Below are 108,190 nucleotides of genomic sequence, written 5' to 3' on the forward strand. Positions count from 1 at the left end.
GCCGCCAGGGCCGCCCCGTTGGCCAGGCCCACGGCCATCTCGCGGAAAACCGTCCGATAGGCGTTGACCGAGGAGAGTTCCTTGCTGGCCAGGGCGCGTACGGCGACGGCCAGGGCCTGGGTGCCGGCGTTGCCGCCGAGCGAGGCCACGATGGGCATCAGCACCGCCAGGGTGACCAGCTTGGCGATTTCGCCCTCGAAGGCGCGGATCACGCTGGCGGCCAGGGCCGCGGTCACCGTGTTGAGCGCCAGCCAAGGCAGGCGCGCGCGAATGATGTCCAGGACGTCGGCGTTCCGGCCGGCGTCGGACACCCCGGCCAGGGCGAGGATGTCCTCCTCGCTCTCCTCCTGAATGACGCCGACGATGTCGTCGACGGTGATCTGGCCGACCAGCCGCCCGCCCGGCTCCACCACCGGGGCCGAGATCAGGTGGTACTTGTCGAAGATGTAGGCGACCTCTTCCTGGTCCATCCCGACCGGGATTTCCGTCACCGGCTCCATGATCTGGGCCAGCGGCGTGCTGCGCGGCGCGCGCAGCAGGTGGCTGACCGGCGTCCCACCGACAGGTTTGTAGCTGGGGTCCACCACATAGATGTCGAAGAACAGCTCGGGCAGGTCCTCGGCTTCCTTGCGGAAGTGGTCGATGGTCTGGCCGACGGTCCAGAACTGCGGCGCGGCCACGACCTCGCGCTGCATGATGCGACCGGCGGTCTCGTCCTCGTAGGCCAGCGACGTCTCGATCGCCGCCCGCTCGGTCTCGGGCATGGCCGCGAGCACCTGGACCCGCTTGTCATCCTCCAGGTCGTCCACGACGTCGGCCGCGTCGTCCGAATCGAGCTCCTCCAGCGCCTTGGCCAGGGTCGCAGGGGCGACCGTCTCCAGCACCTCCTCGCGAATCTCGGTGTCGAGTTCGGAAAGAATCTCAGCCAGGGCTTCAGGCGCCAGGTGGGCCAGCACCTCGTCGCGATACTCGGCCGACAGGAAGCCCATCAGGTCGGCGACGTCGGCCGGGTGCAGCGCGCCTAGCAGTTCGCGCAGACGCTCAGCGTCGCCGCGATCGGCGGCGTCCACCACCATGGCCACGAATTCGGGATTTAGCGCGTAGTCCTCGCCTAGGGCGAGGTCTTCAAGGTCTTCTTCGAGCTCTGGAGAAATCTTGTCGGCAGCTTCGGACAGGTCGGCCGTTTCGCGGCTCATGCGGACCTCCCTAGGCGTCGGACGAAGATGTGCTCAGTCGCTGTTGAAGACCCTGATTCACTGGTGCGGTCGAGAAGACTCGAACTTCCACGGGTTGCCCCACAGCGACCTCAACGCTGCGCGTCTACCAATTCCGCCACGACCGCTCGTGGTGAGGCGCGGCTGGTAGCAAACCCCTGAAGCTTTGTGAAGCCCTACTGACCGCCTGCCATGAAGTCATACACATCTGCCGCACGCGTGACGGCGATCGAGATGCGGTCCTCGTTGATCTGAATCTCCCCGCGGGCGACCGGATGGTTGTTCGCCAGGATCCAGACTTCCTCGTTCACGCCGGCATCGAGTGGGATCACGGCGCCGCGGCCCATGCGCAGCAACTGCTGCATCGGCAGGGTCGACCGGCCCAGCAGGACCGATATTTCGACGTTGACCTCGTTGACCTGACCCAAGACGCAAAGCCTTTGAAACACTAGAGACATCCCAGCAGGGCTTTGACGCGCCCGGCCTGCTCACCACATTGAGTCCAACATGCTTGACCGCTCGTTAAACCTGTCGCCCGACGCGCCGATCTTCGGCCGCGACGATGGCCTGGCCGCCCAGTGGGCAGTGTCGCGCGCCCCGGTTCCCTATCCCGAAGCGGTGGCGGCCATGGAAGCGCGGGCCGCGGCCATCGCCGAGGGAACCGCCGGCGAACTGGTCTGGCTGCTCGAGCACCCGCCGCTCTACACCGCCGGGGTCTCGGCCAAGGGCGACGACCTGCTCGACCCGAATCGATTTCCGGTCTTCGCCAGCGGCCGCGGCGGGCAGTTCACCTATCACGGCCCCGGCCAGCGCGTGGCCTATGTGATGCTCGACCTCACCAAGCGCCGGCGCGACGTCCGCGCCTTCGTGGCCAGCCTCGAGGCCTGGGTGATCGGCGCCCTCGCCCGCTTCAATGTCGAGGGCGAGATTCGCGACGGCCGAGTCGGGGTCTGGGTGGAGCGCAAGACGGCCGGCGCCCCGACTCGCGAGGACAAGATCGCCGCCATCGGGGTGAAGCTGCGCCGCTGGGTGTCGTTCCACGGCATATCGCTGAACGTGGAGCCTGACCTCGGCCATTTCTCGGGCATCGTGCCCTGCGGCCAGACCGAGCACGGGGTCACCAGCCTGGTCGACCTGGGGCTGCCGGTGACCATGGACGAGGCCGACGAGGCCCTTCGCGCCAGCTTCCGGCTGGTGTTCGGCGACGTCGAGGAAGCCGAAGCGCCGGTCTAGGCGCTCGCGGGCCGCATGGGGTTGGGGCCGAAACGGTTCGCGCCCATCTCGCTCCCCATGACCCCCAGCTCGACCGCCGCCCAGACCAGAGCCAGACCGAACAGGAAGTCGAAGAAGCCGACGGGTTGAGGCCATACCGCGACGAGAGCGAACAGGATCAACGCCGCCCACCAGCCCGACTTGCCCCGGTCATGGAGGCGCTTGGAGAGGACGCAGGCCCCGGCGTAGATCAGGGCCGGATAGACGAACCATCCGGTCAGCCAGTGCAGGGTGACGCCCACCACGGCCTCGTAGACGGCCGCTAGGCCCAGCAGGGTCGCGGCCGCGATCAGGAACGGCGCACGGGCGATCCGCCCCTGCGCCGAGAGCAGCAGCGCGCCCCAGTCCGTCTGGCCGTTCATGCCCCCTCCGTCCGCTAGCGCAGTTTGACGGCCGTGCCGGCGGCGGTGACCATCAGCATGCCGTTGTCTGCGCCCAGCGCCTCATAGTCCAGGTCCACGCCCACGACGGCGTCGGCGCCTAGCTTGGCGGCCTCATCGCACATCTCACGGAGGGCGATGTCGCGCGCCTCGCGCAGCGCCTTCTCGTAGCCCCCGGCGCGGCCGCCGATGATGTTGGTGATGCCAGCGAACAGGTCGCGGAAGATGTGCGCGCCGATGATCGCCTCGCCGCTGACCACGCCGACCGTCCGCGCGATTTCGCGCTCAGCCACATAGGGGGTGGTGCTGGTGATCATGGCGGCTCCTGGGGACACTTTCGCGAACGGGGCGCCGACCTTAGATTGACCACCATGAGCACGCCAGCCGCCTCCCCTTCCGGTTTCGACCTCACCCCGCCGACCGCCGACGAGCGCGCCTCGCTTGAGGCGGGACTGTCGCGCGAAGAGGCCGACGTCCTGCTGCATCACGGCACTGAGGCCCCGTTCTGCGGCGGATTGCTCGATAACAAGGAGGATGGCGTCTACTGCTGCCGCCTCTGCGCCCTGCCGCTGTTCCGCGCCAAGACCAAGTTCGAGAGCGGGACCGGCTGGCCCAGCTTCTTCGCGCCCTTCGACGAAAGCCATGTGATCGGCGTGCGTGACGTCAGCTACGGCATGATCCGCATCGAGACCCGCTGCGCGCGCTGCGACGGCGACAGCCATCAGGGCCATGTGTTTCCCGACGGCCCGCCGCCGACGCGGCTGCGCTACTGCATCAACTCGGTGTCGCTGGAGTTCGTCCAGAACGGCTCGCCCCTGCGCGATCCGCTTGGCCGCGGCGACAACGCCGCCCTGGCCGGCGCCACGGCCTGACAGGACCGCTTGGCGGACTGGGCGGAAAGCGCGTTAGGCTCCCTCGCAAACAACGCCAGGGAGGCGACGCCGTGAAGGATTTCGCAGGTAAGACCGCCGTGATCACCGGCGGCGGAACGGGCATGGGCCGCGAACTGGCCCGTCAGCTCGCCGCCGAGGGCTGCAACGTCGCCATGTGCGACGTCTCGGCCAAGGCCATGGCCGAGACCGTCCGCCTCATCGAGGCCGACGGCAAGCCGCAGGGCACCAAGGTCACCACCCACATCGCCGACGTGTCGCTGGAGGCGGCGCTGATCGCCTTCCGCGATGAGTTGGCCGAGCAGCAGCAGACCGACCGCATCCATCTACTGTTCAACAACGCGGGCATCGCCGGCGGCGGCAGCATGATCGCCGACAGCCGCGCGGCTTGGGAAAAGACCTTCAACGTCTGCTGGGGCGGCGTCTATCTGGGGGTTCGCACCTTCTTGCCGATGCTGATGGCCGCCGATGAGGGCCACATCATCAACACCTCCAGCGTCAACGGATTCTGGGCGACCATCGGGCCGAACACCTCGCACACCGCCTATGCCGCCGCGAAGTTCGCGGTGAAGGGCTTCACCGAGGCCCTGGTCACCGACCTGCGGATCAACGCCCCGCACATCAAGTGCTCGGTGGTGATGCCCGGCCACATCGGCACCTCGATCGTCGCCAACTCCCGCAAGGTCCAGGCCGGGGTCGATTCCGACGACATGAGCCCGGACGAACTGGCCCAGGCCCGCGCTCGCCTGACCGCCGCCGGCGTGGACGTCGCCTCCGTCCCCGACGCTGCGATCCAGGCGATGTCGGCTGAAATGGCCCGCAGCTTCCTCGAGGATGCGCCAATGACCGCGGCCGCGGCCGCCAAGGTGATCCTCGACGGCGTGAAGGCCGAGCGCTGGCGCATCCTGGTCGGCGACGACGCCCTGGCCCTGGACCAGTGGGTGCGCAAGGATCCCGAACGCGCCTACGAGCCGGAGTTCTTCACCGATTTCGCGCGCGAGGTCGGCTGGCGGATCGGCGGCTAGCCGTAAAGCCGCGCGGCCGCCAGCTCGGCGATCGAGCTGTCGAACTGGGCTGGATCCCCGTCGTCGAGGATCCAGGCCGCCGACAGGCCGCTGTAGGCCAGGATCCACATCAGCAGCCGGCGGGGCTCCATGTCAGCACGGCTGGAGACGAGGTCCAGATAGCGGTCCAGGCGGCCGGGGATCAGCGCCGTGGCGGTGTCCGGGTTGCAGAACGGGTTGGCGTAGTCATAGCCGCGCTCGCCCAGCACGCCCTTGGGGTCGATCGCCAACCAGCCGCGCGGCCCGAAGTCGAGGATGTTGCCGTGGTGCAGGTCGCCGTGCAGCGGCACGACCTCTCTCGGGTCGCTGAGCAGGACCTGCGCGGTCTCGTGCGCCTTGACCAGCACCCCGCCGTGGTTGGCCGCGCCCGGTCCCAACGCGCCGAACCAGACCTCCAGCGGAACGAGCGTCGCGGGGGGCGGCACGGCGCGCGGCGCGTGCAGCACCTCGACGGCATCGCAGATGATCGCCGTGGCGGCATCGTCCTGGTCGCCGCGCGACATGTGGATCAACGACCGCTGCCCTTCGGCGCGCTCCAGCAACAGAGCCGGTCCCTCGCGGGCCAGCACTTCAGCAGCGCCCTGCCCGTCCCACCACTCCATCAGCGCCGCGCCGGCGATCTCCTCGGGCACGTAGGCGAGCTTGAGGATCGCGGCGCGATCGCCCCGGCGCACCGGCAGCAGCCAGCTTCCGGTGTACTCGGTGGTGAAGGCCTCGCCGTCGGGAACAAGGTCCCAACGGTCGAGCCAGGTTTGAAATGATGGCCCCGTCACGTCGCCAATGTAGGGAGGCGGAGCGGCCGGACCAGGGAGGTGCTAGTTTTTGCGGCCCGCCGCGCGGATCTGCTCGGCGTTGGCGGAATCACCGAAGCCCGAGCCCGAGCCGGTGATCGGATCGTTGCGCCGGACCCTCAGGTTGTTCTGCACGTGGGTCACGCCAGCCATGTCCTCGATCAGCCGCTCGGCCCGGTGCTTGGCCTCGCGCTCGGCCACGTGTCCGGACAACGTCACCTCGCCGCCGTCGACGGTCACGGTGATCGCGCTGGCGTCGAGCCAAGGATCGTCGGTCAGGCGCTCGTGCGCCTCTTCGCTGATCCGCGCATCGGTGCGCTGGTAGCCGCTGGGGCCGCGCCCGCGATAACCGCCCTCGCCGAGCCACGAGGCCACGCGGTCGCCGGCCCGCTCCCAGAAGCTGCGTCGATCAGGTTCGTCCTCATAGTGGCCGATGTGGTCCGGGTGATGGTCGCCGTAGGCGACGCGGTAGGCGCGCTCCTCACGCCAGCGCTCGTCGCCATAGCGGCCGTCCCGATGACGCGGGCCTCCATAGGCGTAGGCGCCGCCGCGGGTGATCGGGCGGTCGTCGTCGCGATAGTCGGCGCGCCGGGCATAGTCGCCGTACTCGCGCCGTGCGCGCCGCGCCATCCGGGCCTCGTAGGCGTAGTCGCCGGAATTGCGGGGGCTCGCATAGTCGACGCCGCTTTCGCGTTCGCCGAACACATGTTCCTCGCCGCGAGGCCGGAAGCTGCGGTCTCCGTAAAGACCACGATCATGGCGATGGTCCCCGTCGCTTTCACGGCGATGGCGGCCATAGCCCCGTTCCCGATCCAGCCGTTCCAGTTCCTCGCGCTCGTCCATCCAACGATCGGACATGGTCGTTCTCCCTGGTTGTCGCTACGTCATGCGAGCGAGAACGAGGGATCGCGGCGCCGGTTCCGGACGGGATGCGCCGCGAGCTCGCCCCTACAGCGGGATGTTGTCGTGTTTCTTCCAGGGGTTGGCGAGTTGCTTTCCCCGGAGGTTCTTGAGGGCGCCTGCGATGCGCCTGCGGGTGGAGTGCGGCATGATGACATCGTCGATGTAGCCGCGGGAAGCGGCGACGAACGGATTGGCGAAGCGCTCCTTGTACTCGGCCTCTCGGGCGGCGATGGCCTCGGGGTCGCCGATCTCGGAGCGGAAGATGATCTCGACCGCGCCCTTGGAGCCCATCACCGCGATCTCGGCCGAGGGCCAGGCGTAGTTGAGATCGCCGCGGATGTGCTTGGAGCTCATCACGTCATAGGCCCCGCCATAGGCCTTGCGGGTGATCAAGGTGACCTTGGGCACGGTGGCCTCGGCGTAGGCGAACAGCAGCTTGGCCCCATGGCGGATCAGCCCGCCCTGCTCCTGGCGGGTGCCGGGCATGAAGCCGGGCACGTCGACCAGGGTGACCAGCGGGATCTCGAAGGCGTCGCAGAAGCGCACGAAGCGGGCGGCCTTGCGCGAGGAGTCGATGTCGAGCACCCCGGCCAGCACCTGCGGCTGGTTGGCGACGATGCCGACCGTGGCCCCCTCGATGCGGCCGAAGCCGCAGATGATGTTCTTGGCGAACTCCGGGCTGATCTCGAAGAAGTCGGCCTCGTCGACGACTTTGAGGATCAGCTCCTTCATGTCGTAGGGCTTGTTGGGGTTGGCCGGCACCAGGCTGTCGAGCGAGGGCTCCAGCCGGTCGGGCGCATCGAAGCTCTCGCGCACCGGCGGCTTCTGGCGGTTGGAGAGCGGCAGGAAGTCGACCAGCCGGCGCACCTGGGTCAGCGCCTCCAGGTCGTTCTCGAACGCCCCGTCGGCGACCCCCGACTTGATCGCGTGCACCCGGTAGCCGCCGAGCTCCTCGTGGGTGACCTCCTCGTGGGTGACGGTCTTCACCACGTCCGGGCCGGTCACGTACATGTAGGAGGTGTCCTTCACCATGAAGATGAAGTCGGTGATCGCCGGCGAATAGACGTCGCCGCCCGCGCAGGGGCCCATGATCACGCTGATCTGCGGGATCACCCCTGAGGCCAGGGTGTTCTGCAGGAAGATGTCGGCATAGCCGGCCAGGCCGTCGACCCCCTCCTGGATCCGCGCCCCGCCGGCGTCGAACAGGCCGATGATCGGGGCGCCGACCTTCAGCGCCTGCTCCTGCACCTTGACGATCTTGCGGGCGTGGGCGTTCGACAGGCTGCCGCCGAACACCGTGAAGTCCTTGGAGAACACGAACACCAGTCGGCCGTTGATCTTGCCCCAGCCGGTCACCACTCCGTCGCCTGGCACCCGGTTGTCGGCCATCCCGAAGTCCACCGCCCGGTGCTCGACGAACATGTCGAACTCTTCGAACGAGCCCTCGTCCAGCAGCAGCTCCAGCCGCTCGCGCGCCGTCAACTTGCCCTTGCCGTGCTGGCTCGCGATCCGACGCTCGCCCCCGCCCAGACGCGCCTCCCCACGGCGCTTCTCAAGCTCTTCAAGGATGTGCTTCACGCATCGGCCTCCCACGCCAAGGTTCAAGGCGTAGTCGGACGATCCGGCGCTGGCAACCGGGCAGCCGCCTCAGGCGAGGGCCTTGAACCAGCTCTCGAGCATGCGCGCCTCCTCCAGCAGGCGCGCCGTACGCTCGGCCGCCTCCTCGTCCACGCCCCATTTTTCTTCCTGGTAGGCCTCGTCGATCCGCGACAGGGTCCAGGCTTCCTCGCCCGTCAGCCAGCCGCGTTGCAGCGACAGCGCCAGCACCGCCGAGCCGAACAGCGGCGTGCCGAACGCCACCCCGGTCAGGGCGAAATCGTCGAGATCCAGGGCCAATGCCTTGACCTTGTCCAGGGTCGCTTCCGGCTGCTCGGCGTGGACGATCCCGGTGGCGCGGCGGAACACCAGGGCCAACTCGTGCTCGGCCCGGCGCAGCACCGGCTCCCAGCCGGCGACCTGCCGGTCGTAGAGGCTGTTGCCGCTTTCCGAGAAATAGCAGAGCAGGTCCGAGGCGGCGTACTGGGCGATCTGGCTGGCGGTGGCGTCGCGAGCCTGGGGAATCGCCTCGGTGGCGGTGAAGGCCAGACGCGTGATGTGCATGGCCGCGATCTCGATGTGCTTACCCTGCGCGTCCCATTCGGCCGCGACCATTTCGGCCAGGGCCTTAGTCGGGACCGACAGCTTGCCGCCCTTGGGCGAGCGGACGTTGCGGCCGTCCAGCTTGACGGAGAAGGCGCCGTCCTCGGCGACCACCGAGACGTCCTTGTAGAACCTCTTGGGCTTCTCGCCCGGCTCTATGAAGCCCTTCTGCACGCGTATCTCCTTAGCTCACGCGTGCAATGACGCCCCCGCGGCGATTGCGCAAGCTGGGGCGGCTCGGCGATCCTTGGCGCATGAGCGACACCGTCCTTGGCCCGCGCGACCTCAACCGCATCCTGCTGGACCGGCAGATGCTGCTGGAGCGGCAGGCGCTCGATCCGGTCGCGGCGCTGGAGCGACTGTTCGCAATGCAGGCGCAGTTGCCGCGGGCGCCGTTCCTGGGCCTGTGGGCGCGGCTGCGGGACTTCCGACGGCAGGATCTTCTGGACGCTATCCAGGCCCGGCGGGTCGTCCGTTCGACACTGATGCGCGGCACGCTGCACCTGGCCAGCGCCGAGGATGTTTTGGCCTTCCGCACGACCGTCATGCCCCCGCGCGACGTCACCCTGCCCTGGGGCCTGAAACCGACGCCGGACCTGCTCGACGCGGTTCTGGCCATCGGTCGCGAACACTTCGCGCCCGAACCGAAGGACTTCGAAAGCGTGCGTCAGGTGCTGGAGGCGAAAGGCTTCGATCCGGTGCGGCCGCTCGCCTACGCCACGCGAATGTTCCTGCCGCTGGTGCAGGCCTCGTCCGACGCCCCGTTCGGTCACGAGCCCGGCGGCGACTTCACCCTGGCCAAGACCTGGCTGGGGCGCGACGAGCGCGAGGAGCCGCACCCCCAGGCCCTGGCGCGCCGCTACCTCGCCGCCCACGGCCCGTCGTTGCCGGCGGACTTTTCGGCCTGGTCGGGGCTGAAGGCCGCGGCCGCCACGTTCGAGGCCCTGGGCGGTGAACTCGCAACCTTCAGGGACGAGCGCGGACGCAAGCTCTACGACCTGAAGGACGCCGCGCGCGTTCCTGGCGACACCCCCGCCCCTGTCCGCCTGCTGGCCGACTTCGACGGCGCCGTGCTCTGCCGGGCCGACCGCACCGGGATCATCCGCCCCGAGCACGCGCCGCTGATGGCCAGCAAGAACGGCCTGATCCCGGCCATGGTGCTGGTCGACGGCGTGGTCGCCGGGACCTGGCGGATCGAAGCCAAGAAAAAATTCGTCTCCGTCAGCGTGCGCCTGTTCGAAAAGGTCTCCGCCCAGGACCGCAGGGCGATCGAGGCCGAGGCCTTGTCCGCCGCCGCGTTCCTGGCGCCCGACGCCAAGCCGGACGTCGCCTTCGAGAGCTAGTGCCGGCGCCGGCGGGCCTTGAACGGCTCGGGATCGGCCTCATGCTCGTCGAAGCCGAAGCGGTTGAAACCTTCCTTCAGCTCCTTGCTGATCGGCGCTTCCAGGATCAGCGTGCCGCGCGAGGGATGCGGCAGGGTCAGCCGCCGGGCGTGCAGCTGCAGCTTCAGGCTCCCGGAAAGCTCAGCCGAGGCGTCGGTCTTGTACTTGGGATCGCCCAGGATCGGATGGCCCATGGCCAGCATGTGCGCGCGCAGCTGGTGGGTCCGTCCAGTATGCGGCCGCAGCGCCATCCAGGCCACGCGATGCGCCGCGCGGCTGACGGTGACGAACTCGGTCTCGGCCGGATCGGCGTTGGGGTCCTTGGGGTCGGCCGGCACCACCATCTCGCGGTCGCCGACGCCCTTCTTGACCAGGTGCAGCTCCATCACCCCCTCCGAGGGCTTCGGATTGCCGAGCACCAGCGCCCAGTAGGTCTTCTCGGCGCGGCGACGCGCGAACGCCCCCGACAGCTTGGCCGCCGCGCCGGGCGTCTTGCCGAGCACCAGCACGCCGGAGGTGTCGCGGTCCAGCCGGTGGACCAGGCGCGGGCGCTCCAGCCCCTCGCCCCAGGCGCTGAGCAGGCGGTCGACGTGCTTGGTGGTCTTCGTGCCGCCCTGGACCGCAAGGCCCGAGGGCTTGTTGATCACCAGGACCTCCTCGTCCTCGTAGATCACCAGCGACTTGGCGTAGGCGATGTCGCGCGGGTCGAGGCCGGGCTTGTCGCCGGGCTTGGGAGCGTCCGGCAGCGGCGGCACGCGGATCATCGCGCCGGCGGTCAGGCGCTGATCGGGCTTGGCGCGCGCGCCGTCCACCCGGATCTGCCCCGAGCGCGCCATTTTCTGAATCTGGATCTGCGAGACATGCGGCCAGCGCCGACGGAACCAGCGGTCCAGCCGCACCCCGTCTTCGCCAGGGTCGACGGCGATATTGCGAACTTCTCTCACGCGAACGCCCTCCGGGCCAAAAGCAGACCGACGAACAGCGCGCTCATCGAAAGTAACACCGAGGCCGTCGCATAGGTGAAGGCCTGACCATAGGTGCGGCGCTCCACCATCAGGGCGACCTCCAGCGAGAACGCCGAAAAGGTCGTGAAGCCGCCGAGCACCCCGACGCCCAGCAGGACGCGCAGCTTTTCCTGATCGCCGCCGCCGCGATGGGCGAGATAGCCCGCCAGCACACCCATCAGCAAGCCGCCCGACACGTTCGCGATGAAGGTCCCGAACGGCCAGTTCGGTCCCCATAGCCTGAGCGCCTGAACACCAAGGGCGTAGCGCGCCACAGCGCCGACGGCGCCTCCAGCGGCCACAAGTAACACCTTTTCCATGTACCCTTATGCGACGCGCCGGCCCTCCCGCGCAAACGGTCGGTTAATCGCACCGCGTCACGACGCGTTAAGGCCGTCCCGGCATGGTCCGAACCCAATTGGATTGCTGGATGACGGACGTGGCGGGCGAGAGCGGAGTAGAGGTCACGGTAGGACCTTCCGAAGGCTTGCCGCCCTGGACCTTCGCCACCAGCGAGCAGCGTATCCTCGCCCTCGACTATTCGATCGAGGAACTGGTCAGCCTGCGCCACGCCGCCACCGCCGCGCTGCGGATCCGCCCTGTGGTCCGCCACGTGAAGACCAGCGTCATCATCCCGACCTGGGCCTATGGCCGCCTGACCGACAGCGACGTCGAGGCCATCGACCGCGCCACGCTCGACTTCGCCAGCCGCCTGCGGCCGTCCGAGGCCGAAGCCAAGCTCCCGCTGATCATCCCCCAGTCGTTTCGCACCCTAGCGGGGCGCCGCGGCCGCGCCAGCCTGCCCGAGGCCGTTCACGGGTCGGCGCAGGCGTTGAAGACGCGCGTCATCGTCGAGGTCACCGAGATCAACCGCGGCACCCCGCCGGGCCGACTGAACGAAGTCGCCAGCCTGCTCGGCGCCATGTGCAAGGGGGTCTTCGGCCGCCTGCAGCCCGGCCGTGAGGCCGCCGCGCCCTTCAAGGACGTGCGGCTGCAGGCCCTGGCGTTCGACGCCGGAGATGTGGCCGGAACCGACAGCGATGTCGCCGCCGCTCTGCTGGAGGTCGGCGAGCAGATTCAGGGCCTGGCCCCCCTGCTGATCGCCCAGGGCCTCCCCGCGGAAGGCTTCTCCGACGTGGCCGAAGTCGCAGGCTTCACGCACGTGGCGACCCGCGCCCAGGAGACGCAGAAAGCTCAAGGTTAGAGACGCCCGCCGATCGTGCGCCGGACGTCCGCGGCGTTGTAGACCTGACCGGCGGCTGAAGCCGGCGGCGCGCCCCGCCCCATGATCACCTCGATGGTCTGGGTCAGGGCCGGGCCGCCGCCCAGGTTGAAGCTGGTGCCGACGCCTAGGCCCACGCCGCTGCTGTAGCCGCCGCTGCCGCCGCCTGCGCCCACCGACACCCGCGGCCCGCTGTCGACCCCGCTCTGGGCGACATAGCGGTCCACCACCCGGAACCAGTCGTAGCCGTCGGCCAGGGTCAGGTCCGCGGCCCGCAGCAGCGCGTAGTCGGAGACCTGGGCGATCGGCGCGCCCGGCCCGCCGCGGAACGTCACCCGGTAGCGGCCTGGCTCGATGCGCATTTCCGAGAAGCCGACGCCCTGGGCGCGGGTCGCCGGTCCATAGACAGTCGGGGCGGTGGCGCAGGCGCCGAGCGCGGCGCAGAGCGCGATAGTCGTTGTCAGGCGTCGCATGCGGGGGACCTCGCCAATGGCGCCGTTGGCACGGCACCCTGGCTAACGGTCAAGCCTGCGCGGTGTTCCCGGCCAGGCCCAGCACCTCGATCAGCGACTGCATGTCGGCCGGCGTCTCGGCGGTGATGGTCTTGGTCCCACCCGCCGGATGCGGAAAGCTCAGCGCCGCAGCGTGGAGCATCAACCGCGGCACAGGATGACCTCCGGCCATCAATGCGCCGCCGTAGCGCGCATCCCCCGCGATCGGCCGGCCGATCGAGGCCAGGTGCACGCGGATCTGATGCATCCGACCGGTCTGCGGATTGGCCTCGACCAGCGCCGCCCCCGCCCCGTTGGCCAGCGTCCGATAGCGGGTCAGAGCGGTCTCGGCGTCCGGATGATCGGCTGCGCAGACGCGCATATAAGCCTCACGCCCGGCCTCCTCGCGACGCAGGGCCGCTTCAATCACGCCGCCGGCCGGCTCCGGCGCGCCTGGGGTGACGATGGCCTGATAGGTCTTGGCGAAACGCCGCCCCATCATGTGTTTGCCCAGGAAGCTCGCCGCCGGCTTGGTCTTGGCGGTGAGGATCACCCCGGACGTGTCGCGGTCGAGCCGGTGGATCAGCCGCGGCCGCGCCTTGCCCGGCTTGGCGAAGGCCCACAGCAGTTCGTCCAGGGTGTTGACCTGCCCGCGCCCGCCCTGGCTGGAAAGGCCGGACGGCTTGTTGAGCGCCATGATGTCGGCGTCCTCGTAGATCACCAGGCTGCGGACCAGGGCGATCTCGTCGGCGGTCAGGGCGACAGGCTTGGGCTGGGCCTTCACCTTCGGCGGCGTGCGCGGCTTCACTTATGGCGGTTCCGCTGTTCTGCCCAACGCTCCAGGCGCTCTTTGATCCGCGCTTCGACGCCAACCTCCTTGGGCTCGTAGAAGCGCTGCCGGTCCATGCCGTCCGGGAAGTAGTTCTGCCCCGAAAAGCCGCCCTCGACGTCGTGGTCGTAGGCGTAGCCCTTGCCGTAGCCGAGGTCCTTCATCAGCTTGGTCGGGGCGTTGCGGATATGGGCCGGCGGCATCAGCGAGCCGGTCTCCCTGGCGGCCCGCTGGGCGGCCTTGAAGGCGGTGTAGACGGCGTTCGACTTCGGCGCGGCCGCCAGGTGCACCACCACCTGGGCCAGGGCCAGTTCGCCCTCGGGGCTGCCGAGGAAGTCGTAGGTGTCCTTGGCGGCGTTGGCCAGGACCAGCGCCATGGGGTCGGCTTCGCCGATGTCCTCGACCGCCATGCGGATCAGCCGCCGGGCGATGAACAGCGGGTCCTCCCCGCCGCCCAGCATCCGCGCCAGCCAGTAGAGCGCCGCGTCGGGGTCTGAGCCACGCACCGACTTATGCAGGGCCGAGATCAGGTTGTAGTGCTCTTCGCGGTCCTTGTCGTAAGCGGGGCTGCGCTTCTGAAGGATCTGGCCCAGGTCCTTGATCGACAAAGGCTTCGCCGCGCCGATGTTGAACAGCGTCTCGGTCAGGGTCAGCAGGTAGCGGCCATCGCCGTCGGCCATGGCGACCAGGGCCTGGCGCGCCTCAGGTTCGAGCGACAGCGGCCTTTGCTCGTGGGCCTCGGCCTTGGCCAGAAGCGACTCCAGCGCCTCGTCATCGAGCCGCTTGAGGACATAGACCTGCGAGCGCGACAGAAGCGCCCCGTTCAGTTCGAACGACGGGTTTTCGGTGGTGGCCCCCACCAAGGTGACGATCCCCTCCTCCACGAAGGGCAGGAAACCGTCCTGCTGGGCGCGGTTGAAGCGATGGATCTCGTCGACGAACAGCAGGGTGGATTGGCCCGCGGCCCGGCGCATCCGCGCCTGCTCGAACGCCTTCTTCAGGTCCGCGACACCGGAGAACACCGCCGAGATCTGCTGAAACTCGTAGCCGGCCTCCTTGGCCAGCAGGCGGGCGATGGTCGTCTTGCCGGTGCCGGGCGGCCCCCAGAGGATCATCGAGGATAGCCGCTTGGCCTCAGCCATGCGGCCGATCGGCCCCTCGGGACCGAGCAGATGGTCCTGCCCCACCACCTCGCCCAGCCGCTGCGGACGCAGGCGGTCGGCGAGCGGCGACGGCGCGTGCGGCGTCAGCCCAGCTGCTTCAAAGAGATCGGCCATAGGCGCCTTCTACCGCCCTTCGCGGATCGGAGCGAGAGCGGCGCCGAACGCCGCCCTCATCCGTCAGGTCCGGAAGTTGGCGGTGATCTCCTGGCCGTTGCGCTCGATGGTCACCTGCCACTGGCCGCCGCCGCCGCCGAGCACCCCGGTCAGCTCGCGGACGCTGCCGATCTCGCGGCCGTTGACCCGGCGGACCAGGTCGCCCGGACGCAGGCCGGCGTTCATCGCAAAACCGCGGGAGATATTGGTCACCAGCACGCCGCGGCCGGCGAACGGATCGATGCCCAGTTCCTCGGCCACCGCCGGCGACAGGTTGACGACCGTCGCCCCGTCGAACGGATTGCGGCCGGAGATCACCTGCTCGTCCTTGGCCGGGGTCGCGGGCGGCGGCTCGGCCCGCAGCGTCAGGGTCTGTTCGCTGGCGCCCCGACGCACGCCCAGCTTGACGCTGTCGCCCGGACGCCGCGAGGAGATGGCATAGGACACCGCCGCGGCGTCGACCGCCGGACGGCCGTCGACCGAGACGATGACGTCGCCCTGACGCAGGCCCGCGCGCGCGGCCGGCCCATTCGGCCAGATGTCGGCGACCAGCGCGCCTTGGGGCACGCTCATGCCCATGCTGCGGGCCAGCTCGGCGGTGACCGTCTGGGTGCGTGCGCCGAGCCAGGGACGCACGACCGCCTGGCCGCCGCCGGCGGCGGTCTCGACCACGCGCTTGACGATGGCGGCCGGCACCGCGAACCCGACGCCCGACGAGGTGCCAGAGCGCGACAGGATGAAGCTGTTCACCCCGATCAGGTCGCCGTCCATGTCGACCAGGGCGCCGCCGGAATTGCCCGGATTGATCGCCGCGTCGGTCTGGATATAGGCGTTGGACGCATCGCCGTTGGGGTCGGCGGTGCGGTTCAGGGCCGAGATGATGCCGTTGGTCACCGTCTGGCCGACGCCGAAGGGATCACCGATGGCCAGCACCAGGTCGCCGACCTGGGCCTCCCCCGAGTCGTCGATCGCCAGGATCGGCAGGCGCTCGTTCCCGACATCGATCTTCAGCACGGCGAGGTCGGTGCGCGGGTCAGCCAGCAGCACGCGAGCGGTGTACTCGCGCCGGTCGGCCAGGGCGACGGTGATCTCCTGCCCGCCCTCCACGACGTGGTTGTTGGTCACCACGATGCCGTCGGCGCGGACGATGACGCCCGAGCCCAGCGAGCCCTGGATCCGCTCGCGCGGGGCGCCCATGCCGAACATCTCCCAGAACGGGTCGGCCCGCTGACGCACCAGGCGCTTGGACGAGATGTTGACCACGGCCGGAGCCGCCCGCTTCACGACCGGCGCGAACGACGACTTCATCGTCAGGGCGTCGCCAGGCGCGGCCCGCGTCGGCTGGGCCAGCGGCGGGATCTGGGCGTTGGATTTGGCTGCAGGGTCGGAACAGGCGGCCAGCAGGGCCAGGGCGGGGATCAGGACGCGATAGGCGCGCATAGAGTCTCCAGGTATCGTCTCGGGCCCGCACTCTGCGGAGGTTTCGGGCGCAATGATGGCGCATATCTAGGCTGCGCCGTCGCGATCCGAAATGGGTCTCAGGCGCCTGCGGCCGCGGCCCTGGGAACTCGCCCCACTCGCAGCGACAGCAGCAGGGCCGCGACCAGCAGCACCGAGGCAAGATAGATCGCCAGTCCCGGCTGATGCATCACGCCGTCGTGACGGATCGACCAGGCGAAGGTCATGCCGAAAACGATGGGCCCGATGACCGAGGCGATGCCTTGCAGCGCCTGGTTCGCGCCCTGCAGCTGGCCTTGCGCCGAGGGCGCAACCCGTCGGGTCATCAGCCCCTGCAGGCCTGGCATCAGGAAGTTCATCAGCGCGAAGACCGGCACGCCCAGCATGTAGGCCCAGCCAGTCTGCGCCATGCCGTAGATGGCGAAGCCGGCCGCACCGGCGGCCGCGCCCAGCAGCAGGGCCCCGCGCTCGCCGATCCGCGCGACGACCGGCCCGACGAGCAGGGTCTGAACGATCACCCCGGCCAGACCCGTGGCCATCATGGTCAGGCCCATGAAGCCGGGCGTCCAGCCGTAGCGATAGCCGGTATAGAGCACGAAGATCGCCGGCAGCACGGTGTGGGCCAACTGGAACAGGAAGCCGATGGAGGCGAGCCCCAGCAGTTCATTGTGCGAGCGCAGGAAGCTGAGCGACCCGACCGGGTTGGCGCGCTTCCAGTCGAACTTGGCGACGCGCTTCTCGGGCGGCAGCGATTCCGGCAGGATGAAGAAGCCGTAGAGCCAGTTCACCGTGGTCAGCGCCGCGGCCACGAAGAACGGCAGGCGCAGGTCGATATCGCCCAGAAAACCGCCCAGGGCCGGCCCGACCAGGAAGCCGAACGAAAAGGCCGAACCCATCCAGCCATACGCCTTGGCGCGTTTGTCCGGCGGGGTGACGTCGGCGACGTAGGCGTTGGCGGTCGAGAAACTGGCCGCGGTCAGGCCGTTGATCACACGCCCGACGAACAGCCACATCAGGCTGGGGGCCAGGGCCATGAACAGGAAGTCGATCGCCAGGCCGCCTAGCGACACCAGCAGGATCGGCCGGCGGCCATAGCGGTCCGACATCATGCCGAGGATCGGGCCGCAGAAAAGCTGCATGACGCCCCAGACCGCGCCGAACAGCACGTTCCATTCCGACGCCGCAGCCGTGTCGCCGCCGGTGAACTCCTTGATCAGGTTCGGCAGCACCGGGATCATGATCCCAAACGAGACCGCGTTGATCACGGCCGCCGCGAAGATGAAGCGGAAGGCGCCCGCCCAGCGTTTGTCGTCGCCGCCAGAGGCGCTCGGAGCACGCTCGGTCATGATTTCCTCCGTTCGGCCGCTACGGGCCGCTTCCGTTCCTGAACTACCACGTTCGCCGTCTTAGGCCGACGTGTCGCGGTAGGATGTCAGCAGCGCGCGCCACCATTCAGCCAACCGCATCAGCAGCACTTCGTCCGGGAACCCGTGGCGGGCCGCGCCCTCCGGCACCTGGTCGAAGCCGCGGTGCTCGACGCTGACCCGCGTTTCTTCGCCGACCGCCTCAAAGCGCACCTCGACTTGGGTGTGCAGGTCTGGCGGGAAGTTCGCCTGCCGCCACGAGAAGACCAGCCGCGCCGGCGGTTCCCAGACCAGGATGCGGCCGATCTCGAAGACCTTGCCGCTTTCCAGGGTCTCGGTCAGACGCCCGCCCTCCCCCGCCTCGAACGCCAGCACGCCCGGCGCGCGCGGCGTGGTCTGGAAGAGGCCGTTGGGCCGCCACCAAGCGCCGATCTCGCCGACAAAGGCGGAGAACGCCCGCTCCGGCGAAGCCTTCACCCGCAGGGCGACATAGACCTTCGAGGTCACGGGGTCGTCTCGACATGAGCCTTGAAGGCGGCCAGCTGCTCGCTCCACAGCCGCTCGCTCTCCTCCAGCCATTTCAGCAGATGAACCATCGGCTCGGGCCTCAAGGCATAGATCCGGACGCGGGCGTCGAACTGCGGATGGCTTTCCTCCACCAGCCCGCCCTCGCGCAGGGCGCGCAGGTGTCGGCTCATCGTCGGAGCCGACACCCCGAGTTCCCGAGCCAGTTCGCCTGCCGCACGCGGCCCCCGCACCAGCAGGTCGACCACCTGGCGGCGGGCGGGATCAGCCAGCGCCGCCAGGGTCGTATCAAGCTTGCGCGCTGCGCTCATCGCCAGCCGGTGATCTTAAGGCCGCTCGCGGCCTCCGCCTCCTCGCGGCTTACGCTGGCCACGGTCTGCGACACCGTCCAGATGTGTCCCTCAGGATCGCGGCAGCGATAGGTCCGGTCGCCGTAGAATTGCGTCTCCGGCTCGGCCATGATCTCCGCCCCGGCGGCCTTGGCCCGCGCGAAGTGGGCGTCGACGTCGCTGTCGATCTGCACGTGGACCGTCTGGGTGTTCTTGCCGCCCACCGACTTGGGGCTCTTGTGATCGGCGCTCCATTCCTGGCCGATCATCACGTAGCTGTCTCCGAACTCCATCTGGGAGTGGGCGACATTGCCGTCGGCGTCCTCCAGCAGCATGACGAGCTCGAAGCCGAAGGCCTCTTCGAGCCAGGCCAGAGCCGCCTTCGGGTCCTGGTAGAACAACGCGGAACGGAAACCTGCGGACATGGCGTCCTCCTCTGGGCGGGTCAGACTTTGATCTTGTGGCCGGTGGCCTGCTCCATCTGCGCGACTGACAACTTCTCGACCGTCTGGCCGAATGACCACGGGTGGTCCTCCACATCGCGACAGGTGAAGACACGGTCGCCATAGGGCTGGTCGGCGGGCTCCCGCTCTATCTTCGCCCCGGCTGCGCGCGCGCGTGCGCAGAGCTCGTCGAGACCCGACTGCAGCTGGACGTGGACCGACTGGGTCGAGCGCCCGCCGAATGTGGCCGGACTGACCGCGCCGTCGCCGACAGGCGGTCCGACCACCATTACATAGCCGCCAAGCAGCCAGAGTTCGGAGTGGATGACGCCGCCCCGCCCGTCCTCAACGACCATGCCGGCCTCGAAGCCGAACGCCCTTTCGAGCCAAGCGATGGCGCCCATCGCATCCTGGTACCAGAGCAGCGGCCCTATCGTGGGAAGCCTCGCACGGTCGCCCATGTCACGCCTCCATCGGAGGAGCGGCCGGAAATGGCCGCGGTCACCCCCTCGACGCTGATTTCACAATCATAGAATATTTTCGATAATGCGCAAATATATAGTTCATTGCGCCAGGGCCGCGTCAGCGAGCACCCGCCCACCGTCATTCGGTTCAGGCTTCACGCCCAGCAGATCGGTCAGCACCGTGTAGACATCGACGTTGTCCGTGGTCGGGGTGACGACGCCGCGACGGAAACCCGGGCCGTGCCCAATGAACACCGCCGCCATTTCGGGCGCAGCGGGGTCGAAGCCGTGATCGCCGCCGCGGATCGGCCGCTTGGCGACCCACTCATGGGTGGTGATCTCCCAGCCGGTCTGCGAGAGGCAGAAGATCGGCGCGACCCGGCGATGGGCTCCGAAGTGATAGCGGGCGGGGATCTCGCTCCTGCGCCAGCAGGTCATGTGCTCATGAGGCGTGATCAGCGCGGCTTCAACTTCGGCCTCACGCCCGGCGGCCGGATAGTAGGACATGAAGGCGCCCATAGCCACCGACTGGCCGGCATCCTTGGGCAGGATGTCGTCGACATAGATCACCCGCTCCCGGGAAATCGGCGCCATCCCATGGTCTGCGGTAACAATCAGGTTGGCGGTCAGGCCGCGAGCCGCTAGGCGCTCGGTCAGCCGGCCGATCGCCGCGTCGGTCCGGCGCAGCATCTCGGTGAGCTCCGGCGAGTCCGGCCCGCTCCAATGGCCGGCGGTGTCGACCTCGTCGAAATAGAGGGTGACGAACCTCGGCCGCTGCTCGGGTGGCGCGTCCAGCCAGGCCAGCACCTGGTCGACCCGCGCGGTCGCACTGAGCGCCTGGTTGAACGGCAGCCACTGGCTAGGCCGCACGCCGTGGATCGCCGCCTCCGATCCCGGCCAGAACATCGTCGCCGTCCTGATCCCAGCACGCTCGGCGCTGACCCAGATCGGCGTGCCGTCGTCCCACCAGCGCGCGTCAGCGACCGCCGCCTTGTTCGACAGCGCGAACTTCACGCCCGGAATCTCCGCATCGAGCATGTTGTTGTCGATGATCCCGTGACGGTCAGGCCGCTGCCCCGTCACAAGCGTGTAGTGGTTCGGGAAGGTCTTGCTGGGGAACGATGGCCGGATGACGCCGTGCACGCCCTCCTGCGCCAGACGGGACAGGTTCGGCGTGACCCCGCGGTCCAGATAGTCGGCGCGGAAGCCGTCGATCGAAACCAGGATCAGCAGCGGCGCTGGCGTCTTGGCCGCCAGGTCCGGCTTGATCGGCGTCGGCGCGCAGGCCGCAAGGGCCAGGATGATCAGGACGCTGGCCCAGAGGTGTCGGAGCGATCTCATGACGGTGAAGCTAGCCGAGCAACCGTACATAGCAAAAGCCCCGGACGTTTCCGTCCGGGGCTCCGCGAAAGTCTGAGATTGGGTCGGCTTATTCGTCGGCGAAGCCGACGTTCTGCACCGGGCCCGAGTCCTTGCCCTTTTCGGCCGGGTCGCGATCGACGAACTCGATCACGGCCAGCGGGGCGTTGTCGCCGTAGCGGTAGCCGGCCTTCAGGACGCGGATGTAGCCGCCCTGACGTTCCTTGTAGCGCGGGCCGAGGACGGCGAAGAGCTTGCCGACCTGCTCGACGTCGCGAACCTTGCTGATCGCCTGACGGCGAGCGTGCAGGTCGCCGCGCTTGGCCAGGGTGACCAGCTTTTCGACGACCGGACGCAGTTCCTTGGCCTTCGGCAGGGTGGTGACGATCTGCTCGTGCTTGATCAGGCTCGCCGCCATGTTGGCGAACATCGCGGTGCGGTGGGCGGTCGTGCGACCCAGTTTGCGATGGGCTTTGCCGTGACGCATTTCATATCTCCTGGGCCTATGGGCCCGCTGGGCGCTCCGACTTGTCGGACCGTCGCCCTTGCCTAACCAAGTCCCAGCCTGCTCCCGCCTGGGTCAGAACGAAGCGCCGGAGCCCTCGACCGCGATGCGGAGTCCCTGGGCCCTCGCCGCCGAAGCGGCGCGGAGTCGACGCGCAGTCCAAAAGTACCGAGGCCCGCCAGGCGGGCCTCGGGGGGTCTTACATCTGATCGTCGAACTTCTTGGCGAGTTCTTCGATGTTTTCCGGCGGCCAGTTCGGCACGTCCATGCCGAGATGCAGGTTCATGCCGGCGAGCACTTCCTTGATCTCGTTCAACGACTTGCGGCCGAAGTTCGGAGTGCGGAGCATTTCCGCCTCGGTCTTCTGGATCAGGTCGCCGATGTAGACGATGTTGTCGTTCTTCAGGCAGTTGGCCGAGCGAACCGAGAGCTCCAGCTCGTCGACCTTCTTCAGCAGCGCCGGGTTGAACGGCAGTTCCGGCTTGGACTCGCCTTCGACCTTCTTCTTCGGTTCTTCGAAGGTGATGAAGATCTGCAGCTGGTCCTGGAGGATACGGGCGGCGAAGGCCACCGCGTCCACCGGCGAGATCGCGCCGTTGGTTTCCACTTCCATGATCAGCTTGTCGTAGTCGAGGCTCTGGCCCTGGCGGGTCGGCTCGACGCGATAGGCGACGCGCTTGACCGGCGAGTACAGGCTGTCGACCGCGATCAGACCGATCGGGGCGTCTTCCGGACGGTTGCGCTCGGCCGGGACGTAGCCCTTGCCGTTGTTGACCGTGAACTCCATGCGCACGGTGGCGCCGTCGTCCAGCGTGCAGAGCACGTGGTCGGGGTTCAGGATCTCGATGTCCGACGGGACTTCGATCTGGCCGGCGGTCACCACGCCCGGACCGGTGGCCTTCAGCGTCATGCGCTTGGGGCCCTCGGCGTGCATGCGCAGCGCCAGTTGCTTGATGTTCAGGACGATGTCGACAACGTCCTCGCGAACGCCTTCCAGCGACGAGAACTCATGCACCACGCCGTCGATCTGGACGGCGGTGACGGCCGCGCCCTGCAGCGACGACAGAAGCACACGGCGGAGGCTGTTGCCGAGCGTCACCCCGAAACCGCGCTCGAGCGGCTCGGCCACCAGACGCGCCTTGCGGTTCGCGTCGGTTCCGGCCTCGATCAGCGGCTTCTCGGGACGGATGAGCTCGTTCCAGTTTCTTTCGATCACGTAGAGATGTCCCTCGAAACGCAGGATCGCCGGACACGAAAAGCTCGGTCCGGCGCGTGGGGAGTGCGGTACTGCGGTACTTAGACCCGCCGGCGCTTGGGCGGCCGGCAGCCGTTATGCGGAATGGGGGTCACGTCGCGGATGGTGGTGATCGTCATGCCGACCGCCTGAAGCGCGCGCAGCGCCGACTCACGGCCGGAACCCGGACCGGAGACGTTCACTTCGAGGGTCTTCACGCCGTGCTCGGCGGCCTTGCGGCCAGCGTCCTCGGCCGCCATCTGCGCGGCGTACGGGGTCGACTTCCGGGAACCCTTGAACCCCATCATGCCGGCCGACGACCAGGAGATGGTGTTCCCCTGCGCGTCCGTGATGGTGATCATGGTGTTGTTGAACGAGGCGTTCACGTGCGCCACGCCCGAGGTGATGTTCTTGCGTTCGCGACGTTTGACGCGCGCCGGTTCCTTGGCCATCGCTAAGCTCTCTTACTTCTTCTTGCCGGCGATCGGCTTGGCCGGACCCTTGCGGGTGCGGGCGTTCGTGTGGGTGCGCTGACCGCGGACCGGCAGGCCCTTACGGTGACGCAGGCCGCGGTAGCAGGCCAGGTCCATCAGACGCTTGATGTTGACCGCCGTCTCGCGACGCAGGTCGCCCTCGACGAGGTAGTCGCGGTCGATCGTCTCACGGATCTGCAGCACTTCAGCATCGGTCAGCTGATTGACGCGGCGAGCGTCTTCGATGCCAACCTTATGGACGATCTCCTTGGCTTTCGCCTGGCCGATCCCATGGATGTACTGCAGCGCGATGACGACGCGCTTGTTAGTCGGAATGTTGACGCCAGCGATACGGGCCACGCGTTGAATCTCCTAGTCACGCAGAGAAGCGCGAACGGCGCCCCGGCCCAGAATCCCGTATGGGAAGGCCGGCACGTCCTTCGCGCCCTTTCGCGGAAGCGCACCGTTATAGGGAACGTTGCGTTTCCGTCAATGGAGCAATCGCAGGAATCTGAAGGTTTTCAGACTTCCGCAATCGCTGGGCGGGTTTGTCGCCGGTCGTCAGGCCTTGAGGGCCTGGTCGATTCCGGCGGCGACGTCCTCGATCGAGCCCATGCCGTCCAGCTCAACCAGCTTTTTCTGGTCCTGATAGTACGGCAACAAGGGCGCGGTCTGGTCGTTGTAGGCCGAGAGCCGCACCTTGAAGCTCTCGGGATTGTCGTCGGGGCGGCCCGACTCGGCGAAGCGACCTGCAACTCGATTGAGGAGCTGCTCGTCGTCCACCTTCAGGCGCAGCACTAGATCGATTCGCGAGCCGCGCTTGGCCAGCATCTCGTCGAGCGCCTTGGCCTGAGCCAGGGTCCGCGGAAAGCCGTCGAAGATCGCCCCGCCGGCCGCCTCGGCCTCCGGCAGACGCTCTTCGATCAGCGCAATGACGATCTCGTCGGTGACCAGCTCGCCCCGCTGCATCACGCCCTCGACGCGCTTGCCGAGCTCGGAGCCCGACGCGATCGCGGCGCGCAGCATGTCTCCGGTGGAGAGCTGGACCATCTTGCGGGAGTCCACCAGGCGCTTGGCCTGGGTCCCCTTGCCCGCCGCCGGCGGGCCGAACAGGATCAAATTCATCTTCTTAAATGTCCCCCTCCCCGGCCGCCCCTTTCGGCCGGTCCGATCCCTAGCGCCCGCGTCCGCCGCGGAGCTTGGATTTCTTGATCAGGCCTTCGTACTGGTGGGCCAGCAGATGCGACTGGATCTGCGTCACCGTATCCATCGTCACGCTCACGACGATCAGGATCGAGGTGCCGCCCAGATAGAACGGCGCCTTGAAGTACCCGATCAGCGCTTCCGGCATCAGGCAGACCAGCGTGATGTACGCCGCACCGATCACGGTCAGGCGCGTCAGCACGTAGTCGAGATATTCCGCCGTCCTCTTGCCCGGGCGGATGCCCGGCAGGAAGCCGCCGTACTTGCGCAGGTTCTCGGCGGTGTCGTCCGGATTGAAGACGACCGACGTGTAGAAGAAGCAGAAGAAGATGATCAGCAGCGCATAGAGCACCATGAACGCCGGGCGTCCGTGCTGCAGCTGGCCCACCATCCCGGGCAGCCACTGCGCCCAGGCCGGCAGGTCGGCGGTCGCCAGGAAGCCCATCGCGGTCGTCGGCAGCAGCAGCAGCGACGAGGCGAAGATCGGCGGGATGACGCCCGCGGTGTTGATCTTCAGCGGCAGGAACGAGGTGTCGCCGCCGAACATGCGGTTGCCTTGCTGGCGCTTCGGATACTGCACCAGCAGGCGGCGCTGCGAGCGCTCCATGAAGACGATGGCGAACACGACGGCGATGGCCAGGGCGATGATCGCGAACATCGCGAACGGCGACAGCGAGCCGGTGCGCGTCATTGTGAACATCTGCCAGACGCCCTGCGGCAGCACCGCGACGATGCCGGCGAAGATGATCAGCGACACGCCGTTGCCGACGCCGCGGCTGGTGATCTGCTCGCCCAGCCACATCAGGAACAGGGTCCCGCCGGTCAGGGTGACGACCGTCGAAGCCAGGAAGAACAGGCCGGGGTTGAGCACCAGGCCGGGGCTGTTCTGCAGCCCGGTGGCGATGGCGAAGGATTGGAACAGCGCCAGCACGACCGTCAGGTAGCGGGTGTACTGGTTGAGCGTCTTGCGTCCGGCCTCGCCGCCTTCCTTACGCAGCTTCTCCCACGGCGGATACACCGTGCCGAGCAGCTGAACGATGATGGAGGCCGAGATGTACGGCATCACGTTCAGCGAGAAGATCGCCATCCGCTGGACGGCGCCCCCCGAGAACATGTTGAACATCCCGAGGATGCCTTGCGCCTGGCCTTGGAAGGCCTGGGCGAACGCCGCCGGGTCGATGCCCGGAATCGGGATGTAGGTCCCCAGGCGATAGACGATCAGCGCACCCAGGGTGAAGAGGATGCGCTTGTGCAGCTCCGTCGCCTTCTGGAAGGCGCCGAAGTTCATATTCGCTGCGAGCTGTTCGGCGGCCGAAGCCATTTAGAACCCCAGACTGAAGGACCGGACGTACATAGGGCGTCCATCCTGCGCTGTCATCCGGCCGCCTTGCCTCACCCTCCCCCAAATGTGTGGAAGCGGGCCAGGCCGGCGCCGGATGGTCAGCGTGGGTCCCCGCGCCTAAAGCGCGGAGAGAGCGGCTTACTCGGCGGCTTCAGCAGCGGCCGGAGCGGTCGTGGTGACCTTGCCGCCGGCCTTTTCGACCGCAGCCTTGGCCGAGGCCGAGGCCGAGTAGACGGTGATTTCGATCTTCGACTTCAGCTCGCCCTTGCCGAGCAGCTTCACGCCGTCCTTTTCACGACGCAGCACGCCGGCGGCCACCAGGGCGGCGCCGTCGATGGCCTTCTTGGCGTCGAGCTTGCCGGCGGCGATCGCCTGCTCCAGGCGCCACAGGTTCACTTCGGCGAATTCCTTGGCGAACGGGTTGTTGAAGCCACGCTTCGGCATCCGCATGTGCAGCGGCATCTGGCCGCCTTCGAAGCCGTTGATCGACACGCCGGTGCGGGACTTCTGGCCCTTCACACCACGGCCGCCGGTCTTGCCCTTGCCCGAACCCGGGCCGCGGCCGACGCGCATGCGGTTCTTGGTGGAGCCTTCGCGCGGCGAAAGTTCGTTGAGCTTGGTCATGTGACGCCTCTCCTTGGAGATCTGTCGCCCGGGGACCACCCCGGACTCGGCTGAAAAGAAAACTTGGCCGCCGAAACGGCCGAAGAGGCGACGCTTTTGGCGCCGCCTCTCCTAAACGTCCAGTCGAAAGGCGCTTAGCCTTCGATCACTTCCACCATGTGATGGACCTTGGCGATCATCCCGCGCACCGACGGGGTGTCTTCCAGGACCGACACGCGGCCGATGCGGTTCAGACCGAGACCGATGAGGGTCGCGCGCTGATCGCTCTTGCGGCGGATGGGGCTCGCCGTCTGACGAACGGTCACCTTAGCCATGGATTACTCTCCGTCAGCGGCGGCGACCGCAGCGCTGTCGGCCTTGCGGCCCAGCACGTCGGCGACCTTCTTGCCGCGCTTGGCGGCGACCTGGCGGGGCGAAGACTGAGCCTTCAGCGCCTCGAAGGTCGCGCGCACCATGTTGTAGGGGTTCGACGAGCCGACCGACTTGCCGACGACGTCCTGGACGCCGAGGGTTTCGAGCACCGCACGCATCGGACCGCCGGCGATGACGCCGGTGCCCGGAGGAGCCGAGCGGACCATGACCTTGCCGGCGCCCCAACGGCCAGCGCCGTCGTGGTGCAGGGTGCGGCTCTCGCGGAGCGGCACGCGGATCATCGACTTCTTGGCTTCCTCGGTCGCCTTGCGGATGGCTTCCGGCACTTCACGCGCCTTGCCATGACCGTAGCCGACGCGGCCCTTCTGATCGCCGACCACCATCAGGGCGGCGAACGAGAAGCGACGGCCGCCCTTCACGGTGGCGGCGACGCGGTTGATGTGCACCAGCTTCTCGACGATGTCGGATTCGGCGCGCTCTTCCGCTTGATTGCCGCGGTTGCGGTCACGACGGCCTTGGCCGTCACCACCACGTTGTTCGTTTCCACGAGCCATCAGCGTACCCCTAGAAGTTCAGGCCGGCTTCGCGCGCGGCGTCGGCCAGGGCTTTCACCCGGCCGTGGTAGATGTACCCGCCACGATCGAAGACGACGTCCTTGACGCCCTTTTCCATGGCGCGTTGCGCCACGAGCGCGCCCACACGGGCGGCGGCGTCCTTGTCGGAACCCTTCTGCTTGTCGCCCTCGAGGGTCGAGGCGGCAGCCAGGGTCACGCCGCGCTCATCATCGATGACCTGGGCGTAGATGTTCTTGGACGAGCGGAAGACCGACAGACGCGGCCGACCATTCGCCACCGACCGCAGACGGATGCGGTTGCGCTCGGCGCGCCGCTTGGCGGTATCACGGGGTTTAAGAGCCATGACCTACTTCTTCTTGCCTTCCTTGCGGCGAACCTTCTCGCCGGCATAACGGACGCCCTTGCCCTTGTAGGGCTCCGGCGGACGCAGGCGGCGGATCTTAGAAGCGATCTCGCCGACGGCTTGCTTGTCGATGCCCGAGATCTTGATCTCGGTCTGCTTCGGCGTCGCGAACGTGATCCCGGCGGGCGGGGGCACGTCGACGTCGTGGCTGAAACCCAGCTGCATGGAGAGCGCCTGGCCCTTCATCGCGGCGCGGTAACCGACGCCGACCAGCTCGAGGGTTTGCTCGAAGCCCTGGGTCACGCCGGTCACCATGTTGCTCACCAGGGTGCGCGACAGGCCCCACATGGCTTGCGCCCGGGTGGTGTCGACGCGCTTGGTGAGCAGGAGCTCAGCGCCTTCCTGCTTCACTTCGATTTCTTCGGCCACGGTCCAGGCGAGTTGACCCTTGGGTCCCTTCACCGTGACGGTCTGGCCGTCGATGGTCACCGTCACGCCCGCGGGGACGGCGACCGCCTTCTTTCCAATCCGCGACATCTTAGTAGACCCGCAACAGGACTTCGCCGCCCACGTTCGCGTCGCGCGCGGCCGTGTCCGACATGACGCCCTTCGGCGTCGACAGGATCGAGATACCCAGGCCGTTCTTGATCGGCTTCAGGTCCTTGATCGACGAATAGACGCGGCGGCCCGGCTTCGACACGCGGCGGATCTCAGCGATCACCGGCTGGCCGTCGAAGTACTTCAGCTCGATCTCGAACTCCGGGAACGCGCCCGGCTTCTGAACGAGTTGGTAGCCGCGGATGTAGCCTTCCTCCGCCAGGACGTCGAGGACGCGCGCGCGCATCTTCGAAGCCGGGGTGGAAACCTTCGAACGGCCGCGGGTGGCGGCGTTCTTGATGCGGGCGATCATATCGCCAACGGGGTCGTTCACCATGAGACCCTCCTCACCAGCTCGACTTGACGAGGCCAGGAATCTGGCCGTTCGAGCCCAGTTCGCGCAGCGCGATCCGGCTCATCTTAAGCTTGCGGTAGTAGGCGCGCGGACGGCCCGTGACTTCGCAACGATTACGGATGCGGGTCTTGGACGAGTTACGCGGCAGTTCGGCGAGCTTCAGGCGCGCTTCGAAGCGTTCTTCGAGCGGCAGGCTCTCGTCGTTGGCGATCGCCTTGAGCTCTTCACGCTTCGCGGCGAATTGCTTCACCAGCTTGCGGACCATCTCGTTGCGATTGACGGCGCTTTTTTTGGCCATTTGTTCTTTCCTTCCCGCCGCTTACGCTTGAACGAACGGGAACTGGAATTCCTTGAGAAGCGCGCGCGCTTCGTCGTCGGTCTTCGCAGTCGTGGCGACGATGATGTCCATGCCCCACATTTGATCGATCTGGTCGTAGTTGATCTCCGGGAACACGATGTGTTCCTTCAGACCCATGGCGTAGTTGCCACGACCGTCGAACGAAGTGGGCTTCAGGCCCCGGAAGTCCTTCACGCGCGGCAGCGCGATCGTGATCAGACGGTCCAGGAACTCATACATGCGATCTTTGCGAAGGGTCACCTTCGCACCGACCACCATGCCCTCGCGCAGCTTGAAGCCGGCGATGGAGTTGCGGGCCTTGGTCGCGACAGGCTTCTGCCCGGAGATCTTGGTCAGATCGGCGATCGCGGCCTGGACCTTCTTGGAGTCGGTCACGGCCTCGCCGATCCCCATGTTCAGGACGATCTTGTCCAGCTTGGGGATCTGCATCTCGTTGGAGTAGCCGAACTGCTCCTTCATCGCGGCGCGGATGCGCGCGCGATATTCGGTCTTAAGCCGCGGCTCGTAAGCTTGCTCAGCCATTGATCACCTCACCGGTCGTCTTGGCGACGCGGACCTTCTTGTCGCCTTCGACGCGGAAGCCGACGCGGGTCGGCTTGCCCTTGGAGTCGACGATGGCCACGTTCGAGATGTGGATCGCCGCTTCCTTGTTCTTGATGCCGCCCTGCGGATCGGTCTGCGTCGGACGGGTGTGGCGCTGAACCATGTTCAGGCCCTCGACCACGACGCGGTCTTCCTTCGGCAGCACGCGCAGGACGGCGCCTTGACGGCCCTTGTCCTTGCCCGTGAGGACGACGACGCGGTCGCCCTTCTTGATCTTCGCGGCCATTACAACACCTCGGGGGCGAGCGAGATGATCTTCATGTGGTTCTTGGCGCGCAGTTCGCGGGGAACCGGGCCAAAGATCCGCGTGCCGATCGGCTCGGATTGCTTGTTCACGATCACGGCGGCGTTCTTATCGAAACGGATCACCGAACCGTCCTTGCGCTTGATCGCCGAGGACGTGCGGACGACGATCGCCTGCAGCACGTCGCCCTTCTTCACGCGACCGCGCGGAATGGCTTCCTTCACGGAGACGACGATCTTGTCGCCAACGCCGGCGTAGCGGCGACCAGCGCCACCAAGCACCTTGATGCACATCACACGACGGGCGCCGGAATTGTCGGCGACCTCGAGGTTAGTCTGCATCTGAATCATGGGATGAGACTTTCTTTAGGAGGCTTGCTGGTCGGCGCCCTTCGGCAGCGCTTCCCAGGTCTTGGTTTTCGACTTCGGGGCGCATTCGATGATGCGCGCGACGTCGCCGGCCTTGTAGACGTTGGCCTCGTCATGAGCGTGGTACTTCTTCGACCGACGAACGGTCTTCTTCAGCACCGGATGCAGGAAGGTCCGCTCGACCTTCACCACGATCGTCTTATCGCCCTTGTCCGAGACGACGACGCCTTCGAGAATTCGCTTCGGCATGTTCGTTGTCTCCTTACGCCGCGGTCTGCTTGGCGTGCAGGACGGTCTTGATCCGCGCGATGTCCTTACGGACTTCGTTCACGCGGTGGGTCTTCTCGACCTGGCCGGTCGCCGCCTGGAAGCGCAGATTGAACTGCTCCTTCTTCAGGTTCAGCAGGGCCTCGCCGAGTTGGTCGGGCGTCATGCCCCGGATATCGTCGATCTTCATCACGCGTGCTCCACGGCGGCGTCGATGCGGGTGACGATACGGGTCTTCACCGGAAGCTTGGCGGCGCCGAGGCGCAAGGCTTCACGAGCGACATCGTCCGGCACGCCGTCGATTTCAAACATGATACGGCCAGGGTGAACGCGCGCGGCCCAGTACTCGACCGCGCCCTTGCCCTTACCCATCCGCACTTCAGCCGGCTTGTCGGTGACCGGGACGTCCGGGAAAATCCGGATCCACACGCGACCTTGGCGCTTCATCTGGCGGGTGATCGCCCGACGAGCCGCTTCGATCTGACGCGCGGTGATGCGTTCCGGTTCAACGGACTTCAGACCGTACGACCCGAAGTTCAGCGAGAAGCCGCCCTTCGCAACGCCGTGGATCTTGCCCTTGAACTGCTTGCGGTACTTGGTCTTCTTCGGAGACAGCATGGCTCTACCTTAGGCTCCAGCTTGCTCGCGACGGTCGCGGCGCGGACCGCGGTCGCCGCGGTCGCCACGTTCACGTCCACCGCCCTCGCCGGCCGGGCCGGATTCCGAGGCCAGGCGCTTGTCGAGAGCCATCGGGTCGTGGTCCAGGACCTCGCCCTTGAAGACCCACACCTTCACGCCGATGATGCCGTAGGTGGTCGAGGCCTCAGTCACGCCGTAGTCGATGTCGGCGCGGAGGGTGTGACGCGGAACGCGGCCCTCGTGATACGACTCGGTACGGGCGATTTCGGCGCCGCCCAGACGGCCGGCCACTTCGATGCGCATGCCCTTGGCGCCCAGACGCATCGCGCTTTGCAGCGAACGCTTCATGGCGCGACGGAAGGCGACGCGGCGCTCGAGCTGCTGGGCGATGTTCTCGGCCACCAGCTGGGCGTCGGTTTCCGGCTTGCGGATTTCGACGATGTTCAGATGAACTTCGCCTTCCGTGATCGCCGCCACGTCCTTGCGCAGCTTGTCGATGTCCGCGCCCTTCTTGCCGATGATCACGCCGGGGCGCGCGGCATAGATGGTGATGCGGCACTTCTTGTGCGGACGCTCGATGATGATCCGCGAAACGCCGGCTTGATACAGGCGCTTCTTCAGCTGCTTGCGGATCTTGATGTCCTCATGCAGGAGCTTGCCGTAGTCCGCCTTCTTGGCGAACCAGCGCGAGTCCCACGTGCGGTTGATGCCGAGGCGAAGCCCGACCGGATTGACTTTCTGACCCATCAGGCGGCCTCACCCAATTCGCGGACCACAATGGTGATCTCGCTGAACGGCTTTTCGATGCGCGAAGCACGGCCGCGAGCGCGGGCGGCGAAGCGCTTCATCACCAGGTTCTTGCCCACGAAGGCCTCGGCGACGACCAGGTTGTCGATGTCGAGGTTGTGGTTGTTCTCGGCGTTCGAGATGGCCGAGTAGAGCGCCTTGCGCACATCGCGGGCGATGCGCTTGTGGCTGAACTCCAGCTCGTTGAGGGCGCGCTGCACCTTCAGGCCGCGGATCGACTGAGCCACGAGGTTCAGCTTGCGCGGGCTGGTGCGCAGAGTCGTCACCTTGGCCATCGCCTCAACGCCGGTCAGGCGGCGTGCTTTAGCTTGCTTTGCCATGGTTACTTCCTCTTGGCCTTCTTGTCGGCCGCGTGGCCAGGGAAGTACCGGGTCGGAGCGAACTCACCGAGCTTCATGCCGACCATGTCTTCGCTGATCAGCACCGGAACGTGCTTCTGGCCGTTGTGGACGCCGAACGTCAGGCCGACGAACTGCGGCATGATGGTCGAGCGGCGCGACCAGGTCTTGATGACGTCCTTGCGGCCGGACGACAGAGCGTTGTCGGCCTTCTTGAGGAGGTATCCGTCGACGAACGGACCTTTCCAGACAGAACGGGTCATGGCTTAGCGAGCCTTCCGAGCGTGGCGAGAACGGATGATGTACTTATCCGTCGTCTTGTTAGAACGGGTCTTCGAACCCTTGGTCGGCTTGCCCCACGGGGTGACCGGGTGGCGACCGCCCGAGGTGCGGCCTTCACCGCCGCCGTGCGGGTGATCGACCGGGTTCATGACGACGCCGCGGACGTGCGGGCGGAAGCCCATGTGACGCTTGCGGCCGGCCTTGCCGAGGACCTGGTTCATGTGGTCCTGGTTCGACACGGCGCCGACGGTGGCCATGCAGCTGTCCTGCACCATCCGCAGTTCGCCCGAGCCCAGACGGATCTGAGCGTAGCCGGCGTCGCGGCCGACCAGCTGGGCGTAGGCTCCAGCCGAACGAGCAAGCTGGCCGCCCTTGAGGGGCTTCAGCTCGATGTTGTGGATGATGGTGCCGATCGGCATGCCGCGCAGCGGCATGGCGTTGCCCGGCTTCACGTCGGCCTTCTCGGCGGCGATGACGACGTCACCGGCCTTCAGGCGTTGCGGAGCCAGGATGTAGGCCAGTTCGCCGTCCTCATACTTGATGAGGGCGATGAACGCCGTGCGGTTCGGGTCGTACTCAAGACGCTCGACCGTGGCCGGCATGTCGAACTTGCGACGCTTGAAGTCGACCTTGCGGTACAGGCGCTTGGCGCCGCCGCCGCGGAAGCGGACGGCAATGCGGCCACCGCCGCCACGACCGCCCGACTTGGTCAGGCCTTCGACGAGCGACTTGATCGGGCCGCCCTTGTGCAGGTCGGACTTGTCGACCAGCACGAGGCCGCGACGGCCCGGCGAGGTCGGTTTGAATTGCTTCAGAGCCATCGAACTAGAGCCCCGTGGTGATGTCGATCGACTGGCCTTCGGCCAGGGTCACGACAGCTTTCTTGACGTCCGAGCGACGGCCCGGACGGCCGCGGAAACGCTTGGTCTTGCCCTTCACCACCAGGGTGTTGACCTTGGTGACGTTGACCTTGAACAGCGCTTCGACAGCGGCGGCGATTTCATCCTTGGTCGCATCGTTGGCGACGCGGAAGACGACCTTGTTCTGCTCCGAGAGCAGCGTGGCCTTTTCCGTGATCACCGGCGACAGGATGGCGTCGTAGTGGCGGGCGACGGGGTCGGCCATTACGCAGCTTCCTTCTCAGCAAAGCGCGCGTTGATCGCTTCAACCGCGTCCTTGGTCAGGACCAGGGTCTTGCGACGCAGCACGTCGTAGACGTTCAGGCCGGCGTTCGGCAGCACATCCACGTTCGGGATGTTGCGAGCGGCCATCGCGAAGTTCGCGTCGACCTCAGCACCGGCGATGACCAGCGCGTTCTTCAGGCCGATCTTGTCGAAGTTGGCGCGCAGAGCCGAGGTCTTCACCTCGGTCAGCGCCACGCTGTCGACGACCACCAGCGCGCCCGACTTGACCTTCGAGGACAGCGCGTGGCGCAGGGCCAGGGCGCGGAACTTCTTGGTCAGGTCGAAGGCGTGGCTGCGCACGACCGGCCCGTGGGCCTTGGCGCCGCCGACGAACTGGGCCGCACGGCGCGAACCGTGACGGGCGCCGCCGGTGCCCTTCTGCTTGTACATCTTCTTGCCCGTACGAGAGACCTCGTTGCGGACCTGGATCTTGTGGGTGCCGGCGCGGCGCTTGGCGAGCTGCCAAGTGACCATGCGCTGCAGGATGTCCCCACGGATCTCGTCGATGCCGAAGACGGCGTCGGACAGTTCGATCGAACCGCCCTTCCCGCCGTCGAGTTTGATGACGTCGAGTTTCATTACTGTTCTTCGCCCCCAGCTTCGGCCGGAGCCTCTTCCACCGCAGGCGTCTCAGCAGCGGCCGGAGCCGCAGCCGCCTGGCCAGCCTTACGGAAGCCGCCCGGGACCGGAGCTTCAGCCGGACGAGCCGACTTCACCGCGTCGCGGATCTTCACGTAGGTGCCCTCGGTGCCGGGCACGGAGCCCTTCACGAGGATCAGGCCACGCTCGGCGTCGACCTTCCAGACGGTGACGTTGAGGGTGGTGACGGTCTCTTGGCCGAGATGGCCGGCCATCTTCTTGTTCTTGAAGGTCTTGCCCGGATCCTGGCGGTTACCGGTCGAACCATGGGCCCGGTGCGAAACCGAGACGCCGTGGGTCGCGCGCATGCCGCCGAAGTTCCAGCGCTTCATGGCGCCGGCGAAACCCTTACCGACCGTGAGGGCGGTGACGTCGACCTTTTGGCCGGCGACGAAGTGGTCAGCGGTGAACTCCGCGCCGACTTCGATCAGGTTCTCTTCGGTCACGCGGAATTCCGCGACTTCGCGCTTCGGCTCGACCTGAGCCTTGGCGAAGTGGCCGCGCAGGGCCTTCGAAGTGTTCTTGGCCTTCTTGGCGCCAGCACCGAGCTGGAGAGCCACATAGCCGTCTTTGTCCTGGGTGCGCTGACCCGTGACCTGGCAGCCGTCGAGGCTGAGCACGGTCACCGGAACATGGACGCCGCCTTCATCGAAGAAGCGAGCCATACCCAGTTTCTTGGCGATCACGCCGGTACGCATCGACCGATCCCCTCTTAAAGCTTGATCTCGACGTCCACGCCGGCGGACAGGTCGAGCTTCATGAGCGCGTCCACGGTCTGCGGGGTGGGGTCGACGATATCGAGCACGCGCTTGTGCGTGCGGATTTCGAACTGCTCGCGCGACTTCTTATCGACGTGCGGCGAGCGGTTGACGGTGAATTTTTCGATTTGCGTCGGCAGGGGGATAGGCCCCCGGACGGTCGCGCCGGTGCGCTTAGCCGTATTGACGATCTCGCGTGTGGAATGGTCCAGCACGCGGTGATCGAAGGCTTTGAGCCGGATGCGGATGTTCTGACGATCCATATCGCTCTTTAGTTTCCCCTACAGACGGCGGTCCGTCCGCGTGACTTTGACCATTTCAAAGACCAACCCGAACGCCTCAAGAGACGCTCGTACGCGTAAGTCCGCAAAAACGACGTGAGCCCACGCGAACAGTTCGCGAGGGCCCTGCCCGAAAGCTCCGATTTCCACCGGTTTTCGAGCCGTTCTGCGAACCGCGTCTGTGCTTCAAATCACTTCGAAGCACACAGCCGGTCCAACAGGAGGCGCGTCTATACGTGGGTGACTCGCCCGCGTCAAGACTTGCCGGTACGGCGGGGCCCTGCCCTAGGGTCTGTACTCAATAGGGTCTAGCGCGGCGTTGGCGTTGCTGATTCAAGGATTCCGGAAGGAGCCTTGGATATGGCGAAGCAGGTTCAGTGGCTTAGCGACGAAGAATGGGCTCGGATCGAGCCGTTGCTTCCGCGAGGTCGTAAGGGCGCCCATCGGGTGGATGATCGCCGGGTGATCTCGGGCATTGTCCATATGCTGAAGAGCGGAGCTCGCTGGCGCGATTGCCCACCGGAGTTCGGGCCCTACACGACCGTCTACAACCGTTTCAACCGCTGGAGCCGCCAGGGGCTCTGGCTGCAGATGTTTGAGGCGCTGACGGGCCACACCGGCATCTATGGCGCGGCGATCGACGCTACCCACGTCAGGGCGCACCGGTCGGCGGCGGGCGCAAAAGGGGGGCCTTCCTCCAAGCCATAGGCCGCTCGCGTGGGGGCCGCACCACCAAGATCCATGGCCTGGTCGACGAGCGCGGCCGGCCCAGGGTGCTGCTGCTCAGCGCCGGAAACATCAACGACATCAGCATGGCTCACGCCCTGATCCAGGCCACAGGCCCCTTCCAGAAGCTCCTGGCTGACAAAGGCTACGACGCCGACCATCTGCGCAGGCGGCTCGCCGAGCGCGGGGCCGAGGCGGTGATCCCTTCCACCACCTCTCGCCGAACTCCAATCCCCTACGACGCCAACGCCTATAAGGACCGAAACCGCGTCGAGCGCATGTGGTGCAGGCTAAAAGACTTCCGACGCATCGCTACCCGCTACGACAAGCTCGCAAGGAACTACCTCTCGGCCGTCCTGCTCGCCGCAACCTACGCATACTGGCTCAATTGAGTCCGGACCCTAGCCGATCACCACCTCGCCGGATCCGACGACCGCCTTGGACACCGCGCCCTTGACCGCCTTCACCTTGACGTCGCCGGACCCGGCGATCCGCGCCTTAAGCGAGTCCGCGGGGCCATCGACCGTCACGCCGCCAGCGCCGGCTACCGATACGGTCATCGCCCCGACCCGGCCGCCGGCGATTTTCACGTCGCCGGAACCGGCGATCTTCACGTCCAGCGGTCCCTCGAGCGAGGCGGTCCAGACATCGCCTGAGCCGGCCAGGTTCACGTCCATCGGTCCCTTGACCGCTTGGGTTCTGATATCGCCGGAGCCGGCGACGCGCAGGTGGGCGCGCCCGACGCTGCCGACATAGGTGTCGCCCGATCCGGCCTGGTTGAGCTTGAGCTCGCCGGCGACGTTGGCGACTGTCCAGTCTCCGCACCCGGCATTGGACAGCTGGAGGCTCGCCGACTTGCCGACCGTCCCGAACACCGCTCCGCCGCTATCCAGATTCACGTCGCGGGGGGCGCGGATCACCACCTGCGGCATATTCGCATAGGCGATCGTCCCGAGCCCGGCGACGTTGACCGACGCGCGGCCCGCCTCGCCTTCGCAGCTGCGGATCTTGCGATTGAGGCCCCCGTCGATGACGACCTTGCCGCCGGCGGTCCGGACCTGCAGCGGCAGCTGAGGGTGGCTCGACAGGAACTCGACCTTGATGTCGCTGCGCGCTTCCGGAATCACCGTGACCCGAACGACGGCGTCCTTGATCTCGACAGACTGCGCGTGCGCCGCGCTCGCCGCCACCCCCGCCCCGAGCCCGAGAATGATCATCGGAAGACGCATGTCTTTCCTCCGTCTAGCTGAACAACCTTGGTGCGAACGGTAGGCCCGGGCGCCGCACCGGTCAGCTTAATTCCGGGTCATGACTTCGCCGTCATGCGCCCGCCATCCGGTCAAAGAAAAGGCCGCCGAGGTTTCCCTCGGCGGCCTGATCTCTAGGTCTGTCGACCGTGGCTTAGATCGCTTACTCGACGATCTTGGCCACGACGCCGGCGCCGACGGTCCGGCCGCCTTCGCGAATGGCGAAGCGCAGGCCCTGGTCCATGGCGATCGGGGTGATCAGCTCGACGTCCAGCTCGGCGTTGTCGCCCGGCATGATCATCTCAACGCCTTCCTTCAGGCGGATGATGCCGGTCACGTCGGTCGTGCGGAAGTAGAACTGCGGGCGGTAGTTGGTGAAGAACGGAGTGTGACGGCCGCCTTCTTCCTTGGTCAGGATGTAGGCCTCGGCCACGAACTTCGTGTGCGGGGTGATCGAACCCGGCTTGCAGAGAACCTGACCGCGCTCGACGTCTTCACGCTTGGTGCCGCGCAGCAGCACGCCCACGTTGTCGCCGGCTTGACCTTGGTCCAGCAGCTTGCGGAACATTTCGACGCCCGTGCAGGTCGTCTTCTGAACCGGACGGATGCCGACGATCTCGACTTCCTCGCCGACCTTCACGATGCCCTTTTCGATCCGGCCGGTCACCACGGTGCCGCGGCCCGAGATCGAGAACACGTCTTCCACCGGCATCAGGAACGGCAGGTCCACCGGACGCTCCGGCTGCGGGATGTAGGCGTCGACCTGGGTCATCAGCTCAAGGATGCGGTCCGCGCCAATCGCCGGGTCGCGGTCTTCAACCGCCGCCAGGGCCGAGCCCTTGACGATCGGAATGTCGTCGCCCGGGAACTGGTACGACGAAAGCAGCTCGCGCACTTCCATCTCGACCAGGTCCAGCAGTTCGGCGTCGTCGACCATGTCGACCTTGTTCATGAACACCACCAGCGCCGGCACGCCGACCTGACGGGCCAGCAGGATGTGCTCGCGCGTCTGCGGCATCGGGCCGTCAGCGGCCGACACCACCAGGATCGCGCCGTCCATCTGCGCCGCGCCCGTGATCATGTTCTTCACGTAGTCGGCGTGGCCGGGGCAGTCCACGTGCGCGTAGTGACGGTTTTCCGTCTCGTATTCCACGTGCGCGGTGTTGATGGTGATGCCGCGCGCCTTCTCTTCCGGCGCAGCGTCGATGTCGGCGTAGTTCATCGCCTTCGCGCCGCCGCTCTTCGCCAGCGTCAGGGTGATCGCAGCCGTCAGCGTCGTCTTGCCATGGTCAACGTGACCAATCGTGCCGATGTTGCAGTGCGGCTTATTGCGTTCGAACTTTTCTTTAGCCATTTCAAGCTCCAGCCCTGTTTGGGCTTGTCCTCTAAACTAGGGTTGGGGGCCCGGACGACCTCCGAGGAGATCGTCCAAACTCTTCTTCGAACGTTCTTCCGAGGAAGAACGTTACGCGTACTTCTTGATCACTTCGTCGGCGACGTGTTGCGGCACCGGGTCGTAGTGGTCGTACTGCATGGTGAACTGAGCGCGGCCCTGCGACATGCCCCGGAGGGTGTTCACGTAGCCGAACATGTTCGCCAGCGGGACGAACGCGTTCACGACGATCGCGTTGCCGCGAGTGTCCTGGCCCTGGATCATGCCGCGGCGGCCGTTCAGGTCGCCGATGACCGAACCCAGGTACTCTTCCGGGGTCACGACCTCGACGGCCATGATCGGTTCGAGCAGCTTCGGGGCGCCCTTTTCGCGCAGTTCCTTGAACGCCGCGCGGGCGGCGATTTCGAAGGCCAGCACGCTGGAGTCGACGTCGTGGTACTTGCCGTCGGTCAGGGTCGCCTTGAAGTCGATCAGCGGGAAGCCGGCCAGCAGGCCGTTGTCCTTGACCGATTCCAGGCCCTTCTCGACGCCCGGAATATATTCCTTCGGCACCGCGCCGCCGACGATCGCGCTTTCGAACACGAAGCCCGAACCCGGCTCGCCCGGCTCGAAGGTGATCATGACGCGGGCGAACTGGCCCGTACCGCCGGTCTGCTTCTTGTGGGTGTAGTCGATCTCGGCCTTCTTACCCAGGCTTTCGCGATAGGCCACCTGCGGCGCGCCGATGTTGGCCTCGACCTTGTAGGTGCGCTTCAGGATGTCGATCTTGATGTCCAGGTGCAGTTCACCCATGCCCTTCAGGATCGTCTGGCCGGACTCGAAGTCGGTCGAAACGGTGAAAGACGGATCTTCGGCGGCCAGCTTGGCCAGGGCGACGCCCAGCTTTTCCTGGTCGGCCTTCGACTTCGGCTCGACGGCGATTTCGATAACCGGGGCCGGGAACTCCATCCGCTCCAGGATCACCGGCGACTTGGTCGGATCGCAGAGGGTGTCCCCGGTGCGGGTTTCCTTCAGGCCAGCCAGGGCGACGATGTCGCCGGCGAAGGCTTCCTTGATGTCCTCGCGGTTGTTCGAGTGCATCTGCAGCATGCGGCCGACGCGCTCTTTCTTGTCACGCGTCGAGTTCATCAGGCTCATGCCGGTTTCGAGCTTGCCCGAATAGATGCGGCAGAAAGTCAGCGAGCCGACGAAGGGGTCGTCCATGATCTTGAACGCCAGAACCGACAGCGGCTCGTCGTCCGAGGCCTTGCGGACGACCGGCTCTTCCGTGCGGAAGTCGATGCCCGGGGTCGGCGGGATGTCCAGCGGCGACGGCAGGTAGTCGACGACGGCGTCGAGCAGCGGCTGCACGCCCTTGTTCTTGAACGCCGAACCGCAGAGGATCGGGTAGAACGCGCCGGTCAGAACGGCCTTGCGGAGGCACTTCTTGATGGTTTCTTCCGACGGCTCTTCGCCGCCCAGATAGGCTTCCATCGCGTCGTCATCGAGTTCGACGGCGTTTTCGATCAGGTACTGGCGGGCGGCCGCAGCGGCGTCGGCCAGGTCGGCCGGAATTTCGCGCTCGTCGGCGGCGGCGCCGACCGTGTCGGTTTCCCAGACCAGGGCCTTCATGGTGACCAGGTCGATCACGCCCTTCAGGTTCGATTCCGAACCGATCGGCAGCTGGATCGGCACGGCCTTCGCGCCCAGGCGGTCGCGGATGGACTCGACGGACTTCTCGAAGTCAGCGCCGATCTTGTCCATCTTGTTGACGAACACGATCCGCGGAACGTTGTACTTGTCGGCCTGACGCCAGACGGTTTCGGTCTGCGGTTCGACGCCGGCGTTCCCGTCCAGCACCGTCACCGCGCCGTCGAGCACGCGCAGCGAACGCTCGACTTCGATCGTGAAGTCGACGTGGCCGGGGGTGTCGATGATGTTGAGACGCTTGCCCTTCCAGAAGGCCGTCGTCGCGGCGGACGTGATCGTGATGCCGCGTTCCTGCTCCTGGTCCATCCAGTCCATGGTCGAGGCGCCGTCGTGCGTCTCACCCATTTTGTGGTTCTTGCCGGTGTAGAACAGAATCCGCTCGGTCGTCGTCGTCTTACCGGCGTCGATGTGCGCCATGATGCCGAAGTTGCGGTAGTCTTCGATTTTGTGCGTGCGGGGCATAGCGGAAGCTCTGCTGGAGATGGGCGTTCTGGAGTAGCTGAACGAACGGCGCGGGCGGTTTAACTCAAACCGCCCGCGCCGGAAAGCGATGGATGCCGGGTCTTACCAGCGGTAGTGCGAGAAGGCGCGGTTCGCCTCGGCCATCTTGTGCGTGTCTTCACGCTTCTTGACGGCCGTGCCACGGTTCGAAGAAGCGTCCAGCAGTTCGCCGGCCAGCTTTTCGGTCATGGTGTTTTCACCGCGCTTGCGGGCGGCAGTCACCAGCCAGCGGATGGCCAGCGCCTTGCGGCGGTCCGGACGCACTTCGACCGGCACCTGGTAGGTGGCGCCGCCGACGCGGCGCGAACGGACTTCGATACCGGGAGCGACGTTTTCCAGGGCCGCGTGGAACGTTTCCAGCGGGGTCTGGTCCTTGCGCTTGGCTTCCAGGATATCAAAGGCGCCGTAGAGGATGTTCTCAGCGACGGCTTTTTTGCCTTCGTACATCACGTAGTTCATGAACTTCGTGACGGTGAGGTCTCCGAACTTGGGATCCGGCAGGACTTCACGTTTATCGGCGCGACGACGACGGGACATTCTTCTTATTCCTTACTTCGGACGCTTGGCGCCGTAGAGCGAACGACGCTGCTTGCGGTCCTTGACCCCTTGGGTGTCGAGCACGCCGCGCAGGATGTGGTAGCGGACACCCGGAAGGTCCTTCACCCGGCCGCCGCGGATAAGCACAACGGAGTGCTCCTGCAGGTTATGACCTTCGCCGGGGATGTAGCACACCGCTTCGATGCCGGTGGTCAGACGCACCTTGGCGACCTTACGAAGCGCGGAGTTCGGCTTCTTCGGGGTCGTCGTATAGACGCGGGTGCAAACGCCGCGGCGTTGCGGGCAGCCCTTCAGGGCCGGCACCTTGTTGCGCGACGGCTTGTCCTGCCGAGGCTTGCGGATGAGCTGGTTGACTGTAGGCATCTAATCTCTGCTCTGGAGGCGTGTGCCGTTTGGCCGTAGCGCCTCGATAGGGGTTCTAGTCGTTTCTGGTTTCGAAACCGCCCGGTGAACGCAAAAACTCGCCGGCGCGCGATCTCCTGCGTTCCGGCGGGCCTAGCCGACCGCTTCCGGCCAGCCGTTCATCGGGGCCTGAGGGAATCCCCGGCCTCGAAAGGAGCGCGGTTCATACTCGCGATGCCCGCAGTCGTCAACGCTTGTGAACGAAAGGGCTTTTCGCGCTCTTCCACAGACGTTGCGTCACGAATTCGCCGCGGCGGGCGGCCCGAATGGTGGCGTTTGCAACCGAGGAGAGCCGATGGCCGCCGCGCGCCGATCCAGGCTGTACGCGTTGCTAGGCGTCTCGCTGCTTGCGCACGCCGGCGTCCTGGCCGTGCTCGGTCTGCGCGAACCCAGGTTGAACCTCGCCCCTGCACCGCCCGTGATGGAGGTGCAGGTCGTTCCTTACTACGTTCTGTCCACGCCCCGAGCGCCCGAGGCTGAGCGGCTCCCCCCGCTGGTCGAACGCCCGATCCGGCCGCGCCGAACGCTGCGACCGGACGAGACCTCCCCGGTCGCGCCCCTGGTGACACCGCGCGCGCCGCCGGCGGCGCGCGGGCCCTGGACGTTGGAGCCCGCCGCGCCGGGAGCCCCTGCCCCGCGCGCCGACCTGCGGCAGGCGCTGCGCCGGGGCGCGGCCGGCTGCGCCAATCCGGCGCTGCTAAGCCCCGAGGAACGCGAGGCGTGCGAGGAGCGGCTCGGAGCCGGAGCCAAGGACGCGCCGTTCTTCCAGCCGCCGATGGACCCGCGCAAGCGCCAGGCGTTCGACGAGGCGGCGGCCAAGAAGGAGGCCTACCAGCGTTACAAGCGCGGCAACGTGCCGCCGGGCCTCAGCCACGAACCGCGGCCGTCCGAGGCGCCGAATCCCTTCCCTGAGGTCTGGACGCCCCGCCGCTAGCCCCTGTCCCGATTGGCTTGAATCAAGCCAACCAGGATGAACAGGGTCGTTTCTTTGAATTTGGAGCCCTTCTTACCCACTCACGATGATCCATCGTGAGTGGGAAGGGCTCTAGCCGGTCAGTCGAAGATATCGAAGATGTCGAAGCCCTTCTTTTTCTTCTTGTGCCGGTAGTAGTCGTCCTCGTCGTAGCGATAGCGCTTGCGGTCGCTGTCGTACGGATGGCTGCGCTTCCATGCATCAGGATCGCGGTGGAAACTGTCCAGTTCTCGATCGAACCGCTCGCGGGCCTGGACGTCGCCCTGCTGGGTCTCGCGGCCGGCGCCGAGGATCTTCTCCAGCTCGCCCCGGTCCAGCCAGACCCCTCGGCAGCTTGGGCACATGTCGAGTTCGACGCCCGACCGGGCGACGTTCTGCATCGAGACGTTGCAGTTGGGGCAGAGCAAAAGCGGCATTGAGGTCCTCCTTGAGGGCCACACTTAGGTAGCCGCGACCTCCGCCGCGACGGTCCGGCCACGAAAAACGGCCCGGAATCGCTCCCAGGCCGTTCTCTACGGCTCACAGACTGAAAGAGCCGCCTTAGTTCTCGACCTTCTCGGCCTCCGCATCGACGGCGATGACCTCCGGCAGCGGCTCCATCGCCTCTTCGCGGCTGGCCGCCAGGGCCTCGTCGCGCTTGGTGGCGATGCGCTGCAGGTTGCGCAGGTACGAACCGGTGCCGGCCGGGATCAGGCGGCCCACGATCACGTTCTCCTTCAGGCCTTCCAGGGTGTCGCTCTTACCCTGGACGGACGCCTCGGTGAGGACGCGGGTGGTTTCCTGGAACGACGCCGCCGAGATGAAGCTGCGGGTCTGCAGCGACGCCTTGGTGATGCCGAGCAGGACCGGCTGGGTAAGCGCCGGACGACCGCCGCGGGCTTCGGCCTTGGCGTTCTCCTCGTTGATCTCGGTGAGATCGAGGTGGTCGCCCTTCAGCAGGCCGGTGTCGCCAGGCTCGAGGATCTCCGCCTTCTGCAGCATCTGACGAACGATCGTCTCGATGTGCTTGTCGTTGATCGGCACGCCCTGCAGTCGATAGACGTCCTGGATTTCGTCCACGAGGAACTCGGCCAGGGCCTCGATGCCCAGGATGCGCAGGATGTCGTGCGGATCGGGGTTGCCGTCGATCAGGTACTCGCCCTTGCGGATGATGTCGCCATCATGGACCGCGATGTGCTTGCCCTTCGGGATCAAGAACTCGACCGGCTCGCCACCATCCTCGGGGGTGATCTTGATCCGGCGCTTGTTCTTGTAGTCCCGACCGAATTCGACGCGGCCGTCCATCTCGGCGATGACCGCGCAGTCCTTCGGACGGCGGGCTTCGAAGAGCTCGGCGACGCGCGGCAGACCGCCGGTGATGTCGCGGGTCTTGGCGCTTTCCGTCGAGACGCGGGCCAGGACTTCACCCGGCTTGATCTCGTCGCCGTCGCCAACCGAGAGGATGGCGCCGACGGGCAGGAGGTAACGGGCCTCGCCGCCGTTGGAGATGCGCTTGTAGGAACCATCGGCGTCGAGCACGGCCATGGCCGGACGCAGGTCGCCGCCCTTGGTCGAGGCGCGCCAGTCGATGACCACGCGGTTCGAGATGCCGGTGGCTTCGTCGGCTTCTTCGCGGACCGAGACGTTCTCGACCAGGTCCTCGAAACGGACGCGACCGCCCACTTCCGAGATGATCGGGTTCGAGTAGGGGTCCCATTCGGCCAGGCGCTGGCCGCGCTTGACCTTGTCGCCGTCCTTGACCTTCAGGCGCGTGCCGTACGGCGGCTTGTAGGACTCGCGGTCCTTGCCGTCGACCTGGACGATGATCTGCAGGTTGCGGCTCAGAACCACGAAGTCGCCGTCCGGAGCCTGGACGGTCATGCCGCCCACGATCCGCGCCACACCTTCGTTGCCGGTTTCGAAGAACGACTGCTCGGCCACCTGGGCCGTGCCGCCGATGTGGAAGGTCCGCATGGTCAGCTGGGTGCCCGGCTCGCCGATGGACTGGGCGGCGATAACGCCGACCGCTTCACCGATGTTGACCGGGGTCCCGCGGGCCAGGTCGCGGCCGTAGCAGGCGCCGCAGACGCCGACCTTGGCTTCGCAGGTCAGGACCGAGCGCACCTTGATCGACTGCACGCCGGCCGCCTCGACGACCTCGCACATGTTCTCGTCGAAATAGCTGTCGGCCGGCACGATCACTTCACCGGTGCCCGGGTCCTTGACGTCCTCGGCCGCGAAGCGGCCCAGGATGCGGGTGCCCAGCGAGACCAGGACGTCGCCGCCCTCGACGACGGCGCGCAGGGTGATGCCCCGGGTCGTGCCGCAGTCTTCCTCGTTGATGATGCAGTCCTGCGCAACGTCGACCAGACGACGCGTCAGATAGCCCGAGTTGGCGGTCTTCAGCGCGGTGTCGGCCAGACCCTTACGGGCGCCGTGGGTGGAGTTGAAGTACTCCTGAACGGACAGGCCTTCCTTGAAGTTCGAGATGATCGGCGTCTCGATGATCTCGCCGGACGGCTTGGCCATCAGGCCGCGCATCCCGCCGAGCTGCTTCATCTGGGCCTGCGAACCGCGGGCGCCGGAGTTGGCCATCATGAAGATCGAGTTGATCTCCTTTTCGCGGCCATTCTCGTCCTTCTCGGCGGTCGAGATTTCCAACATCATCTCGTCGGCGACGCGGTCGGTGGCCTTGGCCCACGCGTCAACGACCTTGTTGTACTTCTCGCCCTTGGTGATCAGGCCGTCGGCGTATTGCTGCTCGTACTCTTCGACCAGCTTGCGGGTCTGCTCGACGATCGGCGCCTTCCGCTCGGGGATGATGATGTCATCCTTGCCGAAGGAGATGCCGGCCTTGGCCGCTTCCTTGAAGCCCAGCGCCATGATCTGGTCGGCGAAGATGACCGTCGCCTTCTGACCGCAGTGGCGGTAGACGGTATCGATCAGATTGCCGATTTCCTTCTTGGTCAGGTTCTTCTCAAGAAGACGATGGCCGACCGCCGGGTGGTGCGGGAACAGCGCCGAAATCTTCATACGACCAGGCGTCGTATCGATCACCTTGCGGACCAGCTCGCCCTCAGCGTTCATTTCCGAGTGACGGGCTTTGATCTTGGTGTGCAGCGTCACGACCTTGGCGTCGAGGGCCGCGTCGATCTCGCCCAGGTCGGCGAACAGCTTGCCCTCGCCCGGCTCGTTATCCTTGGCCAGCGACAGGTAGTAGAGGCCGAGCACGATGTCCTGCGACGGCACGATGATCGGGCGGCCGTTGGCGGGCGACAGGATGTTGTTGGTCGACATCATCAGGACGCGCGCTTCCAGCTGGGCCTCGAGGCTCAGCGGGACGTGCACGGCCATCTGGTCGCCGTCGAAGTCGGCGTTGAACGCGGCGCAGACCAGCGGGTGCAGCTGGATGGCCTTGCCCTCGATCAGCTTCGGCTCGAACGCCTGGATGCCCAGGCGGTGAAGCGTCGGCGCGCGGTTCAGCAGAACCGGGTGCTCGCGGATCACCTCGTCCAGGATGTCCCAGACCGCCGGCTGCTCGCGCTCGACCATGCGCTTGGACTGCTTGACGGTGCCCGACAGGCCCTTGGCGTCCAACCGCGCATAGATGAACGGCTTGAACAGCTCGAGCGCCATCTTCTTCGGCAGGCCGCACTCGTGCAGCTTCAGCTCCGGACCGACGACGATGACCGAACGGCCCGAATAGTCGACGCGCTTGCCGAGCAGGTTCTGGCGGAAGCGGCCCTGCTTGCCCTTCAGCATGTCGGCCAGCGACTTCAGCGGACGCTTGTTGGCGCCCGTAATCACGCGGCCGCGACGGCCGTTGTCGAACAGGGCGTCCACGGCTTCCTGCAGCATCCGCTTTTCGTTGCGGATGATGATGTCCGGGGCGCGCAGCTCGATGAGGCGCTTCAGGCGGTTGTTCCGGTTGATGACCCGGCGATAGAGGTCGTTCAGGTCGGAGGTCGCAAAGCGGCCGCCGTCCAGCGGCACCAGCGGACGCAGTTCCGGCGGGATCACCGGCACGACCGACAGGATCATCCACTCGGCCTTGTTGCCGCTCTCGATGAAGCTCTCGATCAGCTTCAGACGCTTGGACGTCTTCTTGAGCTTCATTTCCGAGGTGATCGTGAGGAGTTCCTCACGCAGGCGGTCGGCTTCCTTCGGCAGGTCGATGGCCCGCAGCAGTCCCTGGACCGCCTCGGCGCCGATCTCGGCGGTGAAGCTGTCGTCGCCGTACTCGTCCTGGGCGCGCATGTAGTCGTCTTCCGACAGCAACTGGTGCTGCTTCAGCGGGGTCAGGCCCGGCTCGGTGACGATGTAGTATTCGAAGTACAGGACGCGCTCGATGTCCTTCAGCGCCATGTCGAGCATCATCGAGATGCGGCTCGGCAGCGACTTCAGGAACCAGATGTGGGCGACCGGCGAGGCCAGCTCGATGTGGCCCATCCGCTCGCGGCGGACGCGCGCGAGGGTGACCTCGACGCCGCACTTTTCACAGATAATGCCCTTGTACTTCATGCGCTTGTACTTGCCGCACAGGCATTCGTAGTCCTTGGTCGGGCCAAAGATACGGGCGCAGAACAAGCCATCGCGTTCCGGCTTGAAGGTCCGGTAGTTGATGGTCTCGGGCTTCTTGATCTCGCCGAACGACCACGAGCGGATCTTTTCCGGCGAGGCCAGGGCGATACGGATGCGGTCGAAGGTCGGAGCGGCCTGGACCGGGTTGAAGATATTCAGGACTTCCTGGTTCATCGATTTTCCAGTTCGTCAGTATTTCCAGAGGCGATGGGGAGAAGCTGACGGCCCCTCCCCTCGCACATGCGGCGAAGTCGAAGCCCGGCCCTAGCCGTTCTCCAGCTCCACATTCAGACCCAGCGAGCGCATTTCCTTCACGAGCACGTTGAAGCTCTCGGGGATGCCGGCTTCGAAGGTGTCGTCGCCGCGGACGATGGACTCGTAGACCTTGGTCCGGCCGGCCACGTCGTCGGACTTCACCGTCAGCATTTCCTGCAGGGTGTAGGCCGCGCCGTAGGCTTCCAGAGCCCACACTTCCATTTCCCCGAAGCGCTGACCGCCGAACTGCGCCTTACCACCCAGCGGCTGCTGGGTGACGAGCGAGTACGGGCCGATCGAACGGGCGTGGATCTTGTCGTCGACCAGGTGGTGCAGCTTCAGCATGTAGATGTAGCCGACCGTGACCGGACGCTTGAACTGCTCGCCGGTCTGGCCGTCGTACAGGATCGACTGCCCCGAACGCGCCAGGCCCGCCGACTCGAGCAGGTTCTCGATGTCGTCGATGTGCGCGCCGTCGAAGACCGGAGTCGCGAAGGGCACGCCCTTGCTGAGGTTCTTCGCCAGCTCGATCAGCTCCTCTTCCCTGTCCGGAAGCTCCTGGTCGACGCCGTAGGTCTGGCGCAGATGGTCGATCAGCGCCTGCTTCTGGCCGCCGTTCTGCCAGGCTTCCAGCAGATCAGCGATCTGCTTGCCGAGGCCCGCAGCGGCCCATCCCAGGTGAGTTTCGAAGATCTGGCCGACGTTCATCCGCGACGGCACGCCCAGCGGGTTCAGCACGATGTCCACGTGCTGGCCGCTTTCCAGGTAGGGCATGTCCTCGATCGGCAGGATCTTGGAGATGACCCCCTTGTTGCCGTGACGGCCGGCCATCTTGTCGCCCGGCTGAAGCTTGCGCTTCACGGCCACGAAGACCTTGACCATCTTCATGACGCCCGGGGGCAGTTCGTCGCCGCGCTGCAGCTTGTCGACCTTGTCCTCGAAGCGACGGTCGAGGCGCTTACGGGCCTCGTCGAACTGACGGCGCATGGCCTCCAGTTCGCCCATCGCCTTCTCGTCGTCCATGGCGATCTGCCACCACAGGCCCGGCGCGATCTCTTCCAGCTTGTCGGCGGTGATCTCGCCGCGGCCCAGGCCCTTCGGACCCGAAACGGCGGTCTTGCCGATCAGCAGTTCGCGCAGACGGATGGTCATGTTGCGGTTCAGGATCGCGAACTCGTCGTCGCGGTCCTTGCCCAGGCGGTCGATCTCGGCGCGCTCGATGGCCATCGCGCGCTCGTCCTTGTCCACACCGTGACGGTTGAAGACGCGGACTTCCACGATCGTGCCGGCCACGCCCGGCGGCAGGCGCAGCGACGTGTCGCGCACGTCGGAGGCCTTTTCACCGAAGATGGCGCGCAGCAGCTTTTCTTCCGGCGTCATCGGGCTTTCGCCCTTCGGCGTGACCTTGCCGACCAGGATGTCGCCCGGCTGGACTTCGGCGCCGATCGCCACGATGCCCGCCTCGTCGAGGTTGCGCAGGGCTTCCTCGCCGACGTTCGGGATGTCGCGGGTGATTTCTTCCGGACCCAGCTTGGTGTCGCGGGCCATCACCTCGAACTCCTCGAGGTGGATCGAGGTGAAGATGTCGTCGCGCACGATGCGCTCGGAGATCAGGATCGAGTCCTCGAAGTTGTAGCCGTTCCACGGCATGAACGCGACGAGGGTGTTGCGGCCCAGCGCCAGTTCGCCCAGCTCGGTCGACGGGCCGTCGGCGATGACGTCGCCGCTGGCCACCTTGTCGCCCACGCGCACCAGCGGACGCTGGTTGATGCAGGTCGAGGTGTTCGAACGCTGGAACTTCTGCAGGCGGTAGATGTCGACGCCGGCCTTGGTCGGGTCGGTCTCTTCCGTGGCGCGGATGACGATCCGGGTGCCGTCGATCTGCTCGACCACGCCGGTGCGGCGGGCGACCACGACGGCGCCGGAGTCGACGGCCACGACCGCTTCCATGCCGGTGCCGACCAGCGGCGCATCCGATTGGATGAGCGGCACGGCCTGCTTCTGCATGTTCGAGCCCATGAGGGCGCGGTTGGCGTCGTCGTTCTCAAGGAACGGGATCAGCGAGGCGGCGACCGAGACGACCTGCTTGGGCGAGACGTCCATCAGGTCGACGGTGTCTTTCGGCAGCAGCGAAGGTTCGCCGTTGATCCGGCCGGGGACCAGGTCCTCGACGATCTCGCCGCCGTCCAGCTTGATGTTGGCCTGAGCGATGACGTGCTTGGCCTCTTCCATCGCCGACATGTAAACGACCTCTTCGGTCGTCTTGCCGTCCTTGATCCGCCGGTACGGGCTCTCGATGAAGCCATACTTGTTGACCACCGCGTGGGTGGCCAGCGAGTTGATCAGGCCGATGTTCGGACCTTCCGGCGTCTCGATCGGGCAGATCCGGCCGTAGTGGGTCGGGTGCACGTCGCGGACTTCGAAGCCGGCGCGCTCGCGGGTCAGACCGCCCGGGCCAAGCGCCGAGAGACGACGCTTGTGGGTGATTTCCGACAGCGGGTTGGTCTGGTCCATGAACTGCGAGAGCTGCGAGGATCCGAAGAACTCGCGGACAGCGGCGGCCGCCGGCTTCGCATTGATCAGGTCGTGCGGCATGACGGTGTCGATATCGACGCTCGACATGCGCTCCTTGATCGCCCGCTCCATGCGCAGCAGGCCGACGCGGTACTGGTTCTCCAGCAGCTCGCCGACCGAGCGCACCCGGCGGTTGCCCAGGTTGTCGATGTCGTCGATTTCGCCCTTGCCGTCGCGCAGGCCGACCAGGGTCTGCAGCACCGCCAGCACGTCTTCCTTGCGCAGGATGCGCACGTCGTCCGGGCAGTCGAGCTCCAGGCGCATGTTCATCTTCACGCGGCCGACCGAGGAAAGGTCGTAGCGCTCAGAGTCGAAGAACAGCGACTTGAACATGGCTTCGGCGGCTTCGACCGTCGGCGGCTCGCCCGGACGCATCACGCGGTAGATGTCGAACAGCGCGTCTTCACGGCTGTTGTTCTTGTCCACGCGCAGGGTGTTGCGGATGTAGGCGCCGACCGTGGCTTCGTCGACGTCGAGGATGTCGAGCTTGTCGAAGCCCTGCTCCTCGAGCGCGGTCAGCAGCGCCGCGTCCAGCTCGTCGCCGGCTTCGGCGTAGATTTCGCCGGTCTCGAAGTTGACCAGGTCGCCGGCCAGGTAGCGGCCATAGAGCGCCTCGGGGGCCAGCAGCAGGGTCTTCAGACCGCCGTCGGCGAACTTCTTGGCGTTGCGGGCCGAGATCTTCTGGCCGGCCGGCGCCACTTCTTCGCCCGTGTCGGCGTCGATCAGGGGGTAGTCCGGCTTGGCGCCGCGCCAACGCTCGGCCTTGTACGGAGCGGCCCAGCCGGTTCCGCGCTTCTCGTAGGTGACGGTATCATAGAATGTCGAGAGGATTTCCTCGCCGTCCATCCCCAGGCCCATCAGGAAGGTCGTGGCCGGCAGCTTACGGCGACGGTCGATGCGGACGTAGACGATGTCCTTGGCGTCGAACTCGAAGTCGAGCCACGAGCCGCGGTACGGGATCACGCGGGCGGCGAACAGCAGCTTGCCCGACGCGTGGGTCTTGCCCTTGTCGTGGTCGAAGAACACGCCCGGCGAACGGTGCATCTGCGAGACGATGACCCGCTGCGTGCCGTTGACGATAAAGGTGCCCTTCTCGGTCATGAGCGGGATGTCGCCCATGTAGACGTCCTGCTCCTTGATGTCCTTCACGGAGCGGGCGCCGGTCTCTTCGTCGGTCTCGAACACGATCAGGCGCAGCTTGACCTTCAGCGGCGCGGCGAAGGTCATGTCGCGCTGGACGCATTCCTCGACGTCGTACTTCGGCTCTTCGAACTCGTAGGACACGTATTCGAGCACGGCGCGCTCGTTGAAGTCCTTGATCGGGAACACCGACTTGAACACCGCCTCGACGCCCTCGTCGCGGCGGTCGGCCGGGCGCACTTCGCGCTGCAGGAACTGTTCATAGGAGGAGCGCTGAACCTCGATCAGGTTCGGCATTTGCACGGCTTCGGGGATGCGGCCGAAAGACTTACGGATCCGCTTCTTTCCAGTGAAGGATTGCGCCATTTTGTTCCCTTGAGCGACGCCCGGAACGGTTTCCGTGCGTCAGGTCGTGTTGTCCTGCGTCCACCCTCGAACGCCCTTGCGGGCGCCGGACGCTGGAAGCCCCTGTTTCGCCAGGGGCGCTCCCTCGCATGGCCGGAGGGCGGCGGGCCATGCCTCGGAGCGTGCGCGCTTGAAAAGTCGCCTGAGCGACGAATCCTAAATTTCGCGAAGAGAGCCAGATAGGCGTTTTATGCGGCGAAGGGAACCCCCTTTCCACATGAAAATGGAACGGCGTGGGCAATCGACTCCACGCCGCTCCATCTTGGTCGGACCCGGGCGTCTCCCGGGGACATCTCTGGATCTCTCGTTACCTGCCCGACGTCAACCGATGAGCCGATCGGCAGGTTCCCGATCCACAGAAAACGCTCCCGTCGGGCGCTTGCGCCGGTTGGCCATGTCTTGGCAGCAACCGCACCGGAAAAGTGCCAATACATTGATTTTCCTACTCATTAATCAAATCAGCCGGAAACTTTGCGGCAGCCTGGCGCGCCTTTGCGCGTTTTCAGGTTGCAAGGAGGGCGATCCATGGCCGTCAGCGCCGACTTCCAACGTCAACTCGCAGGGTACGGTCTGACCACGGCCGAGATCCTCTACCGGATGCCGGACCACCCCGCCCTGCTCCAGACCTACCTCTGGCAGGAATACGACCTCTATCCGCAGTTCCCGAACCTGCACCGGTTCCTCGACTTCTGGAGCCACCGGCTGGACGGGGTGCTCCACACCATCACAGTCGCGCATCGAGAACTGATCCGCCCCGCCGAATTCCGCATCGCCCAGGACGTCTGCAAGCTGCACTAGGGGGCGGTCTTCGGCAGGCGCCGCTTTCGGGCCGCCAAAGAAAACGGCCCCGGAGATCGCTCTCCGGGGCCGTTCGAAAGACGCAGAGGCTGCGCCGTCCAGCTTACTTAACTTGGACGGTGGCGCCGGCTTCTTCGAGCTTCTTCTTGATCTCTTCGGCAACTTGCTTCGAGACGTTCTCGACGACGTTCTGCGGAGCGCCTTCGACCAGGTCCTTGGCTTCCTTCAGGCCGAGGTCCGGACGGACGCCGCGGACTTCCTTGATCACGTTGATCTTCTTGTCGCCACCGGCGGTCAGAACAACGGTGAACTCGGTTTGCTCTTCAGCAGCTTCGGCCGGAGCGGCGGCGCCGCCAACGGCGGCGACGGCGACCGGAGCGGCGGCCGAGACGCCCCACTTGTCTTCCAGCAGCTTCGAGAGTTCAGCGGCTTCCAGAACGGTCAGGGCCGACAGTTCTTCGACGATCTTTTCAAGCTTCGACATAGTTTAGGTCCTTACGGAAATAGAGGTTGTGTTCGGGAATGACGATCAGGCGGCGTCTTTGGCGGCATAAGCGCCCATGACGCGAGCCAGCTGACCGGCCGGGGCCTGCAGGACGCCGGCGACCTTGGTGGCCGGGGCTTGCAGAAGGCCGATGATCTTGCCACGGAGCTGGTCCAGCGAAGGCAGGGTCGCCAGGGCGGCGACAGCCTTTTGGTCCAGGACCTCGGTCCCCATGAACCCGCCGACGATGGCGAACTTGTCGTTCCCCTTGGCGAATTCGCTGGTGATCTTGGCGGCGGTGACGGGGTCCGACGCATAGGCGATGGCGACCGGGCCGGTGAACAGGGCGTCGCCCGCTTCACCGATCGAGCCGTCCAGGGCCTTTTGAGCCAGGGTGTTCTTCACCACCTTCAGCGCCGCGCCTTCCTTGCGGAGGCGGAGGCGAAGATCAGTCATTTCCGCAACGGTCAGACCCAGGTTGTGGGTCACGACCACGGCGCCGGCGTCGGCGAAGACGCCCTTAAGCGTCTCGATCGACTCCTGCTTTTGAGCGCGGTCCATTGCGGTCTCCATACTCAGATAGATCGCCGGACGATTCCGACGATCGCAGCAGACGATCCATGCGAAGGCGAACCCGCGCGCGGATCGTTTAGGCCTGTCCTTTTCCGGAGAAGTCGCAGGTCACGCGCCCATCGAAGCCGATGGCCGGCGAAACCTCATCTTCCCGTCTCCCCATGGCCATGGAAGGGCTCTTCCACGCGTTACGGTCCCAGGCGGCCCCTGGAACCCCACAGTTCTTGGACAGGATGGAAGGGCGAACCCTTCCGTCCCCGCCGCCCCTTGCGAGACGACGAAACTCTTGAAGGCGGGGCTCTTACACGTTGTCGATCGAATAGGCAAATTCTGTCGACGGAAACGACGCTCTGTCGACGCTTGCCTCAGCTGGGCCTTGGCCGCGTGGCGATCACCGCGGTGGTCAACATCACCGCATAGGCCCAGAGCACGAAGGCCCCGAACAAAGGCGCATGATCGGGCGGGAAGTTCGGCAGAACCCGGGTGAAGAACACCGTCACCCCCGCATCCAACACCATCTGCGGCGCCACGAATGAAACCAGGGCCGCCAGCCGATGCCGCTGTTCTATCTTGCGCAGGAACAGCAAGGTGGCGACCACCAGTCCCGAACCGGAGATCACCCCCGTGATCAGCAGCGTCCAGGCGGGTCGGTCGACCCACGCGCTGGGCAGCAGCCGAAGCACCAGCGTCGACACCGCCCAGACGAACGTCCCGCGGGCCGCAAACCAGGCGTAGAGGTGCAGGGCGCCCTTGCTCTGCGCCTCCGCCACGTCTTCGGTCGCCAGTCCCGCCAACTCGCCCCGGTCCATGATACCCGCCGTCAGTCGTACAGCGGCGAGAAGCTGAAGACCCAAGGGGTGTCCGTGTCCACCCCGACTTTCACCGCCTTGAGCTCCGGCGCGCCGTAAACCTGCAGTCGGGTGATGTTGGCGTAGCGCGGCGGCTTGACCTCGCCCTGGCTGACCATGAACGGCCGGTCGACGATAAAGTCGTGAAAGTCGCCATTGATGACCAGAACAGGCTTTCCGAACCGCTCCGACAGGTCCCGGATCGCCAGCGCCACAAAATAGAACGCGCCCTCGTTCCCACCGCGCAACTGCTTGCCGGAGAACTCGTCACCGTGGCCATCGAGGAACATTGAGGCCTGCAGCGCGATGACCACGGCCTTGGCGTCCCTGGCCTTAGCTTCGGCGAAGGTCGCCTTGAGCCATTCCACATTGGCGCGGTTACGGGCGACGGCCTCAGTAGCCCTCGCCTCGCTCTGGATCATGAGGCCGTTGCCCGACCCCGGCACGCTGATCGTCGCAAACACCACCCCGCCCTTCTCCCAGCGCGTATTCTCCAGCGTGTCCTTGAAGGTTGAGACATCGGGCTGACGCACCAGCGGCATGGTCCTGCCGCCGACGCTCTGCGGCTTGGAGAAGAACACCTTGCGGATCAGGCCCAGGCTGCCGATCGGATCGTCGAAACCGGCCATGTTCATGCCGGCGTCCAGGCCGCGCAGCGGCATCAGCAGCCCGAGATCGGCCGGCGTCGCCTTGCCCGAGACGTAGCGGGAATAGGCTTCCAGCACGTCGGCCTTGCGACAGTCGGCCCATTCGTTGTCACCGGGCGTGTAGACCACCGGGTGATCGTATTTGGCGAACCAGTCCAGGATCGAGCGGTGCTGCGCCTCGGTGCAGGGCAGCGCGCCCCAGGTGTCGCCGACGTGGATCGTGAACGCCGGCTTGGCCTTGTTGATACGGCCGATCAGCGCCTCATAGACCGGATAGTCGACGCTGGGGCTGTAGGCGGTGTCCCCCAGCGCCACGAACTCGAAGGTCTCCGCCTGCGCAGCCGGCGCCGCCAGCGCAAAGGCCGCCGCCAGTCCCGCCATCCAACGACGCAAAGCCATGCCGCTCCCCCTTCTCGTTTAGGTGGAGCTTAGCCAGACCGTCGGCGAAGGGAAGACTTCAGCCGGTCCACTGCGCCGGACGCTTCTCCATCCAGGCCTTGACGCCCTCCTTGTAGTCGGGGGCCTTGATCATCGTCTCCAGCAGCCGCTCGGCTTCGCCCACCGCCGCGGCGGCGTCGCGGTGCAGGTCGCGGTAGATCTGCCGCTTGGTTTCGCGCGCCGATCCGGGCGCGACGGTGGCGGCCATGGCGCGAGCGTAGTCGAGCGCCGCCGGCATCAGCGCCTCGGCCTCGGTCAGCCGGTTGAGGAAGCCCATGCGGTCGGCCTCGTCGGAGGTGAACGTCCGGCTCGACAGCAGGATGTCATTGGCATGGGTCAGGCCGACGATCCGCGGCAGCACCCAGGAGAGGCCGAACTCCGCCGGAAAGTTGAAGCGCCCGTGCGCGGCGGTGAACTTGGCGCCCTTCACGGCGAACCGCAGATCGGCGAAGGCGGCCAGCACCAGCCCGATCCCCGCCGCCGCCCCGTTGATCGCCGCGATGATCGGCTTGCCGACCCCGAAGTGGTAGGCGAACGCCGCGTCGAAGTTCGGATCGACGCCGAAGCCCGGTCGGGCGATGTCGTCGCTGGTGCCGGGGTCGTAGCGGCCCTTTTCCGAATGACCTTCCAACGCCCCGAGATCGGCCCCGGCGCAGAACGCCTGGCCTTCCGGATCGCCGGTCACCACGATCACCCGCACCGCCTTGTCGGCGTCCGCCTCGCTCAGCAGCCAGCGGTACTCGGTGTGCATCCGCCCGGTCCAGGCGTTGCGCCGCTTGGGCCGGCTCAGCGTGATGACGGCGACGCCGCCCTCGACGATCTCGTATCGCGTCGTCTTCAGGTCCATGGAGGTCCTCCCAAACCCCGTTCGGCCCGCGGTCTAGGCCGCCTCGAACACCGCCGCGATCCCCTGGCCGCCGCCGATGCACATGGTCTCCAGCCCATAGCGGCCGCCCCGGCGCTTCAGTTCGCGCAGCAGATTGGCCAGGATCCGCCCGCCGGTGGCGCCGATCGGGTGCCCCAGCGAGATGCCCGAGCCGTTGACGTTCAGGCGGTCGCGATCGTCCCAGCCCCAGCCCTTCAGCACGGCCAGCACCTGCGGCGCGAAGGCCTCGTTCAGTTCGACCAGGTCGATGTCGTCCCAGCTCATGCCGGTGCGGGCGAACAGCCGCTCGACCGCCGGCACCGGGCCGATGCCCATGCGCGAGGGCTCGCAGCCGGCCGCCGCCCAGCCGACGAACCAGCCCATCGGCTCCAGACCCAGCTCAGCCAGCTTGTCCTCGGCCACCACCAGACAGGCGGCTGCTGCGTCATTCTGCTGGCTGGCGTTGCCGGCGGTGACCACTCCGCCCTTCTCGAGCGGCTTCAGGGCCGCCAGGCTCTCGGCCGTCGCGTCGCCGCGCACGCCCTCGTCCTTGGCGAACAGGATGGGATCGCCCTTCTTCTGCTTGACCGGCACCGGCGCCAGCTCGTCGTCGAACTTGCCGGCGGCCCAGGCCGCGGCGGCTCGCTGGTGGCTCATGGCCGCGTACTCGTCGCACTCCTCACGGCTGATCTGGTAGTCGCGCGCCAGGTTCTCGGCGGTCTCGATCATCCCGCTGATCACGCCGAACCGCTCGATCGGCTGGCTCATCACCCGACCGCGCGCCAGGCGGTCATGCATGGTCACCGAGCCGGCCCGCGCCCCGCCGCGCATGTCGGTGCTGTAGTACTCGACATTGCTCATGCTCTCGACGCCGCCGGCGACGACCACGTCGGCCGCCCCGGTCTGGACCATCATCGCGGCGTCAACCACGGCCTGCAGGCCCGAGCCGCAGCGGCGGTCGAGCTGATAGCCCGGCACCGTGATCGGCAGGCCCGCGGCCAGCGCCGACCAACGGGCGATGCAGGGCGCCTCGCCGTTGGCGTAGCCCTGGGCGAAGATCACGTCGTCGATCTTCTCGGGATTGACCCCGCTGCGCTCGACCAGCGCCTTGAGAACGACCGCGCCGAGGTCCCCGGCGGTGACGCTGGACAGGCCGCCCAGGAACTTGCCGACCGGCGTGCGGATGGGGGAGACGATGGCGGCGCGTTTCATGGGCGTGTCCTCGATCAACGTATGCTTCGTCAGTGGCGAGGGACGCCTCTCGGGTCAAGCGGAAGCCGGCCACGAAAAAGGGAGCGGCCTTGCGACCGCTCCCCTTCGAAGTCTGCCGATGTGGCGGGCGCTTAGGCGCCGACCGAACCGGTGTCCACCTTGAAGCCCGGGCCCATCGTCGACGACAGGCTGATCTTCTTGATGTAGGTGCCCTTGGCGCCCGACGGCTTGGCCTTGTTCAGCGCGTCCACCAGAGCGCGGACGTTCACCAGCAGGGCTTCGTCCGAGAACGAGGCCTTGCCGATGCCGGCGTGGATGATGCCGGTCTTCTCGGTACGGAACTCGATGGCGCCGCCCTTGGCGTCCTTCACGGCTTGGCCGACGTTCGGGGTCACGGTGCCGACGCGCGGGTTCGGCATCAGGCCGCGCGGGCCCAGCACCTTACCCAGACGGCCGACCAGGGCCATCATGTCCGGCGTCGCGATGACGCGGTCGAAGTCCATGAAGCCGCCTTGGATGCGCTCCACCAGCTCCTCGGCGCCGACGATGTCGGCTCCGGCGGCGGTGGCTTCAGCGGCCTTGGCGTCCTTGGCGATGACGGCGACGCGGACGTCGCGGCCGGTGCCCGACGGCAGCGAAACCACGCCGCGGACCTGTTGGTCGGCGTGACGCGGGTCGACGCCCAGGTTGACGGCGATTTCGATCGACTCGTCGAACTTGGCCTTGGCGTTGGCCTTGACCAGGGCGACGGCGGCTTCGACGGCGTGGGTGGCGTTACGGTCGCCGGTCCAGGCCTGGATGCGCTTGGGTTGCTTAGCCATGTGCTTAGGCCTCCACGATTTCGAGGCCCATCGAGCGCGCGGAGCCCTCGATGATCTTGGCGGCGGATTCAACGTCGTTGGCGTTGAGGTCCTTCATCTTCTTCTCGGCGATTTCACGCAGCTGGGTGCGCGAGATCTTGCCGGCGTTCTCACGGCCCGGAGCCTTCGAACCCGACTTCAGGCCCAGGGCCTGCTTGATGTAGTGGGTCGCCGGCGGGGTCTTGGTGACGAAGGTGAAGGACTTGTCCTGATAGACCGTGATCACGGTCGGCAGGGGCGTGCCCTTGGCTTCCTTCTCGGTGCGGGCGTTGAACTCCTTGCAGAAGCCCATGATGTTGACGCCGCGCTGACCCAGCGCCGGGCCGATCGGCGGCGACGGGGTGGCGGAGCCCGCGGGCACCTGCAGCTTGATATAGCCCAGAATCTTCTTGGCCATTGTTTCTCCTCGTGACCGCAAACCGGTCGGTTGAGCCGTGGTGCGGGGTTAGGTGGCCCTCCCCTCCCACGGATTTGACGCGCTTCCGCGCAAACCGGGCGACGAGTCGCCGACCGGAAGGGCGCGCTCATAGCAGGCCCCGCCGCCCGCCGCAACGGTCGCGGCGGAATGAAAAAGGGCGGCGCCCGCAAGCGCCGCCCCGAAACTCTAGGACCGTTATCGGCCGACCCTTAGCCGCCGAGCTTCTCGACCTGACCGTATTCCAGTTCGACCGGCGTCGCGCGGCCGAAGATCGAGACGGTGACGCGCAGGCGTGCGCGCTCCTCGTCGACGTGCTCGACCGAGCCGTTGAAGCTCGCGAAGGGGCCGTCGGTGACGCGGACCTGCTCGCCGATCTCGAAGGAGATGGTCGGCTTCGGCCGCTCAACGCCCTCTTCGATGGCGCCGATGATGCGAGCGACTTCCTTCTCGGAGACTGGCATGGGCTTGGAGCCCGAGCCGAGGAAGCCCGTCACCTTCGGGGTGTTCTTGATGAGGTGGTAGGCCTCGTCCGTCAGCTCCATCTTCACCAGCACGTAGCCGGGGAAGAACTTGCGTTCGGCGTTGACCTTGCGGCCGCGACGGATCTCGACGACGTCCTCGGTCGGAACCAGGATGTCGGAGAAGTTATCTTCAAGACCCTGGCTCTTGGCCTGCTCGCGGATCGACTCGGCCACCTTCTTCTCGAAGTTCGAGTAGGCGTGGACGATGTACCACTTGTGGCGCGGGTTCGGGGCGATGGGAGCTTCGGCGTTCATATCTGTCATCAAGCCCCGTTCGCGAGTTTGAGCACGAGGTTCATGCTCGCACCCAGTCCAAGGTCGACCACCGCCAGGAACGCACAGGCCAGCACCACCATGATCCCGACCATCACCGAGGTGATCCAGGTCTCCTTGCGGGTGGTCCAGGTGATCTTGCGGGCCTCGGCGCGCACCTCGCGGGCGAACTGCGCCGGGCTGGTCTTCTTCTTTTTGGCCGGGGCGTCCTGCGCCAGGGCCGAGGCAGGGGCGATCGCCGCAGCCGTCTTGCTGGCGCGGTTCTTCATCGCTTGCGGGGACGAACCCGGTTTCCTGGCCATCAGGCTCTTACGACTCTCTTCAGTTGGGCGGCGGACGTTCCGCGCCCGGCATACTCATATAGTGAATGGCAGGAGTGGAGGGACTCGAACCCCCGGCCCTCGGTTTTGGAGACCGATGCTCTACCAGCTGAGCTACACTCCTACACGGCCCGACCTGACCGCTGCAGCCTGCCCTTACTCCGCTTTCGTCTGACCGCAAACCGTTCAAACGCTAGGTTGGCGAACCGTGATCTGAGCACCGTTCGTGCCGCCCCTGGCGGTGTAAAATGACAAACTCCAACGATGTCGGGTAGGACGGAGGCGTATGACGCAAACCGGTTCCCATTTCAAGCCTCTTCGACGCGAGGCGAGCGATCGGCGGCGCGCGGCCTGACCAGTCAATCCGCGACCGGGCGGGATCGCTCCCCCTGCCCTCGCGTTTCCCTGCGGGGAGAAAGGAGCTCCCATGACAGCCAAGCGCCAGGACCGCAGCGATGCGGCGCGAAACCGCGACGAAGACATGAAGCCAGGCCGCCCGCCCCGGCCGGCGACCGAACCGGCCGGCTCGGAAGGTTCGGCGCGCAATGCCAAGACCCTGACCGATCCGGCGACCGGCGAGCCCCAGCCCGGCGCGCCGAAGCCCGCCTAGGGAGCGGGCGTACCCGCGCACTCCAGACCGAGGTACTCGACCTCGACGTCCGACAGCTTGATGCCGCACGCCCCGACTTCTCCGGCGGCGTGGCCGGTCACTGATATCCCGACCTTCCTCGACAGATCGACCGCCGGATTGGCGGCGGCCAGGTCATAGGATTTGCCGCCGGACTTGATCGTCACGCATCCCGGCGTCGGCCCGGCGACCGGACACCCAACTGCGGTCACCCGTTCGCCCTGCGGCGCGGCCGAGGCCTCCGCCTGCCCGCTCCCCTGCCCGCTGCAGCCGCTAGTCACGACGGCCGCCAAGACGATCGCCGCCATACTCCCAAAGGTTACGCGCATGCTGTTTCCGTCCCTCCCGCACACGACACGTCCTTTTCGGACAAACTTGACTGTGCGCTTGGGTTATTAGCCCGGCAATTCAAGAAATTGACGGGTGCGTCAAATCTGGAATCAGCTGCCAACTCTTTGATTCAATGGGTACGAACGCCCGGCAAGGGCCGGCCGGCCGCGCCCGCTCCATCGCACCTCCACACGAAATCACGGCGATCTCGGCGCCCGGCGCACACTCCCAGAGAACCGGCGGCGAAGGGCGACGCGGGCGCTGCTCGCGCCTGCGTCCTGGGACGGCCCTTTGGTTGAGCCGGCTGAACCCAGGGCGGCGCCAACGCATTCTATGCTGGCGCTTGATGGTGGTGTCTAATGTCGCTGAACCTCTTTCGCGGTCGAACTTGAGAGCTTGGGGAGACCTTTTATGAAGCCATGGATCGCAGCTGCGGCGCTCGCCGTGCTGTGTGGCGCGCCGGCGCAGGCGCAACCGCAGCCGCAGGACCAGAGATGGGGCGGTGGATGGAACCAGGCCCCCGCGGGCAGCTACCAGCGGTTCTGCCGCGACATCCGCGTCAACGGCGACACCCTGACCGCCAGCTGCGAAGACATGCGCGGCCGTTGGAACTACAGCAGCCTTCGCTATCGCGACTGCCGCGGCGACATCGGCGCCGACAATGGACGGCTGGTCTGCTCGTGGGGCGGCGGCGGTGGCGGCGGCTGGGGCCAACTGCCCTCGGGCAGCTACCAGCAGAGCTGCCGTGACCCGCGCGTCAGCGGCAGCACCCTGACGGCCAGCTGCCGCGACGATCGCGGTCGCTGGAACTATAGCAGCCTCAATTTCCGCAACTGCCGGAGCGACATCGGCAACGCCAACGGCCGCCTGGTGTGCGGCTGGAACGGCGGCGGCGGCGGTCCCAATCCGCCCCCGTGGGGCGGCGGCGCCAACAACAGCACCCTGATGCTGTATTCGGCGCCCGATTTCGGCGGCCAAGCCTACCAGGCGACTCGTGAGGTCACCAACCTGCCCCGGCAGTTCAATGACAAGGCCATGAGCCTGCGCATCGAGGGCCGCGGCTCCTGGCAGATCTGCAGCGACAGCGATTTCCGCGGCCGTTGCCAGATCTTCGATCGAGACGTCAGCGACCTGCGCCAATACGGCCTGGGCGAAGCCGTCACCTCGATGCGTCCGATCAACGGCCGGCTTTACTGAGCCGACGCGCTGGGAACGATCAGGGCCGTCGGGAGCGATCCCGGCGGCCCTTCTTCTTGACCTCGCATCCGGTCAACGAAAAGGCCGCCGAGGTTTCCCTCGGCGGCCTGATCTCTAGGTCTGTCGACCGTGGCTTAGATCGCTTACTCGACGATCTTGGCCACGACGCCGGCGCCGACGGTCCGGCCGCCTTCGCGAATGGCGAAGCGCAGGCCCTGGTCCATGGCGATCGGGGTGATCAGCTCGACGTCCAGCTCGGCGTTGTCGCCCGGCATGATCATCTCAACGCCTTCCTTCAGGCGGATGATGCCGGTCACGTCGGTCGTGCGGAAGTAGAACTGCGGGCGGTAGTTGGTGAAGAACGGAGTGTGACGGCCGCCTTCTTCCTTGGTCAGGATGTAGGCCTCGGCCACGAACTTCGTGTGCGGGGTGATCGAACCCGGCTTGCAGAGAACCTGACCGCGCTCGACGTCTTCACGCTTGGTGCCGCGCAGCAGCACGCCCACGTTGTCGCCGGCTTGACCTTGGTCCAGCAGCTTGCGGAACATTTCGACGCCCGTGCAGGTCGTCTTCTGAACCGGACGGATGCCGACGATCTCGACTTCCTCGCCGACCTTCACGATGCCCTTTTCGATCCGGCCGGTCACCACGGTGCCGCGGCCCGAGATCGAGAACACGTCTTCCACCGGCATCAGGAACGGCAGGTCCACCGGACGCTCCGGCTGCGGGATGTAGGCGTCGACCTGGGTCATCAGCTCAAGGATGCGGTCCGCGCCAATCGCCGGGTCGCGGTCTTCAACCGCCGCCAGGGCCGAGCCCTTGACGATCGGAATGTCGTCGCCCGGGAACTGGTACGACGAAAGCAGCTCGCGCACTTCCATCTCGACCAGGTCCAGCAGTTCGGCGTCGTCGACCATGTCGACCTTGTTCATGAACACCACCAGCGCCGGCACGCCGACCTGACGGGCCAGCAGGATGTGCTCGCGCGTCTGCGGCATCGGGCCGTCAGCGGCCGACACCACCAGGATCGCGCCGTCCATCTGCGCCGCGCCCGTGATCATGTTCTTCACGTAGTCGGCGTGGCCGGGGCAGTCCACGTGCGCGTAGTGACGGTTTTCCGTCTCGTATTCCACGTGCGCGGTGTTGATGGTGATGCCGCGCGCCTTCTCTTCCGGCGCAGCGTCGATGTCGGCGTAGTTCATCGCCTTCGCGCCGCCGCTCTTCGCCAGCGTCAGGGTGATCGCAGCCGTCAGCGTCGTCTTGCCATGGTCAACGTGACCAATCGTGCCGATGTTGCAGTGCGGCTTATTGCGTTCGAACTTTTCCTTGGCCATCGGGGTCCTGCCGGCGGTTGAAAATCAGAAGGTTGGAGCGGGTAGCGGGAATCGAACCCGCATCCTCAGCTTGGAAGGCTGCTGCACTACCATTGTGCTATACCCGCCGCTGAAGGATGCGCGGGGTCGCGCCAGTCTCCTTAAAAGTCACGCTCCGGCGCGTGGTGGGGGAAGCAGGACTCGAACCTGCGAAGGCGTACGCCAGCGGATTTACAGTCCGCCCCCTTTGCCGCTCGGGACATTCCCCCAGCGCGCTCGGAGCCAGATCGGATGCCTGGACACTGCTCCCCGCCTGAGCGAAGAACCCGTCCGGCCCCCGATTTGGAGCGCGTCTTATAGTGTCCTCCCCTCGCGAACGCAACGCGCACTCGAAAGGTCCGAGAAAATCGGGCCCGAGACCCTTCAACCGCAAGCCAGACAACGGTTCTGACGACTGGCTGTGGGGCTGGCACGCGGTTACGGCCGCACTTTCCAACAGGAAAAGAAGCGCGCCGCAGCGACTTTTGGCGACGCCTGACCGGGCCAAGGAGCTCGAATCTCGATTCGGCCGCCCGAAGGCGCTTGAGGTCGTCGAGTCGGCTGCGATCGGCCAGATTCTGCCTCAGGGAGCCGTCCATCAGGGAATCGCCCTGCGCATCCCGCCGCTCGATTCGGTGGCGCTCGAAGATTTCGCGCCGGCGCGCGGCGCCGTGCTCCTGATGCTGGACCAGGTCACCGACCCCCAGAACGTCGGCGCGATCCTGCGTTCGGCCGCCGCCTTCGGGGCCGCCGGGGTGATCCTCCAGGACCGCCACGCCCCCAAACTGACCGGCGCCCTGGCCAAGGCCGCAGTCGGCGCGGTGGACAAGATCCCGACCGCTCACGTGGTCAACCTGTCGCGCGCTCTGGAAACCCTGGCCGACCTCGGCTGGCGGGCGGTCGGCCTGGACGGGCATACAGAGACCTATCTCGACCAGGCGCTGGACGGCGGCCCGACCGTGCTCGTCCTGGGCTCCGAGGGAGAGGGCCTTCGCCGCCTGGTGGCCGAACACTGCGACGAGCTGGCCAAGATCCCGATGCCCGGAGGCTTCGAGAGCCTGAACGTGTCGGCCGCCGCGGCGGTCGCGCTCTATGAGGCCAGCCGGACCCGCACCTAGAAATCCATGAGACGGGAAAGTCATTCGCCGCGCCGCTAAGCGGTTGCGGAGCGGCGGCGGCTGTCGCATTCAAGGCCCGATGATCGAAAGCCTCCTCGCCCCAGGCGCCCTCGCCGCCCTCTTCTCCGTCTTGATGATCGACCTGGTGCTGGCCGGGGACAACGCCGTGGCCGTCGGCCTGGCCGCCGCCGGCCTGCCGCCCGAACAGCGACGCAAGGCCATTCTCTGGGGCCTGGCCGCCGCGGTGACCATGCGGATCGGCTTTGCACTGGTCACCGCCCAGTTGCTCGGGATCGTCGGCCTGCTGTTCGCCGGCGGGATATTGCTGCTGTGGGTCTGCTGGAAGATGTGGCGCGAGCTGCGCGAACAAGCCGCCCACGACGAAGCCATCGCCGAGGCGGTGATGGACGCCGACCCCACCACCGAACCTTCGCCCCAGGCGGTCGCCCGCCAGCCGAAAACCTTCCGCGCCGCGTTCATCCAGATCCTGATCGCCGACCTGTCGATGTCGCTGGACAACGTGCTCGCCGTCGCCGGCGCCGCGCGCGAGCATCCGGCCATCCTGGTGTTCGGCCTGCTGCTGTCGATCGCGCTGATGGGCGTGGCCGCCAGCTACATCGCCCGTCTGCTGCACAAGTATCGCTGGATCGGCTACATCGGCCTGGCCATCGTGCTCTACGTCGCGCTGCACATGATGTGGCAGGGCCACCAGGACATCATCCGCGACCTCGGCTACCTGCCGGCCTACAACGCCGCCATGCCCGACTTCCTCGACATCCAGCCCACGGCCCCTGCGCACTAAGCGCGCGGCAAGCCGGATTTGCGACGCCGTCGAGCTCCACGCTCGGCGGCGTTGTCGTTTGGCTAGACCGTCTCGGCGATCCGGCGTGTGGCCTGGGCGATCACCGCCTCGTTCCGCCGGTAGAACGTCCACTGCTTGATGCGCTTTGGCGTCACCAGTCCGGCCTGCACCAGCAGCCGCATGTGCTCGCTCAAGGTCGGGGCGGTGACGCCCAGCTTGTCGGCGATGAACACCCCGCACACCCCGTCGTCGACCAGGTCGCCATGCACCTGCGGCGGAAAATGCGCTCGCGGATCCTTGAGCCAGTCGAGAATCTGCAGCCTCCGCTCATTGGCCAGGGCGCGCAGCAGGTCGGCTATATCCATTTCGGCACTTTGCCAATCGACTAACTTATGTCAAGTCAGCCCTACCTCCCAGCTTGGATGTCCATCATGGCCGACTATCCGTTCGTCACCCTCGACGTGTTCACCGACACCCGTTTCGGCGGCAACCCGCTGGCGGTGTTCACCGACGCCCGCGGTCTCACCGACGCCCAGATGCAATCGCTGGCCGCCGAAATGAACCTCTCGGAGACGACCTTCATCCTGCCGCCGCAGGACCTCGCCAACACCGCCCGCGTACGAATCTTCAACCGCACGGCCGAAATGCCGTTCGCCGGGCACCCGTCGGTCGGCACCGGCTGGGTGCTGTCGCAGATGGGCAAGGGCCAGGCCCTGCGGCTGGAGGTTCCGGCCGGCATCGTCGAGGTCAGCATCGAGGACGGCGGCGGCGTGATCGCCGCGCCGCAGGCCCTGTCGCTGGGCGTGGAACTGCCGGTCGAGCGCATCGCCGCCTGCGCGGGCCTGTCGCCCGCCGACATCGTCGTCGACGCCCATCGCCCGGTCGAAGCGACGGTCGGCGTCACCTTCGTCATCGCCCAAGTCACGGCCGAGGCGCTGGGCCGCGCCGCGCCCGACCTGACCGCCTTCCGCCAGGCCGCGATCGACTTCCCCGAGTTCGGCGACCGCCTCTCGCTGCACCTCTACGCCCGCGACGGCGAGGGACTGCGCGCGCGCATGTTCGCGCCCAACTCCGGTACGGTCGAAGATCCCGCCACCGGCAGCGCCAACGCCACGCTCGCGGCCCTGCTGCTTTCGCTCTCGGATGCGCCACAGGGCGCCTGGGACATCATCCAGGGCGTCGAGATGGGCCGCCCCTCGCGCCTGCGGGCCGGCGCCCGGCGCACGGCCGACGGCGTGCGCGCCACCATCGGCGGCGGCTGCGTGCCGGTGCTTAGCGGCCACGCCAGCGTCTGATGGGTCCGCGCAAGCCCCTCGACCTGTTCGCGTTCAGCGTCATGGTCGCCCTCTGTCTCTGCTGGGGCTTTCAGCAGATCGCCGTGAAGCTGATCGCCGCTGACGTCACCCCGGTGATGCAGATGGCGCTGCGCTCGGGCATGGCCTCGCTCGTCCTCGGCGCCGTGACCTTCCGCAACGAGGGACGCGGCGCCTTCGCCGACGGCACGCTGCCTGCCGGTCTGCTGGTCGGGCTGCTGTTCGGACTGGAGTTCCTGTTCATCGCCCAGGGCCTGGTGCTGACCAGCGCCTCGCACATGGTCGTCTTCCTCTACAGCGCCCCGATCTTCTCGGCGCTCGGCCTGCATCTGCGCTTCCGTGAGGAGCGCCTGAAGGTGCTGCAGTGGATCGGCGTGCTCGTCGCCTTCGGCGGCATCGCCGTCTCATTCCTCGGCGCGGGCGAGCAGGTCAGCGGCGACATGCTGATCGGCGATGCGATGGGCCTGCTGGCGGGCCTCGCCTGGGGGCTGACCACCGTCGCCATCCGCGGCTCGCGCCTCTCCGACGCCCCGGCCGTGAAGACCCTCTTCTATCAGGTCGCCTTTGCCGGGGTGATGCTGCTGGGGATCGCCTTCCTGCGCGGCGAAACGGCGATCAACCTCACGCCGACGGTCGCCTTGAACCTGGGCTTCCAGACCATCGTCATCACCCTGATCAGCTACGTGATCTGGTTCTGGCTGCTGCGGAAGTACCTGGCCTCGCGGCTCTCGATCCTGTCGTTCCTGACGCCGCTGTTCGGCGTAGTCTTCAGCGTCGCGATCCTGCACGAACCGCTGGAACCGGCCTTCGTCGCCGGCGCGCTGCTGGTCCTGGCCGGCATCAGCCTGGTCAGCGGGGCCGAACTGCTGCGCGACCGCTTCGGCCGCGCGGCAGCTTAGGTCGTCAGGCGGCCGCTTCCGGACCGCCGAAGCGTTCCAGCCACTCGGCGACCTGTTCGTTCTCGACCTTCTTGAACAACACCTCCGGCGCGGCGACCTTGCGGCCGGCCGGCAGGATGTCGAGCACCGCCGCCCCGGACGCGCTCGGCCATTCGCCGGGATAGCCCTCGCCCACCGCGATCGCGATCTTCTCGCAGGCGAAGGGGATGAACGGCTCCGACACCTTGGCGAACAGCGCGACCAAGTTCAGGCCGGTGCGCACCACCACCGCGGCGCGCTCGACGTCGGTCTTGATCGCCGTCCACGGGGCGGCTTCGGTAAGATACTGGTTGCCCAGCACCCAAAGCTGCCGAAGGGTGGTGGTCGACTTGCGGAACTCCCGCGCCTCCATCAGTTCGGTCAGCTCGGCGAGCTTGGCGTTCACGTCGGCGTAGAGCTTGGTCTCAAGCTCGCCCGGCTCGCCGCCGGCCGGGACAACGCCCTCGAACCGCGCTTCGGTGAACTTCAGGATTCGATTGACGAAATTGCCCAGCACATCGGCCAGGTCGGCGTTCACCTGCGCCTGGAACTGCTCCCAGGTGAAGGTCGAGTCCGAGGTCTCCGGCGTATTGGCCGTCACCCACCAGCGCCAGTAGTCGGCCGGCAGCAGCTCCAGCGCGTGGTCCATGAACACCCCGCGCTTCTGCGAAGTCGAGAACTTGCCGCCGTAATAGTCCAGCCAATTGAAGCCCTTGAGCTGGTCGACCAGCTTCCAGGGGGCGTTGTTGACGACCTTCCAGGACCCGTTCGCCTCAAGCGTCTCGTTGATCCCGATCAGGGTGCAGGGGAAACCGACCGTGTGGAACGGCACGTTGTCCTTGCCCATGAACTCCACATAGGTGACGTCCGCCGCCTCGGCCCCGCGCCACCAGCGTTCCCACTCGGCGTCGGCGGCCGGACCGCGGCCTGCCTCGGCCGCGCGGGCGTCGGCCCACTCCCAGGTCGCGGCGATGTACTCGATCGGCGCGTCGAACCAGACGTAGAACACCTTGCCCGCCAGGCCTTCGACGTCCGGCGTCCGGCCTTCCGGATCGGCGCCCCACTCAAAGGCGTTGACCGGCACGCCCCACTCCAGGTCGCGTGTGATGCCGCGATCCTGCAGCCCCTCGTCAAGCCACTTCAGGGCGATGGAGGTAACCAGCAGCGGCCACTCGCCCTTCTTGCTGTCGATCCAGGCGCGCAGCTTGTCGGAGAACAGGCTCTGACGCAGGAACAGGTGCTTGGAATCGCGGATCTCGATGTCTTCCGAGCCCGAGACCGCCGAGCGCGGCTTGATCAGGTCGGCCGGGTCGAGCACCCGCGTGCAGTTCTCGCACTGGTCGCCGCGGGCGGCCTGGTAGCCGCAGTGCGGGCAGGTCCCGATCACGTAGCGGTCCGGCAGGAACCGCCTGTCGGCGTTCGAATAGACCTGCTGGGTGACCCGCTCCTCGATGAAGCCGGCCTCCCACAGCTGCTGGGCGAAGCGCTGGGTCAGCTTGTGGTTCTGCGGCGAGGAGGAGCGGCCGAAATGGTCCCATGACAGGCCGAACTTACGGCCTAGGTCGTGCTGCACGTCGTGCTGCTGGGCGCAGAAGGTCGCCGGATCGAGACCGGCTTCGGCCGCGGCCAGCTCGGTCGGCGTGCCATGTTCGTCGGTGGCGCAGATGTAGAGCGTCTCGCGCCCGCGCGCCCGCTGGAATCGCGCATAGACGTCGGCCGGCAGCATGGAGCCCGCAAGCGTCCCCAAGTGCTTGATCCCGTTGATGTAGGGCAAGGCCGAGGTGATGAGGATGCGGGACATGGCTTCTCTCGCAATGAGGAGGGAGGCGCGGCTTATAGGGCGCGGGGTCGGTTCGCGAAAGCGCTACAGCGGTCCCTTGAAGATGAACACCGCCCCGGCCGCGATCAGCGCGAAGCCGATCATATGGTTCAGCGTGAACCGCTCGCCCAGATAGGTGATCGAAAACACCGCGAACACGGCTAGGGTGATCACCTCCTGCATCGTCTTGAGCTCGGCCGGCGAATAGACCTCGCGGCCGATCCGGTTGGCCGGAACCGCCAGGCAGTATTCGAAGAACGCGATTCCCCAGCTGACCAGCACCAGCAGCCAGATGGGCCGGTGCTCGACCTTCAAGTGCCCGTACCAGGCGAAGGTCATGAAGATGTTGGAGGCGACGAGCAGCAGGATCGGCGCGATCATCGCCATTGAGGTTGGCATCGGAAGCGCTCCTTGCGCATTAGCACTTAAAATCTGTCGGCTTGGCCCTATAAGCTGCCCTTCGGGCAAGTTGGAGAGTGGGCATGTGGACGAAGGCGCTGGGCACGGCTGCGGTCCTGGCTATGAGCGTGACGCTGGCCGCCTGCGGTCAGGGCGGCGGCGCGGCCAAGGACCAGACGCTGAAGATCTATAACTGGTCGGACTATATCGATCCCCAGATCCTTGCCGACTTCACCAAGGAAACCGGAATCAAGGTCCAGTACGACACCTTTGATTCCAATGAGATTCTCGAGACCAAGGTCCTGCAGGGCAACACCGGTTACGACATTGTCGCGCCGTCGAACCACAACATCCCCCGCTACATCATCGCCGGCGCGATCGCCCCGCTCGACAAGTCCAAGCTGCCGAACAACAAGAACCTGTGGCCCGACATCATGAGCCACATGGAGCCCTTCGATCCGGGCCAGAAATACACCGTCCCCTACATGTGGGGCACCATCGGCATCGGCTACAATGTCAAGGAAGTGGCCAAGCGCCTGCCGGGCGTCGCCATCGACAGCTGGTCGGTGGTGTTCGATCCCGCCAACCTCGCCAAGCTCAAGGACTGCGGCGTCTACTATCTCGATGCGTCCGAGGACATGTACGCGGTCGCGCTGAACTACCTGGGCAAGGACCCGAACTCCAAGAACGTCGCCGACTACCAGGCCGCCACCGACATGATGGTCAAGGCCCGTCCGTTCGTGCGCAAGTTCCACTCGTCGGAGTACGTCGAGGCCCTGGCCAACGGCGACATCTGCGTGGCGGTCGGCTACTCGGGCGACATCCTGCAGGCCAAGACCCGCGCCGAAGAGGCCAAGAACGGCGTCGAACTCGCCTATGTCATCCCCAAGGAAGGCAGCCAGGTCTGGTTCGACGTGTTCGCCATTCCGGCCGATGCGCCCAACCCGACCGCCGCCTATAAGTTCCTCGACTACATGCTGCGCCCCGAAGTCATCGCCAAGGCTTCGAACTACACCCAGTACGCCAACGCCAACCTGCCGGCGACGCCGATGGTCGACGCCGCGGTGCGGAGCGACCCGAACGTCTATCCGACGCCGGACCTCTTCAAGCGCCTCTTCGTGACCACCACCAAGGACCAGGCTCTGCTGCGCGAGGTCACGCGCATGTGGACCCGGGTGCAGACCGGCCAGTAGGAAGGCGGGTACATGACCGAACGCAGCCGCCCGCGCCTGAACATCGGCGCGGTCCGTTCGACCTTTGCCCCTTGGGCGGACCCCACGGCCAAGCCGTTGGTGCGCTTCGAAAAGGTGGTGAAACGCTTTGACGGCGAGACCGCCGTCAACGGCGTCTCGCTCGATATCTATCCCGGAGAGTTCTTCGCCCTGCTCGGCCCATCCGGATGCGGCAAGACTACGCTCATGCGCCTGCTGGCCGGCTTCGAGACGCCGGACGAGGGCCGCGTGCTGCTGGCCGGCGAGGACCTGGCCGGCAAGCGCCCGCATGAGCGGCCGGTCAACATGATGTTCCAGTCCTACGCGCTGTTCCCCCACCTGAGCGTGGAAAAGAACATCGCCTTCGGCCTGAAGCAGCAGGGCATGCCCAAGGACGAGATCGCCGCCCGCGTGGCCGAGATGCTCTCCCTCGTCCGCCTCGATGGGCTGGCCCGGCGCAAGCCGCACCAGCTGTCCGGCGGGCAGCGCCAGCGCGTCGCCCTGGCCCGCGCCATCGCCCCGCGGCCCAAGATGCTGCTGCTCGACGAACCGCTGGCCGCGCTCGACAAGAAGCTGCGCGAGGAGACCCAGTGGGAGCTGATGGCCCTGCAGCAACAGCTGGGCATGACCTTCCTGATCGTCACCCACGACCAGGAAGAGGCCATGGTCACCGCCGACCGCATCGCGGTGATGCGCGCCGGCCAGATCGTGCAGATGGGCCGCCCCGCCGACGTCTATGAGGCGCCCAATTCGCGCTACGTGGCGGACTTCATCGGCGACGTGAACATCTTCGAGGGCGTGGCCGAGCACGCAGACGGCCTGACCGTCCGCATGGCTAGCAGCGACTCGCCGCAGGGCTTCGACATCGTCGAGGACGACCGCATCCCGGTCGGCTCCACCGCCTGGCTGGCGGTGCGGCCGGAAAAGATCCAGGTCCACCTGGACGAGCCGCCGCCCGGCCCCAACCGCATGGGCGGCAAGGTCGCCGACATCGGCTACCTCGGCGACTGGACCACCTATCTGGTCGAACTCGACAGCGGCAGGATGATCCGCGCGGCCCGCGCCAACGCCACCCGTTTCGTCGACCGCCCGGTCGACTGGGACGATCAGGTCTGGCTGACCTTCGCCCGCGACGCGGGCGTGGTGCTGACCCAGTGAAGGTGCGCGGCGACCGGACCGGCCTGGCGGCGCTCGCGCCGTTCCTGTGGCTGGGCCTGTTCTTCCTGTTCCCGTTCCTGCTGGTCGCCAAGCTGTCGCTGTCGGAGACGGCGCTGGCCATGCCGCCGTACGCGCCGCGCCTCGACTGGTCGCAGGGGCTGGCCGGATTGCGGACCTTCCTGGCCGGCCTCGACTTCGAGACCTACGCCCGGCTGCCGACCGACCGACTTTACGTCGTCGCCTACCTTTCCAGCCTGAAGTTCGCCGGCGTCGCGACCTTCATCCTGCTGCTGCTCGGCTATCCGCTGGCCTACGCCATGGCCCGCTGCACGCCTTCGGTGCGCAAGGCGCTCCTGATGGCGGTGATCCTGCCTTTCTGGACCAGCTTCCTGATCCGGGTCTATGCGCTGATCGGCATCCTCAAGCCGGAAGGCCTGCTGAACGTCGCCCTGCGTGCGGTCGGTCTTGAGCCCGTCTCGCTGCTCAACACCGACACCGCCATCTATATCGGCCTGGTCTACGCCTATCTGCCGTTCATGGTCCTGCCGCTCTATGCGGTGCTTGAGCGCCAGCAGCACGACCTGCTTGAGGCCGCCGCCGATCTCGGCTGCACGCCGATCGAGGCCTTCTGGCGGGTGACCTTCCCGCTCTCGCTGCCCGGCGTCGCGGCCGGATCCCTGCTCTGCTTCATCCCGATGGTCGGCGAGTTCGTGATCCCCGACCTGCTCGGCGGTTCCTCAACCCTGATGCTCGGCAAGACCATCTGGACCGAGTTCTTCGCCAATCGGGACTGGCCCGCCGCCTCGGCGGTGGCGATCGTGCTGCTGTTCACCCTGGTGATCCCGATCGTGCTCTACCAGCGCCAGCAGGCCAAGCTGACGGAGCTCGGGTGATGAAGCGCGGCCTCACAGGCTTCAACATCGCCGCCCTGGTCGTCGGCTTCGGGTTCCTCTACCTGCCGATCGTCCTGCTGGTGATCTACTCGTTCAACGCCAGCCGGCTGGTGACGGTGTGGGGCGGCTTCTCGACCCGCTGGTACGCCTCGCTGTTCCGCAATGAGCAGCTCCTGGACGCGATCTGGGTGACCTTCAGGGTCGGCCTGATCTCGGCGACCATCGCCACAGTCCTGGGCACGCTGGCGGCCATCGCGCTCGTCCGCGCCGGGCGGTTCCGGGGACGCACCCTGTTCTCGGGCATGGTGTTCGCGCCCCTGGTGATGCCCGAGGTGATCCTCGGCCTGTCGCTTCTGCTGCTGTTTGTTTCTCTCGGCATGCCGCGCGGGTTCTGGACCGTCACCGTCAGCCACGCGACCATCACCATGTGCTACGCCTGCGTGGTCATCCAGGCCCGCCTCGCCGCCTTCGACCGTCAGCTAGAGGAAGCCGCCCAGGATCTCGGCTGCCCGCCGTTCAAGTCCTTCTTCCTGGTCACCCTGCCCAGCATCGCCCCCGCCGTGGCGGCGGCATGGATGCTCGCCTTTACGCTGTCGCTCGACGACCTGGTGATCGCCAGCTTCACCTCTGGCCCCGGGGCCACCACCCTGCCGATGCGGATCTACAGCCAGGTGCGCCTGGGCGTCAGCCCTGAGATCAACGCCGTCTCGACCCTGCTCATCGGCCTGGTCGCCACCGGCGTGATCGCCGCCTACCTCTTTCAGCTGCGCCGCAAGACCGACGATTAGTCCGCGGCGTTCAGCCGGTTCGCCCGGGCGGAGAGATAGGCATAGAGGGCTTCGACCTCGTCCCGCGCGAACACTTTGAAGTCCGAGCGCGCTGCCCGGGTATGACGCCCACGCGCCGTCCACTAGAGCGGGGCGACCCGGTCGAACCAGGGCCGGGCCTGCTCCAACTGACCGGCCAGCCGGAACAGCAGCGCCTCATCGCCCATGCGGCCGACGAACTGGATGCCGATCGGCAGACCGCCCTGGCTCCAGGCCAGCGGAACCGACATCGCCGGCTGGCCGGTGTTGTTGAACGCCTGGGTGTTGGGCATGAACTTGAACAGCCGCTGGGTATATTCGCGCGGGTCTTCGGTCAGGTGGCCGACCGGGATCGCCGGGCTGCCCAGGGTCGACATCAGCAGCACGTCGTACTGCTGGAACAGGCCCGCCATCGCCCGCCCATAGGCGTGGATCGCCGCCAGGCCGCGGACATAGTTGGCGCCGGTGACCTGCTTGCCGCGCTGGTACATCAGCCAGGTCAGCATCTCGACATCGCCCTGCGCCACCGGACGGCCGCGGCGCTCGCCCTCGGCGTCCAGCGTCGCGGCGATGCTGGCCGCGATCACGTCGCCGGCGCCCTGCTGCATCGCGGCCAGGTCCCCCGGCACGCGCACCTCCTCGACCATGTGGCCCATCCCCTCGCACAGCCGGGCCGCGTCGAGCACGGCGGCCGCGCATTCCGGGTCCAGGCCGTCGGAGGCCAGCGCCGCGGTGGTGAAGCCGATGGCCAGCTTGCCGGGGTCGCGGCGCGCCTCCTCGGCGAACGGCCGCTCGGGCGGGGCCAGGAAATAGGGATCGCCAGGCTGCGGCTGGCACACCGCATCCAGCAGCGCGGCGCTGTCGCGCACCGAGCGTGTCACCGCATGCTGGATCGAGGCGCCGCCCCACCCCTCGCCCATCGGCGCGAACGACACCCGCCCGCGCGACGGCTTCATCCCGAACAGCCCGCAGGCCGAGGCCGGGGTGCGGATCGACCCGCCCCCGTCGCTGGCGTGCGCGGCCGGCACGATGCCCGCGGCCACCGCCGCCGCCGCGCCGCCCGATGAACCGCCCGGCGTGCGGCCGGTGTCCCAGGGATTGCGGCAGACGCCCAGCAGCGCCGGCTCGGTCACCGGCATCAGGCCGAACTCCGGCGTATTGGTCTTGCCGAACAGCACCAGCCCCGCGTCCTTGTAGGCGGTCGTAATCGCGCTGTCGGCGGCCGCGGTCGCGTCGCGGAACACCGCCGAGCCCGCCGTCGTCGGCGCGCCCTCGAGCTGCGCGCCCAGGTCTTTCAGGAGAAAGGGCACCCCCGCCATCGGCCCGCCCCAGATGTCGCGCTTGACGTCCTGGCGGCCCCATTCGGTGAGGTCCATGGTCACGGCGTTGATCTTCGGATTGACCGCCGCCATTCGCGCCACCGCGGTCTCCAGCAACTCCGAGGGGCTGACCTCGCCCTTCGACACCAGGCCGGCCAAGCCTACGGCGTCGTGCTTGCGGTACTCTTCGAAGTTCATGGCGCGCTCCCTGCGTTTGCCGCAGGTGACCATAGGCGCGCGCCTATTCCAACCTCAGGTGATGGTGACCACTCTAGTGGCGCATGCCGACGTGCTCGATGACGGCCCCGCGCATCGAATGGGTCTGCTGAATCGGCAGGCCCGTGGTCTCGAACTGGGTCTTCAGCTGGGTCTTGCGCGCCAGCAGCCGCTCGCCCAGTTCGTCCATGTCGAGGCCAGCGCGCCGCGCCTGGGCGAACATGCCCTCCGAGCGCATCTCCTCCTCATGGACATGGTGGCGGATCTCCTCGGACAGCACCTTGACCTTGGCGTCATAGAACGCCTCGTTCGGCGCGGCGTCCGACAGCTCCGCGATCATCAGCTTGGCCCCGTCGTGCTCGACATAGGCCTCGTCCAGCGTGCTGTCCTCGATCGCGCCGCGGCAGGCCGGATAGAAGATCTCTTCCTCGATCATCGTGTGCACCGTCAGGTCGACGCAGATCTGATGAACGATCGCGGCCTTGCGTCCCGCCCCGCGCGCGGACTTGAAGTCCTCGAACAGGGCCTCGACCGCGCGATGATCGGCCTTGAGCAAAGCGATGGCGTCGGGGGCGGCCATGGGGTTCCTCCTGGGGTTCGTTTCCAGGAACAACCCGCGCTCGGCCCCGCTGTTCCGTCAGTCTTCGGCGATCTCGCTGTGCTTCCGCGTGTCGCGCATCCGCAGGTAGGTGATGAGCGAGATGCCGATCATGCCGGTGACGTACCAGTAGAAGCCGCTTTCCATCCCCTGGCTCTTGAACCACAGCGCCACATACTCCGCCGTGCCGCCGAAGATCGTGTTGGCCAGCGCATAGGGCAGCGCGACCCCCAGCGCCCGGATGTGGGCCGGGAACAGCTCGGCCTTCACCACCGCGTTGATGGAGGTGTAGCCGGTGACGATGATCAGGGCGCCCAGCACGATGGCGAAGGCGACATAGGGATCGCTGGTCTTCGAGAGCGTCGTGAAGATCAGGTAGGTGAAGGCCACCCCCATCACGCCGAACGCGATCATCAGCGGCTTGCGCCCGATCTTGTCCGACAGCGCCCCGGCCGCCGGCTGGATCAGCATGTAGACGAACAGGGCCGCGGCGCTGATCGCGGTCGCCGTCTCACGGCTGAAGCCCGAGGTGTTGACCAGGAATTTCTGCATGTAGGTCGAGTAGGCGTAGAAGGCGAGCGTCCCGCCCGCCGTCAGGGCGATGACCACGAACGCCTGCCGCGGATAGTGCCTGAACAGCGCAAACCCGCTCGACTTCGGCGCATCGCTCGCCTGGGCGTTCTTGAACGACTCGGTCTCGGCCAGGCCGCGGCGCAGGTAAAAGACCACCACCGCCAGCGCCCCGCCGATCACGAACGGAATCCGCCAGCCCCAGGCCTCGAGGTCCGGCTCGGGCAGGATCGCCTGCAGCGCCAGCAGGACCAGCAAAGCCAGCAGCTGCCCCGAGATCAGCGTCACGTACTGGAAGGACGAGAAGAAGCCGCGGCGCTGCTTGCCGGCCATTTCGCTGAGATAGGTGGCGCTGGCGCCGTATTCGCCGCCGACGCTCAGGCCCTGCATCAGGCGGGCCAGCACCAGCAGGGCCGGCGCGATCCACCCGATCTGGTCATAGCCCGGCGTCAGGGCGATCAGCAGCGAACCGGCGCACATCAGCGACACCGACAGCGTCAGGCCCGCCTTGCGCCCCCTGCGGTCGGAGTAGATGCCCATGATCCAGGCCCCGATGGGCCGCATCAGGAAGCCGACGGCGAACACAGCCGCGGCGTTCAGCAGCTGGGCGGTGCGGTCTCCAGCCGGGAAGAAGATCGGCGCGAAGTAAAGGGTGAAGGCGGAATAGACGTACCAGTCGTACCACTCGACCAGATTGCCGGTGGACCCGCCGATGATCGACTTCAGTCGATGCCGACGGTCGGCGGCTGCGCTATCGGCCATGAAGCCCCTCCCCCTGGGGAATCAGAAACAAGCGGCCGGCGCTCTTTCGGCGCCGGCCGGTCGCCCGGAGACTACTTCCGGACGGAGGTTTCTTCCTAGGGCCTCGCGCCCAGTTCGCGCGATCTATTGCGTGCTCGAGAGCTTCATCAGCACCAGGCCGCCGACGATCATCACCGCGGCCAGGATGCGCACCACGCTGACCTGCTCGCCCAGCACCGCAATGCCGACGAGGAACGCGCCGACCGCCCCGATGCCGGTCCAGACCGTATAGGCCGTGCCCAGCGGCAGGGTGCGCATCGCCACCGACAGCAGGCCGAAGCTGGCGATCATGGTCCCGATGGTGATCACGCTCGGCACGAGCTTGGTGAACCCGTGCGACTGCTTCATTGCGAACGCCCAGACCACCTCGAGCAGTCCGGCGATAAACAGAAGAATCCAGGCCATGCGGCCCTCCTTTCGAAGAGCCGGGCCGTCCCGGACATTGATGCCCACGATTTTGGGGGAGGTCGTTCCTCGCGGCCCCTAGCTAGGTTCGCCGCCCTCCTGGGTCAAGCGCGCCGTCGCGACGCGGTGGTGCCGGCTACAGGATTCGAACCCGTGACCTTCGGTTTACAAAACCGCTGCTCTACCAACTGAGCTAAGCCGGCGCAGCTCCTGCGCACGATCGACCGATGCCATGCCCCGCCCCCGCTGCCAAGCCCCTGCCGCTGGCACGGCCGTTGCGAAAGCTGATCGGTCCACCCGGACCAAATCCCATTTGGAGACTCCTTACGTGAGCACGAAAAGACACTGGCTGGTGGGCACGGCCGCGGCGCTGGCCGCAGCGCTGGTCGCTGGCGGCGCGAGCGCCGCGACCCTGGTCAACGGCAGCTTTGAAGAAGGCGTCGATCCGGGCAGCTTCATCACCCTGGGCAACGGCAGCACCGCGATCATCGGTTGGACCGTCAAGGGCCACGGCGTCGACTACATCGGCTCCTACTGGACCGCCGCGCATGGGGATCGCAGCGTCGACCTCTCCGCCCTGAAAGGCGGCACGATCCAGCAAACCATCGATACGATCGTCGGCAAGACCTACAAGGTCACCTTCTGGCTGGCCGGCAACCCTGACGGCGGCCAGGGCGACAAATTCGTCGCGACCTCGGTCAGCGGCGACCAGGTGAACAGCTTCTCCTTCCATGTCGGCGGCGGCAACACAAAGCAGAACATGGGCTGGACGCAGCACAGCTATACGTTCAAGGCCTTCGATCCGACCGCCACCCTGGCCTTCAACTCCCAGACCAACACGCCCTACGGCCCGGCGCTCGACAACGTGTCGATCTCGGCGGTGCCGGAGCCGGCCACCTGGGCCATGATGATCATGGGCTTCGGCGGCGTCGGCGCTGCGGTTCGCGCCTCGCGGCGCAAGCAGGCCCTCGCCTTCGCCTGATCCACAACAGGCGCTATGAAGGACGCCGTCGGTTCTCCGGGACCGGCGGCGTTCTTTTGTCCAAAGGCGGCTTCGTGGACCTGAAACCGATCGAGATCTTCATCGACGCCGACGCTTGCCCGGTGAAGGACGAGACCTACAAGGTCGCCCAGCGCTACGGGCTCAAGACCTGGGTCGTCTCCAACGCCTTCATGCAGATCCCGCAGTCGCCGCTGGTTGCGCGGATGATCGTCGACGCCGGGCCTGACGTGGCCGACGACTGGATCGCCGAGCACATCGCCCCGGGCGACGTGGCGATCACCAACGACATTCCATTGGCCGAGCGGGTGCTGACCGCGGGCGGCTACGCCCTGGCCGCCAACGGCCGCCCATTCACCGAGAACTCGATCGGCGCGGCTATCGCCCAGCGGGCGCTGATGGAGCAACTGCGCTCGACCGGCGAGATGCTCGGCGGACCGCGGCCCTTCGACCGCAACGACCGCTCGCGGTTCCTGCAGTCCCTGGACGAGACAATCCAGAAGGAGCGTCGTCGACGCGCCTTGCAACGCGGCGGCGCATGACTAGCTTGCGGTCACGTTTGGCTGAGGGGTTCTAATATGCGCAACGCATTGATGCTTTCCGTCCTGGGGTCCTGCGCCCTGCTCGCCGGCTGCGGCCAGGGCGGCGGCGAGAAGTCCGCGACGTCCACGCCGGCTACGCCGGCCACGGCCGCCGAACATGAGCCCACCGCCGCCGAAAAGGCGGCCGTCCTGGCCAGCCTCCCCGCGCCCTACAACACCGCCGACATCGACAACGGCAAAGCCAAGTTCGCCATGTGCCGCTCCTGCCACACGATCGTCGAGGGCGGCGCCAATCTCACCGGCCCGAACCTGCACGGCGTCTTCGGCCGCAAGGCCGGCGCGCTCGAGAACTACAAGTACTCCGACGCCGTGAAAAACGCGGGCTTCGTCTGGGACGCCGAGCACCTGGACAAGTGGCTGGCCGAGCCCCGCACCTTCCTGCCGGGCACCAAGATGACCTTCGCCGGCCTCAAGGCCGAGAAGGACCGCATCGATCTGATCGCCTTCCTCAAGGTCGAGACCGGCTACAAAGCGCCGTGACGCGCTAGGGTCTGTACTCAATAGGGTCTAGCGCGGCGTTGGCGTTGCTGATTCAAGGATTCCGGAAGGAGCCTTGGATATGGCGAAGCAGGTTCAGTGGCTTAGCGACGAAGAATGGGCTCGGATCGAGCCGTTGCTTCCGCGAGGTCGTAAGGGCGCCCATCGGGTGGATGATCGCCGGGTGATCTCGGGCATTGTCCATATGCTGAAGAGCGGAGCTCGCTGGCGCGATTGCCCACCGGAGTTCGGGCCCTACACGACCGTCTACAACCGTTTCAACCGCTGGAGCCGCCAGGGGCTCTGGCTGCAGATGTTTGAGGCGCTGACGGGCCACACCGGCATCTATGGCGCGGCGATCGACGCTACCCACGTCAGGGCGCACCGGTCGGCGGCGGGCGCAAAAGGGGGGCCTTCCTCCAAGCCATAGGCCGCTCGCGTGGGGGCCGCACCACCAAGATCCATGGCCTGGTCGACGAGCGCGGCCGGCCCAGGGTGCTGCTGCTCAGCGCCGGAAACATCAACGACATCAGCATGGCTCACGCCCTGATCCAGGCCACAGGCCCCTTCCAGAAGCTCCTGGCTGACAAAGGCTACGACGCCGACCATCTGCGCAGGCGGCTCGCCGAGCGCGGGGCCGAGGCGGTGATCCCTTCCACCACCTCTCGCCGAACTCCAATCCCCTACGACGCCAACGCCTATAAGGACCGAAACCGCGTCGAGCGCATGTGGTGCAGGCTAAAAGACTTCCGACGCATCGCTACCCGCTACGACAAGCTCGCAAGGAACTACCTCTCGGCCGTCCTGCTCGCCGCAACCTACGCATACTGGCTCAATTGAGTCCGGACCCTAGCACTCTAAAAAGGCAACCTTGACGAGAATAGCGATCGGCCGCAGCATGAGGCGGTCGAGGCTGCGCTTGCATCTGTCAGCCGAGATCCTGCGCCGGCGCCTGTGACACCCCCTTGTCGCAGCCGGCGCCACCCCGACAACTCGCCTCCCCCGCCGGGGGAGGCTTTTTCGTAGAGCGATGGCTTCGGTCCGAGAGCGGACCTATTCGGCGGCGTTGGCCGCCCGCGCCTGTTCGGCCTCCTCGAAGGCCTCGATGCGCCGCGCGGTGGTCTGCGGCGACTTCGTGAACCGCGCCAGCAGATTGTAGAACACCGGCACGATGAACAGGGTCAGCAGGGTCGCGAAGATCGCCCCGAAGAAGATGACTACGCCGATGGTCTTGCGGCTCTCGCCGCCGGCGCCGCCCCACATGATCAGCGGGATCGCCCCGGCCGCCGCGGCGATCGACGTCATGATGATCGGACGCAGGCGCAGCGAGGCGCTTTCGATCACCGCCTCGCGGATCGACAGCCCTTCGTCGCGCAGCTGGTTGGCGAACTCAACGATCAGGATGCCGTTCTTGGCGGCGATGCCGATCAGGATGATCAGGCCGATCTGGCTGTAGGTGTTGACGGTGGAGCCGGCGATCAGCAGGCCGAACAGCCCGCCCAACGCCGCCACCGGCACCGTCAGCATGATCACGCCCGGGTGGATCCAGCTCTCGAACTGGGCGGCCAGCACCAGGAAGACCAGCAGCAGCGCCATGCCGAAGGCCAGGCCCACCGCGCTGCCCGCTTCCAGGTAGTCGCGGGCCATGCCGCCCCACTTGATCTGCGGACCGGGCGGCATCTTGGCGATTTCCGCCTCGAAGAACTTCACCGCTTCGCCGACCGGATAGCCGGGGTTCAGCTGCGCCGAGAGCGTGACCGAACGCAGGCGGTCGACCCGCGAGCGGTCGGGCGTGTCGCCGCGCACCTCGGTGGTGACCACGGTCGACAGCGGAATCAGCTCGCCCGAGTTCGCTCGGACATAGAGGTTGCCGATGTCCTGCTCGGTCTGGCGTTGCTCGCGGTCGGTCTGCAGCAGGACGTCGTATTCCTGGCCGTTCTTGATGTAGGTCGTCACCCGTCGGGTGCCGAAGTTGCTCTCCAGCGCCCTTCCGACCGCCTGGGCCGAGACGCCCAGCGCCGCAGCCTTCTCGCGGTCGATGTTGACCAGCACGCGCGGGCTGGTCGGCTCATAGTCGAGACGCGCCCGCGACAGGCCAGGATTTGCCTCCGCCGCGGCCAGCAGCGGTTTGATCCAGGCGGCGATCTGGCCGTAGTCGTCTCCCGCGACGATCACGTCGACGCCGCTGCCGCCGCCGCCCCCGCCGCCGCCGCGCTGGAAGGCCGGCCGCACCGAGGCGATGGCCCGCACCGAGGTGATCGACGACAGCTCGCGATTGAGGCGCGCGGCCAGCTCGTTGGAAGTGATTCCCCCGCCTTCGGTCAGGTTGGCGTTGCCGAAGCCGCTGTTGAACTGGGTGCCGCCGAACCGCGGCACGCCGAGGATGTAGCGGGTGATGACCCCGTCCTTCAGCAGCTCCTGCAGCCGGGCCTCGACCTGGGCTGCGGCCTTCATGGTGTAGTCGTAGCCCGCGCCTTCGGGCGCGATCACGTTCAGATCGACGCGGCCGCGGTCCTCTTCCGGGACGAGCTCACGCGGCAGCACCGCGAACAGTCCGCCGGCGCCGGCCGCAAGGACGATCACCAGGCCGATGGTGGCGAAGGTCGCGCGCCGGTCGCCCAGCAGCGATTCCAGCGAGGCGTGATAGGACGACTTCAGCTTGCCCATCGCCGCGTCGACGCGGCGGGCCAGGAAGCCCTCCCCGTGCGCCGGGCGCAGCAGCTTGGAGGCCAGCATAGGCGACAGGCTGAGCGCCAGCAGCGCCGAGAACGCCACCGCCGCGGCGATCGCCACCGCCAGCTCGACGAACAGCCGGCCGATGTAGCCGGGCAGGAACATCAGCGGCGCGAACACCGAAATCAGCACGATGGTCGTAGCCACGACGGCGAAGAACACCTGCCGTGCCCCGCGCTGGGCGGCCACGATCGCCGGCTCGCCCTCGTCGATCCGCCGCTGGATGTTCTCGACCACCACGATCGCGTCGTCGACCACCAGGCCGATGGCCAGCACCAACGCCAGCAGGGTCAGCAGGTTCAGCGAAAAGCCGAGCGGGGCCAGCACGATGAAGGTCGACAGGATACAGATCGGCGCCACCACCGACGGGATCAGCGCCGCCCGCCAGGTGCCGAGGAATACGAAGTTCACCAGGGCCACCAGGGACATCGAGATGCCCATGGTGATCCAGACTTCCTCCAGGGCGTGCTTGGTGAAGACGGTGTAGTCGACCGCGATCTCCAGCACCGTGCCCTTGGGCAGCGACTTGTTCAGCTCCGGCAGCAGGTCGCGGACGCCCTGCGAAATCTCCAGGTCGTTGGCCTGCGACTGGCGGGTGATGCCGATACCGACCTGGTCGCGGCCGTTGGAGCGGAAGCTGCGGCGACGCTCGTCGGGGCCTTCTTCCACCCGGGCGATGTCGCCCAGGCGGGTGACGTAGGCCTGCGAGGTGTTGCCGGTCGCCGCCGACGCGCGCCCGCCCGACGCCACCACCGGCAGCTGGGCGAACTGTTCGGGGGTCGCATAGCCGCGGCCGACGCGGATCGTGAAATCCTTGTCCGGGGCTTCGAGCGAGCCGGCCGGCAGCTCCAGGTTCTGGCTGTTCAGCGCGTTCTCGACGTCGTCGACCGTCACGCCGCGGGCGGCCATGGCGTTAGGATCGAGCCAGATCCGCATCGAATAGAGCTGGCTGCCGCCGACGAACACCTGGGCCACGCCGGGGACCGTCGAAAACCGCTCGACCAGATAGCGCTGGGCGTAGTCGGACAGTTGCAGCCGGTTCAGCGTCGTCGAGGCGAACGAGATGAACATGATCGGCGAGCCGTCGGCGGTCGCCTTGGCGATCTGCGGCGGGTCGGCCTGCAGCGGCAGGTTGGCGGCCACGCGGCTGACGGCGTCGCGCACGTCGTTGGCGGCGTCGTCCAGATTCCGGTCGAGCCGGAACGAGATATTGATGTTCGAGCGGCCGTCGCGCGAGGACGAGTTGACCCGGTCGATCCCCTGGATGCCGGAGATCTGTCGCTCGATCACTTCGGTGATCCGCTCCTCGACCACTTCGGCCGAGGCGCCGCGATACGTGGTGGAGATCGAGACCACGGGCGGGTCGACGCTGGGCAGCTCGCGCACGGTCAGCGAGGCGAACGCGGCCACGCCGACGACGCAGAGGATGATCGCCGCGACCGCCGCGAAGACGGGCCGGCGGACCGAGATGTCCGACAGCATCATGCGTCAGGCCGCGCCGCGCGCGCCCCGGGCTCGGCGCCCTTCTGGGACGCCAGGATGCGGACCGGCTGGCCCGGCTGAATCTTGTTGAGGCCGTCGGCGACGATCTGTTCGCCGGCGCGCAGCCCGTCGCGGATCTCCACGAAACCGTCCTGGCGCACGCCGGTCAGCACCGGCCGCTGCTCGGTGCGGGCCTGGTCGCCCTGCCCGCTGACCACGAACACGAAGGCCGCGTCGCCCTGCACCGACACCGCCGATTCCGGCGCGGCGACGACCTGCCGCTGGCCCTGGGCGATCGCCACCCGCAGCATCATGCCGGGTTTCAGCTTGCGGTCGGGATTGGGGAACTCAGCGCGGGCGGTGATCGCCCGGGTCCGCTCGTCGATGCGGGTGTCGAGCTTCTGGATGCGCCCCTGGATCACCTGGCCCGGATAGGCGTCGATGCGGGCGGTGATCGGCTGCCCCTCGCGGATCGAGGCGAGGTAGCGGTCCGGCACTTCGAAATCGACGCGCACGCTCGAGATGTCGTCGAGGGTCACGATCGCCGCGCCCGGATTGACCAGCGCCCCGGGGGCGATGTCCGACAGCCCGACGACGCCGGCGAACGGCGCGCGGATCATCCGGTCGCCCTCGCGGGCCCGCGCGGCGTCGACATCGGCCTTGGCCGCCAGATAGGTCGCCTCGCGCTGGTCGAGCGCGGTCTTGGACGCATAGCCCTGGGTCGCCAGCTGCTTCCAGCGGTCATAATCGCGCTGCGCCTGGACCAGCCGCGCCTGCGCCTGGGCGATGCCCGCGCTCTGCTCGGTGGCCTTCAGTTCGACCAGCACCGCGCCCTTCGGCACCGATTGGCCGTCGCTGAAACGCACCTTGTCGACCAGCTGCGTCGCCGCCGCCGTCAGCGTCACCGACTGGCGGCCCTTGGCGACCCCGATCACGTCGATGGCGTCGACGAAGGTCTTGTTCTGCGCGCCGACCACATTGACCTGCGCCGGGCCGCCCATGCCGCCGCCGCGGCCGCCTCCACCGCCGCCGCCGCCCTTCTGAGCGGCCATCGCGCCGCCGCCGCCGGGGCCTCCCGGCCCCTCCTTCTTGCCGAGGGTGAGCTTCCAACCGCCTGCGACCACCATGAGGCCGAGGATCACAATCGCGCCGACGAGGAAAAAGTGGCGTCGCAACAACTTACGAAATCTCCGGGGCGGCTCGGAATATGGGTATGGATGACGCTGAATCGAAGCGCGTCGTATGGCGACGACATAGGCGCCGTCCAGTGACAGAACGATGGCTTTGCGTGTCGGCTCTGAAATACAACGTCGATGCGCCCCATCATAACACTCGATGAAGCTTACAATTCCGTATTGGCGTCACCGCTGCAAAGAAAACGGGCGCCCGAGACCGGACGCCCGCCTTGCACAGTCCTTGAGGATAACCTCTAGGCGTCGTAGCCCGGCAGCGACCGATCCAGCAGGCGCAGCGCGCCCGGCCAGGCCAGCTGTCCGCCCAGGCCGCGCGACATCTGCGATTTCACTTCGTCCTGCGCCGCCTGCGGGGCAAGCAGCACGTTTTCGCGTCCGGCCGACAGCGCCATGACCTGCTGTTTGCAGGCGCGCTCCAGGTAGAACATGTTGATCCAGCATTCGGCCGCGGTCTCGCCCACGGCCAGGGTGCCGTGGTTGCGCAGCAGCATCATTTTCTTCTCGCCGATGTCGGCCACCAGGCGCTCGCGCTCGTCGAGGTTCAGCGCAATGCCCTCATAATCGTGATAGGCCAGCATCGTGCGCACGATCAGCGCATGCTGCGACAGCGGCAGCAACCCGTCCTTCTGGGCGGCGACCGCCACGCCCTGGTCGGTGTGCAGGTGCATGACGAAGTGGGCGTCCTCGCGGGCCGCGTGGATCGCCGAGTGGATCGTGAAGCCCGCCGGATTGATGAAGTACGGGGTCTCCTGAAGGATGTTGCCGTCCAGGTCGATCTTGACCAGCGCCGAGGCGGTCATCTCGCCGAAGTACATCCCATAGGGATTGATCAGGAATTGGTGATCTGGGCCCGGCAGCCGCGCCGAGATGTGGGTGTAGATCGCATCGTCCCAGCCGTAGAGCGCCACCAGGCGATAGAGCGCCGCCAAGTCCACCCGCGCCTGCCATTCCTCGGCGCTGACCTTGCCCTTCAACGAGCTCACGCTCGTGATCGAACCGTCGGCCATGGCGACCTCCCTCTGCATGTCTTTGTCTGATCGTTAATTACCAGAGTCGCGCCGACAGCAGCGGGCGTCAAGCATGGCCTGCGGTGTTGAATCTGCTCGGCAAACTGCCGTTGACACCAGAGCCTGTTGGGCGGAAGACTTGCTTAACGACAAGATCTATCCGCGCATCACGAACCAAGCTTGTCGGCCCGTATGTTCCTAGGCTGGGGATGGCGGGCCCCTATTGAAATTTCGACGTCGCAAAGCTCGGATGCGGAGGTCGCTGTGTCTCACCTCACGTTCAAGCTTGCCGCGCTCGCGGCAAGCATGGTCTTGGCCGGACTGTCGCCTGCAGCCACGGCCCAGGCCGCCACCGTCTACAAGGCGACCCTGCTGGGCGCGAACGAGAACCCGCCGGCCTCCTCCCCCGGCGGCGGCGTCGCTTTCCTCACCATCGACGGCGACCTGATGACGGTCTCCACGACCTTCAGCAACTTGGTCGGCGACGTGACCGCCGCCCACATCCACTGCTGCGCCGCCGCCCCAGCCAATGTCGGGGTCGCCACCCAGACGCCGAGCTTCCCGGGCTTCCCGACCGGCGTCACCGGCGGCGCCTACAGCCAGGCCTTCGATCTCGACACCGTCGGGACCTACAATCCGACCTTCGTCACCGCCTATGGCGGCACGGCCCAGGGCGCACGCGCCACGCTGCTCACCGCGCTCGGCGGCGGGCAGGCCTATTTCAACATCCACACCACCTTCGCGCCGGGCGGCGAGATCCGCGGCCAGTTCGCCCTGATCCCCGAGCCGGCCAGCTGGGCGCTGATGATCGCCGGCTTCGGCATCGCCGGCCTCGCCATCCGCTGGCGCCGCGCGGTCTTCAGGACCTGAGGCCTCAGGCGGTGGTCTTCACCCGCGCCACCGCGTCCAGCCAGCGGGCATAGGCCGCCTCGCGCCCGTGGCTGCTCAGGGCCGGGTCCATTCGCTCGGTCGACGGCCGCGCGGCGACAGCCTCCTCGACGCTGGCGTAGACGCCGGCCCCGAGGCCCGCGAACAGCGCCGCGCCCAGGGCGGTCATCTCCATATAGGTCGCCCGGCCGACGGCCACCCCGGTCAGGTCCGCCAGCCGCTGGCTGAACCAGGCGCTGCGCGACATCCCTCCGTCGATGCGCAGCTCCACGTCCCGGCCGAAGGCGCCCGGGGCGTCGGCCCGCATCGCCTCGATGAGATCGCGGGTCTGCAGGGCGCAGGCGTCGAACGCCGCCTGCGCGATCTCGGCCAGGCCGGTGTCGCGGGTCATCCCGAACAGCCCGCCGCGCGCGTTGGCGTCCCACCACGGCGCGCCGAGCCCGGTGAACGCCGGCACCAGCACCACGCCGTGATCCTCGCGCGCGGTTTGCGCCAGCTTCTCCACCCCCGCGCCGCCGCCCGGAACGCCGAGGCCTTCATTGATCCACTGCAGGGCGGCGCCGGCGATGAAGATCGAGCCTTCGAGCGCATAGGTCGCCCGCCCGCCCAGCCGGGCCGCCACGGTCGTCAGCAGCCGCGAGCGCGACGGCGCCAGGTGCTCGCCGGTGTTGACCAGCATGAAGCAGCCGGTGCCGTAGGTGGCTTTCATCTCCCCGGCGCGGATGCAGCCCTGCCCCATCAGCGCCGCCTGCTGGTCCCCCGCCACGCCGCGGATCGGGATCGCCCGGCCCAGCAACTCCGGCGCGGTCGAGCCATAGTCGCCGGCGCAGTCCAGCACCGTCGGCAGCAGCCCCCGCGGCACGCCGAGCATCTCCAGCATCTCGTCCGACCACGCCTGCGCCTTCAGGTCGAACAGCATGGTCCGCGAGGCGTTGGTCGCGTCCGTCGCGTGCACCTTGCCGCCGGTCAGCTTCCAGATCACCCAGCTGTCCATGGTGCCGGCCAGCAGCTCCCCGGCCTCGGCCCGCGCCCGCGCGCCGTCCACTTGGTCCAGGATCCAGGCGATCTTGGTGCCGGAGAAGTACGGGTCCAGCAGCAGCCCGGTGATGTCGGTGACCTGCGGCTCGCGCCCGGCCGCCCGCAGCCGCTCGCAGGTCGGCGCCGTGCGGCGGTCTTGCCAGACGATCGCCCGGTGGATCGGCTTACCGGTGGTCTTGTCCCAGATCACCACCGTCTCGCGCTGGTTGGTGATGCCGATGGCGGCGACGTCCTCCGGCGGGCGGCCGGACTTGGCCAGCGTCTCGCGCAGCACCGCGACCGAGGCGGCGAAGATTTCCTCGGCGTCGTGCTCCACCCAACCGTCGTCCGGATAGAACTGCTCCAGCGGCCGCCCGGCCTCGGCGACCGGCGCGCCCTTGAGATCGAACAGGATCGCCCGGGTCGAAGTCGTGCCCTGGTCCAGCGCCAGGATCAGAGGTTCCGCCATCGTCCGCACCCGTCGTTGCTCGCTTGGCGAGCGACTCGCCGCTCGCATGGTCAACCGGTTGTAACCATGTTTTCATCCGCTCCGAGCAGATTCGCAGCGATCGCCGGGGACGCCAGAGTGAGTGTGGCCGCCAAGACCGATGACCTGCTGAATCTGGCCCGCAGCCGCGCGCCGGCCGATCGGGAGCGCCTGCTCCTGGCCATCGTGGAACTCTGCGACGCCGGCGAAAGCGCCGCGGGCCTGATGACCTCCAAGCCGATCCAGGGCCTGCTCAATTCGATCTTCATGTCGCTGGTCGTCGAGGCCGAGCGCGACATCCGCCGCCGGCTGTCCGAAAAGCTGGCCCAGGCCGACTGGGCGCCCTCGGCCCTGGTCAACGTGCTGGCCCTGGATGACATCGAGATCGCCCGCCCGGTCATCGCCGGCAGTCCGGTGCTCAAGGACCATGACCTGGTTCGGCTGCTGGTCGAGGCCACGATCGAACATCAGATCGAAGTCGCCCGCCGTCCGAACATCGGCCCGCCCGTCGTCGCCGCCATCCTGCAGCAGAGCGAGCCGGCGGTGCTGACCGCCCTGGCCGGCAATCCCAGCGCCGCCCTGGGCGAGCACGAGCTCGCCGTCCTGGTCGCCGCCGCCCAACGGATCGCGGCCATGCGCTCGCCGCTGGCCCGCCACCCGGGCATGACCGACGGGCTCGCCCGCCAGCTCTATCTCTGGGTCGGTCAGGCCCTGCGCCAGTCGCTCGTCGACCGCTTCCGGCTCGACGGGGCCGCGCTCGACGCCGCCCTCGACGCCTCGGTGCGCGAGGCCCACGGAGGGGCGGCCCCGGCCGACGCCGCGCCGGCGCCGCGCGACGGCGAGCGCGAGGAGATGGAGCGGCGGCTGGTCGCCAAGCTCGAGGCCGCCGGCCAGCTGCGGCCGGGCTACCTGCTGCGCGCGCTCAAGGAAGGCCGGCTGACCCTGTTCCTCACCGCCCTGGCGACGCTCGGCCGCTTCGACCGCAACCACGTCCTACGGGCGGTGAACTCCGACCGCCCCGAACTGCTCGCCCTGGCCTGCGCGGCCGTCGGCATCGACCGCAGCGTCTTTCCGACCATCCTGGAAATGGTCCGCGACCTCAACGGCGGCCTCCCCGGCGGCGGCCAGGAAGGCGCCCGCCGGGCCGGCGGCGCCTTCGGTCCGTTCGAGGCTCACATCGCCGGCGCCGCCTTCCGCCGCGCAGTGAACCCCGGTTGACGGATCGCCCGTTTCACGGACTTTTGCCGGGCCATGTTCAAGCCTGAGCCATTCGTGACCCGTCTCGCTTTCGCGGCCAGCGACCGCCCCGAGGCCCAGGAGGCCCGGGAGGCGCTCATCGCACGCTACGGCCAGGCCTCGGGGGACGAGGCCCAGGTCATCGTCGCGCTGGGCGGCGACGGCTTCATGCTGGAAACCCTGCACGAGAACCTCAAGAGCGGCCGGCCGATCTACGGCATGAACCGCGGCTCCGTCGGCTTCCTGATGAACGAGTACAGCGAGGACGCCTTGCTGGAACGGATCAACGCCGCCGAGCGCGCGGTCATCCACCCGCTGTCGATGGCGGCGATCGACGCCGCCGGCCGCCGGCTGGAGGCCCTGGCCATCAACGAGGTCTCGCTCCTGCGCCAGACGCGCCAGACCGCCAAGCTGCGCATCTCCATCGACGGCAAGGTGAGGCTGGGCGAGCTGTCCTGCGACGGCGCGCTGGTGGCCACCCCCGCCGGGTCCACCGCCTACAACCTGTCGGCCCACGGCCCGATCATTCCCCTCGACGCCAAGGTCCTGGCCCTGACCCCGATCAGCGCCTTCCGCCCGCGGCGCTGGCGCGGCGCCCTGCTGCCCCACACCGCCAAGGTCACCTTCGAGATCCTCGAGGCCGACAAGCGCCCGGTCAGCGCCGTGGCCGACAACTTCGAAGTCCGCGACGTGGTCGAGGTGCAGATCGCCGAAAACCGCGAAGTGGCCCTACACATGCTGTTCGACGCCGGCCGCAGCCTCGAGGAACGCGTGCTGGCCGAGCAGTTTTCCGTATGATTACCGTAAGTTCCAGGCTCATCCGTTGTTAACGCCTGTCTTCTAGGGTGCCCCACGTTGTCCTAGGAGGCGCGTAGTGAGCCAGCAGAATCCGGTCATCCAGCCCCCCAGCCTTCGCCTGAAGGTCGGCGGTCGGTTCGGCGCGATCGATCCGAGCGCCATCGCCAAGGCCGAAGCGGCCCTGAAGAGCCTGTCCGGCAACTTCGCCCAGTGGCTCTCCGAAGAGGTCATCAAGCTCGACGCGGCCCGCCAGCTCGTCCGCGACGACGGCGTCACCGCCGAGACCATGGAGACCCTCTACCTGCGCGCCCACGACCTGAAGGGCCTGGGCACGACCTACGAATTTCCGCTGATCACCCGCATAGGCGCCTCGCTCTGCCGGTTGATCGACGACAAGGACAAGCGCCTGACCGTGTCGCTACCGCTCGTCGACGCGCACATCGACGCCATCAAGGCGGCCGTCCGCGACAGCATCAAGACCGACGATCATCCGGTCGGCCGCATCCTGATCGAAGAGCTGGAACGCAAGGTCGCCGCGGCGGCCTGATCACCGAGGCGCAATCGCCTACATCACGTTCGCCAGCGGCTCCTCGACCACGCCGTAGCCGGCGTCCGGCGGCAGCACCAGCACCTTGCCGCCCGCGCGATCCTGGATCTGCGGCTCGACCGTCACCAGGGTCCGCGCCTTGGCCCGGACCACGCAATCGTCGGCGCTGACCGCCTCGGCCAGCAACTGCACGTTCATGCGCGTGGGAAAGATCACCTTGCGCTCGCCGGCCTGCGCCAGCCGCAGCACCTCGCTCGGGGCGATCCACTCCGCATCGACAGTCTCGCGCCCGTCGCAGGCCGCCACCTGATCGTCCGGCGCATCCACGACATAGAACCAGGTGTCGAACCGCTTGGGGGTCAGCGGCGGCGTGATCCATCTTGCAAAAATCGTCAATGCATTCAAATCGATGACGACGTTCAGCTCACGCGCGACGTCAAGAAAAGCCAGCTCGCCGCGATCGACCTTCAGACGCACATCCAGCGAGGCGGCCTCTCCGCCGATCGCCGCGCCGTCGGCCCGCCGGCCCAACAGAATGCCGGCTTCCTCGAACACCTCGCGGATCGCCGCGATCCGCAAGCCCCGCTGCTCGGCGTCGAAGTCAGACCAGCCCAGCGCCCGCTCGGCCCAGGCCGGGTCATGGTCGCCGGCGTGGCTCTTGCCGCCTGGAAACACCAGCGCCCCGGACGCGAAGTCGATCTGGTGATGGCGCTTGACCATCAGCACTTCGAAGTCCGGCGCGTCGCGCAGCAGCAGAATCGTCGCGGCCGGCTTGATGTCTTGGCTCGTCATGCCGCCAGCTTGGGAGCCTCTCCCCCGCCGCGCAAGTGTGACCCTAGGTCAGGCGCTGGCCTGTCGCGACTGCGCCTCGGCGTGATAGGCCGCCCGTGCGTCGGCCGACAGCCGGTCCATCTTGTCGAGCAGGTAGTCGCAGTCCTCGCGGTTGGCGACATCGACCTGGGTCAGGAACCGCTGCAGCATCCGCTCCTGAAAGCGTTCGCGGTCGCGCGCGCCGCCGTCGAACTCCATCGAGTGGTAGGTATCCACCCCAGCCCGGAACGCCCCGTACAGGCGCGCCGGCATCCCCGCGCGGTCGTAGATCGCCTTCAGTCCGAGCGGGCCGGCGTCATGGATCATCAACCAGGTCCGGTGATGCGGCACGCTGGCCAGCTCGGCCAGCCCCCACTCCAGGAAGGTCATGTGCCCCTGCGCGAGCGCCCGCAGCAGCAGCGAGGCGGTCAGCCGCTCGTTCTCGCGCAGGTGGCTGACGAAGGCCTTCACGTCGCTGGTGCGTCCGGCCTGGTCGACCAGGTCGACGGTCGCGCGCTCCTGCGCGCCCAGCGCGATCTCCAAGGCCAGCTCCGCCGAAATCTCATGACGGTTCAGCAGGTGATCGCGCACCTGGTCGCCGACCAGGGCGACCAGTTTCTCGGTGACCGCCAGCGGCAGGGCGTCGCGGTAGGCCAACGCCGCCAATACGCGTTCTGAACGCTCGAAGCGCGCCACCGCGGCGTCCAGGGTCTCCTCGGCGAAATCGGCGTTGTCGTTGGCGCAAGCGGCTTCGACCGCCCCCTCCTCGCCAAGCTCGACGATGGCGCGCGTCACCGTCTTCGACACCTGCGGCCGCCGGGCCACCGCCACCTGGCGCAGCGGCCCGCCGACCCGCACGATCTCGACCAGGTCGGCGTCGGTGAACGCCGGCGAAGCGCCGAGGATCGGCATGCAGATCCGCTCGACGTCCTGCGCCAGTTGGACCGCGACGTCCCGCGGCACCAATGGCGAGCTCTTCAATGTGACCGACAGCGCCTCACGCACCATTTCGGCGGCGTCATGGGCCATCACGCGCAGGATCTCCTGGGCGTGCGCGCGATCCTCCTCGCTGAGCACGGCGGCATCCAGCCGGCGGCAGATCTTGCGGGCCGCAAAGGCGCGCTCGTCCGGCGTCGCGCCCTTGACCAGCGTGCGGATATCTTCGTCCGTCAGCGCCGCCCGCGTCGTCGCCATAGCCCTTGCCCCAGAAGAGGGCTGAGGCCCCCGCCAAAAGGATAATCTAAGGTTAAGCTTAACGAACGGTTGCCCCTCAATCTGTGGATTTACGATGTCGCGTAACTGATCGCGAACCCTGCCGCCGTATGGTTTCCACCAGCCGCCGAGGGAACCCGATTCATGCTGGTCGAGACCGAGAATTCCAAGGCCCGAGGCGGGTCGTCGGTCACCCAGCAGGCCCTCGAAACTCAGACGTCGCTGCTGCCCTACGCCCTGACCGTATTCGCGATCAGCCTGCCCATGCTGGTCTGGGCCGGCGCCTACGCTAGCAACGCCGTCTGGATGACCGGCACCTTCGCGATCTTCGCGATCGCCTGGGGCGTATTCTACGCCGCCGTGAACTGGCTGAAGAAGCCGGAGGCGCTCGCCGACCTACGAAAGCGCGGCCAGATTCACATTCTCTGCGGCCTGATCTGGGCCGTCGCGGTGGCCCAGATGGCCGCCTTCGGGGACGGTGCGGGCCCGGCCCGCAGCGAGTTGATGCTGATCTCCGTGGCAGCCGCCGCCATCGTCATCTTCTTCACGGCCCCCTGGTTGCCCAGTCTGCTGATCGTCGGCATGGCCACCGCCGCCGGGCCGCTCTACTTCCTAATGCGCCATCCGGACGATCAGGCCCTGGCCAAGCTCGCCATGGGCGCCATCGCCCTGGCCCTCGCCCTCGCGATGATCCTCAACCGCATCCTGCGCCGCCAGTTCGCGCTCGCCGCCGAGCGCGAGGTGCTGATCGCCGACCGTGACCTGCGCATGGACGAGGCGCGGCGGCTCGCCCGATCGAAGTCCGACCTCGTCGCCACCCTCAGCCACGAGATCCGCAACGGCCTGACCGGCGTCGCCCACGTGCTCGCCTCGGCGGTCGGCCATAACGGTCGCGGCGCGCCCTCGCGCGAACAGCTCTCTGCGGCCCTCGACGCCGCCAACGACCTCATCGCGGTGCTCAACACGACGCTCGACTCCGAGACCGCCGAGGCTGGCCGCCTGGAGGTCGACACCCACGCCTTCGACGCCGTGGCGCTGGTCCGCGACCTGGTGATCCTCAACCGCCCGAACGCCGCCGCCCGCGGGCTCGAGCTGTCGCTCCACGTCGCCTCCGATCTGGCGGCGATGGAGACCGGCGCGACCATGGCCGACGCGCACCGCGCCCGCCAGATTCTCGCCAACCTGCTCGGCAACGCGCTGAAGTTCACCATCCGCGGCCGGGTCGAGGCCCGCGTTGAGCTGGCCGCTTCGGGACGCCTGTCCATCGAGATCGCCGACACCGGGCCGGGTCTGGCCAAGGAAGAGCTCGAGCAGGCTTTCGAGCCCTTCAACCGCATCGCCCGCACCAGCGCCGGCACCTCGGGCGCGGGCCTTGGCCTGTCGCTCTCACGCCAGCTGGCCCGCCTGATGGGTGGCGAGTTGTCCGCCCACAGCGCCGTCGGGGTCGGCTCCTGCTTCCGCCTGGAACTGCCCTTCAACGCCGACGCGCTGCCCGAGCGCGAGCTGGAGGCCCCGATCGAGCTGGCCTCGGCGCTTCCCGAAGCGCGCCAGCGCATGCGCGTGCTGATCGCCGAGGATGACGCCCTCAACGCGGCCATGCTGCGCGCCGTCATCGAACAGCTCGGCCACCAGGTCGTCCACGCCGTCGACGGCCAGCGCGCCCTGGACCTGGCCCGGGTCTGCGAGTTCGACCTGTTGATGATCGACGGGCGAATGCCCAACCTCGACGGCCCGGCCGCCATCGCCGCCATCCGAGAGCTCAACGGCGACAACGCCCAGACGCCGATCGTCGCGGTGATCGGCGGCGACGCCGACGAGGCCGAGGAATGCTCCCAGGCCGGCGCCGACGTCGTGCTGCGCAAGCCGGTCAGCGTCGCCGCCGTCGCCCGCGCGGTCGCCGACGCCGTGGCGGTCGAACGCGACGCCCCGCCGGCGCGGGCCTTCGCCTAGGCTGACGTCCGGACAGTCTTGAGGCTGCGCCGCCGCGCCGCCAAGATGCCTCCAACAACAAGGGAGGTGCGCGTGCTGCTGCAGGGTCTGAAGGTCGTCGAGTTCGCCTCCTACATCGCCGCGCCAGGCGCCGGCGGCGTCCTGGCCGATTGGGGCGCCGACGTCATCAAGGTCGAGCGGCCCGAGGGCGACCCGATGCGCCACGTCTTCGGCGACGCCAAGAGCGAGCTGACCGGCAACCCGACCTTCGGCCTCGACAACCGCGGCAAGCGCGCCATGGTGCTGGACATCGGCAAACCGGAGGGCCGCGACGCCCTCGCCCGCCTGGCGGCCCAGGCCGACATCTTCCTGACCAATGTCCGCCCCGCCGCGCTCAAGCGCGCCGGCCTCGACGAGGCGGCTCTGCGGGCCGCCAATCCGCGGCTGATCTACGCCATGGTCACCGGCTACGGGCTCGACGGACCGGACGCCGCCAAGCCCGGCTTCGACGTCACCGCCTTCTGGTCGCGGGCGGGCGTGGCCCACATGCACGCGCCGAAGGGCTCGGACCCGTTCATCCTGCGCACCGGCGTCGGGGACCACATGACCTCGCTGGCCACCGTCTCGGCGATCCTGGCGGCGGTCTACGAGCGCGAGCGGACTGGCGTCGGACGCGTGGTCCAAACCTCGCTGCTGGCGACCGGCGTCTACGCCGTCGGCTCCGACCTCGCGGTCCAGCTGGCCTTCGGCAAACTCGCCTCCAACCGCCCGCGCAGCGCCCCGTTCGACCCGCTGGCCAACTTCTACCGCAGCCGCGACGGCCACTGGTTCGTGCTCAATCCGCGCGGGGCCAGCAACGACTGGCAGGTGCTCTGCCAGACCTTCGAGCGCCCCGACCTACCGCTCGACCCGCGCTTCGCCACCGGCAAGGTTCGCCGGCAGAACAGCGTCGCCCTGGTCGAACAGCTGGACGCGACCTTCGGCGCCCTCGACTACGCCGAGATCATTCGGCGTCTCGATGCGGCCGACCAGGTCTGGGCGCCCGTCCAGACCCCGGCCGAGGTCGTCGCCGACCCGCAGGCCGCCGCCGCCGGGGCCTTCGTCGAAATCGAGGACGGCCAGGGCGGAGCCTACCGCTCTCCCGCCGCGCCGGCCCGCTTCCCCGGGGCCGACGCCGACCGCCGTCCGCCGGCGCCCGGCCTGGGCGAACACACGCGTGAAGTGCTTTCCGAGATCGGCTATTCGCCCGCCGAGATCGACGCCATGCTCAGCGCCGGGGCCGCAGCCTAGCTGGCCCCTTAGCTGGCCTTGTCGCGCGCCTCGGACAACACCCGCAGCATCTCGCTGGTGAACAGCGACCCGGTCATGCGCTGACCAGCGCTGGCGTCGTCGTCGGACTTGGTCCCGCGCAGGATCAGGTCGACCATCGCGTCCTGGCTGGCCTGCAGGGCCTGCTGCCGGGCCGAAGCGTACTGCACGAACTTGGTGTCGGTCGGGGCCTGGCGCTGGCCGGTTGAGGCCGGGCCGTGCGCGCCCTTGGTCAGGTTCGCATAGACCTCCGACACCGTCGCCGCTCGCCCGTCGCGATAGAAGATCGAGCGGTTGGCGCTGGCGGCGTCCGGGAACATCGCCGCGGCGCTCGCGCCCGGCTGGCTGCGCACGGCCTCGATCAGCCGCGCCGAACCCTGCGGCCCCAGGAAGTGGGCGGCGTAGAGCTCGCCGGCCGTCGGCGCGCGGCCCACCCGGCCCTTCAGGTACGAGGCGTGGTCGGAGGTCAGCTCCCCGGCCATCAGCGAGGCGGCGTGCGGGTCCATCCGCAGGTCCATCACCGCCTTGCGCGCCTCGGCCCCCGCGACCCGATAGCGGCCGTCCGTTCCCTTGGTGATCAGTTCCGAATAACGCGCGTAACCGTACTTGGCCCCGTGCTGCTTGAGGGTCGCCAGCCAGGTCTGCTCGACGAACTGGAACAGACCCGCCGCCGACGAGGTCGGAGCCTTGGCGCGCGGATTGTAGCCGCTCTCGCGGGCAGCGGTCTTCATCAGGAAGGTGAAGTCGACGCCAGTGGCGTTCGAGGCCCGCTGGATCGCGGCCTCCACAACTCCCCTGATTCCCTCGATCGCCATGGGCCAGATGTGCCCCCACATGGTTAACGCGTCGCTAACCATGTTCTTTGGGGATGGCGACTTGCGCCCCGCGCGGCTGCTCCCGATCTTGCGCTTCCCACCTTCCGCGAGGACCGCTGATGACCCAGCCGCTGATCACCCTCAATGACGGGGCGGCGCTGCCCCAGCTCGGCCTCGGCGTCTGGCAGGTGCCCGATGACGAAGCCGCTGTGATCGTTCAGACGGCGATCGACGCCGGCTATCGCCATGTCGACACCGCCGCCATCTATCAGAACGAGAAAGGCGTCGGCGAGGGCCTTCAGCGGGCCGCGGCCGGCGGCGAGGTGGCGGTGACTACCAAGCTCTGGAACGAAAGCCAGGGCTACGACCGCGCCCTCAAGGCCTTCGACAAGTCGCTTCAGCGGCTCGGCCGCGACAGCGTCGACCTCTACCTGATCCATTGGCCCTGCCCGACCCAGGACCTCTATGTCGAAAGCTGGAAGGCGCTGGTTCGCCTTAAGGAAGAAGGCCGCGCCAAGTCGATCGGCGTCTCCAACTTCACCGTCGACAATCTGCGCCGCATCGTCGGCGAGACCGGCGTCGCCCCGGCCGTCAACCAGGTCGAACTGCACCCCCGCTTCCAGCAGACCGCCCTGCGCGCCGCGCACCAGGAGCTGGGCGTCGCCACCGAATGCTGGAGCCCGCTGGGCCAGGGCAAGGTCCTGCAGGACCCGGTGATCGGCAGGATCGCCGCCAAGCACGGCAAGACCCCGGCCCAGGCGATCATCCGCTGGCACCTCGACAGCGGCTTCCTGGTGATCCCCAAGTCGGCGAACCCGGACCGCCTGCGTCAGAACTTCGATGTCTTCGACTTCGCCCTCGACGCCGAGGATATGGCCGCCTTCGCCGCCCTCGACACCGCCGACGGCCGCATCGGCCCGGACCCGCTGACCTTCGGCTAGATCCGCCCGCTGGGCGGCGGCGCCACTTGGTCACCGCCCCGCCACCGTTGCGCTTCCCAACGGCCAAGCTTCGGACATGATCGCGGCGCGACCCTTTGTTTCAGCGACGAAAAACAAAGGGAGGTCGCCAATGGTCATCCGTCAGTTCATGCCGGTCGCGCTCGGCCCGTCGAAGCCTCGTTCCGGCCGATCTCCGGCCGTTACCGCGGCCATCGCCCTGTCCGTGATCGTCCACGGCGGCCTGGCCGCCTACCTCGCCGTCAAGACCTGGACGCCGCCCGAGCCCGAGGCCCTGCCCGAGGGCCCGATCATCACGGTCGAGACCTGGACGCCCCCGCCCCCGCCGCCAAAGCCGGAGGCCCTGCCGCAGGACCGCCCGGCCTCGCCCCGGCCGCCGGCTGCCCTCGACCTGCCGTTCACGCCCCCGGCGCCCATCCCCCTGCCGCCGGTTCCGACCCCGGCGCCGAGCGAACCGCCGACGACCCTGGGACCGCCGGCCCCGCCGACGCCTGCGCCGCCGGCCGTGATCGTCGCCCCGAACTGGCTCAAGCGCCCCGGCCCCAGCGAGTTCGCTCGCTTCTATCCGGACTCCGCCCAGCGGCGCGGCGTCGGCGGCACGGCGACGATTTCCTGCCAGGTCAGCGCCGCCGGCTCGCTCAGCGGCTGTTCGATCGCCCGGGAATCGCCGGCCGACGAGGGTTTCGGCCGCGCCGCGCTCAAGCTCGCCCCCTATTTCCGGATGAGCCCGATGACCCGCGACGGCCAGCCGGTGGAAGGCGGCACGGTGCAGATCCCGATCCGCTTCAACCTCGGCTGATAGGGCCCGGTTTCGGCTTGCTCAGTAGCTCTTGGGCAGGCCGAGCACCCGCTCGGCGATGTAGTTCATCACCATCTCGCGGCTGATCGGCGCGATGCGAGCGATCATCGCCTCGCGGAAGTAGCGCTCGACGTCGAATTCCTTGGCGTAGCCCATGCCGCCGTGCGCCAGCACCGCGGACTCGCAGGCATGGAACCCCGCCTCGCCGCCCAGGTACTTGGCCGCATTGGCCTCGGCCCCGCATTCGCGCCCGGCGTCGAACAGCGCCGCGGCCTTGAACGCCATCAGGTTCGCGGCCTCCAGCTCGGCCCAGGACTTGGCCAGCGGATGGGCGACGCCCTGGTTCTGGCCGATCGGCCGGCCGAACACGATCCGCTCCTTGGCGTAGGTCGAGGCCCGCGCCAGCGCCGCGCGGCCCAGCCCCACCGCCTCGGCGGCGAACAGCACCCGCTCGGGATTGAGCCCGTCGAGCAGGTAGTAGAACCCGCGCCCCTCCTCGCCGATCAGGTCGCCGGCCGGGACCTCCAGGTTGTCAATGAAGACGCTGTTCGACTCGACCGCCTTGCGGCCCATCTTCGGGATCACCGTCGCGCTGATCTTCGACCGGTCGAAGTCGGTGTAGAACAGGCTCAGGCCCTCGGTCGGCTTCTTGACCTGATCCTTGGGCGTGGTCCGCGCAATGATCAGCATCTTGTTGGCGCGCTGGGCCATGGTGGTCCACACCTTGCGGCCCGAGATCACATAGCCGTCGTTGGTCCGCGTCGCCCGTGTGGTCAGGCTGGTGGTGTCGAGGCCGGAGTCCGGCTCGGTGATGCCGATGCAGATCTTGTCCTCGCCCGACATCAGCCGCGGGATCGCCCGGTTCCTGAGCTCCTGGCTGCCATACCTGACGATCGGCATCGGTCCGAAGATGTTCAGGTGCATGGCGCTGGCGCCGGAGAAGCCGGCCCCCGACTGCGTCACCGCCTGCATGACCAGCGCCGCCTCGGTCAGCCCCAGGCCGGCCCCGCCCAGCTCGGCCGGCATCGCCGTGCCCAGCCAACCGCCGGCGGCCATGGCGGCCACGAATTCCTCGGGAAAGTCGCCGGTCTCGTCGGTCCTGCGCCAATAGTCGGCGTCGAACTGGGCGCAAAGCCGGCTCACGCTCTCGACGATGGCTTCCTGTTCCGCGTTCAACCAGAAGCCGCTCATCGCTCTCTCCCTACTTCGCCGGCGCGTCGAACCTCGCCGGACTCATGGCGTCGGCAAAAGGACCAGCTTCCCCTTCCGTCACGCAAGCCACGATCAGCCGCGCGACCAGCGGGGCCAGCAGCCAGCCGTTGCGCCGCGCGCCGACCGCCAGCAGCACGTCCTGATGCCGCCCGCGGCCGACCATGGGCAGTCCGTCGGGCGTCGCCCCGCGCACCCCGGTCTCGGCCTGGAAGCTGGCCCCGGCCAGGTGCGGGAACAGGCGCACGCCAGCCGCCTTCAACGGCTCGACCTTGGCCGGCTCCACCGCGCGGTCGCCAAGCCCGGCCTCCATCGTCGCCCCGATGGTCAGCCCGCCGGGCGCGCCGGTGACATAGGCTCCCTGACCACGTACCACCACGCCGCGATAGGCCCGCTCGCGGGTCCGCAGGATGTGGCCCTTGATCGGCGACAGGTGCGACAACTCCGGCGCCACCACCGCCAGGTCGCGCCCCGCGCCGGTGGCGATCACCAACCGCTCGCCGCCCTCGAAGCCGCTCGCCGCCTGCTGGCGGAACTCGACCCCGGCCTCGAGCGCGGCGCGGCGCAGCGCCGCCAGCCCCGCGCCGGCCTCGATCCGCCAGTCCTCGCGCACCAGCAGCCCGCGTCGCCAGCCGTCGGCCAGGTCCGGCGCCAGGCCGGCCAGGGCCGCGCGCTCCAATTCGGTAGGATGCAGCCCCTGGCTGCGCAGGCCGCCGTCGATGCGCGCCAGGTACTCGTCGTCGCCCACCGCCACCGCACCGGCGCGGTCAACGCTCAGCCCGATCCGCGCCTCCAGCGCCGGCCACAGGTTGCGGGCCGCCATCAACAGCGCAAGGTGCGGCGCGGCGCTGGCGTCCAGGACGGCTTCGAAGGCGGGCGCCAGCATCCCGGCGGCGACGCCCGAGGCGTTGTCGCCCGGCTCGGCCGGATCGAACACGGTCACCCGCGCGCCGGCGTCGGCCAGGGCCAGGGCGGTGGTCAGGCCCAGCGCGCCGGCCCCGGCCACGGTGATCTTGGGGCCTTTGCTCATGGGCCTAACGAGCGGGCTTCGCCTCCAAAATCAAGTCCCGGGCGAGGCGCCGCGCCGATAGCGCCGCAGGCCCAGGTGGAACAGCCCCGCGGCCAAGGCGCCGTAGCCGAGCGCCGAGGCGACCACGACGGCCACGGTGCCCACGCTCGGTTCGCGCAGCATCTTCACCGGCGCCAGCACCACGAACGCCGCGGGCAGGACCGTATAGGCCGCGACCTTCACCAGGCCCTGGTGGATCGAGCCCGGATAGCTGGAGAACAGCAGCGTGAAGTCGGTCAGGTCGCGGGCGAAGCTGCGCGCGCCGCTCGCCCAGAACGCCAGGCTGGCGAACGAGATCGCCGCGGAGACATAGACCGTGGCCCCGGCGCCGACGGCCAGGACCAGCAGCGGCGCCTGCGCCAAGCGCACCTGCGCGAACAGCACCAGCACCACGACGCCGCAGACCAGGTCGCCCCAGGCCGTGGCGATGCTCTCGCGCGCCAGCAGCCGGGCGATCAGCCCCGCCGGCTGGGTCAGCAGGCCGTCCAGTTCGCCGCGCACGATCGACCCGGCCATGTCGCGATAGCCGCCGGCCAGCGCTCCGGCCAGGCCGACGATGCACATGGTGAGCCCCAGCAGCAGGGCGACGTCGGCCATGCCCCAGCCGCCGACGCTGCGGAATCCGGCGAAGAACAGCGCCCACAGGGCCAGGAACACCACGTCGTTGACGATCATGCCGCCGACCTGCAGCGCGAAGTTGGCCTTGTCGGCGAAGGACATCCGCACCGAAGCGGCGGCCTCGGCGGCGTAGAGCTTGATGCACCGCATCACACTCCTCCCCGCCGCAGCACCTTGGCCAGGCCCGCGCGCCACAGCGCCAGGCACGCCGCGCTGAGCACGCCGATCCACAGCACCTGCCAGCCCAGCCCGACCAGGAACAGGTCCGGCGTCATGGTCATCGCCGCCGGCCAGTAAAGGTGCGCGGCGAACGGCGAGACCTTGGCCAGCCCCTCCATCAGCGGCGGATACAGCGTCACCGGCGCATAGAGCCCGCCCAGCAGGAACATCAGCTTCTGGATCACCAGTTGGAAGGGCAGCACCCGCCGCGCCCAGAACGCCATCAGCCCGGCCAGGGCGTAGAGCAGCACCCCGACCACGACGCCCAGCACGCCCAGCACCAGCAGGCGCGGAAACGCCTCGGCGGGCGGCCAGGCGCGCCCCGACGCCGCCAGCAGCGCCAGCGCCGTGATCCCCAGGACCGTCAGCCGCACGAAGGCCGCGCCCAGGTTCTGGCTCAACACCTGGACGAGGTACGATTTGGGCCGCAGCAGGTGGGGCTCCAGTCCCCCAGAACGAATGTCGTCCTCCAGCCGCAGATGCGTGGCCGGCAACGACAGCGTCACCCATTCCGTCGCCCCGATGTAGAGCGCCAGCCCGCCGGCCGGCAGCGCATAGGCCAGCGTGCCGGGCAGCTGCTCGGCGGCCACCTTGTCCCACAACGCCGACAGCACCAGCAGCAGGATCACGAAGAACACGCAGCGCCCCGCCAGCACCGGCCAGGCCGCCAGGGTCTCGCCGGCCCCGACCCGCAGCGCTGCCCAGGCCGCGCCCGCCCCTCTCCGCGCTTCAACGACCGCCAGAGTAGATGTCATGGATCACCTCCTCCATCGGAGGGTCCTCGATGGTCACGTCCTCGATGCCGCCTTGGGCCAGGGCCGCGGCGATCACCTGCTCGACGCGGGTGACGCGGGTGTCGACCTCCAGCACCGTGTTATGCGCCGCAGCCGACCGTCGGCTGACTCCGGGCAGGTCCAGGCACACCTCCGCGCTCGCCGACTGCAGCGTCACGACCTTGCGGCCCAGGAACCGGCGGCGCAGCTGGTCGGTCGGCTGATCGACGACGATCCGGCCCTCGCCGATCACGATCACCCGCTCGCAGACCAGTTCGATGTCGCGGGTGTCGTGCGAGGTCAGCGCCACGGTCAGTCCATGGTCGCGGGCGTGCTCGCGCACGAAGTCGCGGATCGCGACCTTGGCGGTCACATCCAGCCCGATGGTCGGCTCGTCCAGGAACAGCAGTTGCGGCCCATGCAGCAGGCTGGCGGTGATCTCGCAGCGCATCCGCTGGCCCAGCGACATGCGATTGACCGGCTGATCCATCAGCTCGGCCAGGGCGAAGCGCTCGGACAGCTCGCCGAGCCGCCGGCGCGCCACCGCCGCATCCTGGTCGTAGATCTTGGCCAGCAGCGCGAAGGAATCCCGCGCCGGCAGCTCGCCCCATAGTTGCGAGCGTTGCCCGAACACCACCCCGATCCGGTAGGCCAGCGCCTTGCGCTCGCGCCAGGGGACCAACCCCAGCACCTGCGCCTCGCCGGCCGTCGGCTCCAGGATGCCCGACAGCATCTTCAACGTGGTCGACTTGCCCGCCCCGTTCGGCCCGATGATCGCCACGCGTTCGCCCGGCGCGATGTCGAACGACACCCCGGCCACGGCCTCGATGGTCACTTGCTGGGACGAAAACGCGCCTGCCAGCCCACGGCCGCGCTTGGCGTAGCTATAGCGCTTGCAGAGGTTCCGGACGGTGATGGCGGGCGTGGTCGACATGGGCGGGGCTCGGATGGCGGGTCTGGGGGGCAAGGGCTGGGCATGCGAAGTACGTCGGGCGCGGGTAAGCGAGCCCTTGGTAATTCGGCATGTTCGAAGCCTTGCCGGCCATCGCGTTCAAATCCGATCCGCCGCGACACGTTCGCGGAACATGGGTAGGTGTATGGCCACCCGCGCAGCTTTGCAACCGTCAGGCGCAAGGCCGCGAAATTGCGCGCCTCCGTTCATGGGCGAGCGCGCCGATCAGCGCGGGCGGAACAGCGCCTCCAGACCCTGGATCACGTCTTCCATCAGCGGCGAATTCCCGCTTTCGTCGGCCTGGGTGAGCGAGGCCGCGCCATGGCCGCAGGCCCAGACCGCCAGGGCGACCTTATGGATCACGGCCGGCTCGACCCCCTGCTGGCTGGGCGCGGCGGCGATCAGCTCGCGCAGCACGGCGAAGGCGCGGTCGCGGGCCTCGGCCACATCGGCCTCGCCCATCAGCGCAGCGTCGAACATGAGCTCGTAGAGCGCCGGCTGGGCCCGGGCGAAATCGAAATAGGCCAGAGCCGTGGTGCGGATCGGCGTCGCCCCGCCCTGGGCCGCGGCCTCCCGCAGGCTGGCCTCCAATTCGCGGAACCCCATCGCCGCCAACCCGGCCAGCAGCGCGGCCTTCGAGGCGTAGTGGTGATAGACCGACCCCGCCGCGATCCCTGCGCGCCCTGCTAGCGCCCGCAGGTTCATCTCCGAGCGACCGCCGCTCTCCAGCAGCGCCCGCGCCTCGTCCAGCAGCAAGGTGCGCAGGTTGCCGACATGGTACGGGCGTCGGCGGGAGCCCTGGTCGGTCCACGTCATTGCGCAGCTCCGGCGGGGCCGTACTCGATCGAATGCGCGCAGGCCCAGCGTGGCATGGCGTCCTCCCTATTGGCCCGATGTTCTCAAGCCGGCCACGGCTTGTCGAGGCCGGCGTCCGCCCCAGCGCGTCAAAGTGAGCGTTGATAACCCAGCCGCCCGCCGTTAGCGTCCCGCATACAAGAATTATTCGGGGAGCACGACATGGCCGCGGACGTGAAGGTCGCCATTCTGGGCGCTGGCTTTGCGGGGCTCTGCATGGGCCTGCGGCTCAAGGCGCAGGGCGAGTCGTCATTCGTGATCCTCGAAAAGGCCGACCGCGTCGGCGGCACCTGGCGCGAAAACATCTATCCCGGCGCCGGCTGCGACATCCCCAGCCACCTCTACTCCTACTCCTTCGCGCCGAACCCGGACTGGCCCGAAGTCTATTCCGCCCAGCCCGACATCCTCGCCTACATCGAGGGCGTCGTGGACCGCCACGAGCTCGCCAGCCACATTCGGCTGGGCGCCGAGGTCGTCGGCGCGGCCTGGGACGAGGCCGCGGGCCTTTGGTCGATCTCCCTCGCGGACGGCTCGCGCCTCACGGCCGAGGCCTTCGTCACCGCCTGGGGCCAGCTCAACCGACCCAAGCTGCCGGAGATCGAAGGGCGCGACAGCTTCGCGGGCCCGGCCTTCCATTCGGCCCGCTGGGACGCCTCGACGGACCTGGCCGGCAAGCGCGTGGCGGTGATCGGCAACGGCGCCAGCGCCATCCAGTTCGTCCCGGAGATCGCCAAGATCGCCGGCCGGCTGACCCTCTTCCAGCGCTCGCCGAACTGGATCGTGCCGCGCATGAACCGGCCCTACACCGACGAGGAAAAGGCCCAGTTCCGCGCCCAACCAGAGCTGATGGAAAAGGTCCGCAGCGAGATCTTCCAGATGGCCGAGGACCGGCTGATCGCCAAGCGGAACGGGACCGCGCCGGTCGAGGAGGTCCCGATCCCGCTGGCCCACCTGCACGCCCAGGTCGCCGACCCCGAGCTGCGCGCCAAGCTGACCCCGGACTACGAGATGGGCTGCAAGCGGGTGCTGATCTCCAACGACTTCTACCCCGCCCTGACCCGGCCGAACGTCGAGCTGGTCACGGACGCCATCGCCCGCCTGACGCCGCAGGGCGTGGTCGACGCCACGGGTCGCCTGCACGAGGTGGACGTGGTGATCTACGCCACCGGTTTCGAGACCAAGTCCTTCGCCGGCGAGACCGCGATCAGCGGCCAGGGCGGCGTCACCCTGGCCCAGGCGTGGAAGGCCGGGCCGGAGGCCTATCTGGGGATCACCGTCGCCGGTTTCCCCAATCTTTTCATGCTCTACGGGCCGAATACGAACCTGGGCCACAACTCGATCATCTACATGATCGAGGCCCAGGTCGGCTACGTCCTGCAGGCCCTGGCCCAGGCGCGGCCGCTGTCGGTCAGCCCCGCGGTGCAGAGCGCCTACAACGACAAGCTCCAGGCCGAGCTCGCCCACACCCCGTGGGCCGGGACCTGCACTAGTTGGTACAAGACCCCGGAAGGCAAGATCCTCAACAACTGGCCCGCCTCGGCGCAGGCCTACGCCGAAGCGGTCGCCCGCTTCGACGCCTCGGCCTACCAGCACGCCCGCGCCGCCGAGCCGGCCGAATAGGTCAGCCGAACACGAAGTCGGCGGCGCTCAGCGCCGACTTCGCGACCCCGACCAGCACGATGGTCTGGCCGGCGAGATTGACGACCGTATTGCCGCCGTCGGCGACAAGCTTGCTCGACAGCGCCGCGAAATCCGCCGCGTCCGTGCTCGAGATGGCTATGCGGTCGCCCTCGGCCGACGAGAAGTCCATCACCACGTCGCGGCCGCTCCCGGCCCTGAAGTTGAACAGGTCCGCGCCCGCTCCGCCGAGCAGCACATCGTCGCCGAGGTCGCCGGACAGGTAGTCGTCGCCGGCCCCGCCGACCACGGTGTCGGCGCCCTGCCCGCCCAGCACGGTGTCGCGGCCCAGGTCCCCGACCACATAGTCGCTCCCTGCGCCGCCCTGGACGAAATCGTCGCCCTGGCCGCCGAATACGCTGTCGTTGCCCAGGTCGCCGAACAGCAGATCCGCCCCGGCGTTGCCGTGCACGAAGTCGTTGTCCTGGCCGCCGCGGACGATGTCATCGCCGCCGCCGCCGCTCAGGGTGTCGGCGCCGGTGTTGCCCTGGATCAGGTCGGCGCCGGCCGCGCCGGCGACGCTGTCGGCGCCGGGACCGGCCGACACCTGCCCCCCGCCCGATGGCAGGCTGATCACGTCATCCTCGCTCACAGGCTGCGGCGGGACATAACCGACTTGGTAGTTGTTCGAAATCGCGATGCTGGCCCCGGAGTTGCCCGCAACGTCGAGGACGCCCCAGGTATCGAGCACGATCAGGTTGGTCGGGTCGACCACGCCAGCGCTCGGCGTCAGCGTCGCGGTCCAGGTGACACCGCCGTCGGCGGTGCTCAGGTTCGAGAGTCCCCCGTTGGCGACCGACAGATCGTGGATTGTTAACCCGCTCACCGCCTCTGAGAAGGTGATCGTGACCAGACTCGTCTGCCCAGCCTGCAGCTGCGCGTCGGCGACCGCGATCGTCGCCGTGGGGCGGGCGGTGTCGACCGCATAGTTGTTGGAGTCGACCGTCCCCGATCCGGCGTTGCCGCTTGCGTCCGCCCTCACACCGGTCCTGTCCAGGACGATGAAGTTTACGCTGTCCTGCACGTCGGAGGCCGGCGTGAGCGTCGCGGTCCACGTCACGCCCCCATCGCCGGAGGTCAGGTTCGAAACCGCGCCGTTGTCGACCTGCAGGTCCGCTGTAGTGAAGCCGCTCACGGCTTCCGAGAAGGTGATGGTGACGTCGGTCGTCTCGCCGACCGCCAGCGCCGTGTCCGCGACGACGATGCTCGCTGTGGGCCGCACTGTATCGATCGTGAAGTTGGCCGAACTCGGCGTTCCGATCCCGGCGTTTCCGGCCAGGTCGGCGACGCCGGCGTTGTTCAGGATGATCAGGTTGCTTGAGTCGCGGACGCCCACATTTGGAGTGAAGACGCCGATCCAGGTGACGCCGCCGTCGCTGCTGTTCAACCCCGAAATCGCCCCGTTCGGGATCGACAGGTCGGCTGCGGTGAAACCCGTCACAGCTTCCGAAAAGGTGATCGTCACCTCTGAGCTCTTGCCGGCCTTCAAGGCCGCATCGGCCATGACGATCGTCGCGGTCGGCCTCACGGCGTCCACGACATAGTTCGGAGAATCGGTCGACCCCACCCCGGCATTGCCGGCCTGGTCAGAGACCCCGGTCAGGTCGGCGCGAATGATGTTGCTCGTATTGGTGACGCCCACCGCGGGTGTCAGGGTCGCCGTGTAAACGATGTTGTCGCTGGTGGTCAGTCCCGAC

117 protein-coding genes, 5 tRNA genes and 2 pseudogenes (2 of these 124 only partly in view) are annotated in these 108,190 nt (G+C 67.4%); 31 read left to right on the forward strand and 93 right to left on the reverse strand.

The window, feature by feature from the left end; translation table 11 throughout:
* The 3 genes from mgtE to O4N75_RS14335 all read right to left on the reverse strand — a co-directional run.
* Window positions 1-1,196, reverse strand: the 5' portion of a protein-coding gene (gene mgtE, locus O4N75_RS14325; RefSeq protein ID WP_269626184.1) for a magnesium transporter. 235 nt of this gene lie to the left of the window's left edge; 1,196 of the gene's 1,431 nt are visible here — the first part of the coding sequence; the start codon lies at window positions 1,194-1,196; its stop codon lies beyond the left edge, outside the window.
* 61 nt (window positions 1,197-1,257) lie between these two features.
* Window positions 1,258-1,342, reverse strand: a tRNA-Leu gene (locus O4N75_RS14330).
* 48 nt (window positions 1,343-1,390) lie between these two features.
* Complete coding sequence (locus O4N75_RS14335; RefSeq protein WP_246370454.1) at window positions 1,391-1,642, reverse strand: FliM/FliN family flagellar motor switch protein; 252 nt, start codon at window positions 1,640-1,642, stop codon at window positions 1,391-1,393.
* A gap of 79 nt (window positions 1,643-1,721) precedes the next feature.
* Between O4N75_RS14335 and lipB the strand changes: the two genes are divergently transcribed.
* Complete coding sequence (lipB, locus tag O4N75_RS14340) at window positions 1,722-2,447, forward strand: lipoyl(octanoyl) transferase LipB (protein ID WP_269626186.1); 726 nt, start codon at window positions 1,722-1,724, stop codon at window positions 2,445-2,447.
* Here the strand turns inward: lipB and O4N75_RS14345 are convergent.
* Window positions 2,444-2,848, reverse strand: coding sequence for a DUF805 domain-containing protein (locus O4N75_RS14345; protein WP_269626188.1), 405 nt, complete (start codon window positions 2,846-2,848; stop codon window positions 2,444-2,446). The two genes, lipB and O4N75_RS14345, sit on opposite strands and share 4 nt — an antisense overlap.
* A gap of 14 nt (window positions 2,849-2,862) precedes the next feature.
* A complete protein-coding gene (locus O4N75_RS14350; protein WP_267231822.1) occupies window positions 2,863-3,183 on the reverse strand; it encodes a heavy metal-binding domain-containing protein in 321 nt (106 codons plus the stop codon).
* Between the two features lie 54 nt (window positions 3,184-3,237).
* Here O4N75_RS14350 and msrB point away from each other — a divergent pair, with 54 nt between their 5' ends.
* A complete protein-coding gene (gene msrB / locus O4N75_RS14355; RefSeq protein WP_269626189.1) occupies window positions 3,238-3,738 on the forward strand; it encodes a peptide-methionine (R)-S-oxide reductase MsrB in 501 nt (166 codons plus the stop codon).
* 71 nt (window positions 3,739-3,809) lie between these two features.
* Entirely contained in the window at window positions 3,810-4,781 is a 972-nt protein-coding gene (locus O4N75_RS14360) for an SDR family NAD(P)-dependent oxidoreductase (protein ID WP_269626190.1), read from the forward strand.
* On the opposite strand, the gene O4N75_RS14365 is transcribed toward O4N75_RS14360, so the two are convergent.
* The 4 genes from O4N75_RS14365 to O4N75_RS14380 all read right to left on the reverse strand — a co-directional run bounded on the left by O4N75_RS14365 (window position 4,778) and on the right by O4N75_RS14380 (window position 8,887).
* Entirely contained in the window at window positions 4,778-5,593 is an 816-nt protein-coding gene (locus tag O4N75_RS14365) for an aminoglycoside phosphotransferase family protein (protein WP_269626191.1), read from the reverse strand. The genes O4N75_RS14360 and O4N75_RS14365 overlap by 4 nt on opposite strands.
* A gap of 42 nt (window positions 5,594-5,635) precedes the next feature.
* Complete coding sequence (locus O4N75_RS14370; protein WP_269626192.1) at window positions 5,636-6,469, reverse strand: BON domain-containing protein; 834 nt, start codon at window positions 6,467-6,469, stop codon at window positions 5,636-5,638.
* 90 nt (window positions 6,470-6,559) lie between these two features.
* Window positions 6,560-8,092 (reverse strand): acyl-CoA carboxylase subunit beta, encoded by a 1,533-nt coding sequence (locus O4N75_RS14375; RefSeq protein WP_269626193.1) that lies wholly within the window; start codon window positions 8,090-8,092, stop codon window positions 6,560-6,562.
* Between the two features lie 69 nt (window positions 8,093-8,161).
* Window positions 8,162-8,887, reverse strand: coding sequence for an ATP12 family protein (locus tag O4N75_RS14380; protein WP_269626194.1), 726 nt, complete (start codon window positions 8,885-8,887; stop codon window positions 8,162-8,164).
* An 80-nt stretch (window positions 8,888-8,967) separates the two neighbouring features.
* On the opposite strand from O4N75_RS14380, the gene O4N75_RS14385 reads away from it, so the two are divergent.
* Complete coding sequence (locus O4N75_RS14385) at window positions 8,968-10,056, forward strand: winged helix DNA-binding domain-containing protein (protein WP_269626195.1); 1,089 nt, start codon at window positions 8,968-8,970, stop codon at window positions 10,054-10,056.
* On the opposite strand, the gene O4N75_RS14390 is transcribed toward O4N75_RS14385, so the two are convergent.
* The gene (locus O4N75_RS14390) at window positions 10,053-11,039 is read right to left on the reverse strand and encodes an RluA family pseudouridine synthase (protein ID WP_269626196.1); all 987 of its coding nucleotides are present in this window, start codon (window positions 11,037-11,039) and stop codon (window positions 10,053-10,055) included. The two genes, O4N75_RS14385 and O4N75_RS14390, sit on opposite strands and share 4 nt — an antisense overlap.
* Entirely contained in the window at window positions 11,036-11,419 is a 384-nt protein-coding gene (crcB, locus tag O4N75_RS14395; protein WP_269626197.1) for a fluoride efflux transporter CrcB, read from the reverse strand. The genes O4N75_RS14390 and crcB overlap by 4 nt, the downstream gene beginning before the upstream one ends.
* Before the next feature lie 110 nt (window positions 11,420-11,529).
* On the opposite strand from crcB, the gene O4N75_RS14400 reads away from it, so the two are divergent.
* The gene (locus O4N75_RS14400; protein WP_269626198.1) at window positions 11,530-12,303 is read left to right on the forward strand and encodes a hypothetical protein; all 774 of its coding nucleotides are present in this window, start codon (window positions 11,530-11,532) and stop codon (window positions 12,301-12,303) included.
* Here O4N75_RS14400 and O4N75_RS14405 read toward each other — a convergent pair.
* The 37 genes from O4N75_RS14405 to rpsJ form a co-directional block, all read right to left on the reverse strand.
* Entirely contained in the window at window positions 12,300-12,794 is a 495-nt protein-coding gene (locus O4N75_RS14405; RefSeq protein ID WP_269626199.1) for a hypothetical protein, read from the reverse strand. The two genes, O4N75_RS14400 and O4N75_RS14405, sit on opposite strands and share 4 nt — an antisense overlap.
* Window positions 12,795-12,843: 49 nt before the next feature.
* Window positions 12,844-13,620 carry an RluA family pseudouridine synthase gene (locus tag O4N75_RS14410; RefSeq protein WP_269626200.1) on the reverse strand — a complete coding sequence of 259 codons (777 nt, stop codon included), beginning with the start codon at window positions 13,618-13,620 and terminating at the stop codon, window positions 12,844-12,846.
* Window positions 13,617-14,918 carry a replication-associated recombination protein A gene (locus O4N75_RS14415; RefSeq protein WP_269626201.1) on the reverse strand — a complete coding sequence of 434 codons (1,302 nt, stop codon included), beginning with the start codon at window positions 14,916-14,918 and terminating at the stop codon, window positions 13,617-13,619. The genes O4N75_RS14410 and O4N75_RS14415 overlap by 4 nt, the downstream gene beginning before the upstream one ends.
* A gap of 63 nt (window positions 14,919-14,981) precedes the next feature.
* On the reverse strand, window positions 14,982-16,397 hold the full coding sequence (locus tag O4N75_RS14420) for a Do family serine endopeptidase (protein ID WP_269626202.1): 1,416 nt from the start codon (window positions 16,395-16,397) through the stop codon (window positions 14,982-14,984).
* A 98-nt stretch (window positions 16,398-16,495) separates the two neighbouring features.
* Window positions 16,496-17,761, reverse strand: coding sequence for a TCR/Tet family MFS transporter (locus O4N75_RS14425; protein WP_269626203.1), 1,266 nt, complete (start codon window positions 17,759-17,761; stop codon window positions 16,496-16,498).
* Window positions 17,762-17,821: 60 nt separating this feature from the next.
* A complete protein-coding gene (locus O4N75_RS14430; RefSeq protein ID WP_269626204.1) occupies window positions 17,822-18,286 on the reverse strand; it encodes an SRPBCC family protein in 465 nt (154 codons plus the stop codon).
* Window positions 18,283-18,615: a metalloregulator ArsR/SmtB family transcription factor gene (locus tag O4N75_RS14435; protein WP_269626205.1), complete on the reverse strand. Its 333-nt coding sequence runs from the start codon at window positions 18,613-18,615 to the stop codon at window positions 18,283-18,285. The genes O4N75_RS14430 and O4N75_RS14435 overlap by 4 nt, the downstream gene beginning before the upstream one ends.
* Window positions 18,612-19,058, reverse strand: a complete 447-nt coding sequence (locus O4N75_RS14440; RefSeq protein WP_267231805.1) for a VOC family protein — start codon at window positions 19,056-19,058, stop codon at window positions 18,612-18,614. The genes O4N75_RS14435 and O4N75_RS14440 overlap by 4 nt, the downstream gene beginning before the upstream one ends.
* Before the next feature lie 20 nt (window positions 19,059-19,078).
* The gene (locus O4N75_RS14445) at window positions 19,079-19,537 is read right to left on the reverse strand and encodes a VOC family protein (protein ID WP_269626206.1); all 459 of its coding nucleotides are present in this window, start codon (window positions 19,535-19,537) and stop codon (window positions 19,079-19,081) included.
* Between the two features lie 102 nt (window positions 19,538-19,639).
* Entirely contained in the window at window positions 19,640-20,881 is a 1,242-nt protein-coding gene (locus O4N75_RS14450; RefSeq protein WP_269626207.1) for an ectonucleotide pyrophosphatase/phosphodiesterase, read from the reverse strand.
* A gap of 88 nt (window positions 20,882-20,969) precedes the next feature.
* On the reverse strand, window positions 20,970-21,386 hold the full coding sequence (gene rplQ / locus O4N75_RS14455; RefSeq protein ID WP_269626208.1) for a 50S ribosomal protein L17: 417 nt from the start codon (window positions 21,384-21,386) through the stop codon (window positions 20,970-20,972).
* A 217-nt stretch (window positions 21,387-21,603) separates the two neighbouring features.
* Window positions 21,604-22,620, reverse strand: coding sequence for a DNA-directed RNA polymerase subunit alpha (locus tag O4N75_RS14460; protein ID WP_267231802.1), 1,017 nt, complete (start codon window positions 22,618-22,620; stop codon window positions 21,604-21,606).
* A gap of 80 nt (window positions 22,621-22,700) precedes the next feature.
* Entirely contained in the window at window positions 22,701-23,090 is a 390-nt protein-coding gene (gene rpsK, locus O4N75_RS14465; RefSeq protein ID WP_056018114.1) for a 30S ribosomal protein S11, read from the reverse strand.
* A gap of 12 nt (window positions 23,091-23,102) precedes the next feature.
* Entirely contained in the window at window positions 23,103-23,471 is a 369-nt protein-coding gene (gene rpsM, locus O4N75_RS14470) for a 30S ribosomal protein S13 (protein ID WP_267231801.1), read from the reverse strand.
* 201 nt (window positions 23,472-23,672) lie between these two features.
* Window positions 23,673-24,236 carry an adenylate kinase gene (locus O4N75_RS14475; RefSeq protein ID WP_267231800.1) on the reverse strand — a complete coding sequence of 188 codons (564 nt, stop codon included), beginning with the start codon at window positions 24,234-24,236 and terminating at the stop codon, window positions 23,673-23,675.
* A 49-nt stretch (window positions 24,237-24,285) separates the two neighbouring features.
* Window positions 24,286-25,635 carry a preprotein translocase subunit SecY gene (gene secY / locus O4N75_RS14480; RefSeq protein WP_267231799.1) on the reverse strand — a complete coding sequence of 450 codons (1,350 nt, stop codon included), beginning with the start codon at window positions 25,633-25,635 and terminating at the stop codon, window positions 24,286-24,288.
* A 159-nt stretch (window positions 25,636-25,794) separates the two neighbouring features.
* On the reverse strand, window positions 25,795-26,280 hold the full coding sequence (gene rplO / locus O4N75_RS14485; protein ID WP_269626209.1) for a 50S ribosomal protein L15: 486 nt from the start codon (window positions 26,278-26,280) through the stop codon (window positions 25,795-25,797).
* 134 nt (window positions 26,281-26,414) lie between these two features.
* Window positions 26,415-26,594, reverse strand: coding sequence for a 50S ribosomal protein L30 (gene rpmD, locus O4N75_RS14490; protein WP_183777092.1), 180 nt, complete (start codon window positions 26,592-26,594; stop codon window positions 26,415-26,417).
* 3 nt (window positions 26,595-26,597) lie between these two features.
* Entirely contained in the window at window positions 26,598-27,206 is a 609-nt protein-coding gene (gene rpsE, locus O4N75_RS14495; RefSeq protein WP_183777093.1) for a 30S ribosomal protein S5, read from the reverse strand.
* Between the two features lie 10 nt (window positions 27,207-27,216).
* Window positions 27,217-27,570: a 50S ribosomal protein L18 gene (gene rplR, locus O4N75_RS14500; RefSeq protein WP_267231797.1), complete on the reverse strand. Its 354-nt coding sequence runs from the start codon at window positions 27,568-27,570 to the stop codon at window positions 27,217-27,219.
* 3 nt (window positions 27,571-27,573) lie between these two features.
* Window positions 27,574-28,107, reverse strand: coding sequence for a 50S ribosomal protein L6 (gene rplF, locus O4N75_RS14505; RefSeq protein ID WP_269626210.1), 534 nt, complete (start codon window positions 28,105-28,107; stop codon window positions 27,574-27,576).
* A 1-nt stretch (window position 28,108) separates the two neighbouring features.
* Window positions 28,109-28,504 (reverse strand): 30S ribosomal protein S8, encoded by a 396-nt coding sequence (rpsH, locus tag O4N75_RS14510; RefSeq protein WP_183777096.1) that lies wholly within the window; start codon window positions 28,502-28,504, stop codon window positions 28,109-28,111.
* 10 nt (window positions 28,505-28,514) lie between these two features.
* Window positions 28,515-28,820, reverse strand: coding sequence for a 30S ribosomal protein S14 (rpsN, locus tag O4N75_RS14515; protein WP_183777097.1), 306 nt, complete (start codon window positions 28,818-28,820; stop codon window positions 28,515-28,517).
* Between the two features lie 21 nt (window positions 28,821-28,841).
* Window positions 28,842-29,402, reverse strand: a complete 561-nt coding sequence (gene rplE, locus O4N75_RS14520; RefSeq protein WP_267231795.1) for a 50S ribosomal protein L5 — start codon at window positions 29,400-29,402, stop codon at window positions 28,842-28,844.
* Window positions 29,395-29,709 carry a 50S ribosomal protein L24 gene (gene rplX, locus O4N75_RS14525; protein WP_269626211.1) on the reverse strand — a complete coding sequence of 105 codons (315 nt, stop codon included), beginning with the start codon at window positions 29,707-29,709 and terminating at the stop codon, window positions 29,395-29,397. The genes rplE and rplX overlap by 8 nt, the downstream gene beginning before the upstream one ends.
* Window positions 29,709-30,077 carry a 50S ribosomal protein L14 gene (gene rplN / locus O4N75_RS14530; RefSeq protein WP_056018090.1) on the reverse strand — a complete coding sequence of 123 codons (369 nt, stop codon included), beginning with the start codon at window positions 30,075-30,077 and terminating at the stop codon, window positions 29,709-29,711. Before rplN ends, rplX begins: the two co-directional genes overlap by 1 nt.
* A gap of 15 nt (window positions 30,078-30,092) precedes the next feature.
* Window positions 30,093-30,344, reverse strand: coding sequence for a 30S ribosomal protein S17 (gene rpsQ, locus O4N75_RS14535; RefSeq protein ID WP_267231793.1), 252 nt, complete (start codon window positions 30,342-30,344; stop codon window positions 30,093-30,095).
* 13 nt (window positions 30,345-30,357) lie between these two features.
* A complete protein-coding gene (gene rpmC, locus O4N75_RS14540; protein ID WP_267231792.1) occupies window positions 30,358-30,552 on the reverse strand; it encodes a 50S ribosomal protein L29 in 195 nt (64 codons plus the stop codon).
* On the reverse strand, window positions 30,552-30,980 hold the full coding sequence (gene rplP, locus O4N75_RS14545) for a 50S ribosomal protein L16 (protein WP_183777101.1): 429 nt from the start codon (window positions 30,978-30,980) through the stop codon (window positions 30,552-30,554). The genes rpmC and rplP overlap by 1 nt, the downstream gene beginning before the upstream one ends.
* Before the next feature lie 9 nt (window positions 30,981-30,989).
* Window positions 30,990-31,748, reverse strand: coding sequence for a 30S ribosomal protein S3 (rpsC, locus tag O4N75_RS14550; protein WP_267231791.1), 759 nt, complete (start codon window positions 31,746-31,748; stop codon window positions 30,990-30,992).
* On the reverse strand, window positions 31,748-32,128 hold the full coding sequence (gene rplV / locus O4N75_RS14555; protein WP_056018081.1) for a 50S ribosomal protein L22: 381 nt from the start codon (window positions 32,126-32,128) through the stop codon (window positions 31,748-31,750). The genes rpsC and rplV overlap by 1 nt, the downstream gene beginning before the upstream one ends.
* A 2-nt stretch (window positions 32,129-32,130) precedes the next feature.
* A complete protein-coding gene (gene rpsS, locus O4N75_RS14560) occupies window positions 32,131-32,409 on the reverse strand; it encodes a 30S ribosomal protein S19 (RefSeq protein ID WP_183777103.1) in 279 nt (92 codons plus the stop codon).
* A 3-nt stretch (window positions 32,410-32,412) separates the two neighbouring features.
* A complete protein-coding gene (rplB, locus tag O4N75_RS14565; RefSeq protein ID WP_267231789.1) occupies window positions 32,413-33,249 on the reverse strand; it encodes a 50S ribosomal protein L2 in 837 nt (278 codons plus the stop codon).
* A 4-nt stretch (window positions 33,250-33,253) separates the two neighbouring features.
* Window positions 33,254-33,553, reverse strand: coding sequence for a 50S ribosomal protein L23 (locus O4N75_RS14570; protein ID WP_056018075.1), 300 nt, complete (start codon window positions 33,551-33,553; stop codon window positions 33,254-33,256).
* Window positions 33,553-34,191, reverse strand: a complete 639-nt coding sequence (gene rplD, locus O4N75_RS14575; RefSeq protein WP_267231788.1) for a 50S ribosomal protein L4 — start codon at window positions 34,189-34,191, stop codon at window positions 33,553-33,555. The genes O4N75_RS14570 and rplD overlap by 1 nt, the downstream gene beginning before the upstream one ends.
* On the reverse strand, window positions 34,191-34,949 hold the full coding sequence (rplC, locus tag O4N75_RS14580; RefSeq protein WP_267231787.1) for a 50S ribosomal protein L3: 759 nt from the start codon (window positions 34,947-34,949) through the stop codon (window positions 34,191-34,193). Before rplC ends, rplD begins: the two co-directional genes overlap by 1 nt.
* Before the next feature lie 14 nt (window positions 34,950-34,963).
* On the reverse strand, window positions 34,964-35,272 hold the full coding sequence (rpsJ, locus tag O4N75_RS14585; RefSeq protein ID WP_056018070.1) for a 30S ribosomal protein S10: 309 nt from the start codon (window positions 35,270-35,272) through the stop codon (window positions 34,964-34,966).
* Between the two features lie 378 nt (window positions 35,273-35,650).
* Between rpsJ and O4N75_RS14590 the strand changes: the two are divergent.
* Window positions 35,651-36,408 (forward strand): annotated as a pseudogene (locus O4N75_RS14590) (IS5 family transposase).
* A gap of 9 nt (window positions 36,409-36,417) precedes the next feature.
* Here the strand turns inward: O4N75_RS14590 and O4N75_RS14595 are convergent.
* From O4N75_RS14595 to rpsL, 5 genes are all read right to left on the reverse strand, one after another.
* Window positions 36,418-37,245, reverse strand: a complete 828-nt coding sequence (locus O4N75_RS14595) for a DUF2807 domain-containing protein (protein WP_269626215.1) — start codon at window positions 37,243-37,245, stop codon at window positions 36,418-36,420.
* 181 nt (window positions 37,246-37,426) lie between these two features.
* Window positions 37,427-38,617: an elongation factor Tu gene (gene tuf, locus O4N75_RS14600; RefSeq protein ID WP_269626216.1), complete on the reverse strand. Its 1,191-nt coding sequence runs from the start codon at window positions 38,615-38,617 to the stop codon at window positions 37,427-37,429.
* 111 nt (window positions 38,618-38,728) lie between these two features.
* Window positions 38,729-40,807: an elongation factor G gene (gene fusA, locus O4N75_RS14605; protein ID WP_269626217.1), complete on the reverse strand. Its 2,079-nt coding sequence runs from the start codon at window positions 40,805-40,807 to the stop codon at window positions 38,729-38,731.
* Between the two features lie 102 nt (window positions 40,808-40,909).
* Complete coding sequence (rpsG, locus tag O4N75_RS14610; protein ID WP_056018024.1) at window positions 40,910-41,383, reverse strand: 30S ribosomal protein S7; 474 nt, start codon at window positions 41,381-41,383, stop codon at window positions 40,910-40,912.
* Between the two features lie 12 nt (window positions 41,384-41,395).
* Entirely contained in the window at window positions 41,396-41,767 is a 372-nt protein-coding gene (rpsL, locus tag O4N75_RS14615; RefSeq protein WP_056018026.1) for a 30S ribosomal protein S12, read from the reverse strand.
* A gap of 334 nt (window positions 41,768-42,101) precedes the next feature.
* On the opposite strand from rpsL, the gene O4N75_RS14620 reads away from it, so the two are divergent.
* Complete coding sequence (locus O4N75_RS14620) at window positions 42,102-42,740, forward strand: hypothetical protein (RefSeq protein WP_269626219.1); 639 nt, start codon at window positions 42,102-42,104, stop codon at window positions 42,738-42,740.
* A 119-nt stretch (window positions 42,741-42,859) separates the two neighbouring features.
* Here O4N75_RS14620 and O4N75_RS14625 read toward each other — a convergent pair whose 3' ends face one another.
* From O4N75_RS14625 to rpoB, 3 genes are all read right to left on the reverse strand, one after another.
* On the reverse strand, window positions 42,860-43,195 hold the full coding sequence (locus tag O4N75_RS14625) for a zf-TFIIB domain-containing protein (RefSeq protein WP_269626220.1): 336 nt from the start codon (window positions 43,193-43,195) through the stop codon (window positions 42,860-42,862).
* 124 nt (window positions 43,196-43,319) lie between these two features.
* Window positions 43,320-47,513 (reverse strand): DNA-directed RNA polymerase subunit beta', encoded by a 4,194-nt coding sequence (gene rpoC, locus O4N75_RS14630; protein WP_269626221.1) that lies wholly within the window; start codon window positions 47,511-47,513, stop codon window positions 43,320-43,322.
* Window positions 47,514-47,603: 90 nt separating this feature from the next.
* Entirely contained in the window at window positions 47,604-51,674 is a 4,071-nt protein-coding gene (gene rpoB / locus O4N75_RS14635; RefSeq protein ID WP_269626222.1) for a DNA-directed RNA polymerase subunit beta, read from the reverse strand.
* Between the two features lie 564 nt (window positions 51,675-52,238).
* Here rpoB and O4N75_RS14640 point away from each other — a divergent pair.
* Entirely contained in the window at window positions 52,239-52,511 is a 273-nt protein-coding gene (locus tag O4N75_RS14640) for a protein usg (RefSeq protein ID WP_267233890.1), read from the forward strand.
* A 103-nt stretch (window positions 52,512-52,614) separates the two neighbouring features.
* Here the strand turns inward: O4N75_RS14640 and rplL are convergent, their stop codons facing one another.
* The 11 genes from rplL to O4N75_RS14695 form a co-directional block, all read right to left on the reverse strand.
* Window positions 52,615-52,995 (reverse strand): 50S ribosomal protein L7/L12, encoded by a 381-nt coding sequence (gene rplL, locus O4N75_RS14645; protein WP_267233887.1) that lies wholly within the window; start codon window positions 52,993-52,995, stop codon window positions 52,615-52,617.
* A gap of 45 nt (window positions 52,996-53,040) precedes the next feature.
* Window positions 53,041-53,556, reverse strand: coding sequence for a 50S ribosomal protein L10 (rplJ, locus tag O4N75_RS14650; RefSeq protein WP_267233886.1), 516 nt, complete (start codon window positions 53,554-53,556; stop codon window positions 53,041-53,043).
* 377 nt (window positions 53,557-53,933) lie between these two features.
* Window positions 53,934-54,377, reverse strand: a complete 444-nt coding sequence (locus O4N75_RS14655; RefSeq protein ID WP_269626223.1) for a DUF5367 family protein — start codon at window positions 54,375-54,377, stop codon at window positions 53,934-53,936.
* A gap of 11 nt (window positions 54,378-54,388) precedes the next feature.
* Window positions 54,389-55,462: a hypothetical protein gene (locus O4N75_RS14660; RefSeq protein WP_269626224.1), complete on the reverse strand. Its 1,074-nt coding sequence runs from the start codon at window positions 55,460-55,462 to the stop codon at window positions 54,389-54,391.
* Window positions 55,463-55,520: 58 nt separating this feature from the next.
* On the reverse strand, window positions 55,521-56,348 hold the full coding sequence (locus O4N75_RS14665) for an enoyl-CoA hydratase-related protein (protein WP_269626225.1): 828 nt from the start codon (window positions 56,346-56,348) through the stop codon (window positions 55,521-55,523).
* 33 nt (window positions 56,349-56,381) lie between these two features.
* Complete coding sequence (locus O4N75_RS14670; protein WP_269626227.1) at window positions 56,382-57,578, reverse strand: acetyl-CoA C-acetyltransferase; 1,197 nt, start codon at window positions 57,576-57,578, stop codon at window positions 56,382-56,384.
* Window positions 57,579-57,709: 131 nt separating this feature from the next.
* Complete coding sequence (gene rplA / locus O4N75_RS14675) at window positions 57,710-58,399, reverse strand: 50S ribosomal protein L1 (RefSeq protein WP_269626228.1); 690 nt, start codon at window positions 58,397-58,399, stop codon at window positions 57,710-57,712.
* Between the two features lie 4 nt (window positions 58,400-58,403).
* A complete protein-coding gene (rplK, locus tag O4N75_RS14680; protein WP_269626229.1) occupies window positions 58,404-58,835 on the reverse strand; it encodes a 50S ribosomal protein L11 in 432 nt (143 codons plus the stop codon).
* A 230-nt stretch (window positions 58,836-59,065) separates the two neighbouring features.
* Window positions 59,066-59,632 (reverse strand): transcription termination/antitermination protein NusG, encoded by a 567-nt coding sequence (gene nusG, locus O4N75_RS14685; RefSeq protein ID WP_269626230.1) that lies wholly within the window; start codon window positions 59,630-59,632, stop codon window positions 59,066-59,068.
* A gap of 8 nt (window positions 59,633-59,640) precedes the next feature.
* Window positions 59,641-59,952 (reverse strand): preprotein translocase subunit SecE, encoded by a 312-nt coding sequence (gene secE / locus O4N75_RS14690; protein ID WP_269626231.1) that lies wholly within the window; start codon window positions 59,950-59,952, stop codon window positions 59,641-59,643.
* Window positions 59,953-60,018: 66 nt separating this feature from the next.
* Window positions 60,019-60,094, reverse strand: a tRNA-Trp gene (locus tag O4N75_RS14695).
* A gap of 303 nt (window positions 60,095-60,397) precedes the next feature.
* Between O4N75_RS14695 and O4N75_RS14700 the strand changes: the two genes are divergently transcribed.
* The gene (locus O4N75_RS14700; protein WP_269626232.1) at window positions 60,398-60,580 is read left to right on the forward strand and encodes a hypothetical protein; all 183 of its coding nucleotides are present in this window, start codon (window positions 60,398-60,400) and stop codon (window positions 60,578-60,580) included.
* Here the strand turns inward: O4N75_RS14700 and O4N75_RS14705 are convergent.
* Window positions 60,577-60,765: a hypothetical protein gene (locus O4N75_RS14705; protein ID WP_269626233.1), complete on the reverse strand. Its 189-nt coding sequence runs from the start codon at window positions 60,763-60,765 to the stop codon at window positions 60,577-60,579. The two genes, O4N75_RS14700 and O4N75_RS14705, sit on opposite strands and share 4 nt — an antisense overlap.
* Window positions 60,766-61,339: 574 nt before the next feature.
* Between O4N75_RS14705 and O4N75_RS14710 the strand changes: the two genes are divergently transcribed.
* The gene (locus O4N75_RS14710) at window positions 61,340-62,125 is read left to right on the forward strand and encodes a CVNH domain-containing protein (RefSeq protein ID WP_269626234.1); all 786 of its coding nucleotides are present in this window, start codon (window positions 61,340-61,342) and stop codon (window positions 62,123-62,125) included.
* A 143-nt stretch (window positions 62,126-62,268) separates the two neighbouring features.
* On the opposite strand, the gene tuf (O4N75_RS14715) is transcribed toward O4N75_RS14710, so the two are convergent.
* From tuf (O4N75_RS14715) to O4N75_RS14725, 3 genes are all read right to left on the reverse strand, one after another.
* Complete coding sequence (tuf, locus tag O4N75_RS14715; protein WP_269626216.1) at window positions 62,269-63,459, reverse strand: elongation factor Tu; 1,191 nt, start codon at window positions 63,457-63,459, stop codon at window positions 62,269-62,271.
* A gap of 33 nt (window positions 63,460-63,492) precedes the next feature.
* Window positions 63,493-63,566: transfer RNA gene (locus O4N75_RS14720), tRNA-Gly, on the reverse strand.
* 55 nt (window positions 63,567-63,621) lie between these two features.
* Window positions 63,622-63,707: transfer RNA gene (locus O4N75_RS14725), tRNA-Tyr, on the reverse strand.
* A 189-nt stretch (window positions 63,708-63,896) separates the two neighbouring features.
* Between O4N75_RS14725 and rlmB the strand changes: the two genes are divergently transcribed.
* Both rlmB and O4N75_RS14735 read left to right on the forward strand, forming a co-directional pair.
* Window positions 63,897-64,595, forward strand: coding sequence for a 23S rRNA (guanosine(2251)-2'-O)-methyltransferase RlmB (gene rlmB, locus O4N75_RS14730; protein WP_269629375.1), 699 nt, complete (start codon window positions 63,897-63,899; stop codon window positions 64,593-64,595).
* A 79-nt stretch (window positions 64,596-64,674) separates the two neighbouring features.
* Window positions 64,675-65,397: a TerC family protein gene (locus O4N75_RS14735; protein ID WP_269626235.1), complete on the forward strand. Its 723-nt coding sequence runs from the start codon at window positions 64,675-64,677 to the stop codon at window positions 65,395-65,397.
* Window positions 65,398-65,459: 62 nt separating this feature from the next.
* On the opposite strand, the gene O4N75_RS14740 is transcribed toward O4N75_RS14735, so the two are convergent.
* Window positions 65,460-65,762, reverse strand: a complete 303-nt coding sequence (locus O4N75_RS14740) for a metalloregulator ArsR/SmtB family transcription factor (protein ID WP_269626236.1) — start codon at window positions 65,760-65,762, stop codon at window positions 65,460-65,462.
* A gap of 66 nt (window positions 65,763-65,828) precedes the next feature.
* On the opposite strand from O4N75_RS14740, the gene O4N75_RS14745 reads away from it, so the two are divergent.
* Both O4N75_RS14745 and O4N75_RS14750 read left to right on the forward strand, forming a co-directional pair.
* Window positions 65,829-66,692, forward strand: coding sequence for a PhzF family phenazine biosynthesis protein (locus O4N75_RS14745; RefSeq protein WP_269626237.1), 864 nt, complete (start codon window positions 65,829-65,831; stop codon window positions 66,690-66,692).
* Window positions 66,692-67,609, forward strand: coding sequence for a DMT family transporter (locus O4N75_RS14750; protein WP_269626238.1), 918 nt, complete (start codon window positions 66,692-66,694; stop codon window positions 67,607-67,609). Before O4N75_RS14745 ends, O4N75_RS14750 begins: the two co-directional genes overlap by 1 nt.
* Window positions 67,610-67,613: 4 nt before the next feature.
* Here O4N75_RS14750 and metG read toward each other — a convergent pair whose 3' ends face one another.
* Window positions 67,614-69,428, reverse strand: coding sequence for a methionine--tRNA ligase (gene metG / locus O4N75_RS14755; protein WP_269626239.1), 1,815 nt, complete (start codon window positions 69,426-69,428; stop codon window positions 67,614-67,616).
* Window positions 69,429-69,491: 63 nt separating this feature from the next.
* On the reverse strand, window positions 69,492-69,845 hold the full coding sequence (locus O4N75_RS14760; protein WP_267233820.1) for a DMT family protein: 354 nt from the start codon (window positions 69,843-69,845) through the stop codon (window positions 69,492-69,494).
* Between the two features lie 83 nt (window positions 69,846-69,928).
* On the opposite strand from O4N75_RS14760, the gene O4N75_RS14765 reads away from it, so the two are divergent.
* The 4 genes from O4N75_RS14765 to O4N75_RS14780 are packed head-to-tail and all read left to right on the forward strand — an operon-like array spanning window position 69,929 to window position 73,895.
* Window positions 69,929-71,038, forward strand: a complete 1,110-nt coding sequence (locus O4N75_RS14765; protein ID WP_269626240.1) for a polyamine ABC transporter substrate-binding protein — start codon at window positions 69,929-69,931, stop codon at window positions 71,036-71,038.
* Between the two features lie 12 nt (window positions 71,039-71,050).
* The gene (locus tag O4N75_RS14770) at window positions 71,051-72,214 is read left to right on the forward strand and encodes an ABC transporter ATP-binding protein (protein WP_269626241.1); all 1,164 of its coding nucleotides are present in this window, start codon (window positions 71,051-71,053) and stop codon (window positions 72,212-72,214) included.
* Window positions 72,211-73,107, forward strand: coding sequence for an ABC transporter permease subunit (locus tag O4N75_RS14775; RefSeq protein WP_269626242.1), 897 nt, complete (start codon window positions 72,211-72,213; stop codon window positions 73,105-73,107). Before O4N75_RS14770 ends, O4N75_RS14775 begins: the two co-directional genes overlap by 4 nt.
* Window positions 73,107-73,895, forward strand: coding sequence for an ABC transporter permease (locus tag O4N75_RS14780; protein ID WP_269626243.1), 789 nt, complete (start codon window positions 73,107-73,109; stop codon window positions 73,893-73,895). The genes O4N75_RS14775 and O4N75_RS14780 overlap by 1 nt, the downstream gene beginning before the upstream one ends.
* 122 nt (window positions 73,896-74,017) lie before the next feature.
* Here the strand turns inward: O4N75_RS14780 and O4N75_RS14785 are convergent, their stop codons facing one another.
* The 5 genes from O4N75_RS14785 to O4N75_RS14805 all read right to left on the reverse strand — a co-directional run bounded on the left by O4N75_RS14785 (window position 74,018) and on the right by O4N75_RS14805 (window position 78,025).
* On the reverse strand, window positions 74,018-75,430 hold the full coding sequence (locus O4N75_RS14785) for an amidase (protein WP_269626244.1): 1,413 nt from the start codon (window positions 75,428-75,430) through the stop codon (window positions 74,018-74,020).
* A gap of 73 nt (window positions 75,431-75,503) precedes the next feature.
* On the reverse strand, window positions 75,504-76,028 hold the full coding sequence (locus O4N75_RS14790) for a hemerythrin domain-containing protein (RefSeq protein ID WP_269626245.1): 525 nt from the start codon (window positions 76,026-76,028) through the stop codon (window positions 75,504-75,506).
* Between the two features lie 57 nt (window positions 76,029-76,085).
* Complete coding sequence (locus O4N75_RS14795) at window positions 76,086-77,378, reverse strand: MFS transporter (RefSeq protein WP_269626246.1); 1,293 nt, start codon at window positions 77,376-77,378, stop codon at window positions 76,086-76,088.
* Window positions 77,379-77,501: 123 nt separating this feature from the next.
* A complete protein-coding gene (gene sugE / locus O4N75_RS14800; RefSeq protein ID WP_269626247.1) occupies window positions 77,502-77,822 on the reverse strand; it encodes a quaternary ammonium compound efflux SMR transporter SugE in 321 nt (106 codons plus the stop codon).
* A 127-nt stretch (window positions 77,823-77,949) separates the two neighbouring features.
* Window positions 77,950-78,025, reverse strand: a tRNA-Thr gene (locus O4N75_RS14805).
* Window positions 78,026-78,150: 125 nt separating this feature from the next.
* On the opposite strand from O4N75_RS14805, the gene O4N75_RS14810 reads away from it, so the two are divergent.
* The 4 genes and pseudogenes from O4N75_RS14810 (at window position 78,151) to O4N75_RS14825 (ending at window position 80,741) form a co-directional block, all read left to right on the forward strand.
* A complete protein-coding gene (locus tag O4N75_RS14810; RefSeq protein ID WP_269626248.1) occupies window positions 78,151-78,804 on the forward strand; it encodes a choice-of-anchor C family protein in 654 nt (217 codons plus the stop codon).
* Window positions 78,805-78,884: 80 nt separating this feature from the next.
* Window positions 78,885-79,364 (forward strand): YaiI/YqxD family protein, encoded by a 480-nt coding sequence (locus O4N75_RS14815; protein WP_269629376.1) that lies wholly within the window; start codon window positions 78,885-78,887, stop codon window positions 79,362-79,364.
* Window positions 79,365-79,400: 36 nt separating this feature from the next.
* The gene (locus O4N75_RS14820) at window positions 79,401-79,904 is read left to right on the forward strand and encodes a cytochrome c family protein (RefSeq protein ID WP_269626249.1); all 504 of its coding nucleotides are present in this window, start codon (window positions 79,401-79,403) and stop codon (window positions 79,902-79,904) included.
* A 79-nt stretch (window positions 79,905-79,983) separates the two neighbouring features.
* Window positions 79,984-80,741 (forward strand): annotated as a pseudogene (locus O4N75_RS14825) (IS5 family transposase).
* 213 nt (window positions 80,742-80,954) lie between these two features.
* Here the strand turns inward: O4N75_RS14825 and O4N75_RS14830 are convergent.
* The 3 genes from O4N75_RS14830 to O4N75_RS14840 form a co-directional block, all read right to left on the reverse strand.
* A complete protein-coding gene (locus O4N75_RS14830) occupies window positions 80,955-84,116 on the reverse strand; it encodes an efflux RND transporter permease subunit (RefSeq protein WP_269629377.1) in 3,162 nt (1,053 codons plus the stop codon).
* Complete coding sequence (locus tag O4N75_RS14835) at window positions 84,116-85,258, reverse strand: efflux RND transporter periplasmic adaptor subunit (RefSeq protein ID WP_269626251.1); 1,143 nt, start codon at window positions 85,256-85,258, stop codon at window positions 84,116-84,118. The genes O4N75_RS14830 and O4N75_RS14835 overlap by 1 nt, the downstream gene beginning before the upstream one ends.
* Before the next feature lie 287 nt (window positions 85,259-85,545).
* Window positions 85,546-86,316, reverse strand: coding sequence for a class II aldolase/adducin family protein (locus O4N75_RS14840; RefSeq protein ID WP_269626252.1), 771 nt, complete (start codon window positions 86,314-86,316; stop codon window positions 85,546-85,548).
* Between the two features lie 264 nt (window positions 86,317-86,580).
* Here O4N75_RS14840 and O4N75_RS14845 point away from each other — a divergent pair, with 264 nt between their 5' ends.
* Window positions 86,581-87,186, forward strand: coding sequence for a CHRD domain-containing protein (locus O4N75_RS14845; protein ID WP_269626253.1), 606 nt, complete (start codon window positions 86,581-86,583; stop codon window positions 87,184-87,186).
* A 4-nt stretch (window positions 87,187-87,190) separates the two neighbouring features.
* On the opposite strand, the gene glpK is transcribed toward O4N75_RS14845, so the two are convergent.
* Window positions 87,191-88,690 (reverse strand): glycerol kinase GlpK, encoded by a 1,500-nt coding sequence (gene glpK, locus O4N75_RS14850; protein ID WP_269626254.1) that lies wholly within the window; start codon window positions 88,688-88,690, stop codon window positions 87,191-87,193.
* Window positions 88,691-88,813: 123 nt separating this feature from the next.
* Between glpK and O4N75_RS14855 the strand changes: the two genes are divergently transcribed.
* The 3 genes from O4N75_RS14855 (at window position 88,814) to O4N75_RS14865 (ending at window position 91,289) form a co-directional block, all read left to right on the forward strand.
* On the forward strand, window positions 88,814-89,926 hold the full coding sequence (locus O4N75_RS14855) for a DUF2336 domain-containing protein (protein WP_348649501.1): 1,113 nt from the start codon (window positions 88,814-88,816) through the stop codon (window positions 89,924-89,926).
* 33 nt (window positions 89,927-89,959) lie between these two features.
* Window positions 89,960-90,742: an NAD kinase gene (locus tag O4N75_RS14860; protein ID WP_269626257.1), complete on the forward strand. Its 783-nt coding sequence runs from the start codon at window positions 89,960-89,962 to the stop codon at window positions 90,740-90,742.
* Window positions 90,743-90,818: 76 nt separating this feature from the next.
* Window positions 90,819-91,289 (forward strand): Hpt domain-containing protein, encoded by a 471-nt coding sequence (locus tag O4N75_RS14865; RefSeq protein WP_267234339.1) that lies wholly within the window; start codon window positions 90,819-90,821, stop codon window positions 91,287-91,289.
* A gap of 18 nt (window positions 91,290-91,307) precedes the next feature.
* Here the strand turns inward: O4N75_RS14865 and O4N75_RS14870 are convergent, their stop codons facing one another.
* Both O4N75_RS14870 and O4N75_RS14875 read right to left on the reverse strand, forming a co-directional pair.
* Entirely contained in the window at window positions 91,308-92,081 is a 774-nt protein-coding gene (locus tag O4N75_RS14870; RefSeq protein WP_267234338.1) for an NUDIX hydrolase, read from the reverse strand.
* A 48-nt stretch (window positions 92,082-92,129) separates the two neighbouring features.
* Window positions 92,130-93,293 carry a DUF2336 domain-containing protein gene (locus tag O4N75_RS14875; protein ID WP_269626259.1) on the reverse strand — a complete coding sequence of 388 codons (1,164 nt, stop codon included), beginning with the start codon at window positions 93,291-93,293 and terminating at the stop codon, window positions 92,130-92,132.
* A 162-nt stretch (window positions 93,294-93,455) separates the two neighbouring features.
* On the opposite strand from O4N75_RS14875, the gene O4N75_RS14880 reads away from it, so the two are divergent.
* On the forward strand, window positions 93,456-95,261 hold the full coding sequence (locus tag O4N75_RS14880) for an ATP-binding protein (RefSeq protein WP_269626260.1): 1,806 nt from the start codon (window positions 93,456-93,458) through the stop codon (window positions 95,259-95,261).
* A 72-nt stretch (window positions 95,262-95,333) separates the two neighbouring features.
* Complete coding sequence (locus tag O4N75_RS14885; RefSeq protein WP_269626261.1) at window positions 95,334-96,530, forward strand: CaiB/BaiF CoA-transferase family protein; 1,197 nt, start codon at window positions 95,334-95,336, stop codon at window positions 96,528-96,530.
* Window positions 96,531-96,538: 8 nt separating this feature from the next.
* Here the strand turns inward: O4N75_RS14885 and O4N75_RS14890 are convergent, their stop codons facing one another.
* Window positions 96,539-97,363, reverse strand: a complete 825-nt coding sequence (locus tag O4N75_RS14890; RefSeq protein ID WP_269626263.1) for a transglycosylase SLT domain-containing protein — start codon at window positions 97,361-97,363, stop codon at window positions 96,539-96,541.
* Window positions 97,364-97,482: 119 nt separating this feature from the next.
* Here O4N75_RS14890 and O4N75_RS14895 point away from each other — a divergent pair, with 119 nt between their 5' ends.
* Complete coding sequence (locus O4N75_RS14895; protein ID WP_269626264.1) at window positions 97,483-98,304, forward strand: aldo/keto reductase; 822 nt, start codon at window positions 97,483-97,485, stop codon at window positions 98,302-98,304.
* Between the two features lie 130 nt (window positions 98,305-98,434).
* Entirely contained in the window at window positions 98,435-99,121 is a 687-nt protein-coding gene (locus O4N75_RS14900; RefSeq protein WP_269626265.1) for an energy transducer TonB, read from the forward strand.
* 21 nt (window positions 99,122-99,142) lie between these two features.
* Here O4N75_RS14900 and O4N75_RS14905 read toward each other — a convergent pair whose 3' ends face one another.
* The 6 genes from O4N75_RS14905 to O4N75_RS14930 form a co-directional block, all read right to left on the reverse strand.
* The gene (locus tag O4N75_RS14905; RefSeq protein WP_269626266.1) at window positions 99,143-100,312 is read right to left on the reverse strand and encodes an acyl-CoA dehydrogenase family protein; all 1,170 of its coding nucleotides are present in this window, start codon (window positions 100,310-100,312) and stop codon (window positions 99,143-99,145) included.
* A 10-nt stretch (window positions 100,313-100,322) separates the two neighbouring features.
* Window positions 100,323-101,360 carry an FAD-dependent oxidoreductase gene (locus O4N75_RS14910; protein ID WP_269626267.1) on the reverse strand — a complete coding sequence of 346 codons (1,038 nt, stop codon included), beginning with the start codon at window positions 101,358-101,360 and terminating at the stop codon, window positions 100,323-100,325.
* A 30-nt stretch (window positions 101,361-101,390) separates the two neighbouring features.
* Entirely contained in the window at window positions 101,391-102,167 is a 777-nt protein-coding gene (locus O4N75_RS14915) for an ABC-2 family transporter protein (protein ID WP_269626268.1), read from the reverse strand.
* Complete coding sequence (locus O4N75_RS14920) at window positions 102,167-102,991, reverse strand: ABC-2 family transporter protein (protein WP_269626270.1); 825 nt, start codon at window positions 102,989-102,991, stop codon at window positions 102,167-102,169. Before O4N75_RS14920 ends, O4N75_RS14915 begins: the two co-directional genes overlap by 1 nt.
* Window positions 102,966-103,943 (reverse strand): ATP-binding cassette domain-containing protein, encoded by a 978-nt coding sequence (locus O4N75_RS14925; protein WP_269626271.1) that lies wholly within the window; start codon window positions 103,941-103,943, stop codon window positions 102,966-102,968. Before O4N75_RS14925 ends, O4N75_RS14920 begins: the two co-directional genes overlap by 26 nt.
* A gap of 243 nt (window positions 103,944-104,186) precedes the next feature.
* Window positions 104,187-104,777 carry a TetR/AcrR family transcriptional regulator gene (locus O4N75_RS14930; RefSeq protein WP_269626272.1) on the reverse strand — a complete coding sequence of 197 codons (591 nt, stop codon included), beginning with the start codon at window positions 104,775-104,777 and terminating at the stop codon, window positions 104,187-104,189.
* 201 nt (window positions 104,778-104,978) lie between these two features.
* On the opposite strand from O4N75_RS14930, the gene O4N75_RS14935 reads away from it, so the two are divergent.
* On the forward strand, window positions 104,979-106,436 hold the full coding sequence (locus tag O4N75_RS14935; protein WP_269626273.1) for an NAD(P)/FAD-dependent oxidoreductase: 1,458 nt from the start codon (window positions 104,979-104,981) through the stop codon (window positions 106,434-106,436).
* A gap of 1 nt (window position 106,437) precedes the next feature.
* Here O4N75_RS14935 and O4N75_RS14940 read toward each other — a convergent pair whose 3' ends face one another.
* A protein-coding gene (locus O4N75_RS14940) for an Ig-like domain-containing protein (protein WP_269626274.1) crosses the window boundary here: on the reverse strand, window positions 106,438-108,190 show its 3' portion. Its footprint extends 1,043 nt past the window's final position; the window shows 1,753 of its 2,796 coding nt (coding positions 1,044-2,796); its start codon lies beyond the right edge, outside the window — the gene reads right to left on this strand; it ends in the stop codon at window positions 106,438-106,440.

It is taken from the genome of Phenylobacterium sp. NIBR 498073, from assembly GCF_027286305.1.
GTDB lineage: Bacteria > Pseudomonadota > Alphaproteobacteria > Caulobacterales > Caulobacteraceae > Phenylobacterium.

Excerpts from the sequence above, each read along its gene's own strand:
- O4N75_RS14665 (WP_269626225.1), bottom strand. The coding sequence starts at position 56,348 with ATGGACCTGAAGACGACGCGATACGAGATCGTCGAGGGCGGCGTCGCC.
- O4N75_RS14900 (WP_269626265.1), top strand. The coding sequence starts at position 98,435 with ATGGTCATCCGTCAGTTCATGCCGGTCGCGCTCGGCCCGTCGAAGCCT.
- O4N75_RS14620 (WP_269626219.1), top strand. The coding sequence starts at position 42,102 with ATGGCCGCCGCGCGCCGATCCAGGCTGTACGCGTTGCTAGGCGTCTCG.
- O4N75_RS14910 (WP_269626267.1), bottom strand. The coding sequence starts at position 101,360 with ATGAGCAAAGGCCCCAAGATCACCGTGGCCGGGGCCGGCGCGCTGGGC.
- rplJ (WP_267233886.1), bottom strand. The coding sequence starts at position 53,556 with ATGGACCGCGCTCAAAAGCAGGAGTCGATCGAGACGCTTAAGGGCGTC.
- O4N75_RS14795 (WP_269626246.1), bottom strand. The coding sequence starts at position 77,378 with ATGGCCGATAGCGCAGCCGCCGACCGTCGGCATCGACTGAAGTCGATC.
- rpsH (WP_183777096.1), bottom strand. The coding sequence starts at position 28,504 with ATGGTGAACGACCCCGTTGGCGATATGATCGCCCGCATCAAGAACGCC.
- O4N75_RS14415 (WP_269626201.1), bottom strand. The coding sequence starts at position 14,918 with ATGGCCGATCTCTTTGAAGCAGCTGGGCTGACGCCGCACGCGCCGTCG.
- O4N75_RS14745 (WP_269626237.1), top strand. The coding sequence starts at position 65,829 with ATGGCCGACTATCCGTTCGTCACCCTCGACGTGTTCACCGACACCCGT.
- O4N75_RS14670 (WP_269626227.1), bottom strand. The coding sequence starts at position 57,578 with ATGAAACGCGCCGCCATCGTCTCCCCCATCCGCACGCCGGTCGGCAAG.
- rplF (WP_269626210.1), bottom strand. The coding sequence starts at position 28,107 with ATGTCGCGGATTGGAAAGAAGGCGGTCGCCGTCCCCGCGGGCGTGACG.
- rplD (WP_267231788.1), bottom strand. The coding sequence starts at position 34,191 with ATGAAACTCGACGTCATCAAACTCGACGGCGGGAAGGGCGGTTCGATC.
- rpoB (WP_269626222.1), bottom strand. The coding sequence starts at position 51,674 with ATGGCGCAATCCTTCACTGGAAAGAAGCGGATCCGTAAGTCTTTCGGC.
- O4N75_RS14350 (WP_267231822.1), bottom strand. The coding sequence starts at position 3,183 with ATGATCACCAGCACCACCCCCTATGTGGCTGAGCGCGAAATCGCGCGG.
- O4N75_RS14870 (WP_267234338.1), bottom strand. The coding sequence starts at position 92,081 with ATGACGAGCCAAGACATCAAGCCGGCCGCGACGATTCTGCTGCTGCGC.
- O4N75_RS14595 (WP_269626215.1), bottom strand. The coding sequence starts at position 37,245 with ATGCGTCTTCCGATGATCATTCTCGGGCTCGGGGCGGGGGTGGCGGCG.
- lipB (WP_269626186.1), top strand. The coding sequence starts at position 1,722 with ATGCTTGACCGCTCGTTAAACCTGTCGCCCGACGCGCCGATCTTCGGC.
- O4N75_RS14625 (WP_269626220.1), bottom strand. The coding sequence starts at position 43,195 with ATGCCGCTTTTGCTCTGCCCCAACTGCAACGTCTCGATGCAGAACGTC.
- O4N75_RS14790 (WP_269626245.1), bottom strand. The coding sequence starts at position 76,028 with ATGGCCGCCCCCGACGCCATCGCTTTGCTCAAGGCCGATCATCGCGCG.
- tuf (WP_269626216.1), bottom strand. The coding sequence starts at position 63,459 with ATGGCCAAGGAAAAGTTCGAACGCAATAAGCCGCACTGCAACATCGGC.
- rpsC (WP_267231791.1), bottom strand. The coding sequence starts at position 31,748 with ATGGGTCAGAAAGTCAATCCGGTCGGGCTTCGCCTCGGCATCAACCGC.
- O4N75_RS14420 (WP_269626202.1), bottom strand. The coding sequence starts at position 16,397 with ATGCGCGCCTATCGCGTCCTGATCCCCGCCCTGGCCCTGCTGGCCGCC.
- O4N75_RS14345 (WP_269626188.1), bottom strand. The coding sequence starts at position 2,848 with ATGAACGGCCAGACGGACTGGGGCGCGCTGCTGCTCTCGGCGCAGGGG.
- rplB (WP_267231789.1), bottom strand. The coding sequence starts at position 33,249 with ATGGCTCTGAAGCAATTCAAACCGACCTCGCCGGGCCGTCGCGGCCTC.
- rpsJ (WP_056018070.1), bottom strand. The coding sequence starts at position 35,272 with ATGGATCGTCAGAACATCCGCATCCGGCTCAAAGCCTTCGATCACCGC.
- O4N75_RS14820 (WP_269626249.1), top strand. The coding sequence starts at position 79,401 with ATGCGCAACGCATTGATGCTTTCCGTCCTGGGGTCCTGCGCCCTGCTC.
- O4N75_RS14445 (WP_269626206.1), bottom strand. The coding sequence starts at position 19,537 with ATGGGCGACCGTGCGAGGCTTCCCACGATAGGGCCGCTGCTCTGGTAC.
- O4N75_RS14765 (WP_269626240.1), top strand. The coding sequence starts at position 69,929 with ATGTGGACGAAGGCGCTGGGCACGGCTGCGGTCCTGGCTATGAGCGTG.
- tuf (WP_269626216.1), bottom strand. The coding sequence starts at position 38,617 with ATGGCTAAAGAAAAGTTCGAACGCAATAAGCCGCACTGCAACATCGGC.
- sugE (WP_269626247.1), bottom strand. The coding sequence starts at position 77,822 with ATGGCCTGGATTCTTCTGTTTATCGCCGGACTGCTCGAGGTGGTCTGG.
- O4N75_RS14925 (WP_269626271.1), bottom strand. The coding sequence starts at position 103,943 with ATGTCGACCACGCCCGCCATCACCGTCCGGAACCTCTGCAAGCGCTAT.
- rpsQ (WP_267231793.1), bottom strand. The coding sequence starts at position 30,344 with ATGCCGAAGCGAATTCTCGAAGGCGTCGTCGTCTCGGACAAGGGCGAT.
- glpK (WP_269626254.1), bottom strand. The coding sequence starts at position 88,690 with ATGGCGGAACCTCTGATCCTGGCGCTGGACCAGGGCACGACTTCGACC.
- rplQ (WP_269626208.1), bottom strand. The coding sequence starts at position 21,386 with ATGCGTCACGGCAAAGCCCATCGCAAACTGGGTCGCACGACCGCCCAC.
- metG (WP_269626239.1), bottom strand. The coding sequence starts at position 69,428 with ATGTCCCGCATCCTCATCACCTCGGCCTTGCCCTACATCAACGGGATC.
- O4N75_RS14920 (WP_269626270.1), bottom strand. The coding sequence starts at position 102,991 with ATGACATCTACTCTGGCGGTCGTTGAAGCGCGGAGAGGGGCGGGCGCG.
- O4N75_RS14475 (WP_267231800.1), bottom strand. The coding sequence starts at position 24,236 with ATGAATTTGATCCTGTTCGGCCCGCCGGCGGCGGGCAAGGGGACCCAG.
- O4N75_RS14750 (WP_269626238.1), top strand. The coding sequence starts at position 66,692 with ATGGGTCCGCGCAAGCCCCTCGACCTGTTCGCGTTCAGCGTCATGGTC.
- msrB (WP_269626189.1), top strand. The coding sequence starts at position 3,238 with ATGAGCACGCCAGCCGCCTCCCCTTCCGGTTTCGACCTCACCCCGCCG.
- O4N75_RS14710 (WP_269626234.1), top strand. The coding sequence starts at position 61,340 with ATGAAGCCATGGATCGCAGCTGCGGCGCTCGCCGTGCTGTGTGGCGCG.
- rplV (WP_056018081.1), bottom strand. The coding sequence starts at position 32,128 with ATGGCAAAGCAAGCTAAAGCACGCCGCCTGACCGGCGTTGAGGCGATG.
- rpsL (WP_056018026.1), bottom strand. The coding sequence starts at position 41,767 with ATGCCTACAGTCAACCAGCTCATCCGCAAGCCTCGGCAGGACAAGCCG.
- rplE (WP_267231795.1), bottom strand. The coding sequence starts at position 29,402 with ATGGCTGAGCAAGCTTACGAGCCGCGGCTTAAGACCGAATATCGCGCG.
- O4N75_RS14780 (WP_269626243.1), top strand. The coding sequence starts at position 73,107 with ATGAAGCGCGGCCTCACAGGCTTCAACATCGCCGCCCTGGTCGTCGGC.
- O4N75_RS14735 (WP_269626235.1), top strand. The coding sequence starts at position 64,675 with ATGATCGAAAGCCTCCTCGCCCCAGGCGCCCTCGCCGCCCTCTTCTCC.
- O4N75_RS14915 (WP_269626268.1), bottom strand. The coding sequence starts at position 102,167 with ATGCGGTGCATCAAGCTCTACGCCGCCGAGGCCGCCGCTTCGGTGCGG.
- O4N75_RS14440 (WP_267231805.1), bottom strand. The coding sequence starts at position 19,058 with ATGTCCGCAGGTTTCCGTTCCGCGTTGTTCTACCAGGACCCGAAGGCG.
- O4N75_RS14450 (WP_269626207.1), bottom strand. The coding sequence starts at position 20,881 with ATGAGATCGCTCCGACACCTCTGGGCCAGCGTCCTGATCATCCTGGCC.
- O4N75_RS14760 (WP_267233820.1), bottom strand. The coding sequence starts at position 69,845 with ATGCCAACCTCAATGGCGATGATCGCGCCGATCCTGCTGCTCGTCGCC.
- O4N75_RS14890 (WP_269626263.1), bottom strand. The coding sequence starts at position 97,363 with ATGGCGATCGAGGGAATCAGGGGAGTTGTGGAGGCCGCGATCCAGCGG.
- O4N75_RS14875 (WP_269626259.1), bottom strand. The coding sequence starts at position 93,293 with ATGGCGACGACGCGGGCGGCGCTGACGGACGAAGATATCCGCACGCTG.
- O4N75_RS14570 (WP_056018075.1), bottom strand. The coding sequence starts at position 33,553 with ATGGCCGACCCCGTCGCCCGCCACTACGACGCCATCCTGTCGCCGGTG.
- O4N75_RS14425 (WP_269626203.1), bottom strand. The coding sequence starts at position 17,761 with ATGACCGAGCGTGCTCCGAGCGCCTCTGGCGGCGACGACAAACGCTGG.
- secE (WP_269626231.1), bottom strand. The coding sequence starts at position 59,952 with ATGGCCAGGAAACCGGGTTCGTCCCCGCAAGCGATGAAGAACCGCGCC.
- O4N75_RS14905 (WP_269626266.1), bottom strand. The coding sequence starts at position 100,312 with ATGAGCGGCTTCTGGTTGAACGCGGAACAGGAAGCCATCGTCGAGAGC.
- nusG (WP_269626230.1), bottom strand. The coding sequence starts at position 59,632 with ATGAACGCCGAAGCTCCCATCGCCCCGAACCCGCGCCACAAGTGGTAC.
- O4N75_RS14830 (WP_269629377.1), bottom strand. The coding sequence starts at position 84,116 with ATGCTGTCGGACATCTCGGTCCGCCGGCCCGTCTTCGCGGCGGTCGCG.
- O4N75_RS14655 (WP_269626223.1), bottom strand. The coding sequence starts at position 54,377 with ATGGACCGGGGCGAGTTGGCGGGACTGGCGACCGAAGACGTGGCGGAG.
- O4N75_RS14405 (WP_269626199.1), bottom strand. The coding sequence starts at position 12,794 with ATGCGACGCCTGACAACGACTATCGCGCTCTGCGCCGCGCTCGGCGCC.
- O4N75_RS14785 (WP_269626244.1), bottom strand. The coding sequence starts at position 75,430 with ATGAACTTCGAAGAGTACCGCAAGCACGACGCCGTAGGCTTGGCCGGC.
- secY (WP_267231799.1), bottom strand. The coding sequence starts at position 25,635 with ATGGCTTCGGCCGCCGAACAGCTCGCAGCGAATATGAACTTCGGCGCC.
- O4N75_RS14935 (WP_269626273.1), top strand. The coding sequence starts at position 104,979 with ATGGCCGCGGACGTGAAGGTCGCCATTCTGGGCGCTGGCTTTGCGGGG.
- O4N75_RS14640 (WP_267233890.1), top strand. The coding sequence starts at position 52,239 with ATGGCCGTCAGCGCCGACTTCCAACGTCAACTCGCAGGGTACGGTCTG.
- rplR (WP_267231797.1), bottom strand. The coding sequence starts at position 27,570 with ATGGCTCTTAAACCCCGTGATACCGCCAAGCGGCGCGCCGAGCGCAAC.
- O4N75_RS14435 (WP_269626205.1), bottom strand. The coding sequence starts at position 18,615 with ATGAGCGCAGCGCGCAAGCTTGATACGACCCTGGCGGCGCTGGCTGAT.
- rplK (WP_269626229.1), bottom strand. The coding sequence starts at position 58,835 with ATGGCCAAGAAGATTCTGGGCTATATCAAGCTGCAGGTGCCCGCGGGC.
- rplP (WP_183777101.1), bottom strand. The coding sequence starts at position 30,980 with ATGCTGTCTCCGAAGAAGACCAAGTACCGCAAGCAGTTCAAGGGCAAG.
- rpmD (WP_183777092.1), bottom strand. The coding sequence starts at position 26,594 with ATGGCTAAGGTGACCGTTCGTCAGACGGCGAGCCCCATCCGCCGCAAG.
- crcB (WP_269626197.1), bottom strand. The coding sequence starts at position 11,419 with ATGGAAAAGGTGTTACTTGTGGCCGCTGGAGGCGCCGTCGGCGCTGTG.
- rpsK (WP_056018114.1), bottom strand. The coding sequence starts at position 23,090 with ATGGCCAAGGAACCGGCGCGCGTCAAACGTCGCGAACGCAAGAACATC.
- O4N75_RS14660 (WP_269626224.1), bottom strand. The coding sequence starts at position 55,462 with ATGGCTTTGCGTCGTTGGATGGCGGGACTGGCGGCGGCCTTTGCGCTG.
- rpsE (WP_183777093.1), bottom strand. The coding sequence starts at position 27,206 with ATGGCTCGTGGAAACGAACAACGTGGTGGTGACGGCCAAGGCCGTCGT.
- O4N75_RS14700 (WP_269626232.1), top strand. The coding sequence starts at position 60,398 with ATGACAGCCAAGCGCCAGGACCGCAGCGATGCGGCGCGAAACCGCGAC.
- fusA (WP_269626217.1), bottom strand. The coding sequence starts at position 40,807 with ATGCCCCGCACGCACAAAATCGAAGACTACCGCAACTTCGGCATCATG.
- rpmC (WP_267231792.1), bottom strand. The coding sequence starts at position 30,552 with ATGAAGATCGACGATATCCGGGGCATGACGCCCGACCAACTCGGCGAG.
- O4N75_RS14385 (WP_269626195.1), top strand. The coding sequence starts at position 8,968 with ATGAGCGACACCGTCCTTGGCCCGCGCGACCTCAACCGCATCCTGCTG.
- rplA (WP_269626228.1), bottom strand. The coding sequence starts at position 58,399 with ATGGCTAAGCAACCCAAGCGCATCCAGGCCTGGACCGGCGACCGTAAC.
- rpsG (WP_056018024.1), bottom strand. The coding sequence starts at position 41,383 with ATGTCCCGTCGTCGTCGCGCCGATAAACGTGAAGTCCTGCCGGATCCC.
- rplL (WP_267233887.1), bottom strand. The coding sequence starts at position 52,995 with ATGTCGAAGCTTGAAAAGATCGTCGAAGAACTGTCGGCCCTGACCGTT.
- O4N75_RS14930 (WP_269626272.1), bottom strand. The coding sequence starts at position 104,777 with ATGACGTGGACCGACCAGGGCTCCCGCCGACGCCCGTACCATGTCGGC.
- rplO (WP_269626209.1), bottom strand. The coding sequence starts at position 26,280 with ATGACCAAGCTCAACGAACTTTCGCCGCGCGAAGGCTCCACCAAGAAC.
- O4N75_RS14860 (WP_269626257.1), top strand. The coding sequence starts at position 89,960 with ATGTTCAAGCCTGAGCCATTCGTGACCCGTCTCGCTTTCGCGGCCAGC.
- rpsN (WP_183777097.1), bottom strand. The coding sequence starts at position 28,820 with ATGGCCAAAAAAAGCGCCGTCAATCGCAACGAGATGGTCCGCAAGCTG.
- rpsS (WP_183777103.1), bottom strand. The coding sequence starts at position 32,409 with ATGACCCGTTCTGTCTGGAAAGGTCCGTTCGTCGACGGATACCTCCTC.
- O4N75_RS14770 (WP_269626241.1), top strand. The coding sequence starts at position 71,051 with ATGACCGAACGCAGCCGCCCGCGCCTGAACATCGGCGCGGTCCGTTCG.
- O4N75_RS14880 (WP_269626260.1), top strand. The coding sequence starts at position 93,456 with ATGCTGGTCGAGACCGAGAATTCCAAGGCCCGAGGCGGGTCGTCGGTC.
- O4N75_RS14740 (WP_269626236.1), bottom strand. The coding sequence starts at position 65,762 with ATGGATATAGCCGACCTGCTGCGCGCCCTGGCCAATGAGCGGAGGCTG.
- O4N75_RS14400 (WP_269626198.1), top strand. The coding sequence starts at position 11,530 with ATGACGGACGTGGCGGGCGAGAGCGGAGTAGAGGTCACGGTAGGACCT.
- rplC (WP_267231787.1), bottom strand. The coding sequence starts at position 34,949 with ATGCGTACCGGCGTGATCGCCAAGAAACTGGGTATGGCTCGCTTCTTC.
- rplN (WP_056018090.1), bottom strand. The coding sequence starts at position 30,077 with ATGATTCAGATGCAGACTAACCTCGAGGTCGCCGACAATTCCGGCGCC.
- rpoC (WP_269626221.1), bottom strand. The coding sequence starts at position 47,513 with ATGAACCAGGAAGTCCTGAATATCTTCAACCCGGTCCAGGCCGCTCCG.
- O4N75_RS14895 (WP_269626264.1), top strand. The coding sequence starts at position 97,483 with ATGACCCAGCCGCTGATCACCCTCAATGACGGGGCGGCGCTGCCCCAG.
- O4N75_RS14840 (WP_269626252.1), bottom strand. The coding sequence starts at position 86,316 with ATGGCCGACGGTTCGATCACGAGCGTGAGCTCGTTGAAGGGCAAGGTC.
- O4N75_RS14370 (WP_269626192.1), bottom strand. The coding sequence starts at position 6,469 with ATGTCCGATCGTTGGATGGACGAGCGCGAGGAACTGGAACGGCTGGAT.
- rplX (WP_269626211.1), bottom strand. The coding sequence starts at position 29,709 with ATGGCCGCGAAGATCAAGAAGGGCGACCGCGTCGTCGTCCTCACGGGC.